Consider the following 82,687-nt stretch of genomic DNA (forward strand, 5'->3'; position numbering starts at 1 on the left):
AGGTAAAAATAAAATGAGTGTACTTAACGCAGTGAGAAATAAAATTATTCATAGAATCTTTGCTATAATAAAAAACCAAACTGCTTATAAAAACAATTTGGTTTTGTCATAGAAATCAGTGTGACATCTCAGTGTGACATTTTAGTGTGACTTCAAATTTCACAACAATTTTTCGATAGGCCGTTTACAGTCTATGAGTCATATTTATATCAGTACTTGAATTGATGATATATTACTTAAAACCTATTCTCGATACACTTCTCGTAAAGTCGAAGCACTCGAATTGACGGTTTTATATAGTTGATCGTCACATCGAGTGTTTTTGTGCAGCGGTAGCGGAACTAAAAATGTACTTCGACAAGCTCAGCAGAACTATCGAGATGTTTTCTGACTTTTCTTTTTTTCATTGTCAACACTTCGACAAGCTCAGTGTGACATCTCAGTGTGACATTTCAGTGTGACTTCAAATTTTACAACAAGTTTTTGATAGGCCGTTTACAGTCTATGAATTATATTTTATATCAGTACTTGAATTGATGATATATTACTTAAAACCTATTCTCGATACACTTCTTCTTATGTCGAAGCACTCAAATTGACGGTTTTTTCTTTTCTCGAATGGCTTCTTGATTATAAATCGAGTCGATAATCTTGAGAAGATCGGCGTAAACAAGTTGCTATAGCAATCCTAAATCCTTTACAATAGCGACTAAATGTGTAGTGTTTTTAGCTTTGAAGTCATCAAAAAGCTTGCTTAGTTTTTTGTCTATTGTACTTTCGCTATTCGGAGTTATTTTAAGCTTTTTAAGCTTTTGTACGATTTCCTTTTTAGTCAGTCCCTGTGATAGTTCTTCTAATAACATGATATCAAAATCGTCTAGATTGACGATATTATCGGTACTGGCCTCTGTAACTTCTGGCGGTAAAACGGTATCTCCCCGAAATACACCTTGCACGCAGCTTACTAATTCTCTTACTGCATTTTGCCCTTTGCATACGTAGCCATTGATATCTAGTTTTTGAAATAACATATTTATTTTGTCTGGTCTGCTTTCTTGTGAGTATACAATGACGTTTATATTGGGTTGTATTTTTCGGATATCCTGAATCAAATCGATTCCGGAAGTTCTGATTTGTACTTTGTGATCTTCTTTAAATGATAGATCTGTTATAAGTAACTCAAAAGGTTCATTCTCCTGAAATGCTTTTCTGAATTTGAGATAGGCATCATCACAATACTTAGATTCATGGATATTCTGAATTCCTAACCCTTCTTGTATTACTTTTATAATTCCTTGATTGGCGATTTCATAATCCTCTGCAACCAATACTTTCGTAAACATCGTATACGTTTTAGTTCTGTTATAAAGGTCAAATATAATTGTTCCGTAAATAGGTTGATTACGCTTTTCCGTATTCTTTTGATTTATTATGAGAAAGATCTTGTCAACTATCTTTTTGAAGAAGAATCTTTAGGTTGAAGAACATCTCCCTAAACCCCTTCCTCCAAATGGCGGACAGGCTTTCAAAGAGGGACTTTTTAATTTTATATGTAAAGAATTAAAACTCCCTGTTTTCTTTTTTTCATTGCCAACACTTCAACAACACTTCGACAAGCTCAGTGTGACATCTCAGTGTGACATTTTAGTTTGATTTTAAGTTTTACAACAAGTTTTCGATAGGCCATTTACAGTCTATGAGTCATATTAATATCAGTACTTGAATTGATGATATATTACTTAAAACCTATTCTCGATACACTTCTCCTAAAATCGAAGTACTCGAATTGACGGTTTTATATAGTTGATCGTCACATCGAGTGTTTTTGTGTAGCGGTAGCGGAACTAAAAATGTACTTCGACAAGCTCAGCAGAACTATCGAGATGTTTTCTGACTTTTCTTTTTTTCATTGCCAACCCTTCGACAACACTTCGACAAGCTCAGTGTGACATTTTAGTGTGACTTCAAATTTCACAACAATTTTTCGATAGGCCATTTACAGTCTATGAGTTATATTTTATATCAGTACTTGAATTGATGATATATTACTTAAAACCTATTCTCGATACACTTCTCCTAAAGTCGAAGCACTCGAATTGACGGTTTTTTCTTTTCTCGAATGGCTTCTTGATTATAAATCGAGTCGATAATCTTGACAAGATCGCCGTAAACGAGTTGCTATAGCAATCCCAGATCTTTTACAATAGCAACTAAATGTGTAGTGTTTTTAGCTTTGAAGTCATCAAAAAGCTTGCTTAGTTTTTTGTCTATTGTACTTTCGCTATTCGGAGTTATTTTAAGCTTTTTAAGCTTTTGTACGATTTCCTTTTTAGTCAGTCCCTGTGATAGTTCTTCTAATAACATGATATCAAAATCGTCTAGATTGACGATATTATCGGTACTGGCCTCTGTAACTTCTGGCGGTAAAACGGTATCTCCCCGAAATACACCTTGCACGCAGCTTACTAATTCTCTTACTGCATTTTGCCCTTTGCATACGTAGCCATTGATATCTAGTTTTTGAAATAACATATTTATTTTGTCTGGTCTGCTTTCTTGTGAGTATACAATGACGTTTATATTGGGTTGTATTTTTCGGATATCCTGAATCAAATCGATTCCGGAAGTTCTGATTTGTACTTTGTGATCTTCTTTAAATGATAGATCTGTTATAAGTAACTCAAAAGGTTCATTCTCCTGAAATGCTTTTCTGAATTTGAGATAGGCATCATCACAATACTTAGATTCATGGATATTCTGAATTCCTAACCCTTCTTGTATTACTTTTATAATTCCTTGATTGGCGATTTCATAATCCTCTGCAACCAATACTTTCGTAAACATCGTATACGTTTTAGTTCTGTTATAAAGGTCAAATATAATTGTTCCGTAAATAGGTTGATTACGCTTTTCCGTATTCTTTTGATTTATTATGAGAAAGATCTTGTCAACTATCTTTTTGAAGAAGAATCTTTAGGTTGAAGAACATCTCCCTAAACCCCTTCCTCCAAATGGCGGACAGGCTTTCAAAGAGGGACTTTTTTACATTTACTTTTAAAGGATTTATGTTCTTTATTTTCTTTTTTTCATTGCCAAAAAAAGAAACAAAAAAGTCTAGGCTTACGAAAAATTGTTTAAATTTTTTGTTCTATTCCTAAATTTTAGAAACTCGCTACGCTCAAACAGTCTAAAATTTTACGGAATCTTCACTTCAAATTTTACAACAATTTTTCGATAGGCCGTTTATTATTAGGAAGTTGTGTTTTGGTTTTACACAGGAATTTTGATCTCAGCTTTAAAGCCTTTGTCTTTTGCAGAATCAAACGTAATGTTTCCTTGGATGGCCTGAACGCGTTTCTCGGTATTACGGAGTCCGTTTTTGGATTTGATATCTTCTTGTTCGATACCGATACCATTATCAGAATATTTGATCAAAAGTTTGTTTTTTTCATTTTTGAACACAATGGCCACCAGATCTGCCTGACTATGCTTTTGCATATTGGTCATGAGTTCTTGTAATACTCGGTAGATGGTGATTTTTAGATTCTTATCTACCATATCCCAATTGATTTTATCAATACCTCTAAGAATCAATTTGCTATGATTCTCGGTATAATTGGTCAACATATCCGTAAGTTCTTCGGTGTAGGTTTCATCCACTTCAAACTCACTATTTTCTCTGGAAATATCTCTGGCTTTGTTATAGGCAGTATTTAGTTTTTTGGTTATCTGCGGATCATGAGGATCATTTTGATATTGCATCATAACCTGAAAAATATCATTCCCTATCTCATCGTGTAAGCGTTTAGAAATACGCGTTTCGGTTTCATAGGCCGCCTGAAACTCTACAATCTTATTTTGTTGTGCAAGATATCGTGTACGCTGACGTGAAAAATAAATGATAAAAGCAATAAAGGTAACGAGTAGGAGCATCCCAAGTAGGTAGATGGTATTTTGATTTTGTACTTCTTGGATTTCCTGGCTTTTCTGTTCGTTTTCTTTTTGGAGGTTATCACTCTCGAATCGGATACGGGCAAATTTATCTCTAAATAGGTTATCTCGTTTGGTTAGACTATCACTGAGTTTGATATATTTCATTGCATACTGTCTGCCTTCTGAGGGTGGCGAAACTTTTGCAAGGAATTCATAAGTTTGGAGTAATTCATCATTATCATGTGTTTCATTTGCTAATTGTTCCGTTCTTTTTGCGAATTTTTTAGATAATGTATAATCACCTTTATATTGATAATATTCTGCGAAGTGCAAATTACTAGTTGAAATTCCGACAATATCATTAATACTATCTCTGATATAAAGTGCTTTTTTAAATAAATATAATGAACTATCATTCTTTTTATTAATTAGGAATTTTACATATCCTAGATTATCATAAAGTCGAGCTATTCTTTTAGGGTTTTTTTTCAAAAAGTCTTTATGAGCTAAAGCTTTTTCTAAATAATCTACAGCTGCATCATATTTTTCTTGTGATTTATAGGTTGTGCCAATATTATTATAAGATTGAGTAAGATATAGTAACTCTTTTTTTGAATTCTTTGAGTATTCGATTGATTTTTCAAAATAGCCTACAGCATCTTTATATCTTCCTGATTGTTTAGCAACAATTCCTAAGTTGTTGTAAGAAAGGGGTATGTATCTTAAGTTTCCTGATTTTTTAAATTTTTCAATTGCTTGAATAGTTAAAGATTCACTTTGCCCATAGTCTTTAACTTTTCTAGATAATTTAGCTAAGTCGATTAATACTTTTCCATGGTGATAAGCATATTGTGAATGTTTAAATTTCTGCTCTTTGTCAAAATATGTATATAGTCGATTAGCTTCATAGAAATAGAAATAAGTACTATCTAAAATATTTTTTTTCCTATAGTAAATACCAAGATTTGCATAGGCTTGGGCAATTCCAAGAGAATCATTAATAGATTTAGATAGTCTTAACATTTCTTTATCCATTTTCTTAGAACTTTCTTGATCATCTATATCATAATATGCAGCTGAAAGTTTACTTGTTTTTTCTCTTTTATTCATATCGTCTGAAAGCGTATTGTAGATGCTAACAGCCTTTTCTATCAATAATTCTCTTTCTTCTTTTGATTTTTCTTTATCAGATGCTTTTATCAAGTATTCGTCAATGAGACTTAATTCCTTGATTTCATCATCTTCATTGATATGTTTATGATTATCAGAGCAATTGTAAAGAGCAATACATAAGTGGATTACAATTAGAAATAGGACTCGCTGATTCATAAAATTCTTCTGAAATTGAATATGCAAATATCTTATTTTGAATAGATATTTGGTGAATCTAGAAAAAAAAGCTGATAAATGAAATAAGAAATTCTAATAAGTTAAAAGGACATTCTAATTAATAAGAATGTCCTTATTGTATGATTTTGAGTGATGTTAGTTTTTGTCAACTTCATCATCTTCATCCTCAGTAAGTGAGATTTTAGTCTCTACTTCTTCGACTCCGATTTCATCCTGGATGGTTGGAGGTTCGCAAGAAACAAGGTTAACACCTAGTAATATAGCTAATAATATAAATCTTAAAGTTTTCATGTTGTTAGTTGTTTTGTGATTGATATATTCCAATTGTTGGGGTACGCCCATAAGTGATAGCCCCAGCTAGTATGCGGATACATACATTTCACCTATGGGAAATGATCCTTTGTTTTCGGGAAAGTGATCCTCGTGCTGTCGCATTACCCTACTTTCCCCTTTTAGGTAGTAGCGAACTGCACTCGGATGGTACTTAGATGGCACTTGGAGAACACATTGATGATACTTAGGCAACACTTAGACACGCTCAGTGTAAAATCTTAGTATGACATCTTAGTGTAGCATCTAGGTGCGACATCCTTGTATGTTCATTGGTGGTGTGGCTCGGCGTAACCATCGATTGTTACACCTTTAGTTACCAATGCTTTTTTTGCGTTTGTTAGAAAATTTTTACTGGATATACTCGATATTTTCGGTATTCTCATCTTTAGATAAGCAGCTGGTTGTTTGGTATGGTGCTTTAGAATTTACTTACCTGCCTCGCCGGTAGCCGGGTTTTCGATACATCCGTCCTGGACGGGTACTTCAACTGATGTAAATGTTCGACCTTTAGATCGATATTGCACCGTTCGCTAATCAGTACTTATAAAAAGCTTACGAAATTCCAACTATATGCGAAGTATAGCTGTCTGTTATGAACGCTTTGCGAAAGCTAGTGTTCATTAGATCTAGTGCTTTTTCCAGTATCTTGTTACTGTCTGCACTTGGCATTTTTGGTGGAGTAGTATTTACAACTGAAGTGCAAAATCCTATCCCAACGAAGCCAGCGAATGCATCGGTAAACAGATAATTTCTGATCTCCTGCTCCTTTTTTGATAATTGATTAAACTTCATTGTACTATATTTTTTACTCGATAATCGAGATTTAAACATTTTCAGGTTTCCCCTGATTTACTTATTAATTACTCGAAACACTATCATTGTGCCTCTTGTTTCATTATTTATAGTACAAATATCTGGTGCCAGTACGCATTCTTTTTGCGTAGTAAAAAGATAATTCATATTTTTCTTAAAATTTTTAACATGGCGTCGAATAAAAATGCTCTAATTCGTTATAAAACCATAGATCAGTGTCTTCGTAATAGCTTTAGAACATGGACATTGGATGATCTGATCGAAGCCTGTTCTGATGCTTTGTACGAATACGAAGGAAAAGATGTATACGTAAGCAAAAGAACAGTTCAGTTGGATATACAGATGATGCGTAGTGACAAATTGGGGTATAATGCACCGATAGAAGTATATCAGCGCAAATATTATCGATATGCAGAGGAGGACTATAGTATTATGAATATTCCGGTTACCGATCATGATATTAAGATTATGAATGAGTCCATACAGATATTACGACAGTTTAAAGATTTCTCGCTTTTTAAAGAGATGAATGGTGTGTTAGAGCGATTGGAAGATTCTGTATATGCTACGCAAAAGAATAACAAACCTATTATTCACCTCGAAAAGAATGAGCAGCTAAAAGGATTACATCATATCGATATGCTTTACCACGCTATTTTGGATAAGAAAGTCCTGAAAATTGGTTACCGTTCATTTAAAGCCAGACAACCTAGTGAAATCGAGATCCACCCACAGTTATTAAAAGAATTTAATAACCGATGGTTTTTACTGGCAGTTGGTCATAACAGAAGGTCACTTACTACCTTTGCTCTAGATCGCATCATTAGTATTGCTACTTCAGATACAGACATATCTTATGTAGACCATCATATCGATGGAGACGATTATTACAAAGATGTGATAGGCGTGACCGTTTCAGAAAATGTTCGACCAGAACTGATTAGCTTTCGCGTTGATCGTCGTAATGCTCCTTATGTGACTACAAAACCTTTTCATAGCTCTCAGAAAACAGTTGCACGAGATGATTATGGAGTGACCTTTAGCATCGAAGTGCAAATGAATTTTGAGCTGGAACGATTGATTCTCGGTTTTGGAGATAGTATCGAAGTACTACAACCAGAAAAACTGCGTAATAGAATTCAGGAAAAATTAAAACGAGCGGTAAAAAAATATACTTAATGTATCCTTCATAGCTACGCTATTTATTTCCTAACATTAATAATTCGTGACAAACTACTTCGGTGATGTATCTTTTATTACCCTCATTGTCATCATAACTGCGAGAGGTTAGTTTACCCTCGATGGCTATTTCTTGTCCTTTGGTTACATATTTTTCGATAATATCAGCGGTTTTTCCCCAAGCAACGATATTATGCCATTGCGTATCCGTGATTTTGTCTCCAGCTTTGTTATAATAGTAGTCGTTGGTAGCGATAGAAAACTTGGCTAGTTTTCTTCCGGAATCTAAAGAGATAATTTCTGGTTCCTGTCCTAAATTTCCGATTAATTGTACTTTGTTTTTTAATGTATTCATGACATTGATTTTTATAATCTGCATAGCGCAGATAGATTAGATAATGATTATCGAGTTCTTATGTTTCGACAGGGCAAACATAGGAGTAGAAGCAAGTTACATACGGTTAGGAAGTGTTTATTTTCGGTTGTAAACGTTTGTAGTCGTTTGTGTCGAATAGTAGTTTTATGGAAGATTTATAGAACTCTAAAAGGGATTTATGAATATAGTTTTTTGACCAATTGTCCAATGCTTAATCCTTGTACAAGAATAGAAAAGAAAACAACCACATAGGTAATATATAGGATTACTTCTGCAGATGGATTATCGGCTAAACTTAATGCTAATGCCAATGAAATACCACCTCGTAAACCACCCCAAGTTAATATGGTTACGGTCTTAATCGGACTTGTTTCTGTATGTTTTAATAAAGAGTAGGGAAGTAGTACCGAAATAAATCTTGAAAATAATACAATGAATATGGCTATGATTCCCAGTATTAGATTTCCAGTATCGAATTTTAATAAATGAATTGCTAGTCCGATAAGAACAAATAAAATACCATTAAAAATATCGTCTAATACTTCCCAGAGGTCATTCATTAGTTTTCTGGTAGGTCCTTTATTAGTAGCAACGTTTAATTTGTTACCGATGATCATTCCAGCAACTACCATTGCTAATGGTCCTGATACATGAATCAGCGATGCTAGTGAATATCCACCCATTACGATTGCCAAACTAATCATTACGGATAATTGTGGATTCTCTTCTACAGATTTTATACTATGGTATCCGATAAAACCTAAAACAATTCCATATACAATGCCGCCGATGGCTTCTTCCATAAATAATTTTCCAATTTCGGCGCCTACAGATCCTTCTAGATTTCCTTCCATACTTATAAGAATTAGTATTCCAGAGAATACAACCACTCCAATACCATCATTAAACAGCGACTCTCCTTCGATTTTAATTCCTAAACTTTTGGCAATATTGGCTTTTTTCAGGATGGCCATTACCGCAATCGGATCTGTAGGCGAGATAAGTGCGCCAAACAGGAGTGCATGTAATAACGGCAATTCTATATGCAATAGTCTTGCTGCGCCAAAGGTTAATCCGCCAACTAAAAAAGTAGAAATTAGAACTCCCAGTGTTGCAAACAGGATAACAGACCATTTTTCTTTGGTAAGTTCTTCGATATTTACGTGTAAAGCTCCAGCGAATAAAAGAAAACTAAGAATACCATCTAATAGTAAGGTTTTGAAATCAGAATTGGCAACAATATCACAAAAGAATTCATAAAAATCGGGAACAATACTTTTGCTAAGTGTAATGATGATCACGGTGCATAAACTCATGATCATTAAACCAATGGTGGCAGGCATTTTTAGCCATTTGTAATTGATAAAACTAAAAAACGCGGCTATAGAAAAAATAATACTGAAGGATTGTAGCATGATTCTAAAGGGCTAACATTTATTATTAAATTGATCTTGTCTAATTTTTACAGCCTTAAAAGAATATACTATGAGCGCTAGAAGTCCTAATAATGCGCTAATAATTCCTGAAATAGTAATATAAATGGCCGAATCGAAATTACCTTCTACACTTTTATAAATTCCAGAGACCAATGCTGCGATTACAAAACATGCTACAGCGATGTACATGAATACCATAGCACTGTTTAATAATTTAAGCTGTTTAAGCTTTCGTTGAATAAGTATTGGAGTACTTCCCTCCTGATCTATCATTCCTTTGATCTCTGATGAGAGATTTACCAAAAGATTGGAAGTAGATAAGATTAAAAGCCCTATGCCAGGAATGATGGTTGCAGGAATATACCAATGTTCCATAGTTATTAACTTTTGTACGCAGTTAGCGCTTCGTTTAAGAAATTGATACCTTGTTCTTTTTCAATTCCGGTAATTGGTAACACCGCTCCTTTAAATCCATTATTTTTCCAGGTTCCTATTGATAACTTTTTAAAATCAGAAGTATCTACACCATCATGTCCATGATATCCGCTGATGTAAAAATAATAATCATCTATCATCGTATCTGGTATTGCCATTCCCAGGCCAATTGATATTCCTGATGCGTTTATGCTAGGAACGAAGGCGCCAGTATCGAAATGGTGTGGCCAAATCCTAATTTCTGCTTCTAAGTTATTCGTATTTAGAAATTCTTCTATAATAGTATTTGCTAAGATTCTTTGTTCTTTTAGTTTTTGTAAGTTGTCAGCATCTTCTAGTTTGAATATATAGTCATCAGTTATTTGATATGGGAGTTCATAATGAAGATCATAGATGTAAGATTTAGATAGTTTACTTTTTGATGCCATACTATTTATCCATTCCAAAACTTGGTTATGAGTTTTACCATCTAGCAGAAATATAGCAATGGATTCATTGTCATTCCATTCTAATCCAAAGGTTTGGTAATTAAGAGAAAGTGTGATTGGTTTTTTATCCAAATTTCTAGTAATGAGACTTCTTTTTTCGATAGAAAATCCGAGATTGGTATGACTATCATCTTCTTTTTTATCTACAAATGAGATTCCGGCAGCTGCTAGATATTGGGCAGCTAAGTGCAATTGTGCTGTCATGGTTTTATTTTTGATTTTGTGAAACACAGGTTTTATAAAACTCCTGCATAATTGATACCTGTTAACTGATGCATATCTCGATCAAAAGTTGATAAATCATTATGATTAAACTTAGAAATATCATCATATCCGCAAGCTCTTGCAACTACTTTGATGAGGTCATTAGTGGCTTCAAAATAATTACATAATTGTTTAGCAGAAGATTCTATAATCAACCTACTTCTCAGAGATTCTTTTTGCGTGGCAATACCAACAGGACAATTATTACTACCACAGGCTCTCATTCCTAAACATCCAATTGCTTGCAACGCAGCATTAGAAACCGCAATAGCATCTGCTCCTAACATCATGGCTTTAGCAAAATCTTCTGCGATTCGTAATCCACCAGTAATAATTAAGGTTACATCAGTAGCGCCAACTTTATCCAAATATTTTCTGGCTCTTGCCAAAGCTGGAATTGTAGGGACATTGATATTATCTCTTAAAATTGTAGGAGCAGAACCTGTTCCACCACCGCGACCATCTAAAATGATATAGTCTACGCCTACATCTAATGCAAATTGAATATCTTTTTCTATGTGACTTGCAGCAATCTTAAAACCAACAGGAATGCCTCCTGTTTTTTCTCTTACTCTTTCAGCAAAGTCTTTAAAATCTTGTACTCCATGAAAATCAGGAAATGTAGCTGGAGAAATAGCAGTTTCCCCTTCTTGTAATCCTCGAACTTCGGCAATTTCCTTACTCACTTTATTTCCTGGAAGATGGCCGCCAGTTCCGGTTTTAGCGCCTTGTCCACCTTTAAAGTGAAAGGCTTGTACTTTTTCTAGTTTATCCCATGAGAACCCAAATTGCGCAGAAGCAAGTTCGTAAAAATATTTGGTGTTGCTTTCTTGTTCTTGGGGTAGCATACCACCTTCTCCTGAGCAAATACCAGTTCCTGCCATTTCTGCTCCTCTGGACAACGAGATTTTTGCCTCTCTAGATAAAGCACCAAAGCTCATATCGCTTACAAATAATGGAATATCAATACTTAATGGTTTTTTTGCCTTTGGACCAATAATTACTTTGGTAGCTACATCTTCATGATCTAGTAATGGTCTGCTGGCCAATTGTGCTGGCAAGAATTGAATGTCACTCCATTTTGGAAGTGTATTTCGATCCACACCCATTGATGAAGAAAACCCATGATGCCCTAGATTTTTTAATCCGTTTTTTGCTAGTTCTTTAATGTATCCTGTATAGGGTTCTGTGTCTTCAGGATGTGTATCTGCAAAAGCGCCTAAATACTCGTCTCTATTAAAGGGTTGTGGATGCTGAGTTAGATATTTATTTATTTCTACTTCATCTACGTATAGCGTATCTCCTTCGATTTTTGTACTAAATTTATGTAATACTTCATTATTATTATATTCAGAAACACCGGTATCATATCTATAATCCCAGCCGTGGACACCACAGATAAGATTATGTCCATCGATATGTCCATCTGCCATTAAGGCTCCTCTATGCAAACATCTTCCGTATAGTACAGATATTTCTTCATCAAATTTGATAATTACAAGATCAAGTCCGTTGACTAATGCATGTGTTGGTTTTTTGTTTTCTAAATCATTAATCTGAGCAATTGCTACTGGTTTTTCCATGGTTTGAGTTAATTATGTATGAATTGTGTTTGTCTGTTTATAAATTAAAGTGATCGTCTGCGTATTATAATCGATCATCCCTTCCTTTCTTAACTTACTTAAAGTATTGCTTACCGTTTGCCTGGAAGTATTTGTTAGATTGGAAATATCCTTATGTGTGAGTAAGTTTTTTGCTACTAGGTTTTCATTTTCCTGCTCTCCGAATTCTTTTACATAATCAATAATGAATTCTTTGATTCTAGTGCCGCTATCTTTATATAATAGATCTTCTAGTCTTCTTTCTAACCTTTTTATTCGTAAACCATAGATTTTTAAAATCCCATTTTTTAGGGATTTGTGTTTTTCTATAATACGTTGCATTCTCGAAGATTCTATATAACATACGATGCAATCTTCTAATGCTATTGCTTGCTCTTTGGTTTCTTCTGATTCGTTATAAAGTGCTAGCTCTCCAAAGATGTTTCCTTTCTTTACAATGTGTTTAACCTTATCATTAATGGGGTTGATGATTTTTACAGTACCTTTTTTTAAGAAGAAGATATTCTTTTTGTTCTCTTTTGATAGTTCGATATGAGCACCTTTATCAATATTTTCCATCTCCAAAATTTCACACATACGCATCATAGTGATTCTTCCTAACTTATTGAATAAGTTAAATCCTTCTAGAAACCAATATTTAGTGTAAGTGTTCAATGTAAGTGCTAGTTAAGTTATTACTGTTAAAAGTAATGAATTTTAATAGCACTAAATCTTACTAAATTGTTAGATGTTACTTCAGACGACAATAGATTGTTTTTCTTACTTTTTTAATAAGTGATTTTAAGGAGTTGATTTATTATAATGAAAATGTAAACTCGAAGGGAGTTCAATTAATCCTAGTTGGATTACAATTAGGGATATTGTTAATAGCTGATTACAATGGAATATCAATCACTTTCTTTTACATCTTATGGTAATTGATGATTCTAATGAGCAGACTTTGAAGAAAATTTTTAACAAGGTTCTATGATATTTATTTGTCATTTCTTTAGTGAAAAAACTATTTTTAACTATAATTAATTTTGTTTTAAACCGTGATGAGAACAAAACAGATAGCTAATCGATTTAGAGAAGTGGTGTTAAATGGTCGTTGGATTGCAAATACCAATTATAAAGATCAATTGTCTAAAATTAGTTGGGAACAAGCGAATAAAAAAGTAAGTGATTTAAATACCATTGGGTTACTAACATTTCATATCAATTATTATATAGAAGGTGTTCTAAATGTATTAAAAGGAGGAGACTTAGAAATTAGGGATAAGTATAGTTTTGATGCACCATCAATTACCTCAGAAGAAGATTGGCAAGCGTTACAACAGAGATTATATAATAATTCCGAAAGCTTTGCTGATTTGATTGAGCAAATGTCGGATGTGCAATTAGATGAAGTCTTTGTAGATGAAAAGTATGGGACTTATCAAAGAAATATTGATGCAATGATCGAACATGCCTATTATCACTTAGGACAAATAACATTAATTAATAAAATGATATCCAATGAATGATTCTCTTATAGCCATACTAAAAACCATCTTCGATCGAGATTTAACCAAACTTAAAGCAGAAATTAATGCTTATTCCAAAGAAGAGAACTTGTGGATAGAGACAAAAGCAATAAGTAATTCTGCAGGAAACCTTTGTTTACATCTGATTGGAAACCTGAATACGTATATTGGAGCAGAGTTTGGAAATACTGGATATATAAGACAACGGGATTTAGAATTTTCTGTGAAAGATATTCCCAGATCAGAAATGATTGCTAAAATTGATGAGGTACAAAAAATAGTGGATACAGCATTGGATACTATTACACCAGACGATCTTCAGAAAGAATATCCTAGAATACTAATGGATAAGAATCCTAGTACGCATCGATTTTTGATACATCTAACAACACATCTAACCTATCATTTAGGTCAAATAAATTATCACAGAAGACTACTAGACTCCTAAGGATTCTTCTTAGAATAAAATAAATATAGTATCTTCATAACAAATCCCCATTAGTTATGAAGTTTGTTTATGTTTTGATAATTCTTGTGTTCTGCATTGCTTGTTCCAATAGCGATAATGATGCATCCCTTACTACAAATTCATTTTTATTTGAAGATGGATTCGAGACTCAAAATAATGATGTGGACGAACTTTTTGAATCGAATGGAAGTAGATGGACGAATATACAACAAACAAATCCATCAAATGAGATTTCTATTTCAACCACTACGTTTTCTGAAGGTCAAAATGCATTACGTTTATTAGCGTTGCAATCTGATAATATATTGTCTAAAATGGATATAGAAAAAGAAGGATTTAAGGCTTTTGCAGATGATCTGGTTGTTATCGAAGCAGATTTTTACCTGAATTCCACTGCTAATATTGAAAACTTACTATTGATTGATCTAGAATGCTGTTCTTGTTGGGATCCAACGGTAGAGGATAATCAATGTCCAGGAGTTCGTTTGATGATGTCTGGAGGAAATGATTTTTTGTCCATCGAAAGGGGTAAAATCTCAGCGAGCAATTTACGGCAAACATCGCTGCAATTTCCCAGAAATGAATGGGTAACCGTGCGATGGGAATTAACATTAGCGGATGATGATACTGGAATAAATAGATTATCCATCAATGGGAATGAGGTAATCATGAGCAATGGTATGAATATGCCTAATGCCACTATTTTTAGAGAATTGTTTGCGGAAAACGGAATTGATTTTACGTTACAAGAGCCTGTGTTTTACGAAAGAGTCCAGGTAGGAGCCACTGCAAACCCTACTATGGAGGATATTGAATTGTTTGTGGATAATTTTTCGATCCGGATTAATTAATATATTCCAATACCAGAAAAATTTTGGAATGATACGACCTTATACATCCAATGACAAAAAGGAACTAGTTGAAGTTCTTATCTTAAATACTCCTAAATATTTTGATCGTAAGGAAATCCAGGATTTTAAAAAATATCTAGCGGTATACGAAAGCACCTATTTTACAATAACATCTGGGAATAAAATAATAGGAGGAGTAGGATGTAATTATCTTAAGAAAAACAGCGTTGGAGAAATTACATGGATTTTTTTTCATCCAGAGTTTGCTGGTAAGGGTTTCGGAAATAAAGCTGTTACCCATTGTTTGTCCATTTTAAAGTCTAATAGTGAGATACAAAAAGTAACTGTTAGAACCTCTCAACTTGCATATGGTTTTTTTGAAAAATTTGGTTTTATTACCAAAAAGACAGCAAAAGATTATTGGGGTTTAGGGTTAGATTTATATGAGATGGAATTAGAAATATAACCTAGACTGCCGCATTGATTTTTTAAAAAATTAATTGTGTCTTCTTTTAATCTTAACTACCATTAATACTGTATATTTAGCCTGTAAGATTATAGTATTGGACAATAGTTTTATTACTATATAGGAAAAGTTATATTGCTATTATCAAAAAAACAAAGAGTTAGTGGAGTATAAGAAAATACGTTTTGTAAAATTAGAGCTGCTTTTTGTTGTATTGGGTTTTGTATTCTTTTTAGGGTGCACAGAAGAGAAAAAGGGTCATATTACCGTAGCGGCAGCAGCTAATATGCAGTTTGCTATTAAAGAAATTTCGGATACTTTTACCAAGCAAACAGGGATTCCTTGTGATCTGATTATTAGTTCTTCTGGTAAACTAACCGCACAGATCAAAGAAGGAGCTCCTTATGATATTTTTGTGTCTGCTAATATGAAATACCCTAATGATGTTTATAAAGAAGGATTTGCAGTAGCACCTCCAAAAATATACGGGTATGGTCAGTTGGTTTTATGGTCGTTACATCATGATATAGAACTTTCGATTGCGGGACTTTCTAATCCTAAGATTCAGAATATTGCTTTAGCAAATCCGAAGACTGCTCCTTATGGAAAGGCAGCTGTAGAATTTTTAAAATCTAAGGAAGTGTATATACTCCTTGAGGATAAATTAGTGTATGGAGAAAGTATTGCTCAAACCAACCAGTTTATTACCTCTAAGGCTTCAGAAATTGGTTTTACAGCAAAATCTGTAGTAATGTCTCCTCAAATGAGAGAGCAAGGACATTGGAAAGAACTAGATAATAGTTTTTATACACCAATAGCACAAGGTGTTGTGCAAATAAAACAAGAGAATAAGGAGCATATGAATAGCACAAAGTTTTATGATTTTCTTTTTTCTAAAGAAGCCAAGAAAATATTAGAAGATTTCGGATATTTACTCGATAATCGAGATTTTAACGCACTGAAGTAGTTTATAAATAAACTAATGAATGTTTTTTCCGGACATATTTCTGATATAAAAGTAAGCAAAAGTTTATCGATAGTTTCCGTTAAGCTAAATGAGCATAATTTGCTTAAAACTATTTTGCTCGAAACTCCAGAAACAGCTTCTCATTTAAAAAAAGGAAATCAGATTACTGTTTTGTTTAAAGAAACAGAGGTGATCATATCAAAAGAAGAAAATACTTTAATTAGTGTTGAAAATAAAATAAAAGTTACCGTTAAAAATATTGAAAAAGGAGCGTTATTAAGTAGAGTGATATTAAAAAGTAGTATTGGAGAAATCGTAGCATTGATCACTTCTGAAATTCTTGACGAGCTTTCTCTAGAAAAAGATCAAAAAGTAGTTGCTATGATAAAGGTTAACGAAATTATGCTTTCCAGATGATTGATTGGGGACCTATCATATTAACAGCTAAACTTGCCTTGGTAACTACTGTGATTTTACTTGTCGTATCGGTTCCTTTGGCTTATTGGCTAGCATTTTCTAAATCAAGAATGAAACCTGTTGTAGAAACTTTGGTAAGCATGCCATTAGTATTGCCTCCAACGGTTTTAGGGTTTTATTTGTTAATGGCTTTTAGTCCTGGAAATAGTTTTGGAGCCTGGTTGCAAGAATGGTTTGGCTTACGATTAATATTTTCCTTTTCGGGATTAGTAATTGGATCCGCGATTTATAGTTTACCATTTATGGTCAATCCTATTCAATCTGGATTATCGGGTTTACCATCTTCTCTATCAGAAGCCTCGTATATATTAGGAAAATCAAAATTGAAAACACTTTTTAGTGTATTATTACCCAATATAAAACCATCGTTACTTACAGGAATCGTTTTGGCTTTTGCACATACCATCGGCGAATTTGGCGTTGTTTTAATGATAGGAGGAAATATTCCTGAAAAAACAAAAGTAGTATCGATTGCTATTTATGATGAGGTAGAAGCATTAAACTATGCGCATGCCAATACATATTCTATGATTTTATTCGTAATTACGTTTATAGTACTATTGTCAGTATATATGATAAATGGTGGATATCTTAAAAAGTTCTGGAAATGATCAAAGCGACTATCCATAAAACTTTACGTTCGGCTGCTGGAAAAATGACTCTTGCCATCGAACTAGATGTTAAGCGAGGTCAGTTCGTAACATTGTATGGGCCTTCTGGTGCAGGAAAAACATCGACACTTAGAATCATCGCTGGGTTGCTATCTCCAGATAAAGGAAGTATTATGGTAAATGATAGTATTTGGTTTGATAAAGAACGTAAAATTAATCGCATTCCTCAGCAGCGTAAGATAGGATATGTTTTTCAGGATTATGCGCTATTTCCTCATATGACAGTTCGTAAAAATTTGGAATTTGCATTAGATAACAAACAAGATAAAGCAATTGTTGATGAGTTGATTAGCATTGTAGAATTAGAAGAATTACAAGATAGAAAACCAGAAACGTTATCTGGTGGTCAACAACAACGTGTAGCTTTAGCTCGTGCTCTGGTCCAAAAACCAGAAGTTTTGTTGTTAGATGAACCACTCTCTGCATTAGATATAAGAATGCGTTCCAAGCTGCAAGATTATATTTTAAAAGTTCATAAAAAATACCATCTAACTACTATCTTGGTAAGTCATGATATTGGAGAAATTATCAAAATGTCGGATGTGGTATATAAGCTTCAAGATGGTGGTGTAGAAAAGGTTGGAAAACCAATGACCGTATTTGCAAGTAATCAGCTTAGTGGTAAGTTTCAGTTTGTCGGAGAGGTGATTGATATTACGAAAGAAGATGTTATCTATATAGTTACTGTTCTTATTGGGCAAAATGTAGTAAAAGTTGTAGCTCAGGAACAAGAAATTGTCAATTTAGCAATAGGAGATAAGGTTATTGTAGCTTCAAAAGCATTTAATCCTGTTTTACAAAAAATTGAAGCATGAAAATCGAAGTAGAGAAAGTAGCTTTGCCGGAGATTTCATTGTTATCAGAAGAAGTTTATGAGTATTCTGATAGTTATAAAAGCAGGTTTTCGGATCCAAAAAACGAGATTGATATTTTAGCAGTAACCAAAGCATTTTTTTCATTTTCTCCAAAATGGATAGGGAGCTTGTTTGCTTTGAGAAATAAAATAGTTTCAGTTTTTGGACTTAAAACTGGGAATGGCTTAGAACAAAAGGAAGAAGTGCTTCAAAATTTTAAAGGAGAAATTGGCGATCAGGTTGGTATTTTTAAAGTATTTGATAAGGTGGATAATGAGCTAATTTTAGGAGAAAACGATTCTCATTTAAATTTTAGAGTTTCTTTATTGTTAGTTCCTCAACCAGATCATACAAAAGACCTAACCATATCTACTGTGGTACATTTTAACAATTGGTTCGGGAAACTATATTTCTTCCCAGTGAAACCTTTTCATAAATTAATTGTTCCTGCAATGCTTAAAAGTACTATCAGGAATTTAAAAAAGCACTAGCTTTTGAACCTAAGAATTATATTGTTTCAGGTTTTATAAAATCAATTGTTCAGAATTGGTAACCGTATCTCCTTTATAAACCAACTTCCATCCTAAGCTATTGGTAAGAATATAAATCTTTTGTAGTTCGCTTATCAGTCTGTTTTCGGCATTAGATTTTAGTGTAGAGGCTTCTACTTTTTCATTTAATTGACGAGTTACTTCTTGTTGTATTTTATTATGATCTTCTGGATTAAATTGATTAAAGAAATCCTCTTCCAGATCATGGTATTTTATCGTTGGATTGATGTTAATTTCGGCTTCGGGAATATGGGTAATTGTTACTGTTTTATTCGTTTTATCAATGGAGTGTTCTATTTTGCTAAGGTCATAAGAAACCGTAACTTCAGCGTTTACCACCACAATAGCTTTTTTTTCTGCAGTTAAAATATCCAAATAGTATTTTTTTGCGTCTTTATAGGTAATGACCTCAGAGAAATGTCCTTCGGTAACCACAAGTTTTCCTACGTTTTTTATCTGATCTAAAATTAAATCAGAAGATTGTATTTCGGTTTTTTGAGTTTTAGCCTGAATAATAAAATAGCTAATTCCCAAAGCAATAAATGCTGCAATACAAGCACCAAGTAAAAAATTACGCATACTTTTAAGAATCTGGTTCTGTATATAAAAGTACATAAAAAAATAGCCTCTCTATAAAAGAAAGGCTATGATATCTAAACGGATGAAATGCTTATTTTAATTCTGGAGGATATTTTTCTAATATCGCGGTTACAATTTGATTCATTTTTTCCTGTTTTCTTTCTACCCTTTCTGTAAGTGCTGCGGTACCCATACCTTGCCAGATAAGCTCTCTTTTAGAGGCATCGATAAGATCTATATATAAAGTGCCTTCCGTTGTTCTAGAAACGGTATTAAATCCATTGTTCCAAAACCAAGGATTCCATCCCCATCCATAACCCCATCCGAAGCCAAAGTTATTTTGATAAATGTTTACGTTTTCTTTAGTTTTTGTAAAAATACTTACTAATACGTCTGGATTTTCTGATTTGGTAAATCCTTTAGCAGCCATATCCGCTTCAATGGCTCTTAGGATGCGTTTTTTGTCCAAGTCGCTAATTTCAGCCTTATCTATTCCTGGCTTAAAAAAGGCGTAGCTTTTGTAACTATTAAAATTTGTTTGCCTATCATAATCAGAAGCTACTCTTACACTAGAGCAAGAGCTGAGTGTTATGATTAGGATCAGCGATAAAAGAGAGAAAGATTTCATAATCCTATGTTTTTAAAAAGTTCAACAATTTTTTGGTAAAAAATGCACAATAATCATACCATGAGTGACTTAAAATCTACTTTTTGGTATACTTATTTGTTTTTTTATCATAACCGTATGGGCAATGCCTACAGCCACTCTCACAACAGTACCCTCTTCGTAGATGATATTGTTCTGTAAAACATCGATACCCTTCAGGTGTAAGATAGTAATCACCTTCTTCGGGTTTTAGTATTCTTTTTGGGTTGCTCATCACTACAAAAATACTATCTTGCGGTTAGATGCCAATTTTAGTTAACAAATATTTGATAGGTCGTCATTTTGTGGGTATAGCACTTTGGCCTTTTATTGTGGTAAAAGATCCACGGTTAAAAGAGGATAAGGTGTTTATAAACCATGAAAGAATTCACTTAAAACAGCAGCTAGAGCTTTTGGTATTGCCTTTTTATATTGTTTATCTATTGGAGTACATTATTAGATTATTTCAGTATGGAAATTCTAGAGAAGCTTATCGAAATATCTCTTTTGAGCGTGAAGCTTACGAAATGGAAGGAGAACTTTCCTATTTAGAGCATCGAAAAATCTGGAGTTTTACAAAATATCTCTAATTGTGATATGGATTTCTTTTCTTCAGAAATTTCTACCGTAATCAACCAAAAAATAACACATCCCTTATTAGATGAAGCTGGGATAACACTTGATATAAAACGTGAAGACCAAATTCATGCATATGTTTCTGGGAATAAATTCAGAAAACTGAAATATAATCTTAGAGAAGCACAAGCAAATGGATACAAAACAATTCTTACTTTCGGAGGTGCTTATAGTAATCATATAGCTGCTACTGCTGCCGCAGGAAAACTAATGGGTTTTAAGACTATTGGAGTTATCAGAGGAGAAGAATTAGCAAATGATTTGCAAAGAGTTTTGTCCGAGAATGACACCCTACAATTTGCTACGGATCATTGTATGCAATTAAAGTTTGTGAGCAGGGAAGACTACAGGGAAAAGACTTCAACTTCTTTTTTAGAAAAACTCACGAAAGAATTTGGCTCGTTTTATGTAGTACCCGAAGGAGGAACAAATGAATTAGCTGTCAAAGGTTGTGAAGAAATTCTTATATCCTCAGATAATCAATATGATTATCTCTGTTGTGCAGTTGGAACAGGAGGAACTATTGCTGGCATCATTAATAGAAGTAGTGATCATCAAAAGGTTATTGGTTTCCCAGCGCTAAAAGGAGATTTTTTAAATGCTGAGATAAATAAATATACCAATAAGGAGAATTGGAGCTTGAATACGGAATATCATTTTGGGGGTTATGGTAAAATAAATACTGTATTAATTGAGTTTATGAATAGGTTTAAAGAAGAACAGTATATCACCTTAGATCCTATATATACGGCCAAGATGATATACGGTATTTTTGATAAGATACAGAAAGGGGATTTTACAAAAAATACTCGTATTTTAGCCGTTCATACAGGAGGTCTGCAAGGTATTGCTGGGATGAATAAAAAACTGAGTAAAAAGAAAATCCCTCTTATTAGGATTTAATATGAATGTGAGGAAAATAATAATGATGTGCTGTGTGACTGCACTCTTAATTTCATGTGGAGGTAGTAAGAAAACAACAAGAACTACAACAAAAACTAAAACTGTTTCGTCTAGAAAAACGCAGGTTAGTAGAGAGGTAACATCGGTAGAAAAGCCAAAAGAAGTTGCTAAAAAACCTCTCGCTAAGGTTTCTTATAAAGAAAAAGTTCAGAATTATATTTTCGAATATGCTAGTATTGCTAAACATGAGATGGTGCAATATGGAATCCCTGCGAGTATTACACTAGCACAAGGTATTTTAGAATCGGGAGCTGGTTATGGAGAATTGACAAGTAAAGCCAAAAATCACTTCGGAATTAAATGTCATGATTGGACAGGTGATAGAGTATACCATGATGATGATCGCTCCCAAGAATGTTTTAGGAAGTACGAAAAAGCAAGCGAATCATTTAGAGATCATTCTTTATTTCTTAAAAATAGAAAGCGATATTCCAAGCTTTTTACCTATAAGCAAAGTGATTATAAGTCTTGGGCTTATGGTTTAAGAGCTGCGGGATACGCCACGGATAAGAAATACCCTGTGAAACTAATTAGTATTATTGAACGCTATAAATTGTATGACTATGATGCTGAGGTGTTAGGGACTTCTTACGTAGCTGTAGAGCCTAAAAAAGTGGAGAAAAGGAAAGCTCCAAAGATCAAAAATGGTGAGTATATCGTGCAGAAAGGCGATACTCTTTATTCTATCTCCAGAAGATATAATCTAAAAGTAGCAGAACTAAAAGCTTACAATAATTTAAAAGATAACGCAATCGCCATTGGACAAGTACTTAAAGTAGAAAAGCCAGAGGACGATGCTGACGAATTTTAACGTACTATGATTTATAAAAGAAGTAGTGCTCTGTTTAAAGAGGCTCAGAAAGTAATTCCTGGAGGAGTTAATTCTCCTGTTCGTGCATTTAAAGCAGTAGGAGGTGATCCAATCTTTGTGAAAGAAGCAAAAGGTGCTTATTTATATGATGAAGATGGAAATCGTTTAATCGATTACATCAATTCATGGGGGCCAATGATACTTGGTCATGCATATCCACCTGTGGTTGATGCAGTGGTTGAAAAAGCCAAAAAGGGAACTAGTTTTGGTATGCCTACAGAAATTGAAACTAAGATTGCCGAGCTAGCGGTATCTATGGTGCCTAATATTGATAAAATACGATTCGTAAATTCTGGTACAGAGGCTTGTATGAGTGCTGTAAGATTGGCAAGAGGATTTACAAAAAAGGACAAAATCATCAAATTTGCAGGATGTTATCATGGTCATAGTGATTCATTTTTGATTCAGGCTGGTAGTGGAGCTGTTACTTTTGGAAGTCCTAATAGTCCTGGTGTAACCGCAGGAACAGCAAAAGACACCTTGTTAGCAAGGTATAATGATCTAGAGAATGTAGAAGAAATTATCAATTCTAATAAGGATGAGATAGCCTGTATTATTATTGAACCTGTAGCTGGAAATATGGGGTGTATCCCTCCAGTAAAAGGTTTTTTAGAAGGTTTAAGATCACTTTGTGATACACATAATATACTGCTAATATTTGATGAAGTAATGACCGGTTTTAGATTAGCTAAAGGTGGTGTACAGGAATTGCTAGGAGTAGATGCGGATATCGTAACTTTTGGAAAAGTTATTGGCGGAGGTTTGCCAGTAGGAGCCTTTGCGGCAAGAGAAGAAATCATGAATCATCTTGCTCCTTTAGGTCCCGTATACCAGGCAGGAACTTTAAGTGGTAATCCTTTGGCAATGGCAGCAGGATTAGCAATGTTAACAGAGCTAAATGAAAAATCTGAAGTATTTGATAGTTTAACTAAGAAAACCGAATACTTACATGACGGAATTGGAAAGGTTTTAACCGAGAAAAATATAGTACATACTATTAATAGATTAGGTTCTATGATTTCTGTTCATTTTTCTGAAAAACCTGTGGTTAATTTCGAAAGTGCGGCAGCTGGAAATAATGATACTTTTAAGAAGTTTTTTCATGGGATGCTAGATCAAGGGATTTATATCGCCCCAAGTGCATTTGAAACCTGGTTCATTACAGACGCACTTAGCTATGAAGATTTAGATGAAACAATAAACGCTGCAAGGATAACGGCAGAAAGTTTGTAAACTAAAAAAGCCAATCTCTAAAAGATTGGCTTTTTTGATATCATAATTTTAGAATCTAAATTCTTTGATTACGATTATTTTATTGGATCTAATATCAACGAAATTCTTTCTATTGCATCCTGCAAATGATAACGTGTCATTCTATCAGATGTTCTTCCAACTGCATTTCTAATGTCTCTCTGTAAGTTTTTTAATTCTGCACGAACAATAGGTCTGATATCACTTTGTGAAACATCAACATTGGTTCGTCTCACGAAACGTCTGAAATTAGCAGGTATTGGTGTTTGTTCTTTTGTCATCAAAAACTCTAAACGCTCTATATAAGCTCTTTGCAAGTTACGACGGTAGACATCTATTTTTGATCCATTTCTTAGTTCACTCCATAAACCAGCTCTTAATTCGGTCATTAAATCAATTAAAGTATATGCATTTGTATTTAATGCTTCATTTTCAATTAATCTGGCCATTCTTCCATAATCCAAAAGATTATTCAGAGTTCTGGTCTGAAAGTTTCTGATACGTTCCACACTTCCTGCAGATTCTATTTTGTTAAAGATATTGGTGTCTAATAACCAATTTGGCGTGCTAAACAATTGTTCTTGTAAAAATTTCATAGCACGTTTCTGATTCTCTTTAGTTACATGAGTATACACAGCACCTTCTTGATCGTATGTTTTAAAATATTCATATACACCTCCGATATTAGAAGAAACATGTCCCATATATCTATTAAACTGTCCAAGTACTTGACCATACATTGTCTCTAAATCATTATAATTTTTACCATCCTCAGCAGTCCATTCTATTAGATTAGGAATAATTCTTTTTAGATTCGCAATTCCATAAGTACTGGCATTTACAGCATCATCTCCAAGATCTTCTGTTTGTGAGCTTGGATCTATAACACCAAATTGTTGTCTTCCAAAACGATATTTAGGATCATTCTGATGTGCTAATATCCAGCTGTCTAAAGTCTTCTTTTCTTCCTCTTCTGTTGTATCCAGAATAGGTCGATATCCCCATCTAATCGCATGCTTGTCATAAATTCCAATTTCTGGCATTAGCGCTACATCACCATCTCCAGGTTGCGCGATGTAATTAAAACGTGCATAATCCATAATAGAAGGAGCTGTACCATATTTTTTCGTAAATGCAGGATCACGAAGCGATTCTACAGGATAGGCAACACTACTACCCATATTATGAGGTAATCCTAATGTATGTCCTACTTCGTGAGCAGATACGAATCGTATTAATCTACCCATGATTTCGTCTTTAAAAGCTACTCCTCTTGCTTCGGGATTAATGGCTGCGGTTTGTACAAAAAACCAGTTACGAAGCAGTGTCATTACATTATGATACCAATTAATATCACTTTCTAGAATTTCTCCTGATCTTGGATCACTAACATGAGGTCCGTTTGCATTTGGAATAGGAGATGCGAGGTAACGTACTACAGAATATCTTACATCCTCAGGACTCCAATCCGGATCTTCTTCTTTCGAAGGTGGGTCTTTAGCGATAATCGCTTCTTTAAAACCAGCTTCTTCAAAAGCTACCTGCCAATCTTCTATACCTTGTTTTATATACTTCCTCCATTTTTTAGGCGTAGCACGATCAATATAATAGACAATTTGTTTTTTAGGAACTACTAGTTCGCCTCTTTTGAACTTTTCAATATCTTCTTCTTTTACTTCTAATCTCCATCTATCTAGATATCTAATAGTCTTACTTTCTTGCGCTTCTAATCCGTAATCTGTTTGTCCTCTTGCAAACCATCCAACACGTTGATCAAATATCCTTCTTTTCATTGGTGTTTCTGGTAATAGGATCATGGAATTACTCATTTCTAATGAGATGGTTCCAGTGCTAGCGTTTGATGGTGGATCTCCAGCCATGTATGTTTTTACGTGTCTGGTTTCGATATTAAGAGGGTAACTTCTTATAGAGTCTATATAGGAAAGACTCTGGTCTAACCTTGTTATCTTATACCTTTTTCTTCTTGATGCAGGAAAACCAATCGCTTTTACATCCTTCGTAAACATATCTGTTACATCGATCACTGTAGCATTATTTACAGAATCCTTATGGAATGCTTTGATAGGAAATGAAAATAAGATAGGCTCAAAGTTAGAATTTTCTACTGCTTCATGAATAGGTAAAGAATCCGCAGCATATATTTGGTGTGATACTACGCGCAGTAATACTTTTTTGTTTTTTCTTTGCCATCTAAGGACTTGCGTATTTTGTTTTCCTCCACCAAAACCGATACCGGTTGCAGTTTTAGCAATTCTGGTTACCATTAACATTTCTCTATTAAATAGAGAATCTGGTATTTCGTAAAAATATTTGTCTTCAATATTGTGAACAGTAAAAAGTCCAGGATCACTTTTTGCCTTTTTTGTAATAACCTCTTTATAAGGTTTAATAGCATTTTTATCTTTTCCCGGTTTTTTAGCAGCTGTTGCTGCTGGTTTCTTTGTTTTTTTACTTTGTAAAGATGAGCAACTGGATAGTGTAATGGTACACGCCAGCAGCAAATAAAGCGTATTTTTGAGCATGTGTAATTTTTTTTATCGGCCGAAGATAAAGAAATAACAATGCGTTGTAAGTGAAAAGAACGTTAAAACCTTAGAGAGCAAGGGCTTTTGTATCTTAATCTTTTTATAAAATCTTATGATGCTTTTGGTAATGTGATGCAAAATGTGCTACCCTCACCTAAAATACTTTTTACTTTAATTTCACCTTTATTTAATTCTACAAGTTCTTTGCAAATTTTTAATCCTAAACCTGTACCTGCTTCTTGTTGCGTACCTTTTGTAGTAAAAGTGTCTTCAGAGAATAGTTTATGAAGGTTTTCCTCCGGAATTCCTACTCCAGTATCTTGAAAATAAATTTCATAGTGCTCCTCCTTTTCATTAGATAGCAAGGTTATAGAATCTCCGGATTTACAAAATTTAATAGCGTTTGCTAATAAATTTTGTGACACAATAGAAAACATATCCTTGTCCGCATATACCAAAGTAGCGTCTAATTTATTGTTAAGTTGGATGTTCTTACGTGCTGCTTTGGGTTCGAAAAAGCTAAATTTATTCTGGATAACGTCTTTAATATTAAACTCGGTAGGTTTTGCATTTAATTCATTCATTTGGGATTTGGACCAATTCAATAAATTATTAAGCATTATAGAAGTCTGATGCGTTCTATTAGAAAGTAGCGGAACAATTTCTTCAAACTCCTCTTTAGAAATGGCATTTTCTTTTAAAAGATTTAAGGTGCCATCAAGTCCGTGTATTTCATTTTTTAGATCATGAGAAATGATAGAAAAGAGCTTGTTTTTTACTTGGTTAGATTCGTTTAATTCAGCAATATATCTTTTTCTTTCTCTTCTGGTTTTGATAATAAAGAATAAAAATATTGCACCTATGACAAACATTCCTATGCTTATGAATGTAAATATTCTATATTTAAATAATGCTCCTTGTGTTTTTAATTCCTGTTTTTCTTTTTCTTCAAGAAGTTTTAGTTGTTCTAATTCGGATTTGAAACGAATCTCTGCTTTAGAGATTTTTTCGGTGGATTCATTTCTGGATATTTGATCTGCAATTTGCTGGTATTTTTTTTGCCAAATAAAGGCAGATGCAAAATTATTTCTCGCTGAGTCTAAAGTAGCAGAATGTCTATAATTGGTCAAAAGCAATGGTGGAATATCTAGTCTTACTAGTTCTGTTCTAGCTTCATCTAAGAGAACTTCTGCTTCATTATAATTTTTTAGTTTGATCGCAATCTCGCCTAACTGTTGTTTGATGTTTGCAGCCACTCTAAAGTTTTGTGCTTGTACAGCATTGCAATATGAAGAATCGTAATATTTTTTTGATTTTTCATATTCTTTATTTGCTTTGTAAAGATTAGCTAGTCGGGTATACGCCATTGCTTTGTCTAAAGTTCGATTATTTTTCTTGCTAATTTTTAAGGCTTCGTTAATCAGTTTTTCTGCTTCATCGATTTTACCAAGGTCGATATAGATCAGTGCTAAATTGTTTAATGCTGACCCTACCTTATTTGGTCTGAATTTTTTCTTTAAGGCTATCGATTTTTGATAATATTCTTCGGCAAGTTCATAATTATCAATATCGGAGTAAATATTGGCAAGATTGTTATATGTACTGGATAAGACTAAACTATCTTTCATACGCTCGAAGTATAAGTTTGCTTCTAGTATATGATGTATTGCTTTTTCGGAATTACCTCTTCCTTGTTCAATAGTAGATTTATTATTATTAATAATTGCCAAACCTCGTTGGTGATTAGCTTTTTTAAAGTATGTGGCAGCTTGGTCATAATTGTAAAAAGCTTTTATATGTTGCTGAGTTAAATTATGAACGTTTCCGATATGTTGGTATACATTACCAATACCTTTATTATACTTTATAGTATTTGAAATAGATAATAATTTAGATTCGTATGATAAAGCCATGTCGAACTCTTCCGCTCTCCACATATTTTCAAAATATTTCATGGCTGTATCAAATAATACAGAGTCTTTTTCCGTTTTTATGAAAGGTATGATACTATCCAGTGATTTTTTCTGAGAAAAACTAAATGAACTGAATAGGACGCATAAGATCCATGTAAAAATCGCTTTTTTCATATGTTTTATTTTGGGGAAATAGATTAAAAAACAATTTACATCTACAAAATACACAAAAATCAATTTAAAAAACAAATATAGTAGTATTATTCTTACATAATATATTGTTTTTATGGATTTTCGAAAGAGTTATGACGTTTTTAGGTATAATTCAACTTCATATATGGATTACAAACAATCTAACTTTTAATGTCTAATTGCTGATTACCTGTAAGGCGAAGGGAACTTTATGGTATGGTGTAGATTAGTTTTCAATTACTATAAATTCACTTCTTCTATTTTGCTGATGCCTTTCCTTACTACAAGGAATACCATTTTTACAATGGTTTTTTAATTGCAGTTCTCCATATCCTTTGCTTTTTACTCGATTGGGATTGATACCTTTAGCGATGATATACTTGGCTGTGGCAGTAGCTCGTTTTGCTGATAATTTTAGGTTGTATAGATCACTTCCTTTACTATCAGTGTGTGATCGGATTTCAATTTTTAATGAAGGAAACTCCTTCAGATAAGAGACAATTTTATCCAGTTCTTCTGCAGTACTATTGAGAATCAAAGCTTTGTTAGAAGCGAAATAAATCGGTTTGAGCGAAAGTATTTTTCCTAGATCTACACCAGTTTTTGGTGTGTCTTTTTCCAAAAAGAAATCTTTATTTGCTATTGGATTATCATTATTAGTATCTATACTAATATTTAGAGGTTTGTATTTTGTTTTTGTTAGTAGGAACTCAAAACTTTTATTATTGCAATCTAAGGGTACATAGAAAAATCCTTCCTCATTTGTTTTACCAGTAAATATCGTTTCTTTATCTTGATTAAGAACCTCTATTTCTGTTTCGACTAAAATCTCTTTAGAGTTTTGATCTTTTACCAAGCCACTAATATATCCGATACAATCCGTAACTAATGGGCTGTTCTGAGTAATACAATAAATATCATCATCTCCACGTCCACCTTTACGATTTGAAGCGAAGTATCCTTCTTTAGTATCTTCATTGATGATAAAAGTAACATCATCGTAATTACTATTTACAGGTTTACCTATGTTATAAACCTTTTTTTCAGATGCAGTTGTATTTGTTACAAAAATGTCTAATCCACCAAGTCCAAGATGCCCGTCTGATGCGAAATATAGCATCCCAGATGTAGTAATAAAAGGAAAGGTGTCTCGACCTTCTGTATTAATTTCTGGTCCCAGATTTTTTGGTTCTCCGTAACTTCCATCATTATTAATGTCAACTACATAAAGATCTGACTCGCCATAACCTCCAGGCATATCAGAGGCGAAATACAATTTTGTTCCATCTGAATTAAGTGTAGGATGCGCAACAGAGTATTGATCATTATTAAAAGGAAGTTCTTCGGGTTGTGACCATTTTTGTTTTGCAGTTTTAAAAGCTTTAAATATTTTGAGTCGATTAACTCCTAATGAATCTTTCCTTGAAGTACCCTTGAAAATATTATTACGTGTAAAATATATAACATTACCATCTTTTGAGAATGATGAGGTAGATTCATGAAGACGTGAACTCAATTCTTTTGCAAATTCTCTAGAAAAGGATACGCCGATGGAATCATCCTTTATGCTTTGAAATAATCCTAAATATGCTTGTTGATTCCATGAATTTCGGCTTGATATATTTTTTCTTTTTCCTCTGGAAGACGAAAAAACAAGCTCGTTTTGATAAAAGGAAGGAGCGAAATCTGTAAATGCAGAGTTGTTTTCAAAATCACTGATTTCGTATCTGCCAGATTGCTTTTCGATATCTTCTAAATAATCTTGGTTTTCTTCTAATCTTTTGCTTCTTGAGTCGTTTGCATTACTCTCTTTGGCAAGAGTTATTAGTCTCTTTGCTTCATCATATTTTTCTAAATGTTCGTAACAATGAGCCGCTTTATAGTAGTATTCTGGTTGCAGTTCTTCTACAATGATACTATCATTTAATTGTTCTGTTCTATATTCGAACATTTTTTGATACCATTTTCCTGCATTTTCTAGGTCTGAATTATAATAATAAGCATCTCCGAGTTTTTGATATACTTCAATTGATCCTTTTCCTTGATTTATAATTTTTTTGTACGAATCAATAGCCTCTATAAATTCAAAATCATTAAACCGTTTATTAGCTTTTTTGAAATCCGAATTTTGAGAAAACAAAAATGAGGGGATGAGTATAAGGAAACCAATACTGTAAAGAATTCTATATATCATCATTTTTGTTTGTTTTTGGTTAAAAGAATCTAGGATATAATACACGTTCCTTTTTCTTAAAAATTTCATAGCGTAAGAAAAATTCATAAGAACCTGAATTAAATTCTGTGTTACCTAGCGCAGTAGTTTCCCAATCATAAGCAAAACCTAACATCAGGTTGTTTGTAATCTGAAACCCTACTAAACCACTAAGTGCTGCGCTCCATCGGTAAGCTACTCCTAGTGTAAGCTTGTCATAAAATAAGAAGTTCGCAGAAGCATCTATTTGCAACGGCGATCCAGCAACAACTTTTCCCAATATTGCGGGTTTTAGTTTTAGATAATCATTGATTTCAAATACATATCCTAGCATCATGTAATAGTTGATTCTTTCTGAGGCTAAAAAAGAAGAAGCAGTATTATCATTAGAAGATTCATTAAAATGTTTTGTTTGCAGTAGATTAGGAGCTGAGATTCCAAAATAAAATTTTGGAGTATAATAATAAGCACCTATTCCAACATTAGGAGAGAATTTATTATCAATATTGGTGTCCAAAAGAATATCCGAAGTTGAATACTGGTTTAATCGATCAAAATTAACATCAAGTAAATGCCCTCCAGCCTTTACACCAAAAGCTAACTTTCCTTGTTCAGAGGTGCTTATGGTGTAAGAAAGGTCTATGTAGATATACGTTTCCTGGGTAGGACCAATTTTATCATTTACTATTGATAATCCTAGACCTACTTTTTCGGCTCGTCCAATAGGTGAGTGAATATTTAGAGTTTGCGTTACTGGAGCTCCATTAATACCTACCCATTGATCTCTGTATAATCCGGCAATACTAATAGCATTTCTAGATCCTGCATATGCAGGATTGATGCTGATGGTGTTATACATATATTGTGTATACTGTGCATCTTGTTGACCTTTTATATCTTGTATAAAGATTAAAAAAACTAGAATACCTAATATGTATGATCTACTCATAAACTGATTATTGCTAAAAAGAGTTTTCATCATTTAGATGGGTTAACTATCGATTGATATATAAATAACCAGTTCGGGTCTTGGATATTCCCATAGCATTTTTGTAGACTAACACATAGAAGTATGTACCAACAGGGAGTTGACGTTCTTGACTTATAGTTACCCTACCATTAGATTCTCCTCGGAAAAATTCTTGATTTTGACCATAACCAATCGCTTCATAGACCAATACTCCCCATCGATTAAATATTTTTAATTCATTATCAGGGAATTTTTCAATATTGCGAATGATAAATACATCATTATTTCCGTCTCCATTAGGTGTAACCCCATTAAATACTTCTATATCGTCCTCTGCCGTAGGATCGGAGTTGTTGGGTTCTAAATAATCTGGAATTCCATCACCATCAGAATCAAAAGCGTCATCTGGTAACATATCACCATTAGGATCTGGATTTTCATCTTCTGTTAGTATTCCATCATTATCATCATCAATATCTTGGAAGTCATCAATTCCATCACCATCAGAATCCTGAGGGTCATAATCTACAGTTCCATTATCAGGATCATCTTGTACTTGATCAGGTATACCATCATCTCCAAATGGTCCATCGATTGTTCCGTCTCCATCACTATCGATACCATCGTGCCCTGCTTCAATATAATCGTAAATCCCATCTCCATCGGCATCAAGATCTAAGCTATCAATGATACCATCGCCATCTGTATCTAGGAAAGGATCTCCATTTTGCTCTTCTATATCTGTAATACCATCATTATCATCATCTAGGTCGAATACATTCGGGATACCATCTCCGTCTGTATCTAAGTAGCTAATGGTAGGATCATCTGGGTCTCCGTCATTATCAATATCCGTATTAGTACTATTATCAGGATCGTCAGAATCTTCTGTTATTGTAATTGAGGAATTAGGAATAGTAGCATTGGCAAAAGCCGTATTCTCTACAAAACCATTAATGATATCTTGTTCTGTAATTACATGTGTTCCTGTTATCATAAACATATCACCAGGGCCTAGTGTGGGTATCGACGTAGGATCGTTTAAGATGGCATTAGGATCGATCACATTTACATTTAATAAAGTAACATTTCCTGTATTGGTTATTGTGATAGTATAGTTAAGGATATCACCGATTTCAGTATAGGTAATGTTATCAACTGTTTTTAATATATCAATTGTTCCTAACTGTGGTGTGGATGTTACTGTGGCGTCATCAGGGTCTCCATCACCATTGGTGTCATTATCTGTTGGATTATTAGGATCATCCGAGTCATCCGTAATTATTCCTCCGTTGGTATCTTCGGCTGTAACCGTAGCTGTATTAGTAACTGATCCCGTATCTAAATCTTGTTGGGTTATCGTATGGGCAGCTATGACTGTTACTGTTTCACCAGGCAATAAACTAGATATATCAGCAGGTATTATACTACCTACATCGGCATTAGCGTCAGAAATATTAATATTACTTAAGGTTACATTCCCTGTATTAGTTACTTGCAATGTGTATGTAATAACTTCACCTACTGTGTCCCACAATCCGTCTGGAGCATTATCTGCTGCTTTTGTAAGACTAATAGATGGAGTTTGGTTTACATCAGTATTCGTAATATCATCTGGATCACCATCTCCATCTGCATCTGTATTAGTTGGATTGTTTGGATCGTCGGAAATATCAGATATTATATTTCCTGAAGGATCTGTAGCTTCAACAATAGCCGTATTAGATACAATACCGTTGTCTAGATCAGCTTGGGTAATAGTATGTATTGCAGAAGCTGTTATCGTTTCTCCCGGAAGTAAGATAGTAATATTTTGAGGAGTAATACTTCCAATATCTGCATTGTTATCAGTGATATTAATACTTGTAAGGGTTGTATTTCCAGTATTCGTTATCACAATAGAATAAGTAATTTGTTCTCCAATAGAATCATAAGTTCCATCCGTTGCTGGAAGAGATGCTTTACTTATAGAAATACCACTTTGGGAAGAAAACGTTGTTACTGTATCATCATCTGGGTTTCCGTCATTATTGTCATCTTGATCTGTTGTATTTGTAGGATCATCGGAATTATCTGTAATAGTGATTCCATTAGGATCTTGACCAGAAACAACTGCAGAGTTTGTAATACTTCCAGTGTCTACATCAAATTGTGTAATTACATATGTGGCAGAGAAAGTAGTAGCATCCGTTTCTCCTGGAATCAAATCAATTGGTCCACCTGTTACATTTACTAATGGATCTGTGATTTCTATATCGGTAATAGTGGTATTTCCTGAGTTGATTACTTCAAAAGTATACGAAATGGTTTCTCCAACTTGGGCAAATCCATCATTATTTGTGTCATTAAAGGTTCCGATTTTTAATAAGGTTAATTCTGGATCTCCAACTAAATCAGTTACTGTTGGGTCATCAGGATCTCCATCTCCATCTAAATCTTCATTATTTGGGTTGTCAGGATCATCGGAGAAATCGCTTACATCAGTTATGATTCCACCATCATCATCTTCGCCTGTTACCAAAGCACTATTAGTAATATTTTCCGAGTCAATATCAGATTGCAGAATTGTATATAATGCTGTAAAACTTGTATTGTCAATTTGCGCTGGATTTAACGTAATTGGACCTCCTGTTACTGGAACAATTGGATCGGTTATAGTAATGTTAGTAATGGTTACATTTCCTGTATTTCTTACATCAAATGTATAAGAAATAGTCTCACCGCTTTGTGGAATTCCATCACCATTTTCATCATTAAAATTAGCAGTTTTGAATAGCGAAAGCTCTGGATCTCTTGCTAAAGTGGTAACTGTTGGGTCATTATCATCTGTAGTCGTTGGGTCATCAGAAGTATCACTTACAGATCCTCCACTAGGATCAGTACCAGAACCTGTTGCAGTATTTATAACTTCTCCTGTATTTACATCTGATTGTGATAATATATACGTCGCAGTAAAGGTGCTGTTATCTGTTTGTCCAGGAACCAAGTCAATAGGTCCTCCAGTAACAGGAATTAGCGGATCAGTAATAGTAATATCGGTGATCGTTGTGTTTCCTGAATTCGTGACATCGAAAATATACTCAATGGTTTCTCCTGCCTGCGCTAATCCATCATTATTAGCATCAATAAAGACACCTGTTTTAAATATTGTAAGCTCAGGATTATTTGTTAGAGTTGTGACTGTAGTGTCATCTGGTTCACCATCATTATTTGTATCATTATTAGTTGTGTCATTTGGGTCATCAGATATATCCGAAATCGGGTTTCCGTTTGTGTCATTTGCAGTAATAATAGCAGAATTAGTAATACTTCCATTATCAATATCTGATTGTGTTATCGTGTATACTGCAAAGAATGAATTTGTATCAACTTGTCCAGGAACTAAGGAGATTGGACCGCCGTTAACGGTAACTAAAGGATCCGAAATGGTGATATCACTTAAGGATACATTTCCAGTATTTGTAATGTTAAAATTGTAGGTTATCGTTTCTCCTTGTTGTGGGATACCATCTCCATTTTGATCATTAAAGCTGCCAATTTTTTCAAAAGAAATAGAAGGGTTTTGTGTTATTATTGTTTCTGTAATATCATCTGGATCTCCGTCTCCATCGAGATCTGTATCAGTAGGATTATCTGGGTCATCTGAAATATCTGTAATTAGATTGCCAGAAGGATCTATTGCTTCTACCGAAGCTGAGTTATTTACAATACCGCTATCTATTTCATCCTGTGTAATTGTATGAATAGCATTTACTATTGTACTCTGCCCAGGAGATAAACTGGTAATCGTTGCCGGTGAAATACTTTCTGGATCTGCGTTTGCATCAGTGACCGAAATATTGGTTAAAGTAACATTTCCAGTATTGGTTATAGTTAACTCATAGATGATTTGTTCTCCAACGGTGTCGTAACTACCATCTGAAGCAGGTAATTCAGTTTTGATAAGACTAAGTTCTCCTTGCGTTGGGATAGTAGTGTTTGTAATATCATCTGGCTCGCCATCTCCGTTTGTATCATTGTTATCTGTATTATTAGGATCGTCCGAAGTGTCAGATATAATGTTTCCATTTGGATCTTGACCACTAGCAATCGCACTGTTTTGAATTACTCCAGCATCAATATCGTCTTGAGTAATACTATATGTAGCGGTAAATGTAGTGTTATCATTTTGTCCAGGATCCAGATCAATCAGGGTTCCTGTAACTGTTACCAATGGATCGGTTACACCGATGTTCGATACGGTTACATTACCGATATTAATGATATCAAATGCATATAATATAGTCTCTCCAACTTGTGTTAATCCATCTCCATTTTCATCTTGAAATATACCAGTTTTTGAAATGCTTATCTGAGGATTAGCATCTAATGTGGTAATCGTGCTGTCATCTGGATCACCGTCACCATTTATATCATTATTATCTGGATTATTAGGGTCATCACTGATGTCGGTAATGGTACTTCCATCTGGACCTTGACCGTTTACTGTGGCAGAATTCGTTATACTTCCGTTATTCAAATCTGCCAGTGTGATTGTATAAACTGCGGTAAAGGAAGTGTTATCAGACTGGTTGGGATCAAGATTAATGGGGCCTCCATTTACTGTAACTATTGGATCAGAAATTGTAATGTTGGATATCGTTACGTTTCCAGTATTTCTAATATCAAAAATATAGTTTATGGTTTCACCAATTTGTGGAAAACCATCTCCATTTTCGTCATTAAAGTTTGCTGTTTTTAATAATGTTAACTGAGGATCTCTGGATAAGGTTGTAATAGTGTCATCATTATCCTGAGTTGTTGTTGGATCATCAGAAACGTCTTCAATCAATCCTCCATTTGGATCAGTACCAGAAGCAATAGCAGAGTTTGTCACACTTCCTGTATTAATATCATCTTGGGTTAAAGTGTAAATAGCTGTAAATGCAGTACTATTTGTTTGTCCTGGTGATAGATTAATGGGACCTCCATTAATAGTAACCAAAGGATCAGAAATGGTAATTCCAAAAATTGAAACATTTCCAGTATTAGAAATATCGAAAGTATATTCAATCGTTTCTCCTACCTGTGCCAAACCATCATTATTGCTATCAATAAAAACACCAGTTTTACTTAGAGTTAATTCAGGATTAGAAAGTAATGTTGTAATTGTAGCATCATCAGGTTCTCCATCACCATTAATGTCATCGTTAGTAGGATTGTTAGGGTCATCAGAGGTGTCAGAAATGATACTTCCATCCGGAGCTTCTGACGATACAGTGGCAGAATTACTAAAGCTTCCCGAATCTATATCTCCTTGAGTCAAGGTATATGTGCCTGTAAAAGTAGTACTGTCCGAAATTCCTGGTGCTAAAGCAATAGGTCCTCTGTTAACTGTAATCACGGGATCAGAAACAGTAATATTGATCAATGTTACATTACCCGTATTGATGACTGTAAAATTATAGGTTATGGTTTCGCTTTCTTGTGGAAATCCATCACCATTTTCATCATTAAAAGTTGCTATCTTTTCTAAAGAAATAGAAGGATTTTGAAGTATAGGAGTAATTGTATTGTCATTTGGTGCTCCTGTTGAAGGATCATCAGATACATCGTTCACGATGTTTCCACAAGGGTCAATAGCTGTAGCAGTAGCACTATTTACAACTTGTCCAGCATCTAAGTCACTTTGGGTAATTGTATGCGAGGCATTTACTGTAATAGAGCTCATTGCAGGAATTGTAGTTATGTTAGAAGGAGTTATACTTCCTGCATCGGCATTCATATCACTTATCTCTACATTGTTTATTTCAACATCATTTATATTATTAATGACGATTTCGTATTCAATGATTTCTCCAAGGGTATCGTAGCTTCCATCTGCAGCAGGTAAAAAAGATTTTGTAATTACCATTTCAGCCTCTGGATTTACAGTTACGGTATAGTTGTATGAGTTACCTGCACAACCATCTTCGCTTGTGGGGGTAATAGTATAAATTACCGTTTGAACTATCCCTGAAGTATTAATAAGTACATCTGCAATAGAATTAGAATTTGAAGGTGTTGTAGTTTCTCCCACTACATTAGGATTATCATTTGCTACCCAACTAAAAGTAGTATTCATCAAGTTCACATCTCCAGTTAAATCATGATTTATCGAAGTGCTACTGCAGGTAATATCAGATGGTGGAGTATTATTAAAAGGTTCTGGTAACACCGTTATGGTTATAGTAAAAGTGTTTCCATTACAACCATCACTATTAAAGGGAGTTATTGTATATATAACATCTTGGTTACTGCCAGAGATATTTTCAATACTATCGGTAATAGAAGTTCCACTACCATTATTGGCTCCATTAATATTTGGATTTGGCGTTATCACCCAATCAAAAGTAACATCAGGAAGACCAGTTAAGGTAGTAAGATCAAAATTTATATTTGTATCACTACAAACTATTGTAGAGGTATCTGAAATTTCTAAAGTAGCGGTTACATCAATTGTATATGTGAATGTATAAACAGAGGTATTTCCTGCGCAATCGGTATAGGAATAGGTATATATTTTTTCACCGTCACATAAAGGGTCCGGATTTTCGGTTATAATAGGAGTAATATTATTTCCGCAGACATCAGTTACTAGAGGAGCGGTAGGCTGAACCGCATCTGCAATATCATTTACGGTTGCTGTTCCATTGGCTGGTACAACCGGAAGTGTAGTTACATCTATGATGTAGGTAAATGTGTATATAGAATCGTTTCCAGCACAATCGGTGTAAGTATAGGTGTATACTTTATCTCCTTCGCAGACAGGATCTGTATTTTCAGTAATTACAGGAGTAATATCGTTTCCGCAGACATCCGTTACTATTGGTGCAGTTGGTTGTGTAGCATCCGCAATACATTCTACGGTTGCTGTTCCATTAGCTGGTACAACCGGAAGTGTAGTTACATCTATGATGTAGGTAAATGTGTATATAGAATCGTTTCCAGCACAATCGGTGTAAGTATAGGTGTATACTTTATCTCCTTCGCAGACAGGATCTGTATTTTCAGTAATTACAGGAGTAATATCGTTTCCGCAGACATCCGTTACTATTGGTGCAGTTGGTTGTGTAGCGTCTGCTAAACATTCTACTGTTGCTGTTCCATTGGCTGGTACAACCGGAAGTGTCGTTACATCGATGGTATACGTGAATGTATATACAGAATCATTTCCTGCACAATCGGTATAGGTATAGGTGTATATTTTATCTCCTTCGCAAACAGGATCTGTATTTTCAGTAATTACAGGAGTAATATCATTTCCACATACATCCGTTACTATTGGTGCATTAGGCTGCGTAGCATCCGCAATACATTCTACGGTTGCTGTTCCATTGGCTGGTACAACTGGAAGTGTCGTTACATCGATGGTGTAGGTAAATGTATATACAGAATCATTTCCTGCACAATCGGTGTAGGTGTAGGTATACACTTTATCGCCTTCACAAGTAGGATCTGTGTTTTCAGTAATTACAGGAGTAATATTGTTTCCGCACACATCTGTTACTATTGGTGCAGTAGGCTGGGTAGCATCCGCAATACATTCTACTGTCGCTGTTCCATTGGCTGGTACAACTGGAAGTGTCGTTACATCGATGGTGTAGGTAAATGTATATACAGAATCATTTCCTGCACAATCGGTATAGGTATAGGTGTATATTTTATCTCCTTCGCAAACAGGATCTGTATTTTCAGTAATTACAGGAGTAATATTGTTTCCACATACATCCGTTACCGTTGGTGCAGTAGGCTGCGTAGCATCAGCGATACATTCTACTGTCGCTGTTCCATTAGCTGGTACAACCGGAAGTGTTGTTACATCGATGGTATATGTGAATGTATATACAGAATCATTTCCTGCACAATCGGTATAGGTGTAGGTATATATTTTATCTCCTTCGCAAACAGGATCTGTATTTTCAGTAATTACAGGAGTAATATTGTTTCCGCAGACATCTGTTACTATTGGTGCAGTAGGTTGTGTAGCGTCTGCTAAACATTCTACAGTTGCTGTTCCATTAACTGGTACCACAGGCAATGTAGTTACATCGATGGTATATGTAAATGTATATACAGAATCATTTCCTGCACAATCGGTGTAGGTGTAGGTATACACTTTATCGCCTTCACAAGTAGGATCTGTGTTTTCAGTAATTACAGGAGTAATATTGTTTCCGCATACATCTGTTACCGTTGGTGCAGTAGGCTGCGTAGCATCCGCAATACATTCTACTGTTGCTGTTCCATTGGCTGGTACAACTGGAAGTGTTGTTACATCGATGGTATACGTGAATGTATATACAGAATCGTTTCCTGCACAATCGGTGTACGTATAGGTGTATATTTTATCTCCTTCGCAAACAGGATCTGTATTTTCAGTAATTACAGGAGTAATATTGTTTCCGCACACATCTGTTACTATTGGTGCAGTAGGCTGGGTAGCATCCGCTAAACATTCTACGGTTGCTGTTCCATTGGCTGGTACAACTGGAAGTGTTGTCACATCGATGGTGTAGGTAAATGTATAGATAGAATCGTTTCCTGCACAATCGGTATAGGTATAGGTGTAGACTTTATCTCCTTCGCAAGTAGGATCTGTATTTTCAGTAATCACTGGAGTAATTGGTGTACCGCTACTATCAGTAACTACAGGAGCGGCAGGTTGTGTGGCATCAGCAAGACATTCTACCGTAGCAGAATCATTTGGTGGAACTACTAATGGAGGCTCTACAGTTACTGTTATGGTGTAAATAGTTCCAATACATCCGCTAGTATTATCCGAAGGGGTAATTGTATATACTACATCCTGAGGAACCGAAGAAGTGTTTACAAGAGTATCTTGTATTCTATCATCGGTTGAAGTAGCAGTTGTTTCTCCAGTGATATTTGCATTATCTATAGCTGACCAAGAAAAATTTACACTGTCATTATAGTTATCAACGTGTCCTATTAAATTTTGATTCAATGAATCTCCAGTACAAATGTCTACAGTTCTAGTAGTGTCTAAAACTTGTGGAGCACGCTGCACAGTAACGGTGTATGTATATGTATCTTGAGGAGTTCCTCCAGAATCAAATCCAGTGATAGTGTATATTACTTCTTGATCTGTAGTTCCAATATTTATTAAAGTGTCAGTAATGCTAGAATCTGTAGAAGTGGTAGTTGTTTCTCCAGAAATTAATGGATTATCTGTTGTAGACCAACTAAAAGAAACGATACTCGGATCTACATCCATTGTTAAATCATGTGATAAGGTTTGACCGCCACAAATAGTTTCTTTAGGATTTACTGTTACGACTTCTGTTGCGGTAAAGTCTGTAGGATCTGCAATACTACCAGTTCTTGGCGTAGCGCTAGCAGTAACCGTATTGGTGATATCACTTTGATTTGAAATGTCCGTTGCCGTTATAATATAAGTTGCAGTCCAAACTGCATTTGTTCCTGGACCCAGTTCATCTAGGTCATTATCTATTCCATCATCTGTACCGGTTGTACTTTGAAGCGTTATTGTTCCCAGAGAACCACTTCCAGAATGTAAATCAGAAAGGCTTACTTCATCGAAAGTTACGTTTCCTGTATTTGAAACCGTATAAGTATATGTTATTGTTTGTCCTTCTGCAACATTGCTATCGTCATCGGCTTGTTTCGTAACCGAAATCCCTGGAGTCGATATTAAAGACACTATCGTTGGATCATTCGTTGAGGTTGTGGGATCGTCAGGATCATCCGATAAATCAGTAATACTACCTAATCCAGGATCCTGAGCCCCTACCGTTGCTGTATTTACTACCTGATTTGCATCGAGATCTTCCTGCGTAATTACATGGGTAGCCTCAAAGGTTGCAGTTTCCATTGGAGCCATGCTGTCTACAACATCATCAGTACCTGTATCAGTTCCTGTGGTGCTAATTAGAGTTATGGTATCCGCATTTGGGTCTACTACATTTACATCAGTTAATGTAACATTACCCACACTGGTAGCAACAATAGTATAGGTAATAGTTTGTCCGATGGTGTTATAAGGTCCATTTATTGGAGCATCATCCACTTTAGTGACATCTAATCTACCAAATTGCGGAATGCTAACCACAGTAGCATCATTAGGTGCTAATGTGGTTGGATCATCCGACATATCACTAACCACAGTTCCTTCGACTGGTTCGGTACCGGTAGCTGTAGCCATGTTTGTCGTGTTTCCATTGTCAAAATCCAACTGAACGATTTCATGAGTAGCTGTAAAAACAGCAGATTCTCCAGCAGGTAAGTTTGCAACTGAAGTTGGACTTAAACTACCCGCATCTATATTTACATCAGTAATCGTTACATTATCTAAACTTACATTTCCAGTATTGGTTACCGTGAATTCATAAGTAATTAATTCTCCTAATGTATCATATAAACCATCAGGAGCAGGTTGTGCAATTTTCTCCAATACCAAAGCACCAATTTGCTCTATTGGTGTAATAGTAGGGTCGCTTGTTATTGTCGTGGGGTCATCAGGGTCATCAGAGATGTCTGTGATGACAAAACCATTTGATAAGGTTCCCTCAGCAGTAGCAGTATTCACCACTTGATCTGCTTCAATATCCGCTTGTGTAATCGTATGAGTTGCTGTGAAATTTGCTGTTGCTCCAATTCCTAAATTAGAGACAGAAGCAGGAGATAGACTACCAGCATCAATATTAGGGTCAGAGATCGTAACACTCGGAATTATTTGACTTCCTGTGTTGGTTACCGTAAAATCATAGGTGATTATTTCTCCAACGGTATCATAACTGCCATCTGGAGCAGCTCTGTCTGTTTTAGTGATTTCTAGTTCATTGTTAATAATAGTAACATCCTCAGTAGGGTCATCGGGTAAGGCGTTTGTATCTACTTCGGTTTGAGTATTATTGATGGTATTTGTTACGGTAACATCTGCAGAAACTTCATTTACAGTAGCTTCAATTGTAAGGGTGTGAACCTCTCCAGGAAACATATCTCCAATATTCCAGTTCGGTTCTGACCAAGTACCAAAACTAGGAGTTACGGTTCCAAAGCTTAATTCAGAAGGTAAAATATCATTAATAACCAGATTACTTACAGGATCTTGTCCTAAACTTTCAACAGTAACAGTAAAAGTAACAGTATCCCCTTCAATGACAGGAGAGTTATCTACTGTCTTAGAAATTACAATTTCCGGAATACAATTATAAGCGGATAAAATAGCAGAGTTATAGGTACAAGTTCCACGTGTTACTCTAACAAAAAAATCTCCAGGTTCTGTTGGAGTAAATACACTCGTAGTAGCTCCCATGATTTCCACTCCATTTTGAAACCATTGATAGGCATCAAAATTTCCCGTTATTTCGAAAACATCCGAACCAGGCAAACAGCCTCCTCCAGTTATATCAAGTTCTACTACAGGTACTGTATCAAATCCAGAAAAATAACCTGCAATCCCAGCATTACTATTAACTCCTAAAAACCCAACGGCGATTGGACCAGAGGACTGTACGGAAACATTTCCCGTAAGATTAGGAATATAAAATGTTTTCCAATCTCCTGTTCCGGTAACGGTCTGTTCATTCGCAAGAGGTACAGTACCTGTATCATCGGTAACTATGATATTTGCATTTGGAGTAATAGAAGCTGCTACAATGGTAATCCCTCCATTAAAATTTAGGCCATCTACATCTCTAATATTAGAGATATTACTTAAGTTATCTGGTAATAAGCAGTTTACCGGAGCAATAAAGTTTAATCCCCCTGTTTGGATTCCGCTTGATCCAGAAAGATGTTGGTAAGCATATACTTCTTTAGTGGTAGTTACATACATGTTTCCTCCTGTTGATGCAGGAACGTAATTACTCCCATCGATTACATAGTATTCTCCTGTATTAATGGTTGTTTGGTATACACCTCCAACAAAAATATCAGTACCGTTCTGTGTTCCAATAATGATAGGTGTTTCTATGTCATTTACACCATTTCCTCTAATAAAAACATATTCCCTTCCTAAAACATTCTCAGGAACAGGTTGATCAATAACAGCATCTCTACTGTTACTTCCTACTCTTGGAGCTCCATTTAAATTTCCATTAGAAATCGCAATTTTTTTATCAGATTGGATGGTAGCACCTAACCAACAATCTATGTTTGCAATTGTAGCATTTCGCCAAGCTTCTAAAACATAGGTTTGTCCTTGTGTTAATGTTATAGTTAAGGTGTCATCTGTAATACCATCATTATCTCCTTGTAATCGGAATTCGCAATCTGTTCCGTACCCATAGATATTTACAATAGTAGTACCAGGTTCTGTAGCCATAATCCCTAAAGTCGCGTTGAGACTCGTTTGTCCGTTTCCATAATTCGGTCTACCACCCCATTTGAATAAGGTTCCTATAGCTTGCCTTCCTTTTGATGTTAATGAAGTACCTTGCGCAGAGGATCTTCCTCTATAGTTTACATAAAAATTCTCTCCTCCAACAGATTCAAATCGCAAACCACTATTACTAAGTACTACACCCGTATTTGTGTTATTTACGAGAGTGATGTTATTATCTCCGTCTGCAACATCATATTTTCCTGGAGCAGTATTTGATATAGTTAATGTAGCAACTGCCGTAGTGTTGGTTCCTTGAAAAACGTTCACATCAAAAGCCGTTGTTTCTGGTGTAGATAAATAAAAAGCTTGTTGTCGTATTGCCTGATTATTACCACCTTGTTTTAATGGAGGAAGATAGTGGATATTACTCAGCTGGGCGGTCATATGAATACAACTGATTAACAAAAATAGTAGGAAGAGGTAATTTTTTCTCATGGTGTACTTATTATGACAATGATTTTCTAAAATAGAAAATGACCAGGTTTTTACTAGTTTAATTATATATGAAAATCTAGTTTTTATCGATGAAATACATAAAAAACAGGATTAAAGGTATTTGTTAAAAATGTTAAAATACTATTACTTCAAATATACATTTTAAGGGAATCTGCCCCTTATTGGTAAGACGTAAACTATTTACTGTTAAAATATAAAATGTGTTTTTTTTAAAATGAAATGACAGTTCTGTTTGTATTGTTATGATCATCAGTTAGGTGTGTGAAGTTTTGTGCTAACTAGAATATTTACATTACTTTTAATCCCAAATTATGATTAATTATATATCACACATTTTTTCCAACTCTTTTTTAAGAGTATTACTGTATACACTCATAAGCATCTATGTGATTTGGGTTGGGGTAGTGGTAGAACCAGATACTAGTAGTTATGTGGGGCTTTCCTTGATCACACCTCCTGGATATGGTACTTTTCTTTTTGTTTTTAGAAAAATATTTGGAGAGGATATATACTTTCCGATTGTTGTAGGTGTACAATTGGTAATCGGTTTTGTCTCTTGTATTTATCTAATTAAGACGATCAAAAGGTTTTTTAAAGTTGATAAACGATGGTTATTCTTTTTAGATGTTATTTTACTAGCTCCAATAGTAATTCCAGAGTTTTTAACCGTAAATAGGATAGTGACGCAAGGTTTAGCTTACCCTGGTTTTTTAGTTATAACAGCTTTTTTAATCCGGTCTCTTTTTGGTAACAATAAAAAAGATGTTTTCTTTTTACTGATTAGTATCTTTTTAATGCTGCTCATTCGAACGCAGTTTTTCTTTATGATTCCTGTTTTGTTAATGATATTCCTCTACAAATGGTATCAGACTAAAAACTTTAAGCGATATGTATCTGTCATCATACTTTTATTATGTTTACCTGTTTTTGTGTCGTTATCCCAAAAAACTTTTAACTATATCGTTCAAGGGAAATATATAAACATTTCGAGTACAGGACTTCAGATAATGATCATGCCTTTCTTTGTTGCTGATGAAGCAGATTACAGGCTTTATGAAGATACCAAGACTCAGGAATATTATAAAAAGATGTATGCAATTGCCTATGATCGCAAGCTATTAGATGATTTTTATATTCCTTTAAATGATAATGTGTTTCATTATTTTGACTATAATTTTGTAAACATATCCTATGGAGTGTTTTCTATAGAAGGAAGAAAGTTTTTAATGCCTTCTGATCCAGATTCTCACGATGCATTAATTGCTAATGATAAGATGCTAGTGAGTATGTGGCTACCTCTCGTTATAGAGAACTTTTGGAAATGCGCAGATCTGTTTTACAAAAATGTAGCACATGCTTTTGGCGGGTTTTATATGATTTGGTTATCTCTCTTAGTTTTAATAGGATCTTTATATCTATACTATCGATATAAAGAGAAATTAGCATTATTTGCTTTTGTATGTATGTCGCTTACTTTTAGTAATATATTACTGATCTGTGTGGTACAACATAGTATTCCCAGATATCTTATTTACCATCAGTGGATGCTACCAGTTTTATTTATTTTAGTATTAGATAAGTTTATAAAATCTAAACAGCTAGATAAGGTATAGAGTAATATATACTAAGACTGATGAACAACTTGTAAAGTGGTTTCGTATAAATCCAATTTCAATACTTTAGCTTTTAACCAGGCATAAAAACTCATTACAAAAATATCTTCCTGATCTGCACTTTTTTGGATTAATGTATGTTCTATTCTAAATAGTAATTCTTCGGAATGAATAGTTTCAGGGTTAAAATAGAAGCTAGTGGCAAGAGATAAAAACTCAAGAGCACGATTTTCGTTATTATTTACCAAGTAAGATCGGTGTTTTTTTCTAAAACTTTTGGATCGAGACTCTACCAAGTCCAGATGATCCAGTTCTATGTGCAGTAATATTTCGGTTAGGTTCTTTTGTACTACCCAAATGATACCAGCTTTTTCGGTATACCAGGTATCACTATGATGTAATTGATTAAGTAGCCTTAGTGCTTCTTTAAACTTTGATTGTTGAAAATAAAATACGACTAATGTTAATTTTAGATCTAAAATGTAAGAAGTTTGGTCTTTAGTCTTCTGAAAATTAAAAGCTTCTAACGATGCAACTGCCTTAGTACCATTACCTGTATAATTGTAATTTAAAGTTTTTAACAATAGTAATTGAGGAAAAAATCTTTTGAAATATTTCTTTTTCTGTTTCTCCATTTGCTGTTCCATCAGTAACAGATACTTTTCGGAAACAGAGAAGTTTTTATTCCTAAAATAGGAATTAGCAACATAATATAAAATCTGTATATGGTAGAACAGATGTTTGTCTGTAAGTTGTTCTTTGGATTCAATTTGTTGATAGGTAGTTTCTACAAAAGAAAGAACGGAATAGAAGTTTCGTGTTAGATTTGCTGCTTGATTTATGATCTCTAAAAGTTTGTAAAGAGATCTAAATGTTATGTCTCCTGTAATAGAGATGTCGAACTTATCTAACGATTTATGTATCTCTTGAGATATATTAATGTTGTTTTTCAAAAGTTTATTCTGAATATCTGCATAAAAAAGATTTAGATTTTCTTCTTGTCTTAGTAGGTTTTGGTTTTTTCTAAAATTTTCAATTAAAGTTTCTAGAGGAGTATTGGGATCTACGTGTGCATATTGGATTCTGGTATAATGAATCTCATGCAAAAAGCTAAAAAGATCAAAGGCTTGTGCTTTTGATTCTGCTTTTTTTATGGTTTTCAAAGCTATTTTATATTGCTTTTGTTCAAAAAAGATTCTACTCGCCAACACTAGTTTAAAAATTTCCATTTCTTCTGAAGTCTCACTGTCAAAACTTTTAACAGCAATAAAATCAATCAAACTATCGTGTAATCTCTTGCAGAGTGCATGAAAAGCACCTTTTGCACTTTTTCCATATAACCTTATGTCTATATCTTTTTGTTCTGGAAACTTATCTAATAGTTTAAATAGCTGAATGTTCTTGGTGTCGTTTCTTTTGTTTTTATGTTTTAGATGCTGAATAAAACTTTGTTTCTCTTCACTAGATAAAGTCGCAATTATAGAAGATAAAGTATTCATTATATCGTAAGTAATAATGATTTAAAAATACTGTAAATATTGATTAAATAGATAATATTTTAAAAATATATCGTAAGTTTTTTGTAAAAATTGAATTGAGAAGCTGAGGTAGAGGTTGCAAATTTGTCCTGTTCAAAACAAACAATTGAAATAATTAATCATCAAAATCAATTATTATGGACTACAAGTTTAGTAACGATGTAACAGAAGAAATCGTAAACGAAAACATTGAAAAACACGAAACGAAAGTATATGATCAAAAACCAACCCCAGCTTTTATTGGCGCTTCATGGGTGGCATTATTAGCAGGAATGGTGTCTTTCTGTACCGGTCTTTGGAATGCAGAAATGGCTCTTAACGAAAAAGGGTATTACTTTACCATTCTTTTATTTGGTTTGTTCTCTGCAGTATCCGTACAGAAAAATGTACGAGATAAGCTAGAAGGAGTGCAAGTAACGGAGATCTATTATGGGATCAGTTGGTTTGCTGCTTTGGCTTCTATTGTCTTATTAATTATCGGGTTATGGAATGCTGATCTGGATCTAAGTGAAAAAGGGTTTTACGGAATGTCATTTACACTTAGTTTGTTCGCAGCAATTGCAGTACAAAAGAATACACGAGATAAAAAATTCATAGAAAACAGGGAGTTATAATTGGAAATTCAATCAAAAGGAGGAGTCACTATTGTGGCTCCTTGTTTTGATGATTAGAGAAGGCAGCTACAATGCTGTGGCTGTCTTTATCTCAGTATAGTATCTTCTACTTAACCACAAAATCCAACTATTTTGAAAAAAGAAAATATAGGGGCTGTTTTATTATTTGTACTAGGAGTGATGGCGGTTTTGACACTTTTTTATATTGATCCCATTCCTCAAGATGAAGCATATCACATGTTTAGTGATAGAAGAAGTATTATGAATATTCCGAACTGTTGGAATGTAATTTCTAATTACCCTTTTGTGATTGTTGGAGGTCTAGGTGTAATATATTTTACAAGAAATAACAAATTACATTTTTCATATATGTTACTTTTTTTGGGGGTAATATTGATAGCAGTAGGTTCAGGATATTATCACTTATTTCCAAGTTCATATTCATTGGTTTGGGATCGATTACCAATGACTATTGTATTTATGACGTTGTTTTCTATAATCATTAGGGAATTTATATCTGTAAGACTTGGAAGATTGATGTTATTACCTCTTATTCTAATTGGTTTAAGTTCTATATTCTATTGGGTATATGGAGAATCAGGTGATTTAAGGTTTTATGCTTTAATTCAGTTTTATCCAATGGTAGCAATTCCTGTCATTCTTATTTTCTTTAAATCCAAATACACAAATGGTTTGGAATATTGGGTGCTATTAGCGTTTTATATAGCTGCTAAAGTTTTGGAACATTTCGATGATCAAGTTTATCAATTTTTAGGATTTATCAGTGGACATTCATTAAAGCATATTCTAGCGGCGACTGGTCTTTATTTTTTATTGAGTTTTTATAAGAAAAGAACGGAATTAGGAGAAAAGAGTTTTAAAGTCTCTTCTAACTCAAATTCTTTATCAGAACAGTTTTTTCCGAAATAATGATAATGTTCGAAAGCAATTTTATCATCTAATAATAACTAATAATCATGAGTCTTAAATTTCAAAAAGAATTACAACAGCTAGTTGCAGATCAGGTGATTTCTGAAGATATATCTAATAAGATATCAGAATACTATGATCAAAAAAGGCGTAGGCAACCAAACAAGTTATTTACCATATTTGGTATTTTCGGTTCTCTATTAATAGGTTCTGGAATTATACTTATGCTAGCACATAATTGGGATGATTTTTCCAGAATGACCAAAACCATATTGGCATTTGTACCATTATTTTTAGGGCAATTGATTGCAGGGTATTCTATTCTAAAGGATAAAAGTCGTACTTGGAAAGAAGCTTCCGGAACCTTTTTGTTTTTTGCAGTAGGAGCAAGCATATCTCTCGTAAGTCAGATATATAATATTTCTGGAGATTTAGGTGATTTCTTAAAAACCTGGACATTGCTTTGTCTTCCTCTTTTATATCTACTTCGTTCTCATGCAGTAGGATTATTAGTTATTCTCCTAGGTACTTATTATGCTGCAGAGGTAGGGATATGGAGCTATAGAAGTAATAATACTCCTTGGTTCTATGTTTTATTTGTTCTTGGAGTACTTCTGCACTATTGGTTGCAGGTTAGAAAACACATTACTACAAACACAACTACTATTTTTAATTGGATATTGCCCGCTAGTTTTATGGTTGGTTTAGGAGCGTTTATTAGTAATAACAGTGAATTGGGATTTGTAATGTATGTTACGCTGTTCGGAATATTTTATAATATTGGGAAAGTACCAGCTTTTCAAAAAATAAGAACGCTTAGAAATGGATTTTTAATACTAGGTTCTCTAGGAACAATAACCCTTCTCATGATATTCACCTTTAAATGGCCTTGGGAAGAGCTTTTTGATACATGGGTATATCATTCTCAGGAATTCTACATTTCATGTTTTTTTGGAGTAATAGCAGTATTGTTCCTGTGTTACACCATTATTAAAAAAGGAGTGCAATCTGTCAATCTTTTTCAGGTGTCATTTATACTTTTTTGGATGTTATTCTTTTTAGTGGCAGCGAATCCTTTTATCGCTATGATCTGTACAAATATTTTGGTATTCATCTTAGGAATAAGTGCAATTAAGATTGGATCTGATAAGTTGAATTTTGGAATTCTTAATTATGGATTATTGATCGTTTCTATTCTTATTATTTGCAGGTTTTTCGACACTGATATGAGTTTTGTGATTAGAGGGCTGTTGTTTGTCATTGTAGGAGCTGGTTTTTTCTTTACCAATTACCTTATGCTGAAAAAGCAACGAAAAAGCCAAACTGTGTAAAAGTTGAAAAGTAAATATATGAAGCGTACCTCGGGAATTTTTAAAATGACCTCATAAGAGGAAATGATTATTGGTAAATTCTATCTAACACTTGAAAAAAAACTAAAATATAATAAGATGAAAATTATTTATTTATTCATACTCTTTGTGATCGTTGCATTAGCACAAATCTTTGTTCCATTGCATATGATTGTTGATAAAGAAGATACGTTAATGTCTGGAGTTGCGTATAAGTTCAAAACCCGACCTATCGATCCTACAGATCCGTTTAGAGGAAAATATATAACCCTACAATACGAAATGGATCATTTCGAAACAAAAGATTCTACCTATGTGGTAGGTGAGGAAATATATATTTATCTCAAAAACGATGAACAGGGTTTTGCTGAAATTTCACAAATAAGTAAAGAACCTTTGGAGATTTCAAAAGATTATGTAACCGCTAGAGTAAGTTACTATTATGATAACAAAGTGAATTTTCATTTGCCTTTTAATACATTTTATATGGAAGAAACTAAAGCGTATGATGCAGAGGTTGCTTATACCAAGGCAAATAGAGATAGTTTGCCTGCTAATGTATATGCTTTGGTGTATATAAAGGACGATGAAGCTGTTCTTAAGGATGTGTACATAAACGATATGCCTATTCAAGAATATGTGGAAAAATAAAAAAATTGAATAGCGGATTAAACCTTTTTAAAAAATGATGGTCATAATATTGAAAACGAAAAAGTAGAGAATTATGAAGACATTATTTAAAACATCGGTATTTGGGCTTTTATTATTAGTATTTACAACATCTTGTGCTACAACTGTACGCGTACGTCCAGCAAACAAAGTGGTGGTAACCAAAGTACATAATCCAAGAGTTGTAGTTCATAAAAATGTAAAGTACTATCGAAGTGGTGGTGTCTGGTATGTTAAAAAGAATAGAAGGTATGTTGCCGTTGCCGCTCCAGTAGGAGTGAGAGTAAAAACATTACCTACTGGATACAGAGTAGTAAAAGTTCGAGGAGTAAAGTATTATAGATATAAAGGTGTTTACTACAAAAGAACTGGAAGGAACTATGTAGTAGTAAATGTATAGTATATGAAAAGTTGAGTTGGTTAGTTTAGTTAAGTAAGATTCCTTGAGGTTTTGTGTGAGACCTCAAGGTTTTTTTATTACCACGCTTCTTCAATTTTTATACGTTCACCGTTTCGGTAAGAAGCAATAAAAGCTCCTCTAAAGCCTAAACGTACTATTTCTCTTCTAAACTTTTTAGCTTCTGCTAATGAAGCAAAATTACCAAGAGCATATTTGTTGAAACTGCCTGCTTTGATTTCTCTAAAATTCACAAATTTATCAGAATACATAGATAAATCTTTCTTTTCAAAAGCACCTATCTGTACGGCATATACTAATTCATTTTGAAGCGAAGCTTTCTCTTTTTCTTCTTGAGTATCCGAACCTTCGTCAGAAGCATTGATCTCCTGATCCATAGATAGGTTTTTGATAGTGTCTTCTAATTCTGCAATTTTATTATTTAGAATATCTGTTTGTGCTTTTGCTTCACTTTTAGGAATTACACTGTCAGAAGTATTAAACTGCATAAAATAAATAGTACCTGCTACTCCTAAAAGAGCAACAAATCCAAGAATAATCGTGGCTATTTTAAATTTTCGAGTGTTTTCCTGTTCTTCTTTAAGAGCTTTCGTATGAGCATAGTTAGTTACTCTTTTTTCTTCTTTAGCATCATCTATCTGAACCTGAAAGTCTAGTAGTTCATCATCACTGATATAAGGCATGAGTCGTGGTTTTAATGTCTTCAAATATAGGTGATTATTACTTTATGCAAAAATTAAATTACTGATAAACCGTAATTGTGGCTGAATACCGCTTTGTATCAAAAACAAATAATTGTGAGAATAGCAACGTTTTTGAAGAGTATTTCTACGAAAAAACAGTTTAAAATTGTAAGATTTTTTCTTTAAAAAAGCACGACTTTTTGATTTTGTGATACGCATACCGTCATTTAATTACATCATATCGAATACTTGTAAAATCTGGAAATATAATGAGTATTGAAACGTTATTACTTTTTCGGTATTCTATTTTTACAATCCACCCACCCTAAGTCGAAAATAGAATACGGTCATATTTGCTATTTATAAAACTTAACCAACGTGAATACGAGGATATATTTACATATAGACCTTTTAGTGTTTATTAATGCTATTACTTCATTTTTTAAGGATAACATTTATTGCGTGCTACCAAGCGTACTGGTTAAGGATACTTTTATTATAACCCACTCAATAAATTCCTTCAATTATGATACGTAAGCTACTTTTTACTGGTGTAGCCTTGTTTTTGTGTGTTTTTAGTTACTCCCAAACAGTAACTTTTGAAACAGATGACGGTCTAACTGCAAAAACGATCTGCCAGGGTACTGAATTACAACTTAACTTAGCAATAGATCCCCCAACTCCTTCTGGTGGAGGGAGTAATTATAATGTCCAATGGGAGAAAAGTACCAATCCTACATTTATTAAAAACTGTTCGTTTCCAAGTGCAGATGGTTCTTGCTCATTTCATAGAGATACACCACGAGAAACTACAACCTATACGGTAAGAGTAAACGGAGGACCAAGTGGTACGGTTACGGCTAACGTAGTGATTACCGTGGAGGATATTCCAAATCCAGGTCTTAATACTACAATGTTTTTATGCGGTAGAACAGGAGTTATTAACCTTTTTGATGAACTAGATGGAGGTCCAGATCCAGGAGGAACCTGGAGTAATGGTACAGGTACATATGATACAGCAGATCCTAATGGAGGATCTTTTACTTATACCATAGATAATGGAGGTGCTTGTCCTGCAGTTAGTGCTATTATCACCGTAAAACCTTGTGGTGATAATGATGCAGATAACGATGGAATTCCGAATACCACAGATAATGATGATGATAATGATGGGATTCCAGATTCGGTCGAGGATGGGTTTTGTACGGCTACAACAACGACTCCTATTTTCGTGTTAGAAGAAGATTTTGGTTTTGGTGGTCCAACGAGAAGTAGATATTCCGAAGGACTAGGTTTAACTTATAATCCAACCTTACCACAAGATACTTCCAATGATGGAGAATATAACGTAGCTACTTCTACTTATTTTAGAACCGCCGGAGGTTTTGACGCAACATTCCTTTCTACAGATCTTATAGGAGAAGTCGATGCTAATGGAGATGTCGATGGAAGATATCTTGCCATTAATATGAAATCTAGTGTATTTGCAGACAGACCAGTTTTTGTAGCAGAAAACCTTCCTGTTACGCCAGGAATTGAATACGATTTCAGCATGTCTATTGCAGGTTTAAATAATAATGTAGGAGAATTGCCTGCAAATCTTACGATAGAGGTTGTGGATCAAACCACAGGGGTAGCTATTTTTTCTCAGAACTCAGGGGAAATTCCTAACGGAACGGACAATTGGATTTTAGTGCAAAATTCTTTTATACCTGATCCAACCGTGAATGTAGTAACGATTAGAGTAATTAATAGGCAGGGAACAGATGGGAATGGTAATGATATTGGAATTGATAATATTTTTCTTTCGACAACTGGATGTGATTTTGATAGAGACGGTATCCCGAATTCACAAGATTTAGATGCAGATAATGACGGGATCTACGATATTGTAGAATCTGGAAATGCTGCTGCAGATGCTAATGGAGATGGTCGTTTTGACGGAGCTATTAATGCTGATGGAACTTCTACTACGGTAGTTCATAATGTAATCAATTCTGATAGTGACTCAAATGAAAATTTCTTGGATATTGATTCCGATAATGATGGTATTATTGATAATATCGAAGCGCAATTAACTGCTACTTACGTTGCTCCTAGTACAGTAGATGGAGATTTTAATGGAGTAGATGATAGTTATGATACTAATGGTACTGCAATTGTTCCTGTAAATACGAATACAACTGCCGATCCCGATTATATAGATACAAATTCGGATCCTGTATCTGGTGATTGTTTAGAAGATATTATCGAAGCTTACGATCTTGATCAAGATGGAGTGCCGGATACTATTCCTGGTGGATCAGACAGTGATGGTGATGGATTGGATGATGCTTTTGATACAATAGTGCTGGATAGATTAACATCGGATACAAACCCAAGTAATGGAGGTACCCTTCCGACAGATTTTCCAAATAATCATAACCCTTTAACAGATGAAAGAGATTGGAGAGAAGAAATTGGAGATGTGGATCTAGGTTCTTTAGCAATAACCGTTTGTGATCCTAGGAATTTATTTGATGAGTTACCAATGGGAACTCTAACCACTGGGACTTGGAGTGTGCCAACAGGTGGAACTGCTCTTACTGGAGGTCATTTAGGAACGCTGGATCCGACAATTGCTGGTATTTTAGATGGAGTATATATTTATACACTTCCCACCTTGTCTGCTGGTTGTCCGCCAATAAGATATTTGATAGATGTAACTATTGATAGTTCATGTCAGTGTCCTGATATTGATGAGCCTATTGTTCCAACAATTCCTGTGGTTACTTGTATCGATGCGTCTCCTTTACCATCCATTACGGTAACTCTTGGGCCAGGCTTGGAAGGTAGATGGTATTTAGCAGATGGTACACCAATTGCCAGAGCTCAAAATACAGATACATTTACACCAGAGCAAGCTGAATTAGCTATTGGAGATAATACATTTAGAGTAGAAGCTTATGAACCAGTTGCGATGTGCACCAGTGACTTGGTAGACGTTGTGATTACTGTAACTGCTGCTCCAGAGGCTGGGGAACCAAATGATACGCCTCCAGAACCAGTCGCATTATGTGAAGGAGATACCACAATTATCAATTTGTTTGATGAGCTAACAGGAGAAGATGCAGGTGGTGTTTGGACCGATCCTATGGCTACAGTTATTCCTGGTGGAACCATCTCTGCAGATGCAAATATGGCTGGAGATTACACCTATACAGTTTCTAGTAATGGATGTACAGATACAGCTGTAATAACAGTAACAATTAGTACGGTGCCAACTTTAGCTTTAGGAACCACTACTTGTGCTGCTGACCGAGCAACTTATAATATTTCATTTACTACCAATGGTACTTGGGATATTTCTACAGACCCACCGAATGAAGGCGTTGTGGATGTTGCTAATTCAATGATAACAGGTGTTACGGCGGGAGTTGATCTTATTGTAATAGCTATGAATCCTGCTAATACTGCTTGTGAGGAAACGCTAGTGGTTACAGCACCAGATTGTAGTTGTCCAACAATAGCTGAGCCTACAAATCCAACTAACGAGAGTATATGTGTTGGTTCTCCCACACCAACATTATCTGTAGATGTGTTGGCTGGTCAAACAGCAAATTGGTATGATTCGAATGGGAATTCGCTTATTATGAATAGTACTACATACACACCTACGGATACCGCAGTTGGAAACTATATTTATCGCGTAGAAGCGTTGGATATTGCGGAAAACTGTGTAAGTAGTCAAATAGAAGTAACTTATGATATTCTGGATATTCCAGTGGTAGATCCTATGGATCCTGTAAATGCATGTGAATCTTATGTGTTGCCTACATTATCTGTGGGGAATTATTTTACGGCAGTGAATGGAGGCGGTACTCCACTTAATGCGGGGGACATTATATCTACAACTCAGGTAATATATGTGTATGCAGAAACAGGAACAACCCCAAATTGTTTCGATGAAGAACAACTGGATATTACCATTAATCCTTTACCTAATCCGATAGCTCCTGTAAATACTGGAGATCGTTTTTGCGATAGTTATGTGTTGCCGGCGGTGCAAAGTGGACAGGCATATTATACCAGTTCTAATGGTAGCGGAACACAACTTAACGCAGGAGATGTAATTCAGGTTAGCCAAACTGTCTTTTTAAGAGAAGTGGATACAAACGGTTGTGAGAATGAAGTAGCATTTTTTGTAGAGATCGTAGATCTTGAAGAGCTAGAACTAGAATCCGGGATTATCTGTGCAGGTCCAATTACATTTACTTCTTTTTTGATAGATACGGAATTGAATGATAATGAATTTTCGTTTGAATGGAGTTTTGAAGGAACAGTAATTCCTGGAGCTACACAATCTGCATACGATGCTTCAGAAGCGGGAACATATACTGTTACCTATACTGATGTAGTGTCCATGTGTACTGCAACTTCAGAAGTAATCATCACAGGAATCAATGATCCACGGAGCATGGATTTAGATCTTTCATCTGGAGATTTTTCGGATAGCACTAATATTACGGCCACTGTTGTAGGGGATAGTACGTATGAATATATTTTAGATGGCGGTAGTCCACAGAGTAGTAATGTATTTAACAATGTGCTTCCAGGATTACACGAAGTAACTGCAATAGATGTTAATGGCTGTGGTTCTATTACTGCTTCTATTTTTGTAGTGGGTTTCCCTACTTTCTTTACACCTAATAATGATGGAAGAAATGATCAATGGGGAGTGATTGGTGATGCAGATACACCAGAAATGGATATTTATATTTTTGATCGATACGGGAAACTTTTGCAACAGCTAAATAATGATAATCAATGGGATGGAACGTATGCTGGAAGACCTATGCCAGCAACAGACTATTGGTTTGTCGCAGAGTTTAAAGATGGTTCAGCAACCTTTAGAAGACACTTTACATTAAAACGATAATAGGAGCTTTTTCTTCTTTCAAAATAAAAAAAATGAAACTTACAAAAATATATATAGTAATAGTAGTCTTATTCGTTATGAAAATTGGAGTAGCTCAGGAAGGGTTGTCCATATATTCGGATTATCTTACGGATAATTATTATTTGTTACACCCATCAATGGCAGGAGCATCCAATTGTTCTCAGGTAAGATTAACTGGTCGTAGAAATTGGCTTGGAGAAGAAGACAGTCCAGGATTATATACTGCTGCCTATAATGGTAGAATTGGAGATTCTCAATCTGGAATAGGAGCTATTGTTTACAATGATAAAAATGGATTTTCTTCTCAAACAGGAGGGTATGTGACATATGCGCATCATTTAATGTTTTCTAGAAGTGAAGTAGATCTGAATCAACTTTCTTTTGGATTAAGTGCTGGTATCATCCAATACAGACTAGATCAAACAAGGTTTGATCCGAATGATCCTTTAGTTGGACCTGGATCAATAAGCGAAAGCGAGTTTAACATAGATGCTGGATTTTCGTATAATTTATATAATTTCTACACGCATGTAACTGTAAAAAATCTTTTGAAAAATTCTGGGGTAAACAATGATTTGCAGGTAACCAATAACTTAAGGAATTATTTAGTTTCGGTGGGATACGTTATTGACCGTCCTGGAAAGACATTCTCTTATGAACCTTCTATTTTATTTTCACATAGAGATGGAGTTTCCCAGTCCACTATTGATTTTAATTTAAAAGTATATAGCGATCTAAGTTTTGGAAAACTATGGGGAGGATTGTCTTATAGAAGAAGTTTTGATTCTATAGACTTTGTAGAAGGTGAAGAAATAAGAAGTCAAACACTGAATTTTGTAACCCCTTTTATAGGTGTTAATTATGGAAAGTTCATGTTTGCCTATACGTATTCATACCAATCGAATCCAGTTACTTTTAATAGTGGTGGTTTTCACCAAATTACATTGGGAATTGATTTTTCTTGTAGAGAAAAGAAATATGCTTGCTACTGTCCTTGGGTGGAGTAATGGCTTATACTTGAGTAGGTTCTAATTTTATGTTATCTAAAGATTACTATTCGGAGAATATTTTTTATTGGTTTTGATCTTTATTTAAAGAAGGGATAACATCAAGTTTATTGTGGTAAAATATTTTTGAAGGAAAAATATACACAATGAATAGAAGGAACTTTTTTGAAAAATCTTTGTTGGCTGCTGGTGGTTTTATGATCGCTCCTATGTACATCAGTTGTAATAGTGATGATGATATGGATATTAACATTCCAGATCTTAGTACAGACAACTTTTTGGAAGGTGTAGCTAGTTTTGATCCAACAGATTCTAAAGTTATTATATGGACACGCTTTACTCCCAATTCAGGAACTGCAAATGTGACTATTAATTGGCAGGTAGCTACAGATAATAGTTTTAATGATATAGTTCGTAGTGGCGAGTTTATAACAGGTGAAGATCGTGATTATACGGTAGCGATCGATGTTCAGGAATTACCTTCTAACAGTAAGTACTATTATCGTTTCTTTGATTTAGAATCCCAAACTTCTTCTGTAATTGGAGAAACCATAACATTACCCAAGGTTGGAGATACCGTAAATGATATAAAACTAGCAGCATGTTCTTGTGCTAATTTTGCAGCTGGTTTGTTTAATGTGTATGGAGCAATGGCTAATTCTGATGTGGATGTGATCGTGCATTTAGGAGATTACATTTATGAATATGGAGAAGGAGAATACGGTACTAACGAAAATACTGTTGCCTTGGATAGAGTTCATAAACCAGCAAATGAAATCTTGTCCTTAAGTGATTATCGTGCGAGGTATAAACAATATAGAGGTGATAAGCAGTTGCAGTTAGCACATCAAAAGAAACCTTTTATCTGCGTGTGGGATGATCATGAGATAACTAATGATGCTTATGTAGATGGCGCAGAAAATCACCAAGATAATGAAGGTTCTTATGAAACAAGAAAACAAATTGCTATTCAGGTGTATAGCGAGTTTTTACCGCTTAGATCAACGGATCCGGCTAAAATTTATAGGACATTTGATTTTGGTAGTATTTTAAGTTTGCATATGCTAGACACCCGAATTATTGGTAGAGATAAGCAATTGTCTTATAATGATTTCTTCGATCCGAGTACAGGGCTTAATGCGGCAGCATTTCAGACAGCATTGCAAGATCCAAGTAGGACATTATTAGGATCGGAACAATTAAGTTGGTTATCAGGGGTAGTTTCGGGTAGTAGTGCGAGTTGGCAAGTCTTGGGTCAGCAGGTACTCATGGGTAAAATGTTTATGCCAGCAGAGTTGCTAATACTTATTGGCAGGTTAGTGGCAGAAATAGGTGCTTTGGGAAGTGCTACTCCAGAAACCGCAGCGGCATTCCAAACTGCACTAACAGAGTTGACTGCTATTAAATCAAGATTGTTAGCTGGAGATACTACGCTTACTGCAGAAGAAATCGCAAGAGTTCAATCAGTTGTTCCGTATAACTTAGATGCATGGGATGGATATTTTATGGAGCGAGAACAGCTTTTTGCAATATTAGGCGATAAGAAAACCGTTTGTCTGGCAGGAGATACTCATAATGCTTGGTATAGTCAACTAAAAGATGCAACTGGAAAAGAAATAGGAGTGGAGTTTGCAACTTCTTCTGTAACTTCTCCAGGATTTGAAGGATTTTTAGGAGTAGATGCTAATCAGGCAATTGGTTTTCAGCAAGCTTTACAGTTATTAATAGATGATTTACAATATATGGACGCTACCCAAAGAGGTTTCCTGAAAGTAACATTTACGTCGGGTAGTAGTCAGGCAGAATGGAATTATATCAATACCATTTCGCAAGAAGATTATACGGTTACTGTTGGGGAGACAGTTTCGTATAGCTAGTTTTTATTTATTAGAATTAAAAACGCAACCTATTTAGGTCGCGTTTTTTGTTTTTTCAACTTTAAGGTTCTTAATCTGCAGAACAATTGGTAAGATCTTTACAAAAACTAAGAAGATCTTCTTGATTGTTTTTGTAAGTCTTGCTAGCAACTTTTTCTTGTACAGAAGGACAACCTTCTGCTAGTTTGGTTAGATTCTTTTTAAAGCCAAACACATAACCTGCAGACATAGTAGATTTTCCTTTTTCTGCACCAGCTGGCATAATAACCAATTCTTTATTATTAAAAAGATATAGGTTGATCTTTTCAGATTCAAAAAGAACTTTACAAAGCTTATCGGTAGCACCTCCTAAAACCATCTGATCAACATCTACAGCTCCACCTTTTATAGAAGATTCTTTAAATTTTATATTTCTATAGTGATCTCCATCTACAAATACTAACTGACTACACTTTTTAGCTTTTCTTACTCTGGTGCCAAATGGTTTTCCTTCTTTATCGTACTCTACCGTTTTTAATGAGTACGCAATTTTGTTCATATCAGAAGTTTTAATATCAACCAATAGCGTGTCATTTTCTTTAGTGATTAAGTAAGCTTTGTTTACTTCTATGTCTGTAAGTTCAGTAGCTTCATTTTCATCAGTTTGATTACTTAGATCTTCTGTTTTTACATCAAAATGACGTGTTTTTGTTTTGTTGGCTTCAAAATCCTTGATGAGGTCGTCTGCAATTTCATTTAGATATCTACCATCAGATTTATCGTAATCATTATCGATTAGTTTCTGTGCATACTCTTTAACTTTTTCTGGCATGTCTAGGTAGTAATATATTTTTCCGATGTTATAATAACTTGCATATCGAATTTTTCTTATTTTTCTTTTATCACCTTCGTACCTAGGAATTACTCCGTTAAAGTATTCGATTACGGATTGTAGTTCTGTCTTTATAGAATCCACAGGTTGGTTATGCTGCATGGTTGAAAAAACAGTTTTTAATTTCTCATATGCCTCTTGATGCTTTGCATATTCTGGATGTTTCTTGCTTTTTAAAATCCAGAAAAACTCTCTTTCATGCGTTTCGATATCGTATCCGTAGGTATTAATCAAATGCCTTCTTGCCGAGTTTAGAAATTGATTTTTGTGATCATTTCTATATTTATCTCGTAAACTATGACGATTATTATTATAATAATCTTGTGCCTTTTTATAAGTTGTAAATTCTCCACTAGCATAATCCTCGCTTTCAGAGTATGACTTTTCATAAGATTCGGCGTTTGTACCATTATTTACAGACAGTGTTGCCGATGATGAGTATGTTGTCTTAACGATGTACGTATAACTTGTAGATAATACTTTTCCTTCTTTGTCTTTTTTCTCGTGTTTTTCTTTTTTGATATCTACTGTTCCGATTTTGGTTCCATGAAACTTGTAGTTTATATCCAATGAACCACCGCTTTTTAGCTTCTTAAAACCAGGTATCGTAATACTCCCAGTGTTAATGGAATATGTTCTTTTTGTGCTGTCTAGAATAGGTTTAGAGGGTAAGTTAACATAGGAAGTTTTGAAATTTTCTCTATCTAGATTTGTTCTTTGAGATAGTGCGATCGTACAGCAAAGTAATGCCGAGACAAAAGTAAAAATTCGAATCATTTGAATGGGGCTTAATGTTAAATAAATCTTAAAATCAAAGCGGCAAAAATAGTATAAATATTTAAAAAACAAAGGATAAAAGAAACGGAACCTATTGTTAGGTTCCGTTTTGTATTATATTATCAAACATTTTCTACTATAGTTCGAGATGGAATATAATAAAATGAACTAGTTATTATTAATGTCTACTATTTGCAAATTATCATTTACAGCTCCCATAAATCCTTTTAAAAGAGATATATTACCCAAGTTTTCGACCAAATCGGAGGAAGACTCGGCTGCAATAAAGTATATGATATTATTTTTCTGGATCAATCCTGAAATGAACTGCCCCCCATATTGTATGCTCTTTAATTCATTTCCATGATGATCATATTTTGTTAAAAATCGATTTTCGGTTACGATAAAGGAATCGTTTAAATTCAATAGATCATTAATACCTGAGCTACCACGAGTGAGTTTTGACATAATTTCATTTCCATCAGGAGCTACAACTCTTAATTCATTATGACTATAGCAAGCAAAATTACCTGAACTTAATTCTTCAATATGGAACGACCCGTTCAGATCATTTATAGATGTTACACTTGAGGTTAATTGAGAAGTGTATCTAATGTTTTTTATTAATTCAAAGTTTTCATTTAATAAAAATAAAACAGGTTCATAGTTTTCTAAAATATCATTTTCTGAAGTAAATGTTCCTCCGTAACCTATATATCCTTCAGATGTTTTAGTTAAATCACCAATGAATGCATTTTCTTCCATGGAAGGATAGTTCATTGTTTTAATGACATTGTTATTAACATCTCTTATTTGAATAGCAGGTGCGAGTTTAAATTCGGTATCTACAGAAACTCGATTACTTCCAAAAAATGCAAATTCATCACCTACTTTGATATTGTTGTAAGATACTGTAAGGTCTGATCTACCATTCTTTACTAAACTTCCAGATTGGTCGAGAATTATTTCTCTAGAAGAATAATAATTACCCAAGGTGTTAACGAAGGTAAAAACCAATTCTCCATTAAGTTTATTAAATCTAAAGCAATTACCAGTATTATCAGTTTGGTCTCCGATATATAAAGATTCTATAATTTCATTATTGTTATCAATTTCTCTGTAAAATATTTTTCCCAGACTATTATCTAGAATATCATCTATAATTTCGATCATAAATAGATTATTGTTTTCTGAGTTAATTCCACTAGCAATAGGGAATCCACGAGTTCCGTTAGGATAGTCGAAGAATTTGTATCGTGTTCGCGGTTGCAGAACTGATATTCTTTTGTAGATAGTTTCAGTTTCATTTTCATTAGAAACGGTTAGTTGAATAGTTTGTGTTCCTGGAGAAGAAAATGATAAGGTGAATGAAGATTCAGTTGTTGTTTTCTCTTCTTCATTATTTGTATAACTAAAGGTTATTTCTGTGGCATTTTCGGAACAGTCCGTAATTACAAATTCTTCGCCTACTTCAACAACTTCTTTATCGATAGAGAAACACGCGATTGGTAGTTGAATAGCAGTTTCTTCATCTGAACTGCAGGAGAAAGTAAGAATAGCAATACTAACAAGTAGTAGGAGATTTTTCATAAACTTTAGTTTTAAATTTAAGGCGCAGCGAAATTAGTTAAAAAAATGTTAACAGATCTAACAGTTATAAACTTTAACAACACCAAACAAAAAAGTGTGTTCTAGACTATTTACTAGAACACACTTTATTTACAAAATGTATGTTTTTTATTCCGCTAGCTCTACTAGTAAGCTATCTTCCGTTTTGGTTACCTTGGTAAGACCTAATTTAGATAGACCTTTCATCCCCTTATCCCAAGCTTTGTTACTTAATCCGGATGCGGTTTTAAGATCTGCTAACTCCATGCGTTGTTCTTTTTTGATAATCTCAAAAATAGCTTTCTCGTTATCATTTAACTCCACAGCTTTCTTTTCTGGTCTCATTTGAGGGAAGAACAGTACCTCTTGTATCGATTGATTGTTGGTTAAATACATAATTAATCGATCCATTCCAATCCCCATTCCCGAAGTTGGAGGCATTCCATATTCTAAAGCTCTGATAAAATCATTATCAATAAACATAGCTTCGTCATCACCTTTTTCGCTAAGTTTTAATTGAGCTTCAAAACGTTCTCTTTGATCAATAGGGTCATTAAGCTCAGAATATGCATTTGCAATCTCTTTACCACAAACCATCAATTCGAAACGCTCGGTAAGATCAGGATTATCTCTATGTTCTTTACATAATGGACTCATTTCTTTAGGGTAATCTGTAATAAATGTTGGTTGGATATAGTTTCCTTCACATTTTTCACCAAAAATCTCATCAATTAATTTCCCTTTACCCATAGTATCATCTACTTCGATACCCATACCTTTGGCAGCTTCTCTAATTTCTTCCTCAGTTTTACCTGTGATATCAAATCCTGTAAAGTGTTTGATAGAATCTGTCATTGTTACTCGAGCATACGGAGTCTTGAAATTAATCTTATGCTCACCAAAAGTAGCATCTGTTGTTCCATTAACAGCAATCGCACAGTGCTCTACTAAATTTTCAGTAAACTCCATCATCCAGTTGTAGTCTTTATAAGCTACATAGATTTCCATAGCTGTAAACTCTGGATTATGGGTACGATCCATTCCTTCATTTCTGAAGTTTTTAGAAAACTCATAAACTCCTTCAAAACCTCCAACAATTAATCTCTTTAGATATAATTCATTTGCAATACGCATATACAAAGGAATATCTAATGAATTATGATGAGTAATAAAAGGACGTGCAGAAGCACCACCAGGAATTGGTTGTAATATTGGTGTTTCTACTTCAAAATATCCTTTACTATTAAAAAAGTCTCTCATAGCATTAAAGAGCTTTGTTCTCTTTATGAAAACATCTTTAACATGAGGATTTACCACTAGGTCTACATATCTTTGGCGATATCTAAGCTCAGGATCTGTAAAAGCATCATATACCTTTCCGTCTGCATCGGTTCTTGGTTGAGGTAATGGTTTTAAAGTTTTACTTAATAATGTAAAGTCTTTAACCATCACAGTTTTTTCACCTACTTGCGTGGTGAATAATTCTCCTTCGATACCAATAAAATCACCTATATCCAGTAATTTTTTATAGATATCGTTGTATTTCGTTTTATCATCACCAGTACATATTTCATCTCTATTGAAATATACTTGAATTCGCCCATTAGAGTCTTGGAGCTCAGCAAAAGAAGCTTTTCCTTGTATTCTTCTAGACATTAATCTTCCAGCGATGATAACCTTTTTTCCTTCTTCAAATTTTTGTTTTATATCTTCTGAAGTATGATCTACAGGAAATAATGCTGCAGGATATGGATTGATACCTAAATCACGTAGAGATTTTAATTTTTCTCTTCTTACAAGTTCTTGTTCTGTTAATTGCATAATGCTGCCGTTTTAAGCCTGCAAAGATACAAAGTATGATATAATCTTTCAATTGATTTTTAAGTATTGTATCACTTTCAAATAATGAGAAAAGAAAGCTCATTTTTGTTTTATTTGAATTATCAGAAATATTGAAAAAAATGGGTGTTTTTCCTCTTGTATATACTGTAATTTTTTTTAAAAAGTAATTTCCTACACCTGTTAAATTATAAGTGAATTCCTATTTTTCTTGTTTTTTTAATAGTTTATTTTATTAAGTATCAGTACATTGCGATAAGTAACACATAGTGTGTACAACTCAATGCTATGGGGATAGCAGCATTATAATTCTTATAAAAACGAATCTTCCTTTATTACTCTTAGATAAGCTAAGATGTCTTTAGGTACACTTAATTTTATAATAATTAGGATATACGGTTGTACGTGACCAACAAAAAAGTAATTTAATGACATTGCAAAAAAACCTTTTGGGGCTGGTTTTTTTCTGTTTAATGAATTCAACATTTTCTCAACAAAAAAATTCTGCATTAGTGGATAATTCACTGGGGCAGGATGGTGTTGTAGAAACAGCCAATCTAAATGATCAAGATACTTCTTCGATGATAATTGCTCATGATAAGCAATTATCTAAGAGATATCGGTTTTTATCGGATCGCATTTCGAAACCTTTAGCAGCGAATTTTGTGGTAAAGACTTTACCATTTAACTCTAAAAACTCGGATTATGCACCCAGTTTTTATAATGGAGAACTGGTATTCGCGTCTTCCAGAAGTAAAAAATCGGTGACCATGATTCTTCAGGAAGGTTCTAATGAACCCTTCTTGGACTTGTATAGGACTAATAGAAATATCGCTAACAAAGGAATTACAAAGTTAAAGGGATCTATAAATACTAAATTTCACGAATCATCGGCAACATTTAGTCCAGATGGAAAAACAGTTTATTTTACCAGAAATAATTACGTTAAAAGAAAAATTAAGAGTAGTACGAAAGGTTGTGTTTTGCTAAAAATTTATAAAGCAACATACGATAATGGGAAGTGGAAAAATGTACAAGAATTGCCTTTTAATAGTGATGAGTATTCTACCGCACATCCAGCCTTATCTCCTGATGGAAAGTTCTTGTACTTTGCTAGTGATATGCCAGGGAGTTATGGTAAATCAGATATCTACGTAGTAGCGGTGCATAAAGATGGTAGCTTTGGAACTCCAGAAAACTTAGGAAGTCTTATAAATTCTGAGGGTAGAGAAACTTTTCCTTACATAAGCGATAAAGGAAGGTTGTTTTTTGCAAGTGATGGTCATTTGGGTTTTGGTGGGCTTGATATTTTTATGGTATTGCCGAATAAACAATCTGGTTGGAAAGTTTATAATATGGGTGCACCTATTAATAGCAATAAAGATGATTTTACTTTTATTATTAATGAAAAAGAAAGAATGGGATATTTTGCTAGTAATAGAGATGGAGGAAAAGGAGGAGACGATATTTACGGCTTTAAGCAAATGGCCGCATTAGAAGAATATCAACATTATGTACCTGAGATTAAAAGCAAAATAAAAAGATATATAGAATTAAAACCCGACGAAGGTGAAATCACATCTTTCTAATTAATTTTGAAATGGGGAAATTTCTGTTAAATAGTGCCAATTAACATCATTCCAAAAAGCAAACATAATATCTTGTTAGGGTTAACCTTTAAAATATATTATGTTCAAGAAAATTTCAAAAATCCAAGGCGTTCAGGTTTTAAATAAATCTACTCAAAAAGGTATTCAAGGTGGATTTTATTTTGATGGAGAATATGGAGAATGTCCAACACCTAATTCTTTCTTTTGTGGTGTTCCTGATCACATTTGCTGTAATGGTCTATGCGTTTTACCAGAACATCCAGCTTGTGGACTTCTATAAAAAAAGAAGAAAAGCGAATTAAATTCGCTTTTCTTCTTTATCATCTTTTTTAATTTTACTTAAAGAGATTTCTTTAATTCTTCAACCCTTTTGCTTATTTCAGGATCTTTTTTGATTTCTAAAGAACGTTCATAATTTGCAATAGCTTCAGGGATATTGTTAGTTATTAAAAATTTGTTGGCAAGACTGATGTAAGTATTTGCTTCCTCTGGGAAAAGAGAAGTATTAAGTTTTAGTACTTCTATCGTCTCTGTTATATTTCCGCTAAAAAACAAAACATTCGCATACGTATTCAATTCATACATGCTCGCGAGTTCATTCTTCAGTTCGCTTATAAGTTGAGGGTCCTTTGCCAAAGAAGCAATTCCATTTTTTGATATCATTTCATGTACTTTGGTCACACCTGAATAATTCGGGACATATGTCCCCGATACAATTTCTTTGATATCTTCCTCCAGCGTTTTTATAGGAGCTTCTACAATTCTATTTATTTCTTTACCATTTTTATAAAAAATAAAGGTTGGTACCCTATGAATATTTAAGCCTTCGTGTTCACCTCCAATACTTTGTTTATAATGTTCGCGATCAGCTTGTACTGCTATGCAGGTTAATCTATCTAATGAGAAACCTGCATTATTTAGTGTTTTATAAAAACGAGGTACCTCTCTTTTACTATCTCCACACCAAGTACCCATAAATATCTGTATAGTATATTCTTGCAGGCTATCTTTTATAGATGATACGATGTTTTCATTAGGTTTATAAGCATCGTAATTTTTAGTAAACCAAGTGTTATAAGGATTGTTATTTAGTTTTTCAAAATTGATTTTACCAGTGAGACTCCGAACACCTTTAATATTGGTGATTTCTTGATTAAATGTTTGTGAATAACAAACAGCTCCTATCGTTAATATCAATAATAATAGCACATTTTTTTTCATAATATTGATGATATTGAAAGTATAGTATTAAGATGATCATTTAGATCAATCATATAATGTGTAGTCACTAAGAAGAGGTATATTATAGCCTCTAATTCTGAAATTATTTACTTAAAGGAACCCCAGAAATAGTGTTCTTAATTTTTGGAGTAACCATCGCTTTTATTTTTAGAATGTGCTTTCCAATAGCTGTGTTTGTAGTGATAGTAACCTGTTTGTTTTGATGATTTGGTTTTCCATTGGTATTAAAGGTAACTAGCATTTCACTTGATGCTCCAGGTGCAATAGGTTCTTTCGACCAGTTAGAAACAGTACAACCACAACTTGCTTTTGCATTTACAATTACCAAAGGAGCATTGCCTGTGTTAGTAAAGGAAAAATTATGCTTTAAGATGTCACCCTCAGTTACAGTTCCAAAATCAAACTCTGTTTCTGCAAAAGTCATCTGTGGAGCCATATTTTTAGTTGTAATTGGTTCTGAATTTGTAGTCATTGCTATCGTGCTACTAGAGTTGTTTTTTTGCACGTCTGAGCAAGAGCTAATAGTTGCACATAGGATGATAAAAGTAAATACGGTTGTAATGTTAGTTTTCATGTCTTAATAATTTTTAGGATTATTTTTTTTGAATTCTGTTTTGTTCAAAATTCTAGACATGTGCCATAAAATGCAATGAAAAAGGGGTGGAAATAGGGACTAGACCCCAGTTGGAATTTTGTAATTAGTAGCTAATCACTTGTTTTTATATAACGCCTTTAACTCTTCTCGGTTATCAACTTCAACTTTTTTGTAGAGATTATTGATATGGGTTTTAATGGTACTTACACTCAGGAATAGTAAAGAAGCAATTTCTTTATTCGTTTTATTTTGCAAAATTAGATCTAAGATTTTCTTTTCCTGCTGTGTGAGTTTTTCCTCCAACGGATTACCAGCATTATTTTTCGTTTTTAATTTTCGAAATAATAAAATATTTAGTGTAATCGAAATAATTAGAAAGAATGTAATGATCCACGTCCAATAAGATGTGTTTTCTTTTTTTATGGATATAGAAAATTTGTCTGCCGCTAATTCGGTTTCATATTGTTTGGTGTAGGGACTATTAGGATACTGCTCTTGCAATCTTTCTAATAGCTTATCATAATAAGTGTTCTGTTTCAGATCCTGAAGATAATAGGTGTATAGATTATTGGATTTATTAGAAAGAAAGGAGTAAATATATAACTCGGTAAGAGGTTCTTCTTGTTGTTCTCCAAAATCTTGTAAGGTTTTAAACCATTTAATAGAATTTACTTTTCTATTTGCCTCACTTCGATAAGAGCTAAATGCATACCTCATGTTTTCTATTAGAGAATCTACCTTTAGAAATGTATTACTACGCTCGTTTGTGGAAATGATTTCACAAAAGGCTTCTTCTTCTTTAGTAAATGGTAATGAAATCTTATCATCATTTTTGGCAATAAATAGAATTTCCTGACTATTTAAACAAATCCCGTTAAAATGAATAGTAGCTTCTTCTTCCGAGCAATTATCTGTATGAATGCGATAGATCCTATTCTTTGCAGGTAAGTTATTTTCGGTAAATACAAAATACCCTGTGGAGTCGGGATATACTTTCTGTATAATCTGTTCTTGGTATGTACCTGACATTTTTCTGTAATCCTCTATTAGCGATAGGTATACATTGGTGTCCTTATTTTGCTGATCTACATATCCAGAGAATTGATATTGACTCCAAACATTAGTGCAGCACAACGTTAGAAAGATCCAAAAAATACTTTGTATCCATTTCATAGAATATATTCAGTGTATAATAAACTAATCGAAGATAAAAATAATTTTAAGATAGTAGTGTAACATAATAGGAGATAAGACTACCTATAATTATATTATTTAATCTATTTTTGCTTATGAGTTTTTTGCGAGTTTTATTATCGATTTTTTTTCCACCACTAGCCGTTTTGGATAAAGGTTGTGGATCAATTATAATCGTACTTTTATTAACCTTATGTGGATGGGTTCCTGGTGTCATTGCAGCACTGGTAATTTTAAATAACCCTAACAAATAGTTAGTGTCATTCACTACAGTTGGGAATGATCATTAAAAAGTATAACAGCAAGTCAAAGTTGTATAGTAAGTTTAGTGAATTTTTCAACAAATAAAAATTTTAAATAGATGAAAAAAGTATCCCTATTGATACAGGTATTTTTAGTGGCAATTCTTTTTGTAGGATGTCAGTTTTCGGAGGATTTACATATTAATGAAGATGGAAGTGGAAAGATAGCCTTCAGTTTTGATGGTTCTGAGTTGCTTAAAATGGCTGGAGATAAATTAGGAGAAGGTCTGGGAGAAGAACAAAAAGAAGAAAAGGCGATAGATACTTTAATGGTGTTTAAAGATTACCTAGAGGAAAAAAAGGATAGTATTGCACAGTTGCCAAAAGCGGAACAAGAACGTTTAAAAAAGTTAGAAAACTTTAAAATGCATATGTTCATGGATCCCAAAACGATGGAGATGAACTTTGATTTGTATTCTGATTTTAAAAATGTATCGGATTTAGGGAATATTTTTAATGATTTTAAAACCGCTTCTTCTTTAGGTGGTAAAAAAGCAGGTAGTTCTGTGGGAGCTCCGGGAGATCCATTGTCTAACACTGAAGGAGATGATCCGACCAAAGTTTCATATACTTTTAAAGGAAATAAATTTAAAAGGGTAACTGAAATTCTAGATGAAAAACAATTGAAACAGGGATTAGATAGTTTAGAACAAATGAAGATGTTTCTAGCAAGTTCTAAATATAAAATCAAATATCATTTTCCGAGAAGAATAAAAAATATTTCTTCTAAAGAAGCATTATTTAGTCAGGATGGGAAAAGCTTCACCTTAGAAGTTGGATTTATCGACTATATGGAAAATCCAAAGATATTGGATGTAGAGGTAGAGCTGGAAGATTAATGTGTAACTTTCTGGAAGGTGTTTGTTGAAGATTAATGAATAAGAAGATTAAAATACAAGAACTAGGTTTAAAGGATTTTAAGGAAACCTGGGATTATCAAGAAATTCTTTTTAAAGGAATTCTGGATACGAAAATAAAGAATAGACGAGAAGATGCTAATCTCGATACCAATAACTATTTTCTTTTTGTAGAACATCCGCATGTATACACGTTAGGGAAAAGTGGCGATATTAGTAATTTGCTTTTAAACGAGGAACAGTTACAACAAAAAGGAGCTACTTTTTATAAAATAAATCGAGGAGGTGATATTACCTACCATGGACCGGGACAGGTTGTGGGATATCCAATTTTAGATTTAGACAATTTCTTTACAGATATTCATAAATATCTTCGCCTTTTAGAAGAAATGGTGATACTTACCTTAGATGAGTACGGAATTAAAGGAGTTCGTAGTGATGGGGAAACTGGTGTTTGGTTGGATGTGGGAACTCCGTTTGCTCGCAAAATTTGTGCTATGGGAGTTAGAGCCAGTAGATGGGTTACTATGCACGGGTTTGCATTTAATGTAAATGCGGATTTAGGATATTTTGATAATATTATTCCATGCGGAATTAATGATAAAGCCGTTACTTCTTTACATGTAGAATTAGGTGTAGAAAGTGTAAATATAGCTGAAGTAAAAGAGAAACTGTTGAAACATTTTAAAGTCTTATTCGAAGCAGAAATGGTATAACGAAAAAGCCGAAGTATAAATTACTTCGGCTTTTTTGACTAAAAACTAAACAAATCGAATAGATTGAGGTTGGTTTTTAATTAACAAATAGGTCATTGATTTCTGATCCGCTTACTGTTAAACTGTTATTTGTTAGATCCTCATCATTATTACTGTCATTACCATCAATAAAAATATCTGGATCATAATCTAAAACTATACTATAATCTGGCGGAAATTCACCTTCTGCAGGGGATGACGAATTCCAAGGCCTAGAATAACTAATGGTTAATGTCTCGCCAGCAGCTAAATCTGTAAAACTTACAGTGCTAACTAATTCGCCTGGCGCTGGTGCTCCAAGATTTCTTTGGTATAAACGTAACGCTTGTTGTCCAGAAGATGACCTAAAAGAGTCATCTCCAATATTTGTAATAGTTCCCGTAATTGTAGCTGTCCCTGTAAAATCATCATCCTTCACTATAGAGAATGTAATACTAGTCGCTTCGAGATCTATTTCTTCATTATCAATAGTATCATCCGAACAACCGAACAACAATACGGTTAAAAATAATAGCGATAAAATTTTTTGAGTTTTCATGACATTTTAATTACTTGGTTTCACATTAGTGATACCTACAACTAAAAAGTCAACATTTTTTTACAAAATTTAAATTAGAGGTTAATTGATTTGATAAATTAGAATACTATTTTCTTCTCCTTGTACTGCAAATTCTAGATTAGGATCTTTATCCATATTTCCTAAGCTAATAATAGAGTTTCCGTATACTGGAAAATTCGGAAATAACTCTGCATTACTATCATATAAGTATACCTTTTTGGATTGCTTATCTGTAATGGCTACATAAATTTTATTATTGATGTAGAATATCTGTGGTTTTGTATAAACTCCATAGTCTAGTTCTAGCGTGTTCTCTTTAATAGTTAATTTGTTTTCCGAGAAAGTAACTAACGTTTTGTTGGTCGAAACTAAAGTGGCATTCGGGTCTAGTTCCTTGTCTATTATATTAACAGAACCATCTGATTGAATCTGAATCAGTTTTCCGTCTTTTGTAGTAGAAGTAAACTTATTTTGATATTGTTGCCATTGGTTTTTAGAAAAATCTACCGATTGCTTTACGTCAACACGAGTTCGGCCTAAACGATCTAGAATATTTATTTTACCATTTTCCTCAGAGATTAAAATATAGTCTTTACTACCAATTCTAATATGTTTTGGCGGTAAAATAATGTTGGTTTCAGTTCCTTCAAAACCAAATCCAGAGACCACATTTCCTTCTGCATCCAACATGCTAACTTTGTTTCCTTGTGTTACAACAATACGGTAGCGCTTATTTTTATCATAATCAAATAAAGAAATCGGATGCGTAATAGCTTGTTCGAATTTTTTAGGATAAGAAGTAACATCTTTACCATCCCTATCGACTAAATATAAAGTGTTTTCAGTATTAAAAAGGAGTTGATATCTGCCATTTTTATAAATGTCAATTTGTTGGATATCTCCCATGATAGCGCCGTTGATCTGTTTTTTCCAGAAGATGACTCCTTTGTCAGAGATTAGATAAAGATTATTGTCCACATCTTGTACGGCAATATCCATTCCTTTTGTCCGGTGATTTTTTACCAAAATTGGCCTATTCAGAATTTTATTTTCTAAAGTGGTTGATGTTATTTGCGTAACAGAGGTTGCGGAGCCTTTGGTAATATCTTTCTGTAATACGCCATGGATATGGGCAAAATTACTTTCTTTAATAAGTTGTAAAGCCCCAATTTGATAACCTTTAGTCTTGGTTTCGCTCCACTGTTTTTGTTGTGATTCTTCAATATTACTACTTATATATTCTTTTAAATACTTTACAGTTCCTACAATTAGTATAGAAGATTCGTCGGAGAGTTTTTCCAGTGTTTTTATGTAATATGGTTGTTCTTGTAATACGGTTTTGTTAAGGATGTTAGCAATGATAGTCTGTAAGGCATTTTTAGAAGAACCAAATACAATCTGATTTTCATAAGAGAAATAGTATTTTGCCTCAAATTCAGGGATTAAAGGTTTTAGTAATCCTGAAAACGTAGTGTTTTCTTCGTAGGTAAATATATTTATATCTCTATATGAACCTGCAGGATTGCCTGCTAATTGTTCTAAGGTGTTTTCTGGAGCTAGCGAGGTAAAAGTTAATGCAACGTCATTTTCTAAAAATATCATTCCAATTTCTGAAATTCCCGAAAACAGTTCGTCTAGATCATCAGGAATATTTTCTATTTCCCTTTCCTGAGCTAATGCAAGATTTTTCTTTAGTGTATAGAAGTCGTCATAAGTAAAGGATACAAAACCATTGGCAGTGATAGGTGTAATACTAGCTATTCTGTTTTCTTGGGCGGTAGTATTGTCAAAAATTCCAATGGTAGTCGATAAAGAGTCTTTCTCAATGGCAATTCCATCTATATATAATGCATTCTGATCTAGTTTAGCATCTACCGAGATCCATCCGCTAAAATTTGACAGCGCTATCAAGTCATTATTCGGGATTAACGAATTGTGTATTTCTTGTAGCTGTTTTCCATTTGCTATTAAAGCTACTGGATTTTTTACATCAGAAACCTCATAGGCTTTTATAAGGTCGTCACTAACTGGGATTTTATTTTCTTGCTGGCGAATTGCGTTTTCAATCAATATCTGAGAAGAAGAAGCGATTAATAAGCTATCCTGTTTGGTAGCATAAAAAGTATCACTGCCAGAAGTTATTTTATGTATGATTTTATTAGAGTAATTGATGTTTTCTATTGTTTTTTGATCTAACGAATCTTTATTTATAATCATTGGATCGTATGTAGAAATATACGTATACTCAAAATCATTCTTACCGATTGGAGAAAAACATAATAGGCCACTAGATTGGTCTACTTGATTTAATACGGGAAGTGTCTTGAAATAGTTGAATAGATCAAGATTTTTATTTTTCTTGAAAAAGTCATTATCCCTAAGCATATTTTTTGTTTGCTCCAGATCATTGATTTTTATAATCACCTGAGCATCTTTGGGAATGTAATCAATAAGAGTATTTGGTTCTTCGGTAGTAGTGTTACAAGCTAAAACAATTGTGGAGATTAGAAGTACAACTATTTTTTTCATGTGTTTTGTTTTCCTTTTTGTTCTTGGTTTTGTAATAATTTGGTTGTTTTTCTATCTACCAAATATTCTCAGTTGCCAAAGATAATTATTTGAACTCTAGTGATAACTGTTCTGGTAATAATCTAAAACTTTTTCTGTGGTATTTGGTTACACCATATTTTCTTATTGCTTCTCGATGTTCGGCAGTTGGGTATCCTTTATTTTTTTTCCAATTATACATAGGAAATTCTTCATGGATCTTTTCCATATATTCATCCCTATAGGTTTTTGCTAAAACCGATGCTGCAGCAATATTAAGATATTTACCATCTCCTTTTATAACGCAGGTATGTGGTATATTATGATATGGTTTAAATTTATTTCCATCTACAGAAATATGTTCTGGTTGAGGTGATAATTGAGCTATAGAACGTTGCATGCCCAGAATAGAAGCGTTTAAAATATTTATTTTATCAATCTCTTCCATATAGATATGTGTCACACCATAGGTAATAGAGCAGTCTTCTAGTAGTGGTCTTAGTTGCTTTCGTTTTGCTTCACTAAGCTGTTTCGAGTCATTTAAGATCGCATTACTGAAATCATCGGGTAAAATAATAGCAGCAGCAGTAACAGGTCCTGCCAGACAACCACGACCTGCCTCATCTGTACCACATTCTATGAGATCAGGTTTTAATTTTAATTCGAGCATGTTACGAAGATAATGTAAGAACAGAACATCAGAAAACTATTTTTAAGAATCAAGAAAAAAACTTAGCATTAAAACGAATAATTCATAGCTATTGACTTTCGTTAAAAAAGTATATTTTTGCCAACAGTTTACGATATAGATGAAAAAGAATTTAGTATTTATAATTATACTTCTAATAGGTTCCATAGCAAGTGCTCAGGAAGGTAATGAAGAAGAGTTCGATGGAGGAGGGACGAATACGCAACAGATTCCTGATTTCGCTCAAAAAAGGAAGCCTTTTGCAAAGAAAACCAAAAGCAAACCTCCGATTACGGATTATAAGATCATAAGTATTAAAAATGATACTACTTTTGTAGATACTACATTAACGATCCAAAGGGATTATAACTTCAACTATTTGCGAAGAGATGATTTTGGATTACAGCCCATAAATAATGTCGGGCAAACTTACAATAGTTTGATTAAAGTAGAAGAATATAACCATTTATTACCTCTTTTTGGCGCAAGGGCAAGACATTTTAATTTTATGGAAGCGGAAGATATTCTGTATTATAATGTTCCTACGCCATTAACTGAATTGTATTTTAAAACTACTTTCGAACAAGGGCAACAGTTAGATGCGTTTTTTACGGTAAATACTTCTCCTAGGTTAAATCTATCGATTGCATATAAAGGGAATAGGTCATTAGGAAAATACCAACATGCACTTACGAGTACTGGTAATTTTAGAGCTACAGCAAATTATAGAACTAAAAATGACAGATATAGTATACGAACTCATTTTGTATCTCAAGACTTATTAAACGAAGAGAATGGAGGGCTCTCAGAAACAGGTCTAAATCAATACCTTAATAATACTGAAGAATTTAGAGAGGAAGCTGATGAGTTTTCCGATAGGGGATCTATCGAGGTGAATTTTGAAAATGCTGAGAGTATTTTACTTGGGAAACGGTTTTATCTAAATCACAAATACGATATTATTAAAAAAACAGATAGTACTAATACGAATATAGCTGTGGGACATATTCTAGATCTTACCGATAAATCTTTTCAGTTTGATCAGGCTGCACCAAGTGATCTTTTTGGAGTGTCGTATGATTCTGGAGCATTACAAGATAAAGCTGCGCTAGAAGATTTTAGTAATCAATTGTTTGTAAATGTAAATAATAATTGGTTAGGTAGCCTAACTGTTAATGCCGGTATTTCAGACTATAATTACGGATACAATACAATTCTTACTTTAGAAGATGGTACGGATATTACAAATAGAATTAAAGGAAATATAGTTTCTGTAGGAGGATCTTATCAAAAATATTATAAAGGATTTCAACTTGCTGCAGATGGAATGTCCATTATATCAGGTGATTTTGATGGGAATTATTTAAATGCTTCCGCAGGATATCAGCTCGGTGATTATGGTCTACAGTTAGGTATAAGCACAAGTTCTTCAGCTCCGAATTATAATTTTCTTTTATATCAGAGTGATTACGTTAGTTATAACTGGCAGAATTTTAATAATACTGACGCTACTAATGATTTTAAAAATGTAGAAACTCAAAAAATTCATGCTAATGTGCAGGTAAAGAATTGGGCAAATATAGAAGCTAGCTATTCGACCATTGACAACTATACATATTTTACAAAAAACACGGATTCTATTACTGTTCCTGAACAGTATGATGGTAGTTTGAATTTATTAAAGCTTAAGCTTTCTAATAGTTTAAAATTTGGTTGGTTAGGTATCGATAATTCAATAGTATATCAGAATGTTAGTAATGCAACCAATACTATAAATGAAGTTGGAGATGTTAGAACCTTCGAAGTATATAATGTTCCTCATATTGTTACTAGAAATAGTGTTTATTATCAAGACTATTGGTTTAAAAGAGCGTTGTTCTTGCAGACAGGTGTAACTTTTAAATATTATTCGGAGTATGACGCGGATGGTTATGATCCAGTACTGTCAGAATTTTATGTGCAAAGCCCCAATGAGATTGAATATTTTGATCAATTTGATAATAGTGATCCAGATGAAATTATTGATACAAGACAAACATTTGGTGGCTTTCCTCAGTTTGATATCTTTTTTAATGCTAGAATAAGACAAACACGAATCTATTTTAAAGTAGAGAACTTTGGAGAAGCTTTCAGTCAGAACAATGAATTTTCTGCTCCTGGATATGCTCCTAGAGATGCCGTGATTCGTTTCGGTCTGGTATGGAATTTCTTCCTGTAAACTTTTGTGCCAATATATCTTATAATTGATATAGTAAATTACTACATCTATCATCAATTTCAATTATAATATCGAAGTTTACTCAAAATCTTTCATAAAATTTATTTTTTTTCAGCTAAATAAGACTGTAATTATAGAGTTTTTGGGATTATTTGCTTATTGAAAGAATCTATAATACGATGTGTATGGGTTAGGATCTACATTTAAGGAGGGTAAGGATGCTTTTTTGGTTTAAATATTTGTTTTTCAGTTTTTTAACATGTTTTTTGGTTTTTTATATTTAAGAATGATTTCTTGATTGTATATATATAGTTAAGATCATGGAATTGATAGATTAAATGTAATTTTATTGTAATTTTGATAAAGGTTAATAGAAAAAACAAGGTATTTTGTAATTATCCTGTTTTTCTTTTCGTTTCGAGCAATAACAATAAAGTATTTTTTAAGATAGAAAGAAATTAACCCTATAACCATTCCGAAATGGTTAATAGATCAATTAAGACTTTATTACATATTTAAGGTTTAAAATAAAGCGCTATGAAGAGAGATATTTGTTGCTTATGGATTATTTACCCATTACAGTTTAATTGAGTTAGCCGAATTCAAAAGGAGAGTTTAAATTCTTCTTTGTGGTTGTTAAGAATTGGATAAAAATAAGAAAGGTTAGATGTTATTATCTAAACATCCGTTAGAAAAAGCTTAGAATTTCAATAATTTAGATTAGTTGTTTTAAGATGCTGGAGTGAGTAAGTTTTATGTTCCTCCGGCATTTTATCCGTCTTTTTCTTAAAGAAATTAAAGAAATATTGTTTGCTCAATTTTAATTGTTTTATCATGGAAATTTGACAGAATAATACTTTTTTACAGTTCCTTATTCTGGTGACTCTTTAAGATTTTTCGTGAGTTTTTAGTATATTTGAAATACTACCCTTAGTGTAAATACAGCGTTTAATGAATCGTACTTGCCTATTAATTTTTTTATTACATTTTTTTTCTTTCTCTCAATCAATTGAAAATAAAATTCAATATCAAATTACTCATTATGATACAAAGTCTCTTGGTTTCGGAGCACAATCTTGGGATATCGAACAAGATGAAAATGGCTTGATTTATATCGCCAACGAAAATAAAGTGTTGATATATGATGGCAGTGAATGGAATTCTGTTGAAACTAACAACGCTATGGCAAATAGAAGTCTTTTCGTTAAAAATAAAGACTCTATTTATTTTGGTGCTGATGGACACTTTGGATTATTAAAAAATAGACAAGAAGCGTATAATGATTTTGAAATTTCTCTTTTAAATAACAGTAATAAACAGCTATCGGATAAAACTGAAGAATACTGGAGGATACATCGGTTAGACAATGAAATAATCTTTCAAACATTTAGTAATCTCTATATTAATCAAGGAAATATAATTACAAAAATACCTGCCCCCTGCTGTTTTAAATGGAGTTATATGGTGGGTGAAGAATTGTTTGTAAATGATTATGAAAATGGAGTTTTTAAACTGTCCGAATCAAACCTTTCTAATGTGTTTGATGATGATCAGTTAAATGGGAATATAATTGGAGTTTCTAGTTTTGATAATGAGATGTTGCTTATTACAGACACAAAAGGTTTGTATCTTGTTAAGAATGGAAAAGCAACTTTACTTCAGTTCTCCAGATCAAGTGAAATTAGTAGTGCACAGATTTTTTCTTTTTTAAAATTAAATGATGGTAGAATTGCTTTAGGGACCGTAACAAATGGACTTTATATTGTGGATCTCAATTCCGGGTATGTTGAAAATATTAATAAATTAAAAGGTCTTCAAAATAATACGGTGTTATCGATTTTTCAGGATGATGAACATAATTTGTGGTTAGCATTAGATTATGGAGTTGATTATATCAAATTAAATTCTTCCTTAAAATATTATTATGACTATTATGGTTTATTAGGAACAACTTATGCGGCAGTAAAAAATAGGGGTTTCTACTATTTGGGAACCAATCAAGGATTGTATACGCTGGATGAGAAACCAACTGATATAGAAGAAGATTTTAAACTGTTGTTGAATGGACAGGTTTGGAATCTTGCTTCTATTAATGATGAGATTTGGGTTGGTCATGATAAAGGAGCTTATATCGTTCAAGATAAAGATCTCACAAAAATAGGTGCTAGTAAAGGAGCTTGGGATTTTAGAAAATATGAGTTTAGTGAGGAAGAGTTCGTTTTATCTCCTAATTATAATGGTGTCGCTTTATATCAGAAAGAGAATAATGACTGGCAGGAATATCAGCTTAAAGGTTTTAATAAATCGGTTAGGTATTTAGAAATCGATAGTCAAAATAATATTTGGTTAGCCCTTCGCTCTGAAGGAGTTTTTAAATTTAAATTAGATGTAGATAAGAAAACTTTAGTACAGCAATCCTTCTTTCCACTAAGTGATTTTGAAGGAGTGGTATTGTCACTTTCGAAAACTAAGAATGACATTATAATAACTTCTGGATTTCATATATATACTTATAATGCTGAGAATAATTCTTTTGCAAAAGAAGCATTGGGAATGAACAAAGGGTATGCGCCTAGAATTATAGAAAAGGAAACGGAGACTTGGTATGTGGGTAATGAAAGTGTAATAATAGATACTGGAGATGAAATAGTAAATTTAGAAGAATTACAAAATCAACTGGTGCCAGATGTTTTGAATGTTTTTGAATTGGATGGAGATAAAGAAATTATTCCAATATATAGTGGTTTTTCGGCATACGTCCGAAATAGAGAAGTTTCTGTTAAAAATGCTAGGAATGATGTTATTATTAGAGACTTTGTATCTGTTAATAGTAATATCTCGTACGCTAGAAAGTCAAGAATCCCTTTTAAAGATAATGACCTTAAAGTAAAATACGCATTACCACTCTATGGTAAAAAAGTGTTATATCAATCGAAAATCAATAATGATGGATGGAGTGATTGGACAGCTTCTCAAGAAAGGACATTGTATAATTTAATAGAAGGAGACTATAAACTACAAGTAAGAGCTAAATATGATGATATTATAAAAGAATCTTCTTTTTCGTTTAAAATTAGTCCACCTATATATAGAACACCGTTAGCATATATAATATATGTATTGCTTTTTTTAAGTCTTGTGCTGGTAGGTATCTTTATAAGTCGATATAAAATGAAAAAGCAGAAAAATAAATTGCTAAAACTAAAAGAAGAAAAACTGCAAAAGCAAAGAGAAGAATATAAGGCACAAAAGATTGAGCAAGAGCGCAAGATTATTGAACTCAAAAACTCCAAATTAGAAGACGAAATAAAAGCAAAAAGTAGAGAGCTTACTCAAGTGGCATATGTAAATCTTAACAAAAACAAGATTCTTAAAAAAATCAGAGATAAAATCGTAAAAATACAAGAGTCTTCTAATGTTAGATCTCATGAGAGTAATTATATGGATCTACGAAGGCTTGTAGAATATTATATAACAGATAAGGAAAGTAGGATTTTTAAAATTAACTTCGATAAATCTCATCAGGAGTTTTATGAAAGGTTGTCCAAGGAATACCCTGGTCTAACTTCAAAAGATCTTAGATTGTGTGCATACCTTAAAATGAATTTGTCTTCAAAAGAAATCGCACCGCTTCTTGGTATAAGTCCCCAAAGTGTAGATGTAAATAGGCATAAGCTTCGTAAAAAGTTGCAATTAGACCCAGAAGATAATCTGACAAATTTTCTTATGGTTTTTTAGAGATATGCATTTTAAAGGAGCCTAATTATTAGTTTTTCTTTTTATTTACTCTTTTGAAAGTTTAGAAATTATTTTTTTTGATTTGTAACTTTAATGTTTAGAGTGTTTTACAAAAAGGTTAAAAAATAGTTGTATTTTTTTGTTGTTGAAATGAAAAAGGGTTGTATGTTTGCACCCGCAAAACGGAATAAGTTTTGAGAGTTCATTGAGAGAGTTTGGTTTTTTTGAGGATGTTTTGGGGGAGTTTTTAGTTGATAAAAATTTTTTTAAAAAAAGTTCAAAAAAGTTTTGCGGGGAATAAAAAAGCGTTTTATATTTGCACCCGCTTTGAGAAACAAGCTAAGTTCATAAGCATAGAAATTATACTGGAGTAAGGCAAAAGGGATTTTGTTTTTAAGGTTCGATTCCTTGATGATTAACGAATACAGCCAGCGATGAAGATTGTGTTGGGTTGTTGAAAAGGTTCATTGATATATTGATTGACAGCGCGTATTAATATTGGTTTATGCTGATATTATTACAATAAGAATTAAGACTAGGAATAATTTTGAGAAACGATTTATAATTCCTGATTGTGTTATGATTAAAATATTTAAGAATTCACGATGAAGAGTTTGATCCTGGCTCAGGATGAACGCTAGCGGCAGGCTTAACACATGCAAGTCGAGGGGTAACAGGTTGGTGCTTGCACTAATGCTGACGACCGGCGCACGGGTGCGTAACGCGTATAGAACCTACCTTATAGTAAGGGATAGCCCAGAGAAATTTGGATTAATACCTTATAGTATCATAAATCAGCATTGGTTAATGATTAAAGATTTATCGCTATAAGATGGCTATGCGTTCTATTAGCTAGTTGGTATGGTAACGGCATACCAAGGCGACGATAGATAGGGGTCCTGAGAGGGAGATCCCCCACACTGGTACTGAGACACGGACCAGACTCCTACGGGAGGCAGCAGTGAGGAATATTGGACAATGGAGGCA

General features: G+C 33.7%; 60 protein-coding genes and 1 rRNA gene. 31 read left to right on the top strand and 30 right to left on the bottom strand.

Translation table 11 applies throughout. The features are described 5' to 3' along the window. Positions 1-677: 677 nt before the first annotated feature. From ACWNT5_RS22515 to ACWNT5_RS22535, 5 genes are all read right to left on the bottom strand, one after another. On the bottom strand, positions 678-1,343 hold the full coding sequence (locus ACWNT5_RS22515; protein WP_299610563.1) for a helix-turn-helix domain-containing protein: 666 nt from the start codon (positions 1,341-1,343) through the stop codon (positions 678-680). Positions 1,344-2,178: 835 nt separating this feature from the next. Further along, the gene (locus tag ACWNT5_RS22520) at positions 2,179-2,844 is read right to left on the bottom strand and encodes a helix-turn-helix domain-containing protein (RefSeq protein WP_299610563.1); all 666 of its coding nucleotides are present in this window, start codon (positions 2,842-2,844) and stop codon (positions 2,179-2,181) included. A gap of 426 nt (positions 2,845-3,270) precedes the next feature. Beyond that, complete coding sequence (locus tag ACWNT5_RS22525) at positions 3,271-5,262, bottom strand: ATP-binding protein (RefSeq protein WP_299610566.1); 1,992 nt, start codon at positions 5,260-5,262, stop codon at positions 3,271-3,273. Between the two features lie 156 nt (positions 5,263-5,418). Continuing rightward, on the bottom strand, positions 5,419-5,574 hold the full coding sequence (locus ACWNT5_RS22530) for a hypothetical protein (protein WP_299610568.1): 156 nt from the start codon (positions 5,572-5,574) through the stop codon (positions 5,419-5,421). A gap of 594 nt (positions 5,575-6,168) precedes the next feature. After that, positions 6,169-6,408 carry a hypothetical protein gene (locus ACWNT5_RS22535; protein ID WP_343914228.1) on the bottom strand — a complete coding sequence of 80 codons (240 nt, stop codon included), beginning with the start codon at positions 6,406-6,408 and terminating at the stop codon, positions 6,169-6,171. 189 nt (positions 6,409-6,597) lie between these two features. Here ACWNT5_RS22535 and ACWNT5_RS22540 point away from each other — a divergent pair, with 189 nt between their 5' ends. After that, a complete protein-coding gene (locus tag ACWNT5_RS22540) occupies positions 6,598-7,608 on the top strand; it encodes a helix-turn-helix transcriptional regulator (RefSeq protein ID WP_299610572.1) in 1,011 nt (336 codons plus the stop codon). A gap of 19 nt (positions 7,609-7,627) precedes the next feature. Here ACWNT5_RS22540 and ACWNT5_RS22545 read toward each other — a convergent pair whose 3' ends face one another. From ACWNT5_RS22545 to ACWNT5_RS22570, 6 genes are all read right to left on the bottom strand, one after another. Further along, complete coding sequence (locus ACWNT5_RS22545) at positions 7,628-7,963, bottom strand: single-stranded DNA-binding protein (RefSeq protein WP_299610574.1); 336 nt, start codon at positions 7,961-7,963, stop codon at positions 7,628-7,630. 197 nt (positions 7,964-8,160) lie between these two features. Beyond that, on the bottom strand, positions 8,161-9,399 hold the full coding sequence (locus tag ACWNT5_RS22550) for a cation:proton antiporter (protein WP_299610576.1): 1,239 nt from the start codon (positions 9,397-9,399) through the stop codon (positions 8,161-8,163). Positions 9,400-9,411: 12 nt separating this feature from the next. Continuing rightward, positions 9,412-9,795: a DUF2721 domain-containing protein gene (locus ACWNT5_RS22555; protein ID WP_299610578.1), complete on the bottom strand. Its 384-nt coding sequence runs from the start codon at positions 9,793-9,795 to the stop codon at positions 9,412-9,414. Positions 9,796-9,800: 5 nt separating this feature from the next. Beyond that, positions 9,801-10,547, bottom strand: coding sequence for a hypothetical protein (locus ACWNT5_RS22560; RefSeq protein ID WP_299610580.1), 747 nt, complete (start codon positions 10,545-10,547; stop codon positions 9,801-9,803). Between the two features lie 32 nt (positions 10,548-10,579). Continuing rightward, entirely contained in the window at positions 10,580-12,190 is a 1,611-nt protein-coding gene (locus ACWNT5_RS22565; protein WP_299610582.1) for a glutamate synthase-related protein, read from the bottom strand. A 12-nt stretch (positions 12,191-12,202) separates the two neighbouring features. Continuing rightward, positions 12,203-12,883, bottom strand: coding sequence for a Crp/Fnr family transcriptional regulator (locus ACWNT5_RS22570; RefSeq protein ID WP_299610585.1), 681 nt, complete (start codon positions 12,881-12,883; stop codon positions 12,203-12,205). Positions 12,884-13,266: 383 nt separating this feature from the next. Here ACWNT5_RS22570 and ACWNT5_RS22575 point away from each other — a divergent pair, with 383 nt between their 5' ends. The 9 genes from ACWNT5_RS22575 (at position 13,267) to ACWNT5_RS22615 (ending at position 18,980) form a co-directional block, all read left to right on the top strand. Further along, complete coding sequence (locus tag ACWNT5_RS22575; protein ID WP_299610588.1) at positions 13,267-13,734, top strand: DinB family protein; 468 nt, start codon at positions 13,267-13,269, stop codon at positions 13,732-13,734. Next, positions 13,727-14,182, top strand: a complete 456-nt coding sequence (locus ACWNT5_RS22580; protein WP_299610590.1) for a DinB family protein — start codon at positions 13,727-13,729, stop codon at positions 14,180-14,182. The genes ACWNT5_RS22575 and ACWNT5_RS22580 overlap by 8 nt, the downstream gene beginning before the upstream one ends. A gap of 56 nt (positions 14,183-14,238) precedes the next feature. Further along, a complete protein-coding gene (locus tag ACWNT5_RS22585; protein ID WP_456518636.1) occupies positions 14,239-15,054 on the top strand; it encodes a hypothetical protein in 816 nt (271 codons plus the stop codon). 28 nt (positions 15,055-15,082) lie between these two features. After that, entirely contained in the window at positions 15,083-15,520 is a 438-nt protein-coding gene (locus ACWNT5_RS22590; RefSeq protein ID WP_456518637.1) for a GNAT family N-acetyltransferase, read from the top strand. A 163-nt stretch (positions 15,521-15,683) separates the two neighbouring features. Beyond that, positions 15,684-16,487 (top strand): molybdate ABC transporter substrate-binding protein, encoded by an 804-nt coding sequence (gene modA / locus ACWNT5_RS22595; protein WP_456518638.1) that lies wholly within the window; start codon positions 15,684-15,686, stop codon positions 16,485-16,487. A gap of 15 nt (positions 16,488-16,502) precedes the next feature. Beyond that, positions 16,503-16,904, top strand: coding sequence for a TOBE domain-containing protein (locus ACWNT5_RS22600; RefSeq protein WP_456518639.1), 402 nt, complete (start codon positions 16,503-16,505; stop codon positions 16,902-16,904). After that, complete coding sequence (gene modB, locus ACWNT5_RS22605) at positions 16,901-17,575, top strand: molybdate ABC transporter permease subunit (protein ID WP_456518640.1); 675 nt, start codon at positions 16,901-16,903, stop codon at positions 17,573-17,575. Before ACWNT5_RS22600 ends, modB begins: the two co-directional genes overlap by 4 nt. Continuing rightward, positions 17,572-18,450, top strand: coding sequence for a sulfate/molybdate ABC transporter ATP-binding protein (locus ACWNT5_RS22610; protein WP_299610603.1), 879 nt, complete (start codon positions 17,572-17,574; stop codon positions 18,448-18,450). The genes modB and ACWNT5_RS22610 overlap by 4 nt, the downstream gene beginning before the upstream one ends. Next, the gene (locus ACWNT5_RS22615; RefSeq protein WP_299610605.1) at positions 18,447-18,980 is read left to right on the top strand and encodes a DUF2867 domain-containing protein; all 534 of its coding nucleotides are present in this window, start codon (positions 18,447-18,449) and stop codon (positions 18,978-18,980) included. The genes ACWNT5_RS22610 and ACWNT5_RS22615 overlap by 4 nt, the downstream gene beginning before the upstream one ends. 33 nt (positions 18,981-19,013) lie before the next feature. Here ACWNT5_RS22615 and ACWNT5_RS22620 read toward each other — a convergent pair whose 3' ends face one another. The 3 genes from ACWNT5_RS22620 to ACWNT5_RS22630 all read right to left on the bottom strand — a co-directional run bounded on the left by ACWNT5_RS22620 (position 19,014) and on the right by ACWNT5_RS22630 (position 20,500). Continuing rightward, entirely contained in the window at positions 19,014-19,619 is a 606-nt protein-coding gene (locus ACWNT5_RS22620; protein WP_299610607.1) for a DUF4230 domain-containing protein, read from the bottom strand. A gap of 91 nt (positions 19,620-19,710) precedes the next feature. Continuing rightward, complete coding sequence (locus tag ACWNT5_RS22625) at positions 19,711-20,247, bottom strand: DUF4136 domain-containing protein (protein ID WP_299610610.1); 537 nt, start codon at positions 20,245-20,247, stop codon at positions 19,711-19,713. A gap of 76 nt (positions 20,248-20,323) precedes the next feature. Continuing rightward, positions 20,324-20,500: a DUF5522 domain-containing protein gene (locus tag ACWNT5_RS22630; protein ID WP_299610612.1), complete on the bottom strand. Its 177-nt coding sequence runs from the start codon at positions 20,498-20,500 to the stop codon at positions 20,324-20,326. A 28-nt stretch (positions 20,501-20,528) separates the two neighbouring features. Between ACWNT5_RS22630 and ACWNT5_RS22635 the strand changes: the two genes are divergently transcribed. Genes ACWNT5_RS22635 through hemL form a run of 4 tightly spaced genes read left to right on the top strand, consistent with a single transcriptional unit; the run spans position 20,529 to position 23,968 of the window. After that, positions 20,529-20,855, top strand: coding sequence for a hypothetical protein (locus ACWNT5_RS22635; RefSeq protein ID WP_299610615.1), 327 nt, complete (start codon positions 20,529-20,531; stop codon positions 20,853-20,855). Positions 20,856-20,862: 7 nt separating this feature from the next. Beyond that, positions 20,863-21,804, top strand: coding sequence for a 1-aminocyclopropane-1-carboxylate deaminase/D-cysteine desulfhydrase (locus ACWNT5_RS22640; protein WP_299610617.1), 942 nt, complete (start codon positions 20,863-20,865; stop codon positions 21,802-21,804). Positions 21,805-21,829: 25 nt separating this feature from the next. Continuing rightward, positions 21,830-22,675 carry a glucosaminidase domain-containing protein gene (locus ACWNT5_RS22645; RefSeq protein ID WP_299610711.1) on the top strand — a complete coding sequence of 282 codons (846 nt, stop codon included), beginning with the start codon at positions 21,830-21,832 and terminating at the stop codon, positions 22,673-22,675. A gap of 6 nt (positions 22,676-22,681) precedes the next feature. Next, positions 22,682-23,968: a glutamate-1-semialdehyde 2,1-aminomutase gene (gene hemL / locus ACWNT5_RS22650; protein WP_299610619.1), complete on the top strand. Its 1,287-nt coding sequence runs from the start codon at positions 22,682-22,684 to the stop codon at positions 23,966-23,968. Positions 23,969-24,042: 74 nt separating this feature from the next. On the opposite strand, the gene ACWNT5_RS22655 is transcribed toward hemL, so the two are convergent. The 5 genes from ACWNT5_RS22655 to ACWNT5_RS22675 all read right to left on the bottom strand — a co-directional run bounded on the left by ACWNT5_RS22655 (position 24,043) and on the right by ACWNT5_RS22675 (position 44,642). Beyond that, a complete protein-coding gene (locus ACWNT5_RS22655; RefSeq protein ID WP_299610621.1) occupies positions 24,043-26,529 on the bottom strand; it encodes a zinc-dependent metalloprotease in 2,487 nt (828 codons plus the stop codon). Between the two features lie 113 nt (positions 26,530-26,642). Further along, complete coding sequence (locus ACWNT5_RS22660) at positions 26,643-28,619, bottom strand: tetratricopeptide repeat-containing sensor histidine kinase (protein ID WP_299610623.1); 1,977 nt, start codon at positions 28,617-28,619, stop codon at positions 26,643-26,645. Positions 28,620-28,863: 244 nt separating this feature from the next. Beyond that, on the bottom strand, positions 28,864-30,834 hold the full coding sequence (locus ACWNT5_RS22665) for an OmpA family protein (protein WP_456518641.1): 1,971 nt from the start codon (positions 30,832-30,834) through the stop codon (positions 28,864-28,866). Positions 30,835-30,850: 16 nt separating this feature from the next. Next, positions 30,851-31,798 carry a PorP/SprF family type IX secretion system membrane protein gene (locus ACWNT5_RS22670; protein WP_456518660.1) on the bottom strand — a complete coding sequence of 316 codons (948 nt, stop codon included), beginning with the start codon at positions 31,796-31,798 and terminating at the stop codon, positions 30,851-30,853. A 46-nt stretch (positions 31,799-31,844) separates the two neighbouring features. Next, the gene (locus ACWNT5_RS22675) at positions 31,845-44,642 is read right to left on the bottom strand and encodes a DUF7507 domain-containing protein (RefSeq protein WP_456518642.1); all 12,798 of its coding nucleotides are present in this window, start codon (positions 44,640-44,642) and stop codon (positions 31,845-31,847) included. 332 nt (positions 44,643-44,974) lie between these two features. Between ACWNT5_RS22675 and ACWNT5_RS22680 the strand changes: the two genes are divergently transcribed. After that, positions 44,975-46,276, top strand: coding sequence for a hypothetical protein (locus tag ACWNT5_RS22680; protein WP_456518643.1), 1,302 nt, complete (start codon positions 44,975-44,977; stop codon positions 46,274-46,276). Positions 46,277-46,287: 11 nt separating this feature from the next. On the opposite strand, the gene ACWNT5_RS22685 is transcribed toward ACWNT5_RS22680, so the two are convergent. Continuing rightward, entirely contained in the window at positions 46,288-47,775 is a 1,488-nt protein-coding gene (locus ACWNT5_RS22685) for a hypothetical protein (protein WP_456518644.1), read from the bottom strand. A 176-nt stretch (positions 47,776-47,951) separates the two neighbouring features. On the opposite strand from ACWNT5_RS22685, the gene yiaA reads away from it, so the two are divergent. From yiaA to ACWNT5_RS22710, 5 genes are all read left to right on the top strand, one after another. After that, the gene (yiaA, locus tag ACWNT5_RS22690; protein WP_343914202.1) at positions 47,952-48,428 is read left to right on the top strand and encodes an inner membrane protein YiaA; all 477 of its coding nucleotides are present in this window, start codon (positions 47,952-47,954) and stop codon (positions 48,426-48,428) included. A 132-nt stretch (positions 48,429-48,560) separates the two neighbouring features. Beyond that, positions 48,561-49,358, top strand: coding sequence for a ceramidase domain-containing protein (locus ACWNT5_RS22695; protein ID WP_456518645.1), 798 nt, complete (start codon positions 48,561-48,563; stop codon positions 49,356-49,358). A 47-nt stretch (positions 49,359-49,405) separates the two neighbouring features. Beyond that, a complete protein-coding gene (locus ACWNT5_RS22700) occupies positions 49,406-50,689 on the top strand; it encodes a DUF2157 domain-containing protein (RefSeq protein WP_456518646.1) in 1,284 nt (427 codons plus the stop codon). Positions 50,690-50,806: 117 nt separating this feature from the next. Continuing rightward, on the top strand, positions 50,807-51,358 hold the full coding sequence (locus ACWNT5_RS22705; protein WP_299610647.1) for a GDYXXLXY domain-containing protein: 552 nt from the start codon (positions 50,807-50,809) through the stop codon (positions 51,356-51,358). Positions 51,359-51,431: 73 nt separating this feature from the next. Continuing rightward, positions 51,432-51,776 carry a DUF6515 family protein gene (locus tag ACWNT5_RS22710; RefSeq protein ID WP_299610649.1) on the top strand — a complete coding sequence of 115 codons (345 nt, stop codon included), beginning with the start codon at positions 51,432-51,434 and terminating at the stop codon, positions 51,774-51,776. Between the two features lie 77 nt (positions 51,777-51,853). On the opposite strand, the gene ACWNT5_RS22715 is transcribed toward ACWNT5_RS22710, so the two are convergent. Then, positions 51,854-52,501 carry an SPOR domain-containing protein gene (locus tag ACWNT5_RS22715; protein WP_299610652.1) on the bottom strand — a complete coding sequence of 216 codons (648 nt, stop codon included), beginning with the start codon at positions 52,499-52,501 and terminating at the stop codon, positions 51,854-51,856. A 502-nt stretch (positions 52,502-53,003) separates the two neighbouring features. On the opposite strand from ACWNT5_RS22715, the gene ACWNT5_RS22720 reads away from it, so the two are divergent. From ACWNT5_RS22720 to ACWNT5_RS22730, 3 genes are all read left to right on the top strand, one after another. Next, entirely contained in the window at positions 53,004-57,395 is a 4,392-nt protein-coding gene (locus ACWNT5_RS22720; protein WP_456518647.1) for a T9SS type B sorting domain-containing protein, read from the top strand. A 32-nt stretch (positions 57,396-57,427) separates the two neighbouring features. Beyond that, on the top strand, positions 57,428-58,423 hold the full coding sequence (locus ACWNT5_RS22725) for a PorP/SprF family type IX secretion system membrane protein (RefSeq protein WP_299610658.1): 996 nt from the start codon (positions 57,428-57,430) through the stop codon (positions 58,421-58,423). 146 nt (positions 58,424-58,569) lie between these two features. Then, positions 58,570-60,300, top strand: a complete 1,731-nt coding sequence (locus ACWNT5_RS22730) for an alkaline phosphatase D family protein (protein WP_456518648.1) — start codon at positions 58,570-58,572, stop codon at positions 60,298-60,300. Between the two features lie 70 nt (positions 60,301-60,370). On the opposite strand, the gene ACWNT5_RS22735 is transcribed toward ACWNT5_RS22730, so the two are convergent. From ACWNT5_RS22735 to lysS, 3 genes are all read right to left on the bottom strand, one after another. Further along, positions 60,371-61,948, bottom strand: a complete 1,578-nt coding sequence (locus ACWNT5_RS22735; RefSeq protein WP_456518649.1) for a hypothetical protein — start codon at positions 61,946-61,948, stop codon at positions 60,371-60,373. A gap of 168 nt (positions 61,949-62,116) precedes the next feature. Then, a complete protein-coding gene (locus ACWNT5_RS22740) occupies positions 62,117-63,538 on the bottom strand; it encodes a hypothetical protein (protein ID WP_456518650.1) in 1,422 nt (473 codons plus the stop codon). 147 nt (positions 63,539-63,685) lie between these two features. Next, positions 63,686-65,377: a lysine--tRNA ligase gene (lysS, locus tag ACWNT5_RS22745; RefSeq protein ID WP_299610668.1), complete on the bottom strand. Its 1,692-nt coding sequence runs from the start codon at positions 65,375-65,377 to the stop codon at positions 63,686-63,688. A 446-nt stretch (positions 65,378-65,823) separates the two neighbouring features. On the opposite strand from lysS, the gene ACWNT5_RS22750 reads away from it, so the two are divergent. Next, positions 65,824-66,984, top strand: coding sequence for a TolB family protein (locus tag ACWNT5_RS22750; protein WP_456518651.1), 1,161 nt, complete (start codon positions 65,824-65,826; stop codon positions 66,982-66,984). Positions 66,985-67,084: 100 nt separating this feature from the next. Then, on the top strand, positions 67,085-67,285 hold the full coding sequence (locus ACWNT5_RS22755; RefSeq protein ID WP_299610674.1) for a hypothetical protein: 201 nt from the start codon (positions 67,085-67,087) through the stop codon (positions 67,283-67,285). A gap of 59 nt (positions 67,286-67,344) precedes the next feature. Here ACWNT5_RS22755 and ACWNT5_RS22760 read toward each other — a convergent pair whose 3' ends face one another. From ACWNT5_RS22760 to ACWNT5_RS22770, 3 genes are all read right to left on the bottom strand, one after another. Beyond that, complete coding sequence (locus tag ACWNT5_RS22760; RefSeq protein ID WP_456518652.1) at positions 67,345-68,226, bottom strand: hypothetical protein; 882 nt, start codon at positions 68,224-68,226, stop codon at positions 67,345-67,347. 103 nt (positions 68,227-68,329) lie between these two features. Continuing rightward, positions 68,330-68,821, bottom strand: coding sequence for a DUF1573 domain-containing protein (locus ACWNT5_RS22765; RefSeq protein WP_456518653.1), 492 nt, complete (start codon positions 68,819-68,821; stop codon positions 68,330-68,332). Positions 68,822-68,956: 135 nt separating this feature from the next. Next, on the bottom strand, positions 68,957-70,015 hold the full coding sequence (locus ACWNT5_RS22770; RefSeq protein ID WP_456518654.1) for a response regulator transcription factor: 1,059 nt from the start codon (positions 70,013-70,015) through the stop codon (positions 68,957-68,959). Between the two features lie 116 nt (positions 70,016-70,131). On the opposite strand from ACWNT5_RS22770, the gene ACWNT5_RS22775 reads away from it, so the two are divergent. From ACWNT5_RS22775 to lipB, 3 genes are all read left to right on the top strand, one after another. Next, the gene (locus ACWNT5_RS22775; RefSeq protein WP_299610685.1) at positions 70,132-70,290 is read left to right on the top strand and encodes a YqaE/Pmp3 family membrane protein; all 159 of its coding nucleotides are present in this window, start codon (positions 70,132-70,134) and stop codon (positions 70,288-70,290) included. A 107-nt stretch (positions 70,291-70,397) separates the two neighbouring features. Continuing rightward, on the top strand, positions 70,398-71,177 hold the full coding sequence (locus ACWNT5_RS22780; RefSeq protein WP_299898678.1) for a hypothetical protein: 780 nt from the start codon (positions 70,398-70,400) through the stop codon (positions 71,175-71,177). 35 nt (positions 71,178-71,212) lie between these two features. Further along, entirely contained in the window at positions 71,213-71,911 is a 699-nt protein-coding gene (gene lipB / locus ACWNT5_RS22785; RefSeq protein WP_456518655.1) for a lipoyl(octanoyl) transferase LipB, read from the top strand. A 76-nt stretch (positions 71,912-71,987) separates the two neighbouring features. On the opposite strand, the gene ACWNT5_RS22790 is transcribed toward lipB, so the two are convergent. From ACWNT5_RS22790 to ACWNT5_RS22800, 3 genes are all read right to left on the bottom strand, one after another. Next, complete coding sequence (locus tag ACWNT5_RS22790; RefSeq protein WP_456518656.1) at positions 71,988-72,488, bottom strand: hypothetical protein; 501 nt, start codon at positions 72,486-72,488, stop codon at positions 71,988-71,990. An 81-nt stretch (positions 72,489-72,569) separates the two neighbouring features. Next, entirely contained in the window at positions 72,570-75,038 is a 2,469-nt protein-coding gene (locus ACWNT5_RS22795; RefSeq protein ID WP_456518657.1) for a hypothetical protein, read from the bottom strand. 85 nt (positions 75,039-75,123) lie between these two features. After that, complete coding sequence (locus tag ACWNT5_RS22800; protein ID WP_299898688.1) at positions 75,124-75,726, bottom strand: ribonuclease HII; 603 nt, start codon at positions 75,724-75,726, stop codon at positions 75,124-75,126. A 139-nt stretch (positions 75,727-75,865) separates the two neighbouring features. On the opposite strand from ACWNT5_RS22800, the gene ACWNT5_RS22805 reads away from it, so the two are divergent. From ACWNT5_RS22805 to ACWNT5_RS22815, 3 genes are all read left to right on the top strand, one after another. Further along, on the top strand, positions 75,866-77,962 hold the full coding sequence (locus ACWNT5_RS22805) for a putative porin (protein ID WP_456518658.1): 2,097 nt from the start codon (positions 75,866-75,868) through the stop codon (positions 77,960-77,962). A gap of 951 nt (positions 77,963-78,913) precedes the next feature. Continuing rightward, positions 78,914-81,700, top strand: a complete 2,787-nt coding sequence (locus ACWNT5_RS22810) for a hypothetical protein (RefSeq protein WP_456518659.1) — start codon at positions 78,914-78,916, stop codon at positions 81,698-81,700. A gap of 602 nt (positions 81,701-82,302) precedes the next feature. Beyond that, positions 82,303-82,687 (top strand): 16S ribosomal RNA (locus ACWNT5_RS22815); the annotation flags it as partial.

The organism is Aquimarina sp. 433, from assembly GCF_054054605.1.

Coding starts and splice junctions, on each gene's coding strand:
- ACWNT5_RS22515 (WP_299610563.1), bottom strand. CDS start 1,343: ATGTTTACGAAAGTATTGGTTGCAGAGGATTATGAAATCGCCAATCAA.
- ACWNT5_RS22520 (WP_299610563.1), bottom strand. CDS start 2,844: ATGTTTACGAAAGTATTGGTTGCAGAGGATTATGAAATCGCCAATCAA.
- ACWNT5_RS22525 (WP_299610566.1), bottom strand. CDS start 5,262: ATGAATCAGCGAGTCCTATTTCTAATTGTAATCCACTTATGTATTGCT.
- ACWNT5_RS22530 (WP_299610568.1), bottom strand. CDS start 5,574: ATGAAAACTTTAAGATTTATATTATTAGCTATATTACTAGGTGTTAAC.
- ACWNT5_RS22535 (WP_343914228.1), bottom strand. CDS start 6,408: ATGAAGTTTAATCAATTATCAAAAAAGGAGCAGGAGATCAGAAATTAT.
- ACWNT5_RS22540 (WP_299610572.1), top strand. CDS start 6,598: ATGGCGTCGAATAAAAATGCTCTAATTCGTTATAAAACCATAGATCAG.
- ACWNT5_RS22545 (WP_299610574.1), bottom strand. CDS start 7,963: ATGAATACATTAAAAAACAAAGTACAATTAATCGGAAATTTAGGACAG.
- ACWNT5_RS22550 (WP_299610576.1), bottom strand. CDS start 9,399: ATGCTACAATCCTTCAGTATTATTTTTTCTATAGCCGCGTTTTTTAGT.
- ACWNT5_RS22555 (WP_299610578.1), bottom strand. CDS start 9,795: ATGGAACATTGGTATATTCCTGCAACCATCATTCCTGGCATAGGGCTT.
- ACWNT5_RS22560 (WP_299610580.1), bottom strand. CDS start 10,547: ATGACAGCACAATTGCACTTAGCTGCCCAATATCTAGCAGCTGCCGGA.
- ACWNT5_RS22565 (WP_299610582.1), bottom strand. CDS start 12,190: ATGGAAAAACCAGTAGCAATTGCTCAGATTAATGATTTAGAAAACAAA.
- ACWNT5_RS22575 (WP_299610588.1), top strand. CDS start 13,267: ATGAGAACAAAACAGATAGCTAATCGATTTAGAGAAGTGGTGTTAAAT.
- ACWNT5_RS22580 (WP_299610590.1), top strand. CDS start 13,727: ATGAATGATTCTCTTATAGCCATACTAAAAACCATCTTCGATCGAGAT.
- ACWNT5_RS22585 (WP_456518636.1), top strand. CDS start 14,239: ATGAAGTTTGTTTATGTTTTGATAATTCTTGTGTTCTGCATTGCTTGT.
- ACWNT5_RS22590 (WP_456518637.1), top strand. CDS start 15,083: ATGATACGACCTTATACATCCAATGACAAAAAGGAACTAGTTGAAGTT.
- ACWNT5_RS22600 (WP_456518639.1), top strand. CDS start 16,503: ATGAATGTTTTTTCCGGACATATTTCTGATATAAAAGTAAGCAAAAGT.
- modB (WP_456518640.1), top strand. CDS start 16,901: ATGATTGATTGGGGACCTATCATATTAACAGCTAAACTTGCCTTGGTA.
- ACWNT5_RS22610 (WP_299610603.1), top strand. CDS start 17,572: ATGATCAAAGCGACTATCCATAAAACTTTACGTTCGGCTGCTGGAAAA.
- ACWNT5_RS22615 (WP_299610605.1), top strand. CDS start 18,447: ATGAAAATCGAAGTAGAGAAAGTAGCTTTGCCGGAGATTTCATTGTTA.
- ACWNT5_RS22620 (WP_299610607.1), bottom strand. CDS start 19,619: ATGCGTAATTTTTTACTTGGTGCTTGTATTGCAGCATTTATTGCTTTG.
- ACWNT5_RS22625 (WP_299610610.1), bottom strand. CDS start 20,247: ATGAAATCTTTCTCTCTTTTATCGCTGATCCTAATCATAACACTCAGC.
- ACWNT5_RS22630 (WP_299610612.1), bottom strand. CDS start 20,500: ATGAGCAACCCAAAAAGAATACTAAAACCCGAAGAAGGTGATTACTAT.
- ACWNT5_RS22635 (WP_299610615.1), top strand. CDS start 20,529: ATGCCAATTTTAGTTAACAAATATTTGATAGGTCGTCATTTTGTGGGT.
- ACWNT5_RS22640 (WP_299610617.1), top strand. CDS start 20,863: ATGGATTTCTTTTCTTCAGAAATTTCTACCGTAATCAACCAAAAAATA.
- ACWNT5_RS22645 (WP_299610711.1), top strand. CDS start 21,830: ATGTGCTGTGTGACTGCACTCTTAATTTCATGTGGAGGTAGTAAGAAA.
- hemL (WP_299610619.1), top strand. CDS start 22,682: ATGATTTATAAAAGAAGTAGTGCTCTGTTTAAAGAGGCTCAGAAAGTA.
- ACWNT5_RS22655 (WP_299610621.1), bottom strand. CDS start 26,529: ATGCTCAAAAATACGCTTTATTTGCTGCTGGCGTGTACCATTACACTA.
- ACWNT5_RS22660 (WP_299610623.1), bottom strand. CDS start 28,619: ATGAAAAAAGCGATTTTTACATGGATCTTATGCGTCCTATTCAGTTCA.
- ACWNT5_RS22665 (WP_456518641.1), bottom strand. CDS start 30,834: ATGATGATATATAGAATTCTTTACAGTATTGGTTTCCTTATACTCATC.
- ACWNT5_RS22670 (WP_456518660.1), bottom strand. CDS start 31,798: ATGAGTAGATCATACATATTAGGTATTCTAGTTTTTTTAATCTTTATA.
- ACWNT5_RS22675 (WP_456518642.1), bottom strand. CDS start 44,642: ATGAGAAAAAATTACCTCTTCCTACTATTTTTGTTAATCAGTTGTATT.
- ACWNT5_RS22680 (WP_456518643.1), top strand. CDS start 44,975: ATGATTAATTATATATCACACATTTTTTCCAACTCTTTTTTAAGAGTA.
- ACWNT5_RS22685 (WP_456518644.1), bottom strand. CDS start 47,775: ATGAATACTTTATCTTCTATAATTGCGACTTTATCTAGTGAAGAGAAA.
- yiaA (WP_343914202.1), top strand. CDS start 47,952: ATGGACTACAAGTTTAGTAACGATGTAACAGAAGAAATCGTAAACGAA.
- ACWNT5_RS22700 (WP_456518646.1), top strand. CDS start 49,406: ATGAGTCTTAAATTTCAAAAAGAATTACAACAGCTAGTTGCAGATCAG.
- ACWNT5_RS22705 (WP_299610647.1), top strand. CDS start 50,807: ATGAAAATTATTTATTTATTCATACTCTTTGTGATCGTTGCATTAGCA.
- ACWNT5_RS22710 (WP_299610649.1), top strand. CDS start 51,432: ATGAAGACATTATTTAAAACATCGGTATTTGGGCTTTTATTATTAGTA.
- ACWNT5_RS22720 (WP_456518647.1), top strand. CDS start 53,004: ATGATACGTAAGCTACTTTTTACTGGTGTAGCCTTGTTTTTGTGTGTT.
- ACWNT5_RS22725 (WP_299610658.1), top strand. CDS start 57,428: ATGAAACTTACAAAAATATATATAGTAATAGTAGTCTTATTCGTTATG.
- ACWNT5_RS22730 (WP_456518648.1), top strand. CDS start 58,570: ATGAATAGAAGGAACTTTTTTGAAAAATCTTTGTTGGCTGCTGGTGGT.
- ACWNT5_RS22735 (WP_456518649.1), bottom strand. CDS start 61,948: ATGATTCGAATTTTTACTTTTGTCTCGGCATTACTTTGCTGTACGATC.
- ACWNT5_RS22740 (WP_456518650.1), bottom strand. CDS start 63,538: ATGAAAAATCTCCTACTACTTGTTAGTATTGCTATTCTTACTTTCTCC.
- lysS (WP_299610668.1), bottom strand. CDS start 65,377: ATGCAATTAACAGAACAAGAACTTGTAAGAAGAGAAAAATTAAAATCT.
- ACWNT5_RS22750 (WP_456518651.1), top strand. CDS start 65,824: ATGACATTGCAAAAAAACCTTTTGGGGCTGGTTTTTTTCTGTTTAATG.
- ACWNT5_RS22755 (WP_299610674.1), top strand. CDS start 67,085: ATGTTCAAGAAAATTTCAAAAATCCAAGGCGTTCAGGTTTTAAATAAA.
- ACWNT5_RS22760 (WP_456518652.1), bottom strand. CDS start 68,226: ATGAAAAAAAATGTGCTATTATTATTGATATTAACGATAGGAGCTGTT.
- ACWNT5_RS22765 (WP_456518653.1), bottom strand. CDS start 68,821: ATGAAAACTAACATTACAACCGTATTTACTTTTATCATCCTATGTGCA.
- ACWNT5_RS22770 (WP_456518654.1), bottom strand. CDS start 70,015: ATGAAATGGATACAAAGTATTTTTTGGATCTTTCTAACGTTGTGCTGC.
- ACWNT5_RS22775 (WP_299610685.1), top strand. CDS start 70,132: ATGAGTTTTTTGCGAGTTTTATTATCGATTTTTTTTCCACCACTAGCC.
- ACWNT5_RS22780 (WP_299898678.1), top strand. CDS start 70,398: ATGAAAAAAGTATCCCTATTGATACAGGTATTTTTAGTGGCAATTCTT.
- lipB (WP_456518655.1), top strand. CDS start 71,213: ATGAATAAGAAGATTAAAATACAAGAACTAGGTTTAAAGGATTTTAAG.
- ACWNT5_RS22790 (WP_456518656.1), bottom strand. CDS start 72,488: ATGAAAACTCAAAAAATTTTATCGCTATTATTTTTAACCGTATTGTTG.
- ACWNT5_RS22795 (WP_456518657.1), bottom strand. CDS start 75,038: ATGAAAAAAATAGTTGTACTTCTAATCTCCACAATTGTTTTAGCTTGT.
- ACWNT5_RS22800 (WP_299898688.1), bottom strand. CDS start 75,726: ATGCTCGAATTAAAATTAAAACCTGATCTCATAGAATGTGGTACAGAT.
- ACWNT5_RS22805 (WP_456518658.1), top strand. CDS start 75,866: ATGAAAAAGAATTTAGTATTTATAATTATACTTCTAATAGGTTCCATA.
- ACWNT5_RS22810 (WP_456518659.1), top strand. CDS start 78,914: ATGAATCGTACTTGCCTATTAATTTTTTTATTACATTTTTTTTCTTTC.